This window comes from Streptomyces sp. NPDC055287 (assembly GCF_053646035.1).
In genome coordinates, this window is record NZ_JBSHNE010000020.1 from 1 (window position 1) to 107,532 (window position 107,532).

The 107,532-nt window shown below is 68.1% G+C and carries 95 protein-coding genes and 21 pseudogenes; 55 read left to right on the plus strand and 61 right to left on the minus strand.

All coding sequences use genetic code 11. From position 1 onward, the window contains the following. Nucleotides 1-324, plus strand: a 324-nt coding sequence (locus tag ACWIHY_RS26235) for a transposase (RefSeq protein ID WP_454378145.1), incomplete at its 5' end; no start/stop codon positions are given. A gap of 7 nt (nucleotides 325-331) precedes the next feature. Here ACWIHY_RS26235 and ACWIHY_RS26240 read toward each other — a convergent pair. From ACWIHY_RS26240 to ACWIHY_RS26260, 5 genes and pseudogenes are all read right to left on the minus strand, one after another. Then, the gene (locus ACWIHY_RS26240; protein ID WP_454378146.1) at nucleotides 332-565 is read right to left on the minus strand and encodes a helix-turn-helix domain-containing protein; all 234 of its coding nucleotides are present in this window, start codon (nucleotides 563-565) and stop codon (nucleotides 332-334) included. Beyond that, on the minus strand, nucleotides 565-1,110 hold the full coding sequence (locus ACWIHY_RS26245) for a DUF2975 domain-containing protein (protein ID WP_454378147.1): 546 nt from the start codon (nucleotides 1,108-1,110) through the stop codon (nucleotides 565-567). The genes ACWIHY_RS26240 and ACWIHY_RS26245 overlap by 1 nt, the downstream gene beginning before the upstream one ends. Before the next feature lie 1,077 nt (nucleotides 1,111-2,187). Next, a pseudogene (locus ACWIHY_RS26250) lies at nucleotides 2,188-2,468 on the minus strand (universal stress protein); the annotation flags it as partial. A 1-nt stretch (nucleotide 2,469) separates the two neighbouring features. Next, on the minus strand, nucleotides 2,470-3,963 hold the full coding sequence (locus ACWIHY_RS26255; RefSeq protein ID WP_454378148.1) for an APC family permease: 1,494 nt from the start codon (nucleotides 3,961-3,963) through the stop codon (nucleotides 2,470-2,472). Between the two features lie 132 nt (nucleotides 3,964-4,095). Beyond that, nucleotides 4,096-5,307 (minus strand): saccharopine dehydrogenase family protein, encoded by a 1,212-nt coding sequence (locus ACWIHY_RS26260; protein ID WP_454378149.1) that lies wholly within the window; start codon nucleotides 5,305-5,307, stop codon nucleotides 4,096-4,098. Between the two features lie 116 nt (nucleotides 5,308-5,423). On the opposite strand from ACWIHY_RS26260, the gene ACWIHY_RS26265 reads away from it, so the two are divergent. Together ACWIHY_RS26265 and ACWIHY_RS26270 are read left to right on the plus strand one after the other, a co-directional pair. Continuing rightward, the gene (locus ACWIHY_RS26265; protein ID WP_454378150.1) at nucleotides 5,424-6,125 is read left to right on the plus strand and encodes a TetR/AcrR family transcriptional regulator; all 702 of its coding nucleotides are present in this window, start codon (nucleotides 5,424-5,426) and stop codon (nucleotides 6,123-6,125) included. Between the two features lie 347 nt (nucleotides 6,126-6,472). Beyond that, a pseudogene (locus ACWIHY_RS26270) lies at nucleotides 6,473-6,736 on the plus strand (integrase core domain-containing protein); the annotation flags it as partial. A 12-nt stretch (nucleotides 6,737-6,748) separates the two neighbouring features. Here ACWIHY_RS26270 and ACWIHY_RS26275 read toward each other — a convergent pair. Beyond that, nucleotides 6,749-6,841, minus strand: a pseudogene (locus ACWIHY_RS26275) (IS5/IS1182 family transposase); the annotation flags it as partial. Between ACWIHY_RS26275 and ACWIHY_RS26280 the strand changes: the two are divergent. From ACWIHY_RS26280 to ACWIHY_RS26300, 5 genes and pseudogenes are all read left to right on the plus strand, one after another. Then, a pseudogene (locus ACWIHY_RS26280) lies at nucleotides 6,842-7,141 on the plus strand (IS701 family transposase); the annotation flags it as partial. 315 nt (nucleotides 7,142-7,456) lie between these two features. After that, nucleotides 7,457-8,101: a dihydrofolate reductase family protein gene (locus tag ACWIHY_RS26285; protein WP_454378151.1), complete on the plus strand. Its 645-nt coding sequence runs from the start codon at nucleotides 7,457-7,459 to the stop codon at nucleotides 8,099-8,101. A gap of 367 nt (nucleotides 8,102-8,468) precedes the next feature. Next, entirely contained in the window at nucleotides 8,469-9,506 is a 1,038-nt protein-coding gene (locus tag ACWIHY_RS26290; RefSeq protein ID WP_454378152.1) for a PP2C family protein-serine/threonine phosphatase, read from the plus strand. Then, complete coding sequence (locus tag ACWIHY_RS26295; protein WP_454378153.1) at nucleotides 9,496-9,720, plus strand: Ku protein; 225 nt, start codon at nucleotides 9,496-9,498, stop codon at nucleotides 9,718-9,720. The genes ACWIHY_RS26290 and ACWIHY_RS26295 overlap by 11 nt, the downstream gene beginning before the upstream one ends. Nucleotides 9,721-9,724: 4 nt before the next feature. Beyond that, nucleotides 9,725-10,102, plus strand: coding sequence for a Ku protein (locus ACWIHY_RS26300; RefSeq protein ID WP_454378154.1), 378 nt, complete (start codon nucleotides 9,725-9,727; stop codon nucleotides 10,100-10,102). Nucleotides 10,103-10,427: 325 nt separating this feature from the next. Here ACWIHY_RS26300 and ACWIHY_RS26305 read toward each other — a convergent pair whose 3' ends face one another. Further along, nucleotides 10,428-11,210 carry a heavy metal-responsive transcriptional regulator gene (locus ACWIHY_RS26305; protein ID WP_454378155.1) on the minus strand — a complete coding sequence of 261 codons (783 nt, stop codon included), beginning with the start codon at nucleotides 11,208-11,210 and terminating at the stop codon, nucleotides 10,428-10,430. Nucleotides 11,211-11,290: 80 nt separating this feature from the next. Next, nucleotides 11,291-11,533: pseudogene (locus ACWIHY_RS26310) on the minus strand (cation transporter); the annotation flags it as partial. A 340-nt stretch (nucleotides 11,534-11,873) separates the two neighbouring features. Here ACWIHY_RS26310 and ACWIHY_RS26315 point away from each other — a divergent pair. The 5 genes and pseudogenes from ACWIHY_RS26315 to ACWIHY_RS26335 all read left to right on the plus strand — a co-directional run. Continuing rightward, on the plus strand, nucleotides 11,874-12,017 hold the full coding sequence (locus tag ACWIHY_RS26315; protein WP_454378156.1) for a hypothetical protein: 144 nt from the start codon (nucleotides 11,874-11,876) through the stop codon (nucleotides 12,015-12,017). 575 nt (nucleotides 12,018-12,592) lie between these two features. After that, nucleotides 12,593-13,366: an ATP-grasp domain-containing protein gene (locus ACWIHY_RS26320; RefSeq protein ID WP_454378157.1), complete on the plus strand. Its 774-nt coding sequence runs from the start codon at nucleotides 12,593-12,595 to the stop codon at nucleotides 13,364-13,366. Beyond that, nucleotides 13,363-14,661 carry a M20 metallopeptidase family protein gene (locus ACWIHY_RS26325; RefSeq protein ID WP_454378158.1) on the plus strand — a complete coding sequence of 433 codons (1,299 nt, stop codon included), beginning with the start codon at nucleotides 13,363-13,365 and terminating at the stop codon, nucleotides 14,659-14,661. Before ACWIHY_RS26320 ends, ACWIHY_RS26325 begins: the two co-directional genes overlap by 4 nt. 203 nt (nucleotides 14,662-14,864) lie before the next feature. Beyond that, a pseudogene (locus ACWIHY_RS26330) lies at nucleotides 14,865-14,960 on the plus strand (IS5/IS1182 family transposase); the annotation flags it as partial. 102 nt (nucleotides 14,961-15,062) lie between these two features. Further along, nucleotides 15,063-15,428, plus strand: a pseudogene (locus tag ACWIHY_RS26335) (transposase family protein); the annotation flags it as partial. 80 nt (nucleotides 15,429-15,508) lie between these two features. Here the strand turns inward: ACWIHY_RS26335 and ACWIHY_RS26340 are convergent. From ACWIHY_RS26340 to ACWIHY_RS26350, 3 genes and pseudogenes are all read right to left on the minus strand, one after another. Further along, on the minus strand, nucleotides 15,509-15,856 hold the full coding sequence (locus ACWIHY_RS26340; RefSeq protein WP_454378159.1) for a hypothetical protein: 348 nt from the start codon (nucleotides 15,854-15,856) through the stop codon (nucleotides 15,509-15,511). A gap of 20 nt (nucleotides 15,857-15,876) precedes the next feature. Continuing rightward, a complete protein-coding gene (locus ACWIHY_RS26345; RefSeq protein ID WP_454378160.1) occupies nucleotides 15,877-16,083 on the minus strand; it encodes a hypothetical protein in 207 nt (68 codons plus the stop codon). Between the two features lie 815 nt (nucleotides 16,084-16,898). Beyond that, nucleotides 16,899-17,087: pseudogene (locus ACWIHY_RS26350) on the minus strand (transposase); the annotation flags it as partial. 379 nt (nucleotides 17,088-17,466) lie between these two features. Between ACWIHY_RS26350 and ACWIHY_RS26355 the strand changes: the two are divergent. From ACWIHY_RS26355 to ACWIHY_RS26370, 4 genes are all read left to right on the plus strand, one after another. Next, nucleotides 17,467-18,999 carry a S8 family peptidase gene (locus tag ACWIHY_RS26355; protein ID WP_454378161.1) on the plus strand — a complete coding sequence of 511 codons (1,533 nt, stop codon included), beginning with the start codon at nucleotides 17,467-17,469 and terminating at the stop codon, nucleotides 18,997-18,999. 90 nt (nucleotides 19,000-19,089) lie between these two features. Beyond that, nucleotides 19,090-19,557, plus strand: coding sequence for an RICIN domain-containing protein (locus tag ACWIHY_RS26360; RefSeq protein WP_454378162.1), 468 nt, complete (start codon nucleotides 19,090-19,092; stop codon nucleotides 19,555-19,557). 610 nt (nucleotides 19,558-20,167) lie between these two features. Then, nucleotides 20,168-20,443: a hypothetical protein gene (locus tag ACWIHY_RS26365; RefSeq protein ID WP_454378163.1), complete on the plus strand. Its 276-nt coding sequence runs from the start codon at nucleotides 20,168-20,170 to the stop codon at nucleotides 20,441-20,443. Between the two features lie 451 nt (nucleotides 20,444-20,894). Then, complete coding sequence (locus ACWIHY_RS26370; protein WP_454378164.1) at nucleotides 20,895-21,047, plus strand: hypothetical protein; 153 nt, start codon at nucleotides 20,895-20,897, stop codon at nucleotides 21,045-21,047. Nucleotides 21,048-21,641: 594 nt separating this feature from the next. Here the strand turns inward: ACWIHY_RS26370 and ACWIHY_RS26375 are convergent. The 3 genes and pseudogenes from ACWIHY_RS26375 to ACWIHY_RS26385 form a co-directional block, all read right to left on the minus strand. Next, nucleotides 21,642-22,289: pseudogene (locus tag ACWIHY_RS26375) on the minus strand (transposase); the annotation flags it as partial. A 589-nt stretch (nucleotides 22,290-22,878) separates the two neighbouring features. Beyond that, nucleotides 22,879-23,583: a histone protein gene (locus tag ACWIHY_RS26380; protein ID WP_454378165.1), complete on the minus strand. Its 705-nt coding sequence runs from the start codon at nucleotides 23,581-23,583 to the stop codon at nucleotides 22,879-22,881. 721 nt (nucleotides 23,584-24,304) lie between these two features. Then, nucleotides 24,305-24,880: a helix-turn-helix domain-containing protein gene (locus tag ACWIHY_RS26385; protein ID WP_454378166.1), complete on the minus strand. Its 576-nt coding sequence runs from the start codon at nucleotides 24,878-24,880 to the stop codon at nucleotides 24,305-24,307. Between the two features lie 132 nt (nucleotides 24,881-25,012). On the opposite strand from ACWIHY_RS26385, the gene ACWIHY_RS26390 reads away from it, so the two are divergent. The 3 genes from ACWIHY_RS26390 to ACWIHY_RS26400 are packed head-to-tail and all read left to right on the plus strand — an operon-like array spanning nucleotide 25,013 to nucleotide 27,242. Continuing rightward, entirely contained in the window at nucleotides 25,013-25,828 is an 816-nt protein-coding gene (locus ACWIHY_RS26390; RefSeq protein ID WP_454378167.1) for an EamA family transporter, read from the plus strand. Nucleotides 25,829-25,857: 29 nt separating this feature from the next. Next, nucleotides 25,858-26,505: an FMN-binding negative transcriptional regulator gene (locus tag ACWIHY_RS26395; RefSeq protein ID WP_454378168.1), complete on the plus strand. Its 648-nt coding sequence runs from the start codon at nucleotides 25,858-25,860 to the stop codon at nucleotides 26,503-26,505. 41 nt (nucleotides 26,506-26,546) lie between these two features. Beyond that, on the plus strand, nucleotides 26,547-27,242 hold the full coding sequence (locus tag ACWIHY_RS26400) for a B3/B4 domain-containing protein (RefSeq protein WP_454378169.1): 696 nt from the start codon (nucleotides 26,547-26,549) through the stop codon (nucleotides 27,240-27,242). 407 nt (nucleotides 27,243-27,649) lie between these two features. On the opposite strand, the gene ACWIHY_RS26405 is transcribed toward ACWIHY_RS26400, so the two are convergent. After that, complete coding sequence (locus tag ACWIHY_RS26405; RefSeq protein WP_454378170.1) at nucleotides 27,650-28,810, minus strand: aminotransferase class V-fold PLP-dependent enzyme; 1,161 nt, start codon at nucleotides 28,808-28,810, stop codon at nucleotides 27,650-27,652. A 433-nt stretch (nucleotides 28,811-29,243) separates the two neighbouring features. Continuing rightward, on the minus strand, nucleotides 29,244-29,372 hold the full coding sequence (locus ACWIHY_RS26410) for an LPFR motif small protein (protein ID WP_454378225.1): 129 nt from the start codon (nucleotides 29,370-29,372) through the stop codon (nucleotides 29,244-29,246). A 761-nt stretch (nucleotides 29,373-30,133) separates the two neighbouring features. Here ACWIHY_RS26410 and ACWIHY_RS26415 point away from each other — a divergent pair. After that, nucleotides 30,134-30,358: a hypothetical protein gene (locus ACWIHY_RS26415; RefSeq protein ID WP_454378171.1), complete on the plus strand. Its 225-nt coding sequence runs from the start codon at nucleotides 30,134-30,136 to the stop codon at nucleotides 30,356-30,358. A 571-nt stretch (nucleotides 30,359-30,929) separates the two neighbouring features. On the opposite strand, the gene ACWIHY_RS26420 is transcribed toward ACWIHY_RS26415, so the two are convergent. The 3 genes from ACWIHY_RS26420 to ACWIHY_RS26430 all read right to left on the minus strand — a co-directional run bounded on the left by ACWIHY_RS26420 (nucleotide 30,930) and on the right by ACWIHY_RS26430 (nucleotide 33,845). Then, nucleotides 30,930-31,604: a hypothetical protein gene (locus ACWIHY_RS26420; RefSeq protein ID WP_454378172.1), complete on the minus strand. Its 675-nt coding sequence runs from the start codon at nucleotides 31,602-31,604 to the stop codon at nucleotides 30,930-30,932. A gap of 538 nt (nucleotides 31,605-32,142) precedes the next feature. Then, nucleotides 32,143-33,546, minus strand: coding sequence for a putative T7SS-secreted protein (locus ACWIHY_RS26425; RefSeq protein WP_454378173.1), 1,404 nt, complete (start codon nucleotides 33,544-33,546; stop codon nucleotides 32,143-32,145). Continuing rightward, a complete protein-coding gene (locus ACWIHY_RS26430; protein ID WP_454378174.1) occupies nucleotides 33,543-33,845 on the minus strand; it encodes a WXG100 family type VII secretion target in 303 nt (100 codons plus the stop codon). Before ACWIHY_RS26430 ends, ACWIHY_RS26425 begins: the two co-directional genes overlap by 4 nt. Before the next feature lie 943 nt (nucleotides 33,846-34,788). Between ACWIHY_RS26430 and ACWIHY_RS26435 the strand changes: the two genes are divergently transcribed. The 3 genes from ACWIHY_RS26435 (at nucleotide 34,789) to ACWIHY_RS26445 (ending at nucleotide 38,705) form a co-directional block, all read left to right on the plus strand. Continuing rightward, nucleotides 34,789-36,843: a polymorphic toxin-type HINT domain-containing protein gene (locus ACWIHY_RS26435; protein ID WP_454378175.1), complete on the plus strand. Its 2,055-nt coding sequence runs from the start codon at nucleotides 34,789-34,791 to the stop codon at nucleotides 36,841-36,843. Nucleotides 36,844-36,854: 11 nt separating this feature from the next. Further along, a complete protein-coding gene (locus ACWIHY_RS26440; protein ID WP_454378176.1) occupies nucleotides 36,855-37,529 on the plus strand; it encodes a hypothetical protein in 675 nt (224 codons plus the stop codon). A gap of 462 nt (nucleotides 37,530-37,991) precedes the next feature. Next, nucleotides 37,992-38,705 carry an endonuclease domain-containing protein gene (locus ACWIHY_RS26445; RefSeq protein WP_454378226.1) on the plus strand — a complete coding sequence of 238 codons (714 nt, stop codon included), beginning with the start codon at nucleotides 37,992-37,994 and terminating at the stop codon, nucleotides 38,703-38,705. Nucleotides 38,706-38,810: 105 nt separating this feature from the next. Here ACWIHY_RS26445 and ACWIHY_RS26450 read toward each other — a convergent pair whose 3' ends face one another. Further along, nucleotides 38,811-39,866, minus strand: a complete 1,056-nt coding sequence (locus ACWIHY_RS26450) for a Mu transposase C-terminal domain-containing protein (RefSeq protein WP_454378177.1) — start codon at nucleotides 39,864-39,866, stop codon at nucleotides 38,811-38,813. A gap of 66 nt (nucleotides 39,867-39,932) precedes the next feature. Here ACWIHY_RS26450 and ACWIHY_RS26455 point away from each other — a divergent pair, with 66 nt between their 5' ends. Continuing rightward, a complete protein-coding gene (locus ACWIHY_RS26455) occupies nucleotides 39,933-40,097 on the plus strand; it encodes a hypothetical protein (protein ID WP_454378178.1) in 165 nt (54 codons plus the stop codon). Nucleotides 40,098-40,833: 736 nt separating this feature from the next. On the opposite strand, the gene ACWIHY_RS26460 is transcribed toward ACWIHY_RS26455, so the two are convergent. Beyond that, complete coding sequence (locus tag ACWIHY_RS26460; RefSeq protein ID WP_454378227.1) at nucleotides 40,834-41,544, minus strand: TnsA-like heteromeric transposase endonuclease subunit; 711 nt, start codon at nucleotides 41,542-41,544, stop codon at nucleotides 40,834-40,836. A gap of 534 nt (nucleotides 41,545-42,078) precedes the next feature. Here ACWIHY_RS26460 and ACWIHY_RS26465 point away from each other — a divergent pair. The 3 genes and pseudogenes from ACWIHY_RS26465 to ACWIHY_RS26475 all read left to right on the plus strand — a co-directional run. Further along, a pseudogene (locus ACWIHY_RS26465) lies at nucleotides 42,079-42,574 on the plus strand (class I SAM-dependent methyltransferase); the annotation flags it as partial. Between the two features lie 95 nt (nucleotides 42,575-42,669). Beyond that, the gene (locus ACWIHY_RS26470; protein ID WP_454378179.1) at nucleotides 42,670-43,107 is read left to right on the plus strand and encodes a Scr1 family TA system antitoxin-like transcriptional regulator; all 438 of its coding nucleotides are present in this window, start codon (nucleotides 42,670-42,672) and stop codon (nucleotides 43,105-43,107) included. Nucleotides 43,108-43,612: 505 nt separating this feature from the next. Further along, nucleotides 43,613-43,825, plus strand: coding sequence for a hypothetical protein (locus ACWIHY_RS26475; RefSeq protein ID WP_454378180.1), 213 nt, complete (start codon nucleotides 43,613-43,615; stop codon nucleotides 43,823-43,825). A 12-nt stretch (nucleotides 43,826-43,837) separates the two neighbouring features. Here ACWIHY_RS26475 and ACWIHY_RS26480 read toward each other — a convergent pair whose 3' ends face one another. Together ACWIHY_RS26480 and ACWIHY_RS26485 are read right to left on the minus strand one after the other, a co-directional pair. Further along, complete coding sequence (locus tag ACWIHY_RS26480) at nucleotides 43,838-44,236, minus strand: hypothetical protein (protein WP_454378228.1); 399 nt, start codon at nucleotides 44,234-44,236, stop codon at nucleotides 43,838-43,840. A 156-nt stretch (nucleotides 44,237-44,392) separates the two neighbouring features. Further along, on the minus strand, nucleotides 44,393-45,340 hold the full coding sequence (locus ACWIHY_RS26485) for a LysR family transcriptional regulator (RefSeq protein WP_454378181.1): 948 nt from the start codon (nucleotides 45,338-45,340) through the stop codon (nucleotides 44,393-44,395). Between the two features lie 98 nt (nucleotides 45,341-45,438). Between ACWIHY_RS26485 and ACWIHY_RS26490 the strand changes: the two genes are divergently transcribed. Beyond that, a complete protein-coding gene (locus ACWIHY_RS26490) occupies nucleotides 45,439-45,804 on the plus strand; it encodes a YybH family protein (protein WP_454378182.1) in 366 nt (121 codons plus the stop codon). A 245-nt stretch (nucleotides 45,805-46,049) separates the two neighbouring features. On the opposite strand, the gene ACWIHY_RS26495 is transcribed toward ACWIHY_RS26490, so the two are convergent. Continuing rightward, the gene (locus tag ACWIHY_RS26495) at nucleotides 46,050-46,703 is read right to left on the minus strand and encodes a DNA alkylation repair protein (RefSeq protein WP_454378229.1); all 654 of its coding nucleotides are present in this window, start codon (nucleotides 46,701-46,703) and stop codon (nucleotides 46,050-46,052) included. A gap of 504 nt (nucleotides 46,704-47,207) precedes the next feature. Beyond that, nucleotides 47,208-47,588: a winged helix-turn-helix transcriptional regulator gene (locus ACWIHY_RS26500; RefSeq protein ID WP_454378183.1), complete on the minus strand. Its 381-nt coding sequence runs from the start codon at nucleotides 47,586-47,588 to the stop codon at nucleotides 47,208-47,210. A gap of 143 nt (nucleotides 47,589-47,731) precedes the next feature. Between ACWIHY_RS26500 and ACWIHY_RS26505 the strand changes: the two genes are divergently transcribed. Further along, on the plus strand, nucleotides 47,732-48,139 hold the full coding sequence (locus tag ACWIHY_RS26505) for a RidA family protein (RefSeq protein WP_454378184.1): 408 nt from the start codon (nucleotides 47,732-47,734) through the stop codon (nucleotides 48,137-48,139). Between the two features lie 250 nt (nucleotides 48,140-48,389). On the opposite strand, the gene ACWIHY_RS26510 is transcribed toward ACWIHY_RS26505, so the two are convergent. Both ACWIHY_RS26510 and ACWIHY_RS26515 read right to left on the minus strand, forming a co-directional pair. Then, nucleotides 48,390-48,548, minus strand: a complete 159-nt coding sequence (locus ACWIHY_RS26510) for a hypothetical protein (RefSeq protein ID WP_454378185.1) — start codon at nucleotides 48,546-48,548, stop codon at nucleotides 48,390-48,392. A 99-nt stretch (nucleotides 48,549-48,647) separates the two neighbouring features. Continuing rightward, entirely contained in the window at nucleotides 48,648-49,055 is a 408-nt protein-coding gene (locus ACWIHY_RS26515) for a hypothetical protein (protein WP_454378186.1), read from the minus strand. Between the two features lie 171 nt (nucleotides 49,056-49,226). Here ACWIHY_RS26515 and sigJ point away from each other — a divergent pair, with 171 nt between their 5' ends. Further along, nucleotides 49,227-50,171, plus strand: coding sequence for an RNA polymerase sigma factor SigJ (sigJ, locus tag ACWIHY_RS26520; RefSeq protein ID WP_454378187.1), 945 nt, complete (start codon nucleotides 49,227-49,229; stop codon nucleotides 50,169-50,171). Between the two features lie 146 nt (nucleotides 50,172-50,317). Here sigJ and ACWIHY_RS26525 read toward each other — a convergent pair. Next, a pseudogene (locus ACWIHY_RS26525) lies at nucleotides 50,318-50,772 on the minus strand (DUF6879 family protein); the annotation flags it as partial. Nucleotides 50,773-51,704: 932 nt separating this feature from the next. Between ACWIHY_RS26525 and ACWIHY_RS26530 the strand changes: the two are divergent. Together ACWIHY_RS26530 and ACWIHY_RS26535 are read left to right on the plus strand one after the other, a co-directional pair. Beyond that, nucleotides 51,705-52,292 carry a pyridoxamine 5'-phosphate oxidase family protein gene (locus ACWIHY_RS26530; protein WP_326442250.1) on the plus strand — a complete coding sequence of 196 codons (588 nt, stop codon included), beginning with the start codon at nucleotides 51,705-51,707 and terminating at the stop codon, nucleotides 52,290-52,292. 71 nt (nucleotides 52,293-52,363) lie between these two features. Next, nucleotides 52,364-52,650 (plus strand): annotated as a pseudogene (locus tag ACWIHY_RS26535) (hypothetical protein); the annotation flags it as partial. Between the two features lie 112 nt (nucleotides 52,651-52,762). Here ACWIHY_RS26535 and ACWIHY_RS26540 read toward each other — a convergent pair. From ACWIHY_RS26540 to ACWIHY_RS26555, 4 genes are all read right to left on the minus strand, one after another. Next, the gene (locus ACWIHY_RS26540) at nucleotides 52,763-53,446 is read right to left on the minus strand and encodes a CPBP family intramembrane glutamic endopeptidase (protein ID WP_454378188.1); all 684 of its coding nucleotides are present in this window, start codon (nucleotides 53,444-53,446) and stop codon (nucleotides 52,763-52,765) included. Between the two features lie 506 nt (nucleotides 53,447-53,952). Then, nucleotides 53,953-54,834, minus strand: a complete 882-nt coding sequence (locus ACWIHY_RS26545) for a class I SAM-dependent methyltransferase (RefSeq protein ID WP_454378189.1) — start codon at nucleotides 54,832-54,834, stop codon at nucleotides 53,953-53,955. Between the two features lie 339 nt (nucleotides 54,835-55,173). Beyond that, on the minus strand, nucleotides 55,174-57,612 hold the full coding sequence (locus ACWIHY_RS26550; RefSeq protein ID WP_454378230.1) for a SpoIIE family protein phosphatase: 2,439 nt from the start codon (nucleotides 57,610-57,612) through the stop codon (nucleotides 55,174-55,176). 362 nt (nucleotides 57,613-57,974) lie between these two features. Beyond that, on the minus strand, nucleotides 57,975-58,340 hold the full coding sequence (locus ACWIHY_RS26555) for a hypothetical protein (RefSeq protein WP_454378190.1): 366 nt from the start codon (nucleotides 58,338-58,340) through the stop codon (nucleotides 57,975-57,977). A gap of 204 nt (nucleotides 58,341-58,544) precedes the next feature. On the opposite strand from ACWIHY_RS26555, the gene ACWIHY_RS26560 reads away from it, so the two are divergent. Both ACWIHY_RS26560 and ACWIHY_RS26565 read left to right on the plus strand, forming a co-directional pair. After that, complete coding sequence (locus tag ACWIHY_RS26560) at nucleotides 58,545-59,522, plus strand: hypothetical protein (protein ID WP_454378191.1); 978 nt, start codon at nucleotides 58,545-58,547, stop codon at nucleotides 59,520-59,522. A gap of 436 nt (nucleotides 59,523-59,958) precedes the next feature. Then, nucleotides 59,959-60,201, plus strand: a complete 243-nt coding sequence (locus ACWIHY_RS26565) for a hypothetical protein (RefSeq protein WP_454378192.1) — start codon at nucleotides 59,959-59,961, stop codon at nucleotides 60,199-60,201. A 94-nt stretch (nucleotides 60,202-60,295) separates the two neighbouring features. Here ACWIHY_RS26565 and ACWIHY_RS26570 read toward each other — a convergent pair whose 3' ends face one another. Beyond that, on the minus strand, nucleotides 60,296-60,673 hold the full coding sequence (locus ACWIHY_RS26570) for a nuclear transport factor 2 family protein (RefSeq protein WP_454378193.1): 378 nt from the start codon (nucleotides 60,671-60,673) through the stop codon (nucleotides 60,296-60,298). Nucleotides 60,674-61,318: 645 nt separating this feature from the next. Here ACWIHY_RS26570 and ACWIHY_RS26575 point away from each other — a divergent pair. From ACWIHY_RS26575 to ACWIHY_RS26590, 4 genes are all read left to right on the plus strand, one after another. Continuing rightward, a complete protein-coding gene (locus ACWIHY_RS26575; protein WP_454378194.1) occupies nucleotides 61,319-61,471 on the plus strand; it encodes a hypothetical protein in 153 nt (50 codons plus the stop codon). 139 nt (nucleotides 61,472-61,610) lie between these two features. Continuing rightward, nucleotides 61,611-62,282 carry a HEAT repeat domain-containing protein gene (locus ACWIHY_RS26580; protein ID WP_454378195.1) on the plus strand — a complete coding sequence of 224 codons (672 nt, stop codon included), beginning with the start codon at nucleotides 61,611-61,613 and terminating at the stop codon, nucleotides 62,280-62,282. 3 nt (nucleotides 62,283-62,285) lie between these two features. Then, on the plus strand, nucleotides 62,286-63,290 hold the full coding sequence (locus ACWIHY_RS26585; RefSeq protein ID WP_454378196.1) for a MerR family transcriptional regulator: 1,005 nt from the start codon (nucleotides 62,286-62,288) through the stop codon (nucleotides 63,288-63,290). Nucleotides 63,291-63,753: 463 nt separating this feature from the next. Then, nucleotides 63,754-64,131: a hypothetical protein gene (locus ACWIHY_RS26590; protein ID WP_454378197.1), complete on the plus strand. Its 378-nt coding sequence runs from the start codon at nucleotides 63,754-63,756 to the stop codon at nucleotides 64,129-64,131. A 316-nt stretch (nucleotides 64,132-64,447) separates the two neighbouring features. Here the strand turns inward: ACWIHY_RS26590 and ACWIHY_RS26595 are convergent, their stop codons facing one another. Further along, nucleotides 64,448-65,359 (minus strand): LysR family transcriptional regulator, encoded by a 912-nt coding sequence (locus tag ACWIHY_RS26595; protein WP_454378198.1) that lies wholly within the window; start codon nucleotides 65,357-65,359, stop codon nucleotides 64,448-64,450. 70 nt (nucleotides 65,360-65,429) lie between these two features. Between ACWIHY_RS26595 and ACWIHY_RS26600 the strand changes: the two genes are divergently transcribed. After that, entirely contained in the window at nucleotides 65,430-66,368 is a 939-nt protein-coding gene (locus ACWIHY_RS26600) for an NAD-dependent epimerase/dehydratase family protein (RefSeq protein ID WP_454378199.1), read from the plus strand. 14 nt (nucleotides 66,369-66,382) lie between these two features. After that, entirely contained in the window at nucleotides 66,383-67,267 is an 885-nt protein-coding gene (locus tag ACWIHY_RS26605) for an aldo/keto reductase (RefSeq protein ID WP_454378200.1), read from the plus strand. 214 nt (nucleotides 67,268-67,481) lie between these two features. On the opposite strand, the pseudogene ACWIHY_RS26610 reads toward ACWIHY_RS26605, so the two are convergent. Together ACWIHY_RS26610 and ACWIHY_RS26615 are read right to left on the minus strand one after the other, a co-directional pair. Continuing rightward, nucleotides 67,482-67,689, minus strand: a pseudogene (locus ACWIHY_RS26610) (oxygenase MpaB family protein); the annotation flags it as partial. Between the two features lie 58 nt (nucleotides 67,690-67,747). Continuing rightward, complete coding sequence (locus tag ACWIHY_RS26615; RefSeq protein ID WP_454378201.1) at nucleotides 67,748-68,329, minus strand: TetR/AcrR family transcriptional regulator; 582 nt, start codon at nucleotides 68,327-68,329, stop codon at nucleotides 67,748-67,750. A gap of 99 nt (nucleotides 68,330-68,428) precedes the next feature. Here ACWIHY_RS26615 and ACWIHY_RS26620 point away from each other — a divergent pair, with 99 nt between their 5' ends. Further along, nucleotides 68,429-68,878 (plus strand): VOC family protein, encoded by a 450-nt coding sequence (locus tag ACWIHY_RS26620; RefSeq protein ID WP_454378202.1) that lies wholly within the window; start codon nucleotides 68,429-68,431, stop codon nucleotides 68,876-68,878. 462 nt (nucleotides 68,879-69,340) lie between these two features. On the opposite strand, the gene ACWIHY_RS26625 is transcribed toward ACWIHY_RS26620, so the two are convergent. Further along, nucleotides 69,341-69,667 (minus strand): plasmid stabilization protein, encoded by a 327-nt coding sequence (locus ACWIHY_RS26625; RefSeq protein WP_454378203.1) that lies wholly within the window; start codon nucleotides 69,665-69,667, stop codon nucleotides 69,341-69,343. 99 nt (nucleotides 69,668-69,766) lie between these two features. Between ACWIHY_RS26625 and ACWIHY_RS26630 the strand changes: the two are divergent. After that, nucleotides 69,767-69,976 (plus strand): annotated as a pseudogene (locus tag ACWIHY_RS26630) (VOC family protein); the annotation flags it as partial. A gap of 7 nt (nucleotides 69,977-69,983) precedes the next feature. Here the strand turns inward: ACWIHY_RS26630 and ACWIHY_RS26635 are convergent. Further along, entirely contained in the window at nucleotides 69,984-70,373 is a 390-nt protein-coding gene (locus ACWIHY_RS26635) for a hypothetical protein (RefSeq protein ID WP_454378236.1), read from the minus strand. 656 nt (nucleotides 70,374-71,029) lie between these two features. Between ACWIHY_RS26635 and ACWIHY_RS26640 the strand changes: the two genes are divergently transcribed. The 3 genes from ACWIHY_RS26640 to ACWIHY_RS26650 all read left to right on the plus strand — a co-directional run bounded on the left by ACWIHY_RS26640 (nucleotide 71,030) and on the right by ACWIHY_RS26650 (nucleotide 75,519). Beyond that, entirely contained in the window at nucleotides 71,030-71,263 is a 234-nt protein-coding gene (locus ACWIHY_RS26640; RefSeq protein WP_454378204.1) for a hypothetical protein, read from the plus strand. Nucleotides 71,264-71,782: 519 nt separating this feature from the next. Then, nucleotides 71,783-73,024, plus strand: coding sequence for a tyrosine-type recombinase/integrase (locus ACWIHY_RS26645; RefSeq protein ID WP_454378231.1), 1,242 nt, complete (start codon nucleotides 71,783-71,785; stop codon nucleotides 73,022-73,024). Beyond that, nucleotides 73,021-75,519 (plus strand): tyrosine-type recombinase/integrase, encoded by a 2,499-nt coding sequence (locus tag ACWIHY_RS26650; RefSeq protein WP_454378205.1) that lies wholly within the window; start codon nucleotides 73,021-73,023, stop codon nucleotides 75,517-75,519. The genes ACWIHY_RS26645 and ACWIHY_RS26650 overlap by 4 nt, the downstream gene beginning before the upstream one ends. A gap of 205 nt (nucleotides 75,520-75,724) precedes the next feature. On the opposite strand, the gene ACWIHY_RS26655 is transcribed toward ACWIHY_RS26650, so the two are convergent. After that, a complete protein-coding gene (locus ACWIHY_RS26655; RefSeq protein ID WP_454378206.1) occupies nucleotides 75,725-76,228 on the minus strand; it encodes a GNAT family N-acetyltransferase in 504 nt (167 codons plus the stop codon). A gap of 101 nt (nucleotides 76,229-76,329) precedes the next feature. On the opposite strand from ACWIHY_RS26655, the gene ACWIHY_RS26660 reads away from it, so the two are divergent. Further along, nucleotides 76,330-76,455 carry a hypothetical protein gene (locus ACWIHY_RS26660; protein WP_454378207.1) on the plus strand — a complete coding sequence of 42 codons (126 nt, stop codon included), beginning with the start codon at nucleotides 76,330-76,332 and terminating at the stop codon, nucleotides 76,453-76,455. Between the two features lie 350 nt (nucleotides 76,456-76,805). Here ACWIHY_RS26660 and ACWIHY_RS26665 read toward each other — a convergent pair whose 3' ends face one another. Beyond that, entirely contained in the window at nucleotides 76,806-77,897 is a 1,092-nt protein-coding gene (locus ACWIHY_RS26665; protein ID WP_454378232.1) for a hypothetical protein, read from the minus strand. Between the two features lie 215 nt (nucleotides 77,898-78,112). Between ACWIHY_RS26665 and ACWIHY_RS26670 the strand changes: the two genes are divergently transcribed. Next, complete coding sequence (locus ACWIHY_RS26670) at nucleotides 78,113-78,355, plus strand: hypothetical protein (protein ID WP_454378208.1); 243 nt, start codon at nucleotides 78,113-78,115, stop codon at nucleotides 78,353-78,355. A gap of 44 nt (nucleotides 78,356-78,399) precedes the next feature. Beyond that, the gene (locus ACWIHY_RS26675) at nucleotides 78,400-78,684 is read left to right on the plus strand and encodes a Ku protein (RefSeq protein ID WP_454378209.1); all 285 of its coding nucleotides are present in this window, start codon (nucleotides 78,400-78,402) and stop codon (nucleotides 78,682-78,684) included. A 266-nt stretch (nucleotides 78,685-78,950) separates the two neighbouring features. On the opposite strand, the gene ACWIHY_RS26680 is transcribed toward ACWIHY_RS26675, so the two are convergent. Beyond that, nucleotides 78,951-80,003 carry an alcohol dehydrogenase catalytic domain-containing protein gene (locus ACWIHY_RS26680; protein ID WP_454378210.1) on the minus strand — a complete coding sequence of 351 codons (1,053 nt, stop codon included), beginning with the start codon at nucleotides 80,001-80,003 and terminating at the stop codon, nucleotides 78,951-78,953. 187 nt (nucleotides 80,004-80,190) lie between these two features. On the opposite strand from ACWIHY_RS26680, the gene ACWIHY_RS26685 reads away from it, so the two are divergent. Then, a complete protein-coding gene (locus tag ACWIHY_RS26685) occupies nucleotides 80,191-80,904 on the plus strand; it encodes a TetR/AcrR family transcriptional regulator (protein ID WP_454378211.1) in 714 nt (237 codons plus the stop codon). A 333-nt stretch (nucleotides 80,905-81,237) separates the two neighbouring features. On the opposite strand, the gene ACWIHY_RS26690 is transcribed toward ACWIHY_RS26685, so the two are convergent. The 5 genes and pseudogenes from ACWIHY_RS26690 to ACWIHY_RS26710 all read right to left on the minus strand — a co-directional run. After that, nucleotides 81,238-81,639 carry a hypothetical protein gene (locus ACWIHY_RS26690; protein WP_454378212.1) on the minus strand — a complete coding sequence of 134 codons (402 nt, stop codon included), beginning with the start codon at nucleotides 81,637-81,639 and terminating at the stop codon, nucleotides 81,238-81,240. 202 nt (nucleotides 81,640-81,841) lie between these two features. After that, nucleotides 81,842-82,798 carry an ArsR/SmtB family transcription factor gene (locus ACWIHY_RS26695; protein ID WP_454378213.1) on the minus strand — a complete coding sequence of 319 codons (957 nt, stop codon included), beginning with the start codon at nucleotides 82,796-82,798 and terminating at the stop codon, nucleotides 81,842-81,844. Between the two features lie 124 nt (nucleotides 82,799-82,922). Beyond that, nucleotides 82,923-84,361 (minus strand): annotated as a pseudogene (locus tag ACWIHY_RS26700) (transposase). A 426-nt stretch (nucleotides 84,362-84,787) separates the two neighbouring features. Further along, nucleotides 84,788-86,677: an SUKH-4 family immunity protein gene (locus ACWIHY_RS26705; protein ID WP_454378214.1), complete on the minus strand. Its 1,890-nt coding sequence runs from the start codon at nucleotides 86,675-86,677 to the stop codon at nucleotides 84,788-84,790. A gap of 213 nt (nucleotides 86,678-86,890) precedes the next feature. Then, nucleotides 86,891-87,004, minus strand: a pseudogene (locus ACWIHY_RS26710) (IS5/IS1182 family transposase); the annotation flags it as partial. A gap of 532 nt (nucleotides 87,005-87,536) precedes the next feature. On the opposite strand from ACWIHY_RS26710, the pseudogene ACWIHY_RS26715 reads away from it, so the two are divergent. Next, nucleotides 87,537-87,623, plus strand: a pseudogene (locus tag ACWIHY_RS26715) (transposase); the annotation flags it as partial. A gap of 90 nt (nucleotides 87,624-87,713) precedes the next feature. Here the strand turns inward: ACWIHY_RS26715 and ACWIHY_RS26720 are convergent. The 5 genes from ACWIHY_RS26720 to ACWIHY_RS26740 all read right to left on the minus strand — a co-directional run bounded on the left by ACWIHY_RS26720 (nucleotide 87,714) and on the right by ACWIHY_RS26740 (nucleotide 91,138). After that, the gene (locus tag ACWIHY_RS26720) at nucleotides 87,714-88,088 is read right to left on the minus strand and encodes a hypothetical protein (RefSeq protein WP_454378237.1); all 375 of its coding nucleotides are present in this window, start codon (nucleotides 88,086-88,088) and stop codon (nucleotides 87,714-87,716) included. A gap of 262 nt (nucleotides 88,089-88,350) precedes the next feature. Then, on the minus strand, nucleotides 88,351-88,986 hold the full coding sequence (locus ACWIHY_RS26725; protein ID WP_454378215.1) for a TMEM175 family protein: 636 nt from the start codon (nucleotides 88,984-88,986) through the stop codon (nucleotides 88,351-88,353). 130 nt (nucleotides 88,987-89,116) lie between these two features. Next, nucleotides 89,117-89,254: a hypothetical protein gene (locus tag ACWIHY_RS26730; RefSeq protein WP_454378216.1), complete on the minus strand. Its 138-nt coding sequence runs from the start codon at nucleotides 89,252-89,254 to the stop codon at nucleotides 89,117-89,119. A 396-nt stretch (nucleotides 89,255-89,650) separates the two neighbouring features. Further along, nucleotides 89,651-90,811: an alpha/beta hydrolase family protein gene (locus ACWIHY_RS26735; RefSeq protein WP_454378217.1), complete on the minus strand. Its 1,161-nt coding sequence runs from the start codon at nucleotides 90,809-90,811 to the stop codon at nucleotides 89,651-89,653. A 138-nt stretch (nucleotides 90,812-90,949) separates the two neighbouring features. Next, on the minus strand, nucleotides 90,950-91,138 hold the full coding sequence (locus ACWIHY_RS26740) for a helix-turn-helix domain-containing protein (protein ID WP_454378233.1): 189 nt from the start codon (nucleotides 91,136-91,138) through the stop codon (nucleotides 90,950-90,952). A 1,046-nt stretch (nucleotides 91,139-92,184) separates the two neighbouring features. Between ACWIHY_RS26740 and ACWIHY_RS26745 the strand changes: the two genes are divergently transcribed. Together ACWIHY_RS26745 and ACWIHY_RS26750 are read left to right on the plus strand one after the other, a co-directional pair. After that, nucleotides 92,185-92,319 (plus strand): hypothetical protein, encoded by a 135-nt coding sequence (locus tag ACWIHY_RS26745; protein ID WP_454378218.1) that lies wholly within the window; start codon nucleotides 92,185-92,187, stop codon nucleotides 92,317-92,319. A gap of 1,032 nt (nucleotides 92,320-93,351) precedes the next feature. Then, nucleotides 93,352-95,241 (plus strand): CASTOR/POLLUX-related putative ion channel, encoded by a 1,890-nt coding sequence (locus tag ACWIHY_RS26750; RefSeq protein ID WP_454378219.1) that lies wholly within the window; start codon nucleotides 93,352-93,354, stop codon nucleotides 95,239-95,241. 497 nt (nucleotides 95,242-95,738) lie between these two features. On the opposite strand, the gene ACWIHY_RS26755 is transcribed toward ACWIHY_RS26750, so the two are convergent. From ACWIHY_RS26755 to ACWIHY_RS26780, 6 genes are all read right to left on the minus strand, one after another. Continuing rightward, entirely contained in the window at nucleotides 95,739-96,215 is a 477-nt protein-coding gene (locus tag ACWIHY_RS26755; protein ID WP_454378220.1) for a lamin tail domain-containing protein, read from the minus strand. Nucleotides 96,216-96,935: 720 nt separating this feature from the next. Continuing rightward, nucleotides 96,936-97,130, minus strand: coding sequence for a hypothetical protein (locus tag ACWIHY_RS26760; RefSeq protein ID WP_454378234.1), 195 nt, complete (start codon nucleotides 97,128-97,130; stop codon nucleotides 96,936-96,938). Nucleotides 97,131-97,393: 263 nt separating this feature from the next. Continuing rightward, the gene (locus tag ACWIHY_RS26765; RefSeq protein ID WP_454378235.1) at nucleotides 97,394-97,519 is read right to left on the minus strand and encodes a DUF6300 family protein; all 126 of its coding nucleotides are present in this window, start codon (nucleotides 97,517-97,519) and stop codon (nucleotides 97,394-97,396) included. Then, nucleotides 97,495-97,689 carry a hypothetical protein gene (locus tag ACWIHY_RS26770; RefSeq protein WP_454378238.1) on the minus strand — a complete coding sequence of 65 codons (195 nt, stop codon included), beginning with the start codon at nucleotides 97,687-97,689 and terminating at the stop codon, nucleotides 97,495-97,497. Before ACWIHY_RS26770 ends, ACWIHY_RS26765 begins: the two co-directional genes overlap by 25 nt. Nucleotides 97,690-98,273: 584 nt before the next feature. Continuing rightward, nucleotides 98,274-100,175, minus strand: coding sequence for a hypothetical protein (locus ACWIHY_RS26775; RefSeq protein ID WP_454378221.1), 1,902 nt, complete (start codon nucleotides 100,173-100,175; stop codon nucleotides 98,274-98,276). Further along, complete coding sequence (locus ACWIHY_RS26780) at nucleotides 100,175-100,432, minus strand: hypothetical protein (RefSeq protein ID WP_454378222.1); 258 nt, start codon at nucleotides 100,430-100,432, stop codon at nucleotides 100,175-100,177. Before ACWIHY_RS26780 ends, ACWIHY_RS26775 begins: the two co-directional genes overlap by 1 nt. A gap of 460 nt (nucleotides 100,433-100,892) precedes the next feature. Here ACWIHY_RS26780 and ACWIHY_RS26785 point away from each other — a divergent pair. After that, nucleotides 100,893-102,813, plus strand: a pseudogene (locus tag ACWIHY_RS26785) (acetoacetate--CoA ligase). A gap of 15 nt (nucleotides 102,814-102,828) precedes the next feature. On the opposite strand, the pseudogene ACWIHY_RS26790 reads toward ACWIHY_RS26785, so the two are convergent. Then, nucleotides 102,829-103,106, minus strand: a pseudogene (locus ACWIHY_RS26790) (ISAzo13 family transposase); the annotation flags it as partial. Between the two features lie 94 nt (nucleotides 103,107-103,200). Further along, nucleotides 103,201-104,175 carry a helix-turn-helix transcriptional regulator gene (locus ACWIHY_RS26795; protein ID WP_454378223.1) on the minus strand — a complete coding sequence of 325 codons (975 nt, stop codon included), beginning with the start codon at nucleotides 104,173-104,175 and terminating at the stop codon, nucleotides 103,201-103,203. Nucleotides 104,176-104,310: 135 nt separating this feature from the next. Here ACWIHY_RS26795 and ACWIHY_RS26800 point away from each other — a divergent pair, with 135 nt between their 5' ends. Continuing rightward, the gene (locus tag ACWIHY_RS26800) at nucleotides 104,311-104,706 is read left to right on the plus strand and encodes a RidA family protein (protein ID WP_454378224.1); all 396 of its coding nucleotides are present in this window, start codon (nucleotides 104,311-104,313) and stop codon (nucleotides 104,704-104,706) included. Nucleotides 104,707-105,680: 974 nt separating this feature from the next. Here the strand turns inward: ACWIHY_RS26800 and ACWIHY_RS26805 are convergent. Both ACWIHY_RS26805 and ACWIHY_RS26810 read right to left on the minus strand, forming a co-directional pair. Continuing rightward, nucleotides 105,681-106,416: pseudogene (locus tag ACWIHY_RS26805) on the minus strand (SDR family NAD(P)-dependent oxidoreductase). A gap of 280 nt (nucleotides 106,417-106,696) precedes the next feature. After that, nucleotides 106,697-107,384, minus strand: a pseudogene (locus ACWIHY_RS26810) (transposase); the annotation flags it as partial. Nucleotides 107,385-107,532 lie beyond the last annotated feature (148 nt).

Consider the following 107,532-nt stretch of genomic DNA (forward strand, 5'->3'; position numbering starts at 1 on the left):
CGTTGGCCCGGCGAAAAGCTGTATGTGGTGCTGGACAACTTCTCCCCGCACAAGCACACCGAAGTCCGCACATGGGCCGCCGACAACGACATCGAACTGGTTTTCCTGCCGACCTACGGCTCCTGGCTGAACTGGATCGAATCGGAGTTCGCAGCCCTGCGCTACTTCGCGCTCAACGGCACTGACCACCGCACCCACGGTGAGCAGAACGCAGCCATCGGCGCCTACATACGCTGGCACAACACCCGCGCCGAGCCGAAGACCAACTTCGCCCCCGACTCACCAATCCGACAGTGGACGCAATACCCGGCCAAAGCAGCGTGACAAGCCACTAGGCCAGCTCGGCGGGGTCGTGGCTGATCAGGTCTCCTGGCTGACACTGGAGGACATCGCAGATCCTCGACAGGGTCGAGAAGCGGATGGCCTTGGCCCGCCCGTTCTTGAGCACGGACAGGTTTACGACCGTGATACCTACCTGCGCGGACAGTTCGGTGAGCGTCATGCCGCGCTCGGCGAGGAGCCGGTCGAGGTGGATCCGGATCGCGTGAAGTTCCTCTTCGGCCATCAGATGGTCCCTTCGAGGTCCTCTCGCATTCGCACGCCCTCGCGCATGATCTTCCCCATGATCACTGCGGCGAGGCCAGCAAGGACGAGCACCTGCGGCCCGGAGACCGTCGGCCCAGAACCCGCGACCGGCGCCATGCTCCCGACGAGCCAGGACTGCGACCAGCCGACGACGAGGCCGGCCAGCGGCGTGCCCACGGCGACGCACCAGCCGAGAACGGAGAGCCGTTGCGACACCGCGTCGGTGAATGGCCCCTGCAGGAGGACGGTCTTTAGCAGCCGGGAGAAGAGCAGCAGCGCGAGGGAACCGAACAGCAGCCAGGGCAGTTCGCCCCCGAGGTCGGCAGCGCGCTGACCCACAGAGGGACTGTCCTGACAAAGACGCGTGGCACTGCTGGACGCGTCCACGCCCTTGCCAATCGGCAGGCTGTCCGGCGCCAGTGAGGCATTACGCCAGAAGTCCGTCTGAACGCAGACCGCCCCGTCGTCGAGCATGTGCGTGAACCCCGTGCCGACGAAGGCGAGCCCGCAGAACACCGCCAGCACCAAAGTCACCGAGGCCAGGGGCCTCGTGAGTCGCGTGTTCACCGCATACCTTCCCATCGATTATCGATATGCCCAGACTAGAGGATCATATCGATAATCGACAAGTCCATGGCCGCCGACGAGACCGCCTCGGCAGGCTGGGCAGGCCAGCTTTCACCTCGGATCGGCTGATGAGAGCGTTCGGGGCTCTCTGCGAGCAGGTCGCCGCGACGCTCTGTGGCTCTGGCATGGGAGCCCGAGTCTCCGCCGACTCAGCACATGTCACGAGCGGGCGGCCCCGGCCCTCAGATGAGTGCGAAACCAAGTGGGGAACGCGAGCGTGCCTGGGGAAAATGGCTCTGACCGCGATTCCGTTTGGCGACAGGCGTGGGTACCAAGTCAGCGAGGGCGACGGCGGCGGTGATACGCGAACGTCAGGGCCAGCAGCAGGGGGCCCCACAAGGTGAACAGACCGCTGACCGTCATCGCCAGCACGTCCCAGCCCTCGGCGTACGGGAAGCCGTCAGCACCGCAGAGGCGGAAGGCCCCGAACGCCCAGTGGACCATCAGGGCGGTGAAGAAGAGGCCGCTGATCGTCACGGGGAGGATCACCGCGAAGGGCGGTATGCGTCTGCCGCTCAGCCTGGGGACCCAGGTGGGCACAACCTCACCCCACCGGCGGACCAGGCCGAAGCTGAGCAGTGCGAATGCCTCGGACAGAACACTGAGTCCGACGACGTAGGGAATGTTCCACCGTGACGGGGGCAGGACCTCCCCGCCCATGCCGTAGCCGAAGGCGATGGGCAGACGCCACAGGCAGACAGGCAGTGCGACCAAAGGCATCGCATGGGCTGCGCCGGCAGCCCACCGAGGAACGGGCCGTTCTGTCGCTGTCGTGTTGATGTGCACCCTGTGGGTTGTCATGCCCTCAGTGTCTCTGGGCAGCCCACCAGCCTGGATCAGCGCCGCGGGCGATCCGCCTCCGCCTGAAGGGCGATGAGCGCGGTCCAGAAGTCTGACTCCGTCGCTGCCATCACCCAAGTCATGGCCAAATTTCACGGAACTGCGGCCAGAGTCAAAATCACGGATCCCCATCACTGCGGCTTCGATGAGAGCTTGGGCCGGTTTCTCATCGAGGATTTCCACGGTGGTCGGCACGCCTGCCTCGTCGGCGGCCTCGACAGCGTGGCCGAGCACTGTGCGGCCTACTTCGCGGATGGCGTCATGGTGGCTCTGGTACTCCTCGCCCACGCCGCGGGAGGCTGCGGGCGCCGTACACGAGCACCAGGGGGCTCGCCGAATGCGTGCGCCACTTCGATGGCGACGCGCAGTGCGTGGGCCGCGCCACTGGATTCGTCGTATCCGAGAACGACCGTCATGTCACCGTCCGTTTTCGGGTTTCGCCTCGGGGGTGACTACACCGGGGCGTTCGGACCAGTAGGTGGGCGAGAGCAGGCGCCAGGCGAGCATGATGATCACTCCAGCGGTCGTGATGCCGATGCCGATGACGAGCGGCGGGCCGAGGCCGAGCCATGAGACGCCGCTGTAGGAGTTCTGCGGGTCGGACATGTCGATGACCGATTCGGCGAGCAGCCAGGTCAGCAGTGCGGAGCCGGTCAGCGGGCCGATCCCGATGAAGAGGAAGTTGCGGAGGCTGTCGGTCAGCCGGCGGCGGTAGTAGACCGCGCAGGCCAGGCCGGTGAGGGCGTAATAGAACGCGATGAGCAGTGACAGGGCGGTCAGTGAGTCGAACAGGGCGTTGGTGCTGATCTGGTTGACCGCCAGGTACCAGGCGATGGCCACGGCCGCGACCCACCAGGTGCTGGTGTGCGGGGTGCGGAAACGGGGGTGGATTCGGGAGAAGTGACCGGGCAGGGCGTGGCGGCGGGCCATGGACAGGATGGTGCGGGAGGCGGGGATGATCGTGGTCTGGGTCGATGCGAGCGCGGAGGTGGAGACCGCGAGGAGCACGATCCAGTCCCAGCTGCCCATGACTTCACCGGCGAGCAGGGCGAAGATCGCTTCTTCCTCGTCGGCGTTGTCGGCCAGGAATGTGGTGCCGGCGTAGGCGACGACGGCGAAGGCGACCGATACGTACGTCACCAGGAGCACGATCGTCGACCAGACGCCCGCTTTGCCTGGCGCGGTGGCGGAGTCCTTCACCTCCTCGGTGAGGTTGACCGCCGATTCCCAGCCCCAGTAAATAAACACCCCCAGCAGGAGCCCTCCGGTCAGCGCCGCGCCTCCGGCACCGAACGGGTCCAGCCAGCCGGCTGCGGGGGTGAGGGACTCGAGCGACGTCGTCCCGGCGTAGACGCGGTAGAGGGCCACCGCCGCGAACACGATCAGGCAAACGACCTGAGCGAGGATGAGGACGTTCTGCACCTTGGCCGACGCCTCGGTACCGATGACACACACGGCTGTCATCACCAGGATGAGGAGCACGGTCAGCAGCTGGCGCACCAGTTCGCTCTCGGCCCAGCTGTCAAGGCCGACAGCGAGCAGGCCGAAGGTGACTGCGACGTCGGCCAGCGACCCGACGACGAGGACTCCGGTCATCGCCACGGCCCAGCCGGCGAGCCAGCCGGCCCATGGTCCCATCGCCCGGGTGACCCAGGAGAAGGTCGTGCCGCAGTCCTGGTCGGCTTTGTTGAGGTAGAAGAACGCCGAGGCGATCAGCAGCATCGGCACGAACGCGGCGAGCATGACGCCGGGGGCGTGGACGCCCACGAGCGCCACGACCGGCCCGATGGCCGCGGCCAATGAGTAGGCCGGGGAGGTGGAGTTCAGGCCGATGACGAGCGCATCGGTGAAGCCGATCGCATCGGGCTTCAGTCCGCGGGGCGGGTCGGCGCCCGCGATGTCGTCGTTCATTTTCCCTCACTTCAGGGTGTCGGCGTGGCGGGTGCGGGGGTTCCCCCAGTTGAGCTGAGAGCACGAGAGGGGGGTGGATGCGGCGGTGTGCCCCGGCCCGTGACGTGGCCGGGGCGTTTGGCCGCGTCGGTGTTACTGGTCGCGCATGCCCCAGGGGGAGCCGTATTCGGTCAGCAGGTCCAGGAAGGGCCGGGGGGCGAAGGCTTCGGGGCCGAGGATGCCGCTGCCGGTCCAGGTGCCGTTCGCCAGCAGCTCCAGGGCGACGACCGGGTTGATGGCCGTCTGCCAGACCACGGCCTGCGAGCCGTATTCGCGCATCGACCACTGGTTGTCAACGACGTGGTATAGGTACACCTGGCGCGCACGCCCGTCCTTGGTTCCCTTCACCCAGGTGCCGGCGCACGTCTTGCCGTGCATACGGTCGCCGAGCGTGGCCGGGTCGGGCAGGCAGGCCGCGACGACGTCACGCGGGGAGACCTCGGCGCCGCCGGGCAGGGTCACCTTCTCGGTGCGGTCCAGGCCCAGCTTGTGCAGCGTCTTGAGGGTCGCGATGAACTCATCGCCCAGCCCGTACTTGAACGTCACCCGCTTGGCGTCCACCCAGCGCGGGATCAGCAGCACCTCTTCGTGCTCGACGTTGACGCACTCGACCGGGCCGATGCCCTCGGGGAAGTCAAAGACCTCCGGTTCGCTGAAGGGAGCGGTGGTGAACCAGCCGCGGTCCTTCTCCCAGATCACCGGTGGGTTCAAGCACTCTTCGATCGTCGTCCAGATGGAGAAGGACGGCGCGAAGTCGAAACCGTCGACCGTCAGGTTCGCGCCGTCACGGACCCCGATCTCCTCGATCTCGTCGAACAGCTCCTCCGCGGCGTAGCGGGCGAAGACGTCCGAGAGGCCGGGCTCCACGCCGACACCGACGAGCGCCAGCCTGCCGGCCCTCTCCCACTCGGCGGCGCGTTCGAACTGCCCGTCGCCGAGCTTGATCCAGCACTCCTCGTACGGGCGCTCGGGGTGACGGGAGGACAGAGACATCGCCATGTCCAGATAGTGCGCGCCGGCCGCCAGTGCCGCCTCAAACAGCGGCATGACGAACCGCGGGTCGGTGGCGTTCAGCAGCACATCGCAACCCTCCTGCCGGACCAGGTCCGTGACCGCCGCCTGGTCGGAGGCGTCGATGCGTGCCGCGCTGAACCGCGTCTCGCTCGCTCCCAGTGCGGCCACGGCCGCCTCGGCGCGGGAGACGTCGTAGTCGGCGACAACCATCTGGTCGAAGAAGGAGCGGCGGGCGGCGATCTTGGTGATCGCGGTGCCCACGCCGCCCGCGCCCACAAGCAGTATTCGCATGACAAAGGTGCCTTTCAACGGGGAGGCCGAAGCCCTGGATGCGTCATGAAACGGGCCCGACACAAAAACCGTCAACAGCGTTGGCATAAGCTTGTAGGGAGCGGAAGGGAGTCGTCATGGCGAAGGAAGTGGTGCCGGAGGCCGACCGGCGCCGCAGGAAACCGACCAAGCAGGGCGTCGTCCTCACGGAGAAGCTGATCGTGCAGACCGCACTGCGCATGCTGCACGAACACGGCCGGGAAGGGCTGACCGTGCGGCGCCTCGGCGTGGCGCTCGGCGCCGATCCCAGCACGCTGTACCGGTACTTTCGCGGCACCGACGACCTGACACTGGCGATCGCCGACGAATTGATCGGACGCGCCATGCGCGGCTGGGAGGCCACCGGTGACTGGCGCGCCGACCTGCGCGACGTCGGTCTTCGCATCCACACCGCCTACCTCAACCACCCCGAAGCGGCCGTCCTCACCGCCAACCGAGTCAGTGGCCGGGCCAATGAAATCGCCACCGACGAGGAAATCCTCGGCATCCTGCGCTTCGCCGGTCTGCCCGACCCGGACGTAGTACGCATCTACCAGGCGTTCATCGACCTGGCCCTCGCCTTCGCAGCCCTCGACGCCGCCAGCCTCGCCCTCCCGGAAGCGGCCCGTGCAGCCGACGAGGCAGTGTGGCGTGCCACCTACGCCCAGCTGTCCCCCGAGACCCACCCGAACATCGCAGCCACCGCTCCCCTGCTGATCGCCCGCATGAATGACAGCGCCTACCCGACCGCCCTGGAAATGCTGCTCGACAGCGCGGCGGCAACGCTCAAAGCCGGCTGAGCCGGCCGTTCAGGTCACCAGCCGAAGCCGTGCGCTGCGGGTTGACGCCGACCGTGTCCTCGAGTCGGGTCGCACAGGGAGTCGAACCGGCAAAGCTGGTGTGGTCAATGACCGTGCAGCGCCGCGCGATCTGCTGTGGGCCAGCTTCGCCGCCGATCAGCAGGGCGCACTAGGGTCCGTCTTCGAAGTGATCTTGCCCAGAGCAGGAACGACGCCAGGCTGACCGCTGCTTCGTGGGAAGTGGCGGTCTTCTCGTACCTGGTCGCGATGCCGCGGAAGGCTTTGAGTCGGTTGAAGCAGCGTTCGACGGTGTTGCGGCGGCGGTAGGTTGACGCTGGCCGCCGCATTTCGCCGGCCACGGCATCGACCGGATCGAGCGCGTCCTGACGGACAACGCGTGGGCCTACCGCAAAGGCCTGGCCTGGGAGCAGGCCCTGGCCGATCTCGGCGCGGCCGGCAAGCGCACCCGCGCCTACCGACCGCAGACCAATGGCAAGGTCGAGCGCTTCAACCGCACCCTGCTCGACGAATGGGCCTACCTGCGGCCCTACACCAGCAACGCCGAACGCACCCGCCGCACTGGACAGCTTCCTCGGTCCCACACCGCACTTCGGAGGCCAGCCACGGGCGCCGGCGGCGTGCTGGTGTGCGCGGACGATGCGGGAGTCGACCGACATCAGCCAGTCGACGTCCCCGGCCGCGTCCGCCCAGGCCTGCGCGGCCACCAGACCCTGGTCACCTACGCCTTCTCGTTCTGTTGGGACGCCTGGTTCAGTCCGCCACCCGACCGAGGCTTCGCCCGGCGCAGCACCACTGGAGCCGCCCGAAGACCGGGCAGGCCCGAGAGGGGGACCAACCAAACACCACCAGCCCCACTCGGCCAGCTGGCCCAAGGCGATACGCGCCGTCCGAGCCTGGCTCGACCCCCGGACCAGCCTCCAACGCTGCTGGCGAGCCTGGACGAATGCACCCCCACCACCGGAACTCCAAGCACTGATCAACGCCGTCGGCGCAGGCACCTGTGGTTCTCGTGTGACGGGGCCGGACCCTACACCGCCACCATCAAGTCGGTGAAGTTCTCGCGAACGAACCTGAACCAAGCAGCCATCGGGAAGGACGTGTCGGTCAGCGCCGCCACATGCTGACCGGCTGACACCACCGCCCGGTGTGGTCGCATGGCTGCGCGCTTGCTGACCGCAGCTGGGTGACTGGACTCCGGGGCGAGCTGGGCCCGGCAGTGGTCCGGAAGCCGGTTCCGTGGCGGCGATGAGTCTGCGGGCACCCGCAGGTCTATCTCTTGACGGAGACAACCGACTCATCTGGAGTAAGCCATGGGCCTCATCCACATCGAGCTGTTCGCGACCCTCGACCTCGTCGGGCAGGCGCCCGGCGGTCCCGACGAGGACCCGGTGGGGTTCCCGTTCGGCGGCTGGCAGGCGCCCCTGCTGGACGAGGTCGCCGGGGCGCAGGTCGGTGCCGCGTACGAGGGCACGGACGCCCTCCTGCTCGGCCGGCGGACGTACGACATCTTCGCCGCCTACTGGCCTCATCAGGAGGGTGGAGAGGACGACGAGATCGCCACGCTCTTCAACAGCGTCCCGAAGTACGTGGCCTCTCGCGGCAGGCCCGACCTCTCGTGGGCCGGCTCCACGCAGCTCGGCCCGGACCTCGCCGACGCGGTGCGTGAGATCCGTGAGCGACACGAGCACGTGAAGGTCGTCGGGAGCCTGAACCTCGTGCAGACCCTCCTGCGCGAGAAGCTCTTCGACCGTCTCGATCTCTGGCTGCACCCGATCGTGCTCGGCGTCGGGAAGAAGGTGTTCGACGATGGCGCGGTGCCCACCAACGTCACGCTCCTCGCACCCCCGGTCGCCAGCCCGAAGGGCACCGTGTACCTGCGCTACGGGCTCGCCGACGGCACTCCCGCGACGGGCGACATGAGCGCACCCGATCGCGGTGCCGGAAGCGACGACTGAGGCCACCCCGCGCCTGCTGGTCCGTGCTGCGCAACGGGCACCGGGATATTAGCCGCCCAGCTGCCTACCCTGCCCCAGGCCGGAGAGACCGCAGCGCGGTGAGGGCGAACGGAATCTGAGTATCGAAGTTGTCCATCCGGGCCAGGTAGCGCGCTCAGTCACAGTTGTCCTGTGCCACCAAAGGTTGATCAGTGACAGCAAGGTTTGAGTGGCGCGGGCCATACGGGCACTCATCGACTGTTGAGCGGAGGGGCGGCAGCCGACTCTGTTCGTCAGAGCGCTATACCCTCATTGCACAGATATTCTGGGAAGTGTGATCGAGTCTGGACGGCCGCGGCTCCGCAGGCGCCCCGGCCCGGGAAGACTTGTGCGGCTGTCGCCGGTCATCCTGACCGTCGTCATCGCCAGCCTGGCCTACACGACGCCGCCGGAACTGGCCTTCAGCCGCCTCCTGCCCGCGGCGCCGGCCCTCGCCGCCGCCATGTGGCCGGTGCTCCCCACCGTCCTGCTTGGGACGGTGTGCCTCTTTCTGATGATCGGCCTCAGCCTCGTCTTCCCCGATCTGGGGACGTGGTGGACGGCCGCGGGGATCATCGCGGTTACCGTGGCCGCCGCGTACGGAAGCCATGCCCGGCTCCAGCGGGAGCGCACGCTCTTCCAGGTACGGCTCGTCGCCGACGCGGCGCAGCAGGTGGTGCTGAGCCCTATGCCACGCCGCTTGGGCAGCATCGAGATCGAGTCGCTGTATCTCGCGGCCGCGGCGGAGGCCCGCATCGGCGGGGATTTCTACGAGGTGGTCGACACGCCATACGGGGTCAGGCTGCTCATCGGTGACGTGCGGGGCAAGGGCCTGCCGGCAGTGGGGGCGGCCGCGGCGATCGTCAACGCCTTCCGGGAGGCGGCCTACGGCGAGACCGACATGGTCAACGTCGCACGCAGGCTGGACGCCAGCAGCACCCGTTACAACGCCGCCTTTCCCCCCGAGGGACCGATGGAGCGCTTCGCCACCGCCCTTCTCGTCGAGATCCCGCACGAGGGCAGACGTATCGACATCCTCAACTGCGGACACCCCCCGCCGCTGCTCCTGAACCGCGGGAAACTCCGTGTCCTCGAGTCGGCCACCCCATCGCCACTGCTCAGCCTCGCGGAGCTGATCGGCGATCAGTACAGCGTCGACACCTTCGACTTCGCCCCCAACGACCTGCTGCTTCTTTATACCGATGGGATCGCCGAGGCCCGCGCCCGCGACGGCGAGTTCTTCCCGCTGGCAGCTTGGATGCGTCGACAGCCCCCGACACCGCCCCGCGAACTGCTCACGGCTCTTCACCGCGATCTCCTCCACTACAGCAGAGGACGCCTTGACGACGACATCGCCGCCCTCGCCGTACGCCTGTGTGAGCCCTGAGGCAGAGGCACGGAGTCACAGTGAGCGGCGCTCCAGCGCGCCACCGCCCGACCGGATCCGCAACCGCCGGGTTAACGAGCGCACCGGCGACGAGGCCGATCTGGACGACATCGTCACGGGCTACGACCTCGGCGGCGAGTGCGTCCCGGGCGAGCCGAAGGAACTGGACGAGATCGCCCCGGGCCGCTGGAGATTGCCGGTTCGTCGACTTTAAGGAGGTGGACCCGATCTTCTTCGACAAGACGTACCACCTCGGCCCGCGCGACGCCGAGTACGGCAAGGTCTACAGCCTCCTGGAGCAGGCCCTCGCCAAGGCCGGCAAGGCAGGCATCGCCACGTTCGTCATGCGCCAGCACGCATACCTGGCCGCCCTCGAAGCCGAGAACGGCATCCTACGACGGTCGCGAGGAGGTTGCCCGGCACGAGCGTCTCATCGCCCGCAATACGCCCGCCGCCATCGCACTCGAGATGCACCGCGATCTGGTGGTGCTCCATCCGCTCAACCAGACCAGACGGTTCCTGCGACACCCGAGTGCTCCCTTGTTCGGTACTGGCCCGCACCTGGTGGTGGCGGTCCGCTTCCGTCATCCTCATAGGTCCGGTGAGCGGGCCTTCATCCGAGGTCAGCGGGTGTGCCCGGTGTCCCGGGGCGTGCTGGCGGAGGGCAGGCCCAGGTCGACCGAGCCCGCCTGGGTACGGCAGGCGGCTGTGCGGCGGCGGTGCAGCTCTACGCGCCCACGGCGGCGGCCACCGCCACCACCGCCAGAGCGGGAACCCAGAACGAGGCGAGCGCGGAGGCCGCCGAGCGGGGCCAACAGCGGCCTGCGCAGCACACCGCGCACGCGGCCACGGCGGCGACGCCGGCACCCACCGTCCCCCAGGGGCGCGGGCGGCGGGAAGAAGGGGAAGAGGCGGGGTGGCTCATGCGGTCATTCCGAAAACGTCGGTCAGCAATGGTGCGGCGGCTTCGGGCGCGCGCACGGTCAGCTCCAGCACGGCAGGACTCAGGTGCAGGGTGAAGTCGAAGAATGAGCAGCAGCCCTGCTCGGCCGCCGCCAGTGCGGCCAGGCGCCCGGCCGGATCCGCGGTGGCGGGAAACGTGAGCCGCAGACCGTCGGACATTTCCTCGCGGGCCTCGGACTCCTCCACCACCTGGCGCCACTCCTGGGTGCGGCCTTCCCGCTCGGGTACGCCCAGGGTGCACGCCACCGGCGCATCCCGCCACGCCTCGGCCACCACCGGTGCCGGTACGGCGGGCCGGGTGCGTGACAACTCAACCGGCACCGGACCCGCCGCTGCCGGGGTCGTGGTCCAGCCGCAGTCCGGCCCGCACCCGCCCTCCGGCGCCGGACACGACAGGTCGGCGTGCACGGTTGCCAGGTGCGCGGAGAACGCCGACAGCTCGGCGATCCGGCCCTCGGTCGCCGCGATCCGGCCCGCGACCAGCGGCACCATCCGGGAACGGACGGCCGCGCACACCTCCTCCTCCCGTACGTCCAGGAGTTCGCGGATCTCCTCCAGGGCCAGGCCCAGGAGCTTGGCCGAGGAGATGAAGCCCAGCCGCTCGACCGCGTCCTCCCCGTAGACGCGGTAGCCCGACGGGGTCCGCTCGGCCGGGAGAAGCCCCGCGTCCTCGTAGAAACGCAGTGTGGTGGCGGGAACGCCGCAGCGCTCCGCCAGCTGCGAGATCCGGTAGGTGCTCATGCCTCCGACGCCAAACCTTTCGACCCGACTCGAAGGTCAAGCCCGGACGCGGTCGGAATCCCCCGGTGCCGTACTCATACTCAGGTGCAGCAGGCGCATCCGGGGCGGCAACCGCACGCGTCTTCCGGCCCGGCCGGGACGGCTACGGCTACGGCTACGGCTACGGCTACGGCTACGGCTACGGCGGGGGTCGCACAGCAGCCCTTGCCCTGCCAGGCATCGCGGCCTCCCTTCACCGCGATCACGGCGATCACCACAGCGGCGATCGGGTCAGCCCACGACCAGCCCAGGGTCGCGCTGAGGACCAGTCCCACCAGGAGCACGACGCGGTGTTCACGGCGGCCATCATGCCGCAGAGCACCGACACAGGGTGACGGTCGGACCAGTGCCGATGGCGAATACGCGACGCCTGAACATGCGGGCCTACAAGTCCCGAGGCCGTGAAAGGTGCTCCCCGGGGCCGAGGCAAGACCGGCTCCGGGGCATTGATCCCGGGGTTGATTCGCGTGATCCTGCCCATCCTTGGGAGCGAACGGGTGGATTACGCAGCGTGGTCACATGCCGGGTTTGGCGGCCGGGCAGGGCTGCGGGTACCGGCGCCTCCCGGCGCCGGTCCAGACCGCCTACCGGTGGCGGCCATCACACGCCGAATAGGAGAACGCCATGACCGACCCGCTTGGTGCGCTGATGGGTCTGCTCAACCCGGAGAACCAGCAGTGGCTGAAGAGCCCGACGCCGCAGAGGCAGCAGGAGCTCGCGCAGGACTTCGCTTACGGCAACAGCGGCGACGTTCCGGCGGGAACTTAGCCGCGACTTTGTCGACACGCCCCACGTGAAGGCCAACGATTTCATCGAGGACCAGAAGTAGGAGCGGCAGCCGCGTAACGGCTACCGCGATCCTGCCTTCCCCGTGACTCAACGTACTCGCCCGAGCTGTCGTGATGGGGCTCGGTGCAGTCCGCGCGAATGACGGCGGCCCGCACCCGGTACGCCCGGCGGGAGGGGTCAGGTGACGGTCACGCGCAGAACGTACGGCTCTCCGGCTCGGAACTCTGGCCCGAGCGACGACCCAGCACCGCAAGACCGGACCCCGAAACCCCTCGCCCGCGCCGTGCGCCCGCAAGCGGGCGCAGACCGAGCTCGTCAGATGGAGGTGGGCCCGTGCGCGTGGCCCTGCTAATCAGTACCTTGGCGGCGGTCGATTCCTGCCAGGCCCTGTATGCGAACGCTCTGGCAGGGCTGGGCCACGAGGTGTGGGTCGGCTCCGTCAACAGCCTGTCCTCGCGCAACGACGAGATCCGGGCAGTAGTCGGCTGGGTGGACGGTCCCTCAAAGCGGGTGCGTGCTTTCCCGGGCTGCCGGGCGGACGGACGCTGGAGGACATGGACGCCGTGTGGGTGCTCAACTACCCGCAGCCGTCGGTGCAGACGGAGGCGTGGCAGCTGCTGTGGCGCCTCAACGCACGGGTGCCGTTCGTCGTTGACGTCACCGGCATCCTCATGCCGGGCAACAAGACGAACCTGCCGGTCGTGGTGTCGGCGGGGCATCTGCCCGACACCCTCGTCTCCGCCTTCTACGAGGAGGTGGAAGAGGGGTATCGGCAGGAGCCGGACGCCTCATGGGTGGTGAAGCCGACGGACGACGACGCGGGCGCCGACGTGTATCTGTTGCAGCCCGGTTCCAGCAACAACCGGGTGCTGCTGCAGTCGCTGACCGGCAGTACAGCGCTCGGCGATCTCCTGGCCAAGGGCCGCCTCTCGGGTTACAGGGCCCGCTACTGCGCGCTGCAGGAGTACGTACCCCACCGCGAGGAGAAGCGGGTGATCCTGGCGGCGGGCCGTCCTGCGGCCGCCCTGGTACACCGCCTCGCGCCGGGCGAGCACCGCGGCAACACCGCGCACCAGGCCGCGTGCGCCGAGACCGCCCTGAGCGCGGACGAAACCCGACTGTGCACGGTGATCGCCGAGCGCCTGGCACGGCACGGCGTACGGTTCGCCGGGCTCGACCTCGCCTATCCGTACGTCTTCGAAGCCAATCTGGTCAGCCCCGGCGGACTGGAGGAGATCGTCGCCCTCGGCCTGCCCGATGCCACCCCGCAGATCCTGCGGGACCTCTTCGCGCAGGACGTCACCGAGTTGGCAGGAGTCACCGCGTGAGCGAGGAAGTCACCAGGCCCCAACCGGCCGCAGGCGTGCCGGAGGAAGACGGCCTGCTCGCAGAGGCGCGCCGCCTGCTGCCCGACATCATCAGCCTGCGCAGGGCCCTGCACCGCGAGCCGGAACTGGGCCGGCACCTGCCCCGCACGCAGGAACGGGTCCTTGAGTCCCTCGAAGGCCTTCCCCTGCACGTGACCACCGGCACACGCCTCAGCTCGGTGACAGCCGTCCTCGAGGGTGCACGTCCGGGCCCCACGATGCTGCTGCGCGCCGACATGGACGCACTGCCCCAGCACGAGGACACCGGCCTGGACTTCGCCTCACTCATCCCCGGTGCCATGCATGCGTGCGGTCACGATCTGCACACCGCGATGCTCGTCGGCTCCGCCCGCCTCCTCGCGGCGCGACGGGAGGAACTTGCGGGACGGGTGGTGTTCATGTTCCAACCCGCCGAGGAGAGCGGCGGCGGCGCCGCCGACATGATCGAGGACGGCATCCTGACCACCCCCGACGGGAAAAGCGTGGATGCGGCCTTCGCCCTGCACGTCACCACGCGCTTCGAATCCGGCACCCTTCACCTGCGGCCGGGCCCCATGTTCGCGGCCTCTGACCTTATCCACCTCACCGTGCGTGGCCGAGGCGGCCACGCCTCGGCACCCCATCTGGCGCTCGACCCCATCCCGGTGGCCTGCGAAATCGTCCAAGCCATACAAAGCTTTGTCACCCGGACGGTGAACGTCTTCGACCCGGCCGTGCTCACCATCGCCCGCATCCAAGCCGGCACCACCACCAACATCATCCCGGAGACCGCCGAACTCCACGGCACCTTCCGCACCCTGACCCCCGACACCCGCCGCCGGGTACGCGCGGGCATCGAACGGGTGGCCCGCCATATCTGCGCCGCGCACGGCGCCGAGGCCGCCATCGAGCTGTACGAGAGCTACCCGCCGCTCCACAACGAGCCGGCGTTCGCCGCCGCCGTGGGCCAGGCTGTTGCCGCACGGCTCGGACAGGGCATCGTCTACCATCTCGCCGAGCCGGTCATGGGTGCCGAGGACTTCGCTTACGTCCTCGAACGCGTCCCCGGCGCCATGGCCTTCCTCGGCGCCCGCCCGCCCTCCCCAGCGACCCAGAACGTCCCAGACATGCACTCCAACCGAGTCGTCTTCGACGAGGACGCCATGACCACCGGCATCGCCGCACACGCAGCTGTCGCCCTCCACCACACCAGCAAATCACACGGGGTTAATCCATCATCCTCCCGGCGGAACCATGCCGCCGGAGAGAGAACGTGATGCCGCTCCTACCACCCGGACACCTCCCCCGTAGTACTGGAGTGAGCAGGGTGCGGCAGGGGTGAAAGGATGATCCTCCGCTCGACCACGCCCTCGGCCGCCGCCCGGCGCTTGATCCGGGACAGGTTTTCGGCCCTGTTCTTTTGGATCGAGCCGTTCTCCGGACTGACCGAGGTGCAGTTCGCCAGGCTGGTGGCACTGGTACCGAGTCCGGCGTCGACCGCGCCTCCCGCGGCGCACCCACCATCGCCGACGGTGGGTACCAGGGAGGGCGGCACCGGCCTAGCGGCCGGCGACGCGTGATGGTGGCCCCAGGTGGAGGCATCGAGCTGCACAGTTTTGGTACGTCTGCCCGTTACTCTCGCGCGGACCGTGGCGGCGGGCCGGGTGTGGGGACCGGGCTGACCGGTATGACCCGCCAACAACTCAGCCAACTCATCGACACCCTGACGCCCGCGCTGGAGATTCAACGCGAGGAAGTGCTCCGCACACGTCGTGACCACGAGCGTCTGGTCGCACCCGGAACAGGCGCCAAAGCCAAGCTCACCCCAGCCGACCAGATCCTGGCCACCGTGCTCCACCTGCGCAAACTCGCCACCATGAACCTCCTGGGTCAACTCTTCGGCGTCACTGCCGTGACCATCTGCCGAGCGAGTCAGGAAGTCCGCCCACTCCTGGAAGCACACGGCCACCGCAGCAATGCCTCCACCGCCCGCTTCCGCACACCCGCCGACATCACGACGTTCCTCGCTTCAGGCCCCACCTAAACCAAGATCAAGAAGGCGAGTTAATGATCTGCACGCCACTAGGCCTCAGGGCTCAGGGCTCAGGGCTCAGGGCTCAGGGCTCAGGGGACGATCTCGAAGATCTGGTCGTCGTTGCCGTCCACGTTGAACAGGAACATGTCGGCGTCGAAGGAGTCGGTGCTGGCCGTCCATTCGCACCAGCTGAACGCCCGCAACGGCAGGGCGCGGATGATCCCCGAGCCCGGCCACACCTGCCCACCGCCCATGATGAAGTCGCACCACCAGGCGTTCACGTCGCCCAGATCACCGGCGTACGGGATCTTGGAGCCGTTCGGTGGGACGTTCCACCAGCCTTCCTTCGTCCAGTCTCCGCCGTCCGAACAGCCGGGGGTGAACCGCATGATGGCCACCGAGACCGCAAACGGGCACCGGTTCAGGTACTGCAGCATCGTGCCTCTCCCTCCGGTCGTCAGCTCTTCCCGGACTCCGTGGCCCGGCCAGGAGCCGGACGCACGCCCTCGCGGCCCTCGCGTTCGACGACCACGTCGGGGACCTGAGCCGTCCGGTAGGGCCGGCGCACCGTGACGTTCGTCCTGCGGTCCTGGGATTCGTCGCTCAAGGCTCCGAGGTCTTCTCTCTTGCTCACCTGCACGGTGAAGCGCTCTTCTTCCGCCATGTCCATCGTCCTCCGACCTGCATGTCCAGGGGTTCGGGGAAGCTCGGAGCAAACGGCCCGCCGCGATCGCGGCGCGACACCGGCAAGCGGCGGACTGCCGCTGGGAACAAGCCCTTTCCTCTAGCGTCACGCCGCGCCAAGTACGGCGCAATCCGGCAGGTTCAGCCGAGGAGACGCCAGGTCCGCGGCCCGACGAAGCCGTCGACGGGGCCTCCCCGCCGCCCTCTGGAAACCCTTGGCGCCACGGCGGTCCGCGGCCCGAAGGCCCCCGTCCACGGGTGCGGGATCGAACCCCGCGCTCCGCAGCACGCGCTACAACAACGCCACGGCGCCGCCCGAGGGCGAGCCCTCGCGCAGGGTCGGCACGCCTGCATGTCCTCGGCCGACAGAACCTTCCAGCTCTGCGGCCCAACGACGGCGTCGACGACGAGCCCTTCTACCCTCTGGAAGTCGCGCACGCCTCCGCGGTGCGGAGCCCCAACCGGCCGTCGCCCCAGGCCCTGACCCCGCTCTCGAACGGCACACCTCCGATCCGGTCCCCCGCGGCCGACGGCGCCGGCGTCGCAAGCCCGGCGAGCTCCACGCCGACAAGGGCAGGGCTACGACTACGGCAAGGTCCAGCAAGCCTGCGGCAATGACTGTCTCAACGCGAGATCCGGCACCACATCGCCCGCAAAGGCATCAACACCTCCCAGCGGCTGGGACGCCATCCCGAACATCGCCCGCACCCCGATCTGCTACCGCAGAGTCGCCAAATGACATAACGCCTAAAAGAGGTCTTCACAAAGGCGTTGGACGTGTCGATGTGTGATCAGCCCAGCTCTCGGGGGCAGGTACTCCCACTGGATGCCAGTGTGCAGCACGAACAGGATCCCGCACAGAGCCCGCCGGTCCGGCACTCGCGGACGCCCCGCGACCCTCGGCCCCGCCTCCGGTAACAACGGCTCGATCAGCGACCACAGTTCATCCGAGACGATCCACGGACGAGCATCCCTTTTCCCCACATGTCAACGGACGAGCATCCAAGCCGACGGTCACACCGTCAACTTCTTCTGTTTCCTCTAAGACGCCCGTGCCCCGAGGCGGCCGGATCAGCAGGTTTCGCCGGCGTGACTTTCCCTCCAATGGCCGTCCGCCATGTAGATGTGCGGCCGGCCGGGACCTGTGTCAGCGTGGTGGGGAAGAACAATCGGCACCGTCATCCTGTCGATGTCACTTCGGTCGGCCAGCTGGCGGGCCGTAGTTCAGCACGTACGGTCATGCGCCGGGGCCAGACGCTGGAGCCCCTTACGGCAGATCTATGACTTTCCGGCGCAGGCACATGCGGATTTCGATTTGACCCCAGCGGATACTCCCACGCGTCATGACGTGGAAGGAGCGAATATGCCCAGGCAGGGAATGAATGGCGGAAACCGCCGACCGCAGTACGACGAAGTACGAGGACACCCCGAACTCATCTGCGCGGTGGCGGAGGACGTGGGCGTGGAGATCACGCCGTCGGGCGCGTCGTCGGCCCGGGGCGCTGATGTGGCCGGGCTGAATGAGCTGGCGGCTGCGCCCGACATCGTCCTGAAACCGCTGTTCGACGCCGACCTGGCGCGGCTGGGCCGCCAGGCGCAACAGACGCCGCAGGCGGGCGAGTCCGCTGATCAGGTCGAGGAGAACCTCGGCAAAATGGTGCGCTTCTACCAGGTGGACGCGCCCGAGGAGCGGCTCGAGGAGATCGCCGAAAGACTCCGGGAACTCGACGTCATCGAGGCCGCCTACGTCAAGCCCGCTGCCGAACTCGCCCGGGCCAAAACCGAGTCCCGGCCCTGGACACGCCCCTTCTCTAGGGCCGAGGAGCGCAAGGTAACGCCCATCAACGACATGGCCCCCATTGGGCCGGACGCTCCGTCGATGACGCCCGACTACACGGTCCGCCAGATTTACCTGGGCCCGGGACCGGCTGGCATCGACGCCCGCCACGCATGGAAGCACCCGGGCGGCACAGGGGACGGAGTCCGGGTGATCGACTGCGAATGGGGCTGGCGCTTCGGCCATGAGGACCTGCTCCAGAACCAGGGGGGTGTCATCTCGGGAATTAACAGCACCGACACCAATCACGGCACCGCCGTCCTCGGCGAAATCAGTGGTGACGTGAACGGGTTCGGCGTCACCGGCATCGCGCCCGACGCGGTGATCAGCGCCTCGTCGTTCTCTCTGCCGACCGCGACCGCCATCCGGGCCGCCGCGGACCGACTGGGTCCCGGGGACGTCCTTCTCCTGGAGATTCACCGGCCGGGGCCACGGGCCACCGGGATAGGCCAGCAGGGGTTCATCGCGGTCGAGTGGTGGCCGGATGACTTCCTTGCCATCCGGTATGCCACGGACAAGGGCGTGGTCGTCGTCGAGGCCGCCGGTAACGGCGCGGAGAACCTCGACGACCCGGTGTACGACAGGTCCCCCGACTTCCCGCTGTGGTGGACCAACCCCTTCCGGCGCAGCCTGCTCGACTCCGGTGCCGTCATCGTCGGCGCCGGCGCTCCTCCGCCCGGCACCCACGGCGCGGACTGGGGCCCCGACCGTTCCCGCCTCGACTTCTCCAACTTCGGCTCGTGCGTGGACACACAGGGTTGGGGCCGAGAGGTCACCACGACGGGATACGGCGACCTGCAGGCCGGGGGGAATCCCGACTTCTGGTATACCGACAGGTTCAGCGGGACGTCGAGCGCGTCCCCGATCGTCGTTGGCGCTGTGGCCTGCGTACAGGGCGTACTGAAGGCGAGCGACCGTAGTCCGCTGGACGGGTGGCAGGTCCGGGACCTGCTGAGGAACACCGGCTGGCCTCAGCAGGACGCGCCCGGACGCCCGGCCATCCAGCGGATCGGAAACCGGCCCAACCTGAGTCAGATGATTCCGGCTGCGCTGGCGTGATCGCCGGCGATCGCCGACGACAGCCAGTGCTGCGACGGCCGGACCGCCCGCCCGTCGCAGCGCCGTATGAACAGAAGCGGGAGTCGCAATATGACCTCATTTGACACTGATGGCTGCTACCGGATAGGCGTTCCCGGCGGCGAATTTCTCACCCTGGAGGACGCGGCCGGCGACTCATCACCGGTACAGACCCTGCCTCCCAACGGCAGTGGCGAGCAGGAGTGGAAGATTCACCCCGCCGATCACGGCACCTGCACGATCACGAACGTCAGAAGCAAGACGTTCCTGGGCTTCGCGGGCGAGCCCGACCACAATGTTCTGGTGGGCGGATCCCCCGAACCCCGCGCATGGCAACTCGCTCCCGTTGAGGAGCCGGACCGCTTCGTTGTCGGTGCTCCCGGCACCGAGCTCGTCCTGGGGCGCAGCCCGATGCGTATCCATCCGCCACGCACCGCCCTGGTGGAGCCTATTGGCGAGGCGACCGCATGGCACTTCCAGCTGGTCGGCCAGGTTCCGGCAGCAGCGGCTGAGCGGGAGTCCCCCGTGGCACCTGAGTAAACTCCGCCGAGCCGAAACTGCTCGGCAAGGAAGAAACCGAGCGTCATGCCAGACACCCCATGTCGTTGGGTGTAGCACGGTATGGGGTTGGGCGTGATGCGACCATGCGGTTGCTTCGTCGTAGAGGGTGCGAGTTTTGAGGCAGCCGTGGACTCTGCTGGCCAATTTCGTTCAGGCGGAGAGTCGGTAACGGAGCAGAACGTCAGCATGACTCACTCTCAATGGCCCGGCCCCTGACCCGTTGGCGCGCCATCGCACTTCACCCGGCCGGCCCATGACCTGGAGTTCGCCGGCACGGCTGAGCCGGGGCGACGCTGCACACTTGGCCTTCCTGGCCTTCTTGGCCAGAGTCTGCACCGTCACCCGCGCCGGAGGGGCTGTGGAGGCCTCGGGCGTGGAGGTGGAAGCGTGGTTTGGCATGAGACAGATCCCTTTCAGCTGAAGGAGAAGGAACCCGCCGGGCTCAGGGGCCGCCGGTCGGCACACCCTTTCTCGGCGGTGAAGGCACATTGGCCGCCCCCGGGCCAACACCTGCAAGCCACAACCCATCCGGGGTGCCCGCCGGCCACCCGGTACAGGGAGAATTCGGGGGCGGAGGCAGGGACACAGCGTGCGGCTGACGCGCGTAGCTCCCCACCTGATCATCTCCGAGCACACCGCGCAGAACGAGAAGCCCGTCAGCTTCCACTGGCTCAGCGATCGGTTCCACGAGTCCGGCGTGACGCCCAACCAAATCCGGATGGACCGCCAGCTCGAAGAGGCCCTCACCCGCGGACCGGATGCCCTCCACCTGGCCGCCGTGTTCGGCATCAGCGAGCGCGCCGCAATGCGCTACGCCAACGCCGCCAAGGCATTCCTCGAGTCCGCACTCGAACAGAACCAGTAACCCCCAGGCCACGGCTGGCACTCCGGAGCCGGTACGCGTCCACTCCCCCACTCTGATCGACAGGTCACACCCATGCACACTCCTGCCCTCAAACCCGCGCCCGCACTCCCCGATTTCCGGCGACCGAACCCGCAAGTTCGCCACGAAGCACCTTCGGAAAATCGCGAACTTTCGGCCGGGACGTCGACAACGGCTCCGCCTTCGTGGACTCGTGGCTGCTGCGGGCCTGCGCGAAGCTCGGGATCAAGCTGGTGCACTCCACACCCGGCCGGCCGCAGGGCCGGCTCCTGGACGACACCAGCGATGAGGACGCGTGTGTGCCGAGCTGCGCCTGTCACCGTTTGAACGGTTCTCCCGTTCAGGGCCCCCGCCTTCAGAGGAGAGCGGCGCGCCGACTCCGGATGAGGACCTGGCCGCACGTCTGCGTGACTGCGCGTCGAAGTGGCAGGCCGTGGAGATCCTGTTCCATCACCGCATCAGCGCCGACGACCCCCGCTCTACCAACGCCATCGCTCAAGCCCTGGTCGACGAGTTGGCCCAGCACGGCATCAAGTACGACCGCTCCGTCGCACACCGGGTCCTTACGCGCCTGCGCAAGCGCTGACCACAACCGCTGCGCCGCAGCCAGGCCTCACCCCGCCAAGCCCGTGACCCGAAACTGACCGGCGCAGTTGTCAGGGCTGACGTGCGAAATTCACGGATCGCGCGCTCCGGGCCCCCCGACAACCGCGCCTGGCCCGGGCCCCCCAATTCCAGGCAACGAGCGACGCGTACAGACCGGCAGAGCTCCGGCGCTTTCAGCGTCGCAGGAAGCCAAAGATGTAGTTTTCCTTACGCCACGCACACGCTTCCGCCTGCGCCTGTGCCTGTGCCTCTTCAGCGCCTGCGCCTCCTGGCGCTCGCCACCTTTCGCGGGAGCCTGTTTGTGACCCTTGCATACCAGTGTGCTTTTCAGTGTCCGGGTGGAGAGGGTCCCTCGGGCCTGGTGAGTGTGGTAACCGGTCCGATGAAGGGCCCGATTGTGGCAGTGAGCGTCATTGCGCAGACAAGTACGGCCGAAATCAGGCTTTGAGGCAAGACCAGGCGGCCGCCCGTTTGCAGTGCCAGCGCTTCTAGGCTGGGTACTCGGATTCCATGCCCCGGGCTTCCTCCGCATGGCCATGCTTATGCGGTACTGGCCTGAGGAGCGAGTGCCGTGTCAGGCAACGTTCGCCCTGTCGATGACGGCACGTAGGCGCTGGTCGCCGGCGTGGCGGTTTCGCCAGATGATGTAGCGGCGGATCATGCTGCCTTGTTCTTTGTGGGTGGTGTGGTCGGTGCCGTCGAGGGTGAAGTAGCGCAGTGCGGTGAACTGGGCCTCGATGCGGTTGAGCCAGGAGGAGTTTGTCGGGGTGTAGGCGATCTCGACGTTGTTCGCTGCGGCCCAGGTACCGACCCGCTGGCACTTCTTCGTGGTCAGGTGCGGGGAGAAATTGTCGCAGACGATCGCGATAAGGACATCGGCTGGGCACAGGGTGCGCAGGTAGCGGCAGAATTCCAGGAACTGCGTCCGCTTCTTGACCGGCTTGATGTGCCCGTAGAGCTTGTCCTTGGCCAGGTCCAGGGCGGCGAACAGGTGTCGCACGCCGTCGTAGCGGTTGTAGGTGGCCCGGCGCCGTCGGCGTGGTTCGCGAGCGGGGTCTTTGTGCCTCCGCCGTGCTCGGCCCATTGCCGTCCGGGGGGCGGCATCAGGTTGAGCAGCCCGAACTCGTCCATACAGAAGACGACTTCGGGGTCGCCCTCCTCGGGTATGACCTCGCCGTCGGCGATTGCGTAGGTGTTCGACGCGGGCCTTCTTGGCTGCGTAGTGCGCGCGGGACCGACTGCGGAAACATGACTCGGGGCCGACCGCCAACCACTGCGGCCGACCCCTGGAGACCATGCTCTGTTCCACTCCCACTGATCACTCGTGTGCCCACACAACACGGCCCTTAACACCCCGAGAACAATCCGGCCCGTGACCCGGAACCGGCCGACACTGTTGTCCCCCGAGGCGCGCGCACGAATCGATCCACGATCTGCGCGCGCCCGGTGGGGCCCTGGTATCCCTGCCCGGCCCAGGGCCCCACCCTCCGATACCCGCGCTCAACAGGTAGCCGCGCTGCGGACCGGCAGAGCTCCGGTGCTTCACCGGCGCAGGAAACCGAAGATGCCGCTCGCCTTGCGCCGCCCATACCCCTCCCCCTCCGCCTTGCCTGTTCTCCGAGGCGGCTCATGAAGCTGCACAGGAGGGTGCTGCGCTACGCCGAGCCGGCGCCGGGCAGCGCCGGGCAGCTTCTGGACGAACTGCAGGAGCGTGTCGCCTGGGTGACGCTGGCGGTTCGGTCAGGCTTATGCGCGATTGTGCCCTCGGGAAAGGGTGGATCGCCAGGAGGGCATGAGTCGAGGGATTCGGCTCAGCGGGCCGGGCGCCGGCCGCTTCTACGGTCATCTGCGACCGCTGTGCGGGTGGGCTTTGCCTTTGCCCTCTTGGAGGGAGCCTTCTTCTCGGCCGCCTTCCTGTCCGCAGCCTTGCGGTCCATCGCCTTCTTGGCGGGAGGGTTCTTCGGTCCCGGCCTCCTGTCGGTAGGTTTCTCGGCTGCCTCCTCCGTGGCCGGACGGTGCCGAGAAATTCTGGCAGGTGCCGGCTCTTCTTCCTCGTCCTCACCGGGCTCCTCTTCCTCGTCCCGTGCCTCTCGGTCTTCCTCTTCCCGACCCTCTTCCTCGTCGTCGTAGGCGTCCTCGCCTTGATAGTCCTCTGAGTCGTCGGCGGCGTCCTCGTTTACCTCTTCGCCTTCCGGCTCACCGTCCGTTGCGCCCGCCAGAGAGCTCGTCCGCTGCTGAAGGGCTCCGGTGAGAGATGCGAGACCTCGGTTGGCCAGTTCGGACAAGGCGGAACGCCCCGAGTCGAGCAGCTCGCCGCTAACCTGCTCGCCGAGCTCAGCGAACTGGGGATTCTCGGACAGTTTCTTGACCCCCTCGCCGATCAAGGCCCTGGGATCCAGACTCCGGCCCGCCGCGAGGGCTACAAGACTCAGGGCGAGCTTCTCTTTCTTGGTCCGGCCGACGACGTATCCCGCCGCGATGCCAGCCGCGAGAGCCGCCTTGGTGCTGTTTTCCATAACGCTTGCCTTCTGCGAAGAGTGCTGCGGTTGGCCCGGCGCCCACAGGATCCCGTGGGGTGACTGCCCGCGCGACCGCGCGCCAGGGGCCTGACTTCGGGCTCAGGGGGCGTTCATCAGGGCCCTAACCCCGGTGACGGCCTGCCGATGCTGTAGCGCGTCGGCCAGCGTTGAAGTGCCGGCGCGGTACACCCCTCAGCGGGAGTCGGAGGGCGGGTCCTGCGGATCGACTCCGGTGGATGCGGAGGCATCCTTGCTCCCACTGGGGCGCTGAGAGCGGCCCCTGGGCCGGTGTCGTGCATACCCTTCCCACCAGTTTTGCCGCCCCGCTCCTCCCCGCGGCGCGACCTGCTCCGGACCGTGTCGCCGGAGACCGCCTCGCTTTCCTGTTTGGACACCGTCCTGCCAGGGCCACGCTTCGCCGCGTACTCGTCCGGATGGAAGGAGCGGCGCGCGCTGTCGTTCTTCTGCTGGCCGGTCTCGTCCACATCCTGCGACCAGCCATGCTGCTGGTTGCCCTTGTGGCGGCTCGGCCCTTCACCGGTCGGCGGCTCGGATGCTCTCTCGTGCTTCGCCATGACCTGCCTGCCTCTCGCGTTCCGCCATCGTTCGGCGAGAAGGAATGCTCCCCGTCAACCTTAGTTGAATCGCTTGATACGGGCATTTGCTTGACAAATCAGACAGAGTCGCTTGGTTCGATGCACGACAGGACGGCGGAGCGCTACGCGGGGCCGGGGGGCAGGTGGACGGTCATGATCAGGTGGCAGGTCTCGGTGCCCGAGCTGCGGTAGGTGTGGGCGGTGGCGCCGTCGAAGGTGGCGGTCTGCCCGGCCTCAACAAGATGCTCGGTGCCGTCGACAACGAGCACCATCTGTCCGGCGGTGACGCTGACGGTCTCCACGACGCCGGACTGGTGGGGGTGGCTGGGGTACTCCTCGCCGGGCTCCAGTGTCCAGCGCCAGACCTCGACCGGGGCTGGCCCCGAGGTAGTCAACATGAGCCGGGCTTCGCTGCCGTATTCACCCTGCCACAGGGGCATGACGGCGTCGGCCGTCACGACCCGGACGCGGGCTTCGGCCGGCCCTTCCATCAGCGCGGACACAGAGATGCCGAGGGTGTCGGCGAGGCGTACCAGGGTGGCGAAGTTCGGGTTGCCCTGGGCCTTCTCCAGCCCGACCAGGGCGCCCTTGCTGACCTTCGCGCGCCGGCCGAGTTCGTCCAGGGAGAGCCCGGAGCGGGTACGGGCCGCGCGGACGTTGTGCGCGAGCATCCGCAGCGCCGCATCGGTCTCGGCCATCGCTTCGCCCCTCCAGAGGTAGATCAATGCACTGCACCGTGCGGTCGTTCGGTTGACGACTTTCGGTCGGTGCGTTGTACGGTGTAGTCGTTCCACTGATAGTAAGGGATGTACCCGTGATCGCTCTGCTGCTTGGCCCTGGGCAGCTCCCTGGCCTACGGATGCGCCGACTTCCTCGGCGGCCTCGGCGCCCGCAAAGCCCACGTCCTGCGCACCGTGACGATCGCCGCCCCGGCCTCGCTCACCGTCGAGCTGCTGCTGTGGCCCTTCCTCGGCGCCTCCTTCGCCCCCGCGACCCTCGGCTGGGCTTCCGGCGTCGCGTCGGCCGCCGCGTTCGCCCTGCTCTACCGCACGCTCGCGATCGGCCCGATGAACGTCCTGTCCCCGGTCACCGCGCTGATCTCGGCGATATTGCCGGTCGGCGTCGGGCTGCTGCAGGGCGAGCACCTGGGCCTGGCCGGGCTGATCGGCCTGCCGCTGGCGCTGGCGGCCGTGGCGCTGGTCAGCGCCGGCCACGGCGCTGGCAGCACGCGGCCGTCGCGCACCGCGCTGTTGATGGCCCTCGGCGCCGGGGCCGCCATCGCCCTTCAGCTGGTCTTCCTGCACCAGGCGCCGGCGGACAGCGGCGTTGGCCCGCTGATCGTCGGCCGTGCTGTCTCCTCCGCGGCCACGCTGGCCGCGGCCGGCCTGGTGTACCGGCGCCTGGGCTCGGAGAAGCCCGCGTACGCGATGTCGGCGACGGCAGGCGTGCTGGACTCGGTGGCGAACCTGCTGTTCCTGCTCGCCGCCCGCAGCGGCGACCTGGCCGTCGTCGCCCTGATCACCGCCCTCTACCCGGCCGGCACCGTCCTGCTCGCCCGCAGCGTCCTCGCCGAACGCATCCACCGCGGGCAGCTGATCTGCCTGGGCACGGCCGCCGTCGCCGTCAGCCTCCTCGCCCTCACCTGACCCCACACCTCACCGAAAGGAACCCCGGCATGTTCATCCAGCCTTGGGACGCCGCTCTCGACGACGGGGAATGGCAGACCTGGATCGCCGACGGTAACGACTTCGGCCTGCTCAGCGTCAACGGCCTGCCCGGACAGGCGCCCACCGTCGTGCCCACCCACTTCACCGTCGACGGCACCACCCTGCTGATCCACCTCGCCCGCCCCAACCCCGTCTGGAAAACGGTCGAGGTCGACCCGAACGTGACCTTCACCGTCACCAGCGACTACGCCTTTATCCCCGGCCCCTGGCGCGCCAAGTCCGACGTCCCGCCCACCGACGGCGTGCCCACCAGCTACTACGCGGCCGTCCAGTTCACCTGCCAGGCCACGATCATCGACGACCCGAAGGCCAAGGCCGACCTGCTGAGCAGCCAGATGGCCCACTTCCAGCCCGAAGGCGACCACGCCCCCACCGAGGCCGACCAGCCCCCGTACGGGCGGATGCTGCCCGGCATCCGCGGCCTGCGCCTGGACGTCACCGAGGTCCGGGCGAAGTTCAAGTACGACGACCACAAACCCGTCGAGCAGCGCACCGACATCGCCCGTCGGCTCACCGAACGCGGCACCGACCTGGACGCGCCCACCGCGAACCAGCAGCTGCGCCGCCTGGACCGCATCGGCACCTGGAAATCCTGACCACGCCCGCGCGCCCGCACCATCCTGGAACGGATCCCCTGATGACTACCTTCCGCATCAGTCCCGCCGTCGCGGAAGCATTTCCTGACGCCCTCATCGCCGTCGTCTCCGCCACCGGCCTGCGTAACCACGAACCCTGGCCCGCCACCGCCGCCGCAGTGGAGGACCTGGAGCAGCTTGTCGACGGCACCTGGCAGCCCGCCGACGAGACCGACCCGCGTATCGAGGCATGGCACACCGCCTACCGTTCCTTCGGCACCAACCCCCGCCGCATCCGGCCCAGCGTCGACGCCCTCGGTCGCCGCCTGGCGAAGAAGGGCACTCTGCCGCGCATCAATCCGGCCGTCGACTCCTACAACGCCGTCTCCGTCCGCCACGGTCTGCCCGCCGGAGCCTTCGACCTCGACCACGTCACCGGGGACATAGACATTCGGCACGCGGACGGCAGCGAGAACTTCACCCCGCTTGGCGAACCCGACACCGTGGAGAACCCCAAGCCCGGCGAGATCATCTACGCCGACACCACCGACGTCCTCACTCGGCACTGGAACCACCGAGACGCCCACCGCACCCGCGTCACCAACGACTCCACCAGCGTGGCCTTCGTCCTCGAAACCCTCCGGGCCAGCAGGGACGGACATCTCCTCAAGACCTCCGCCAGCGAACTACAGGAACTGCTGACTCCGCGCGCAGGGCAGACCACGGTGCATTACCTCAGCTCCGACGCCAGCGCCTGAACCACTTCCTTTAACACCGCCCCGGCTCCGGACGGACGTTGGCCAAGCTCGAACACACCAATCCGGACTCCGAACCTGTACGCACGTCTGCGCCTACCGCAGATCGGCGTACGGGTTCTGCTTATGGAGCCCACGAGAATCTGCGAACCTGCGCGCTTCCGCCCGTACCGACACCAAGGCCAGCCTGTTACTCGCCTTCAGCGGCACGGTCCTTGCCGGCCTTGCAAGTCCCGCCGATGCGCAACTGCAGCTCGTCACGAAAGCCTTCGGCGTTTTGGCCGTGACCGATGTGGACTGAGGGGCGTGAGTCACGCGGCCCAGCCACCCGATGGCGGGTGGCTTGGACGGAGGAGCCAACCCAACAGCCGGTTGGGCGCTACCTCCAAGCCCGGTCCTTCAGGGTCGGGTCACGTTGACCGGGTGAGATCAGCCAGGCTGTTGAGTGCGGTGTCGATCTCTGCTGGGGTGTTGATTACGGCGGTACCGATGCGGGTGTAGGTCGAGGTGGACAGCCGCACGCGGTGGGCGGCGGCGTGGTCGACTACCTGCTGATGGGTGTGGCCGGCCACGCTGAAACAGGTGATGCCCGCTGACAGTTCTGAGTGGGGAGGAGTGTGCACGGTGACCCCGCGGATGCGGCTCAGTCCTTGCTTCACCCGGGTCGACAGCTGTGTGATCCGGGTGGCAACGCGTGCTCGGCCCAACTGCTCATGCAGCGCCACCGCCGCCGGCAGGGCGAAGGCATGCTCGAACGCCAGAAACCCACCGGGCGACAGGGACGCTGCTCCCCCGCCCCTGATGAAGCTCACGAACGTCGGCCGCAGCTGCTCGAGGACGTCCGGCGCCACCCAGACCAGCCCCGTTCCCCTTGGACCGAACAGCCATTTGTGCGTTCCGGCGATCACCACGTCCGCGCCCAGGCCAGCGGCATCCTCGTCGACTGCCGCCAGCCCGTGCACGCCGTCGACGACCAGCAGGCACCGGTCGGCAGGACTGCGCCCGTCATTGGCCCGGCGCACCACCTCGGCCACCGCACGCACGGGCATCCGAAGCCCCGTGCTGGACTGCACCCAGGTGATCCCCACGACTCTGGTGTTCGGGCGTATCGCCTCGCCGACTGCCGCTGCGATGCCGTCCGCCGTCGCGGTGGCCGGATCGTCGAACCAGGAGACCAGCCGCAACGTGTTGCCATGCTTTTCGGCGGCCAACCGGGCGGCGGTGCGATGGGAGATGTGGTCGTGCTCCGTCAACAGAAACTCTTGTCCCGGACGGGTCACGACGCCGTTGTAGACGACACCCAGCCCGACACTCGTGCTCGCCGTCATCGCGATGTCCTCGGCCCGGCCTCCCAGATAGGCCGCGAGCGCCTGGCGTACCCGGGGCCATCCGGTCGGACCGTCGGGCAGCGCCATCCCCGTGGACACCGACAGAGGATTGGCGTCGACCTGTGCCCTCAGATGATCCACCGCATCCCGCACCACCTTCGGATGCGAGGCCAGGTAGAACAACGCCAGGTTTACCCATCCCGGCTCCAGACGAAACTGCGCCCGCAAGGCGTCCCAGTCCACGCGCCCGTCGACCGTGGTGACCGGCTGCTCCCGTGGTGTGTTCGCTCTTGACGCGCACGAGCTGGGCACGAGGGTGACCGCCACCGCTCCCGCAGATCTCGCCAGCAGACCGCGCCGACTCGTCATCGACATCCAGCACCCCTTTACACCGCGACCGGCGGAGCGGTGGCGGAATATAGCTGTCGGTGCCCTTCTGGATCGAGGTTACGCGAAGCGGCCGCGGGTGCCGACAGCACCATCACCCAAACGGCCTCTGTCCGTGAAGCGATGTCAAGTCAGACACCTTTCTTCCGGCGGATCGCTCTCGCTGTCCAGGGCATGGCGAGTCTTGTCGAGCATCTTCTGGTGCCGGACGAATTGTGGGAGCTGTTCCCCCACGCCGGGGAGCTGCCGCGCGGCGCCACCGGCGTCGTGTGGTTCTCCGGATGGCCTGTCAGTGGTGTCCGTAAGCGGAGCTCGAGGCACCGCCGAACAGCCGGGCCACGGCCCGGAATGGCAGGGTGACGACGGTAGCGATAGCCCCGCCGATGGACCGAAGAACATCTGCGATTGCCCTCAACACGGTGGACCTCCGCCCTTCACGAAACAGAGTCCATGGCGAACTGAGCACCGTCGTCATCTCCACGGTCATGGTCGTCACCGTAGCGAGCACGCCGCGGCGAGAATCACCGCAGTCCCGCAGGCAAGGGTGCGCGGCATCATCAGCGGCCCACGATCACGCCCCCGCAGAGACACGGGCTGTACCTGCAGGTGTCCTCTTCGCCGGGCAAGGTCGCCGATCGGCCAGAGGGCTCGGCACCACACACGGTCACCAACAGGCCCCCACAGCGGAGAACTGGCGTCAGTTGAATACGTCCGGGGCCGGGCGGCCGGGCCTTCAGGAAACCAAGATTTCAGGACCACTCAACTCCCCTCGCGAAGGGCGTGGAATGACCGACAGGCCCCGTCTGGCAGAGCTAATCGGCGCAACGTCGAACCGTTAACCGTGCAACGAGCGGATCGACGGTCCTGGGCTTACTGTCGCCAGTGACACGCCCGCTCCTGACAGGACAGCGGGCCGGCGGCTCCGCGTTCCATTCGCACGTTGCGCGGGGCCGCCCCCTCCCGCCATAGCCTGTGCACATGGCGGTGGCGTGCCGTGACTTTGGTTCGGCCGAACCAAAGTGGACTTCCTGATGCCACTCGCGGCTCTGACCTCAAGTAGGGACCTGTCGGTTGCCAGGCTGTTGCCAGGCCGAGCCCATTCGGAACGGGAGAGCCATCTGGCGGCAACAGGTCGGGCGGGGCGACCCGCTCGCACTGCTGAAGCCGACCCTGCTGCCGATGAACGTCACTGTGTCGAAGGTGACCGTGCCGCCGGAGAACGTCGCCCCGCCGAAGAAGACGTCGCCGCGGGAGAACGGCGCATGGTCGAAGGTGACCCTGCCTCCGGAAAACATCGCAAAGCCGAAGGTGACCGTGCCGCCGGAGAACTCTGCTCCTGAGAAGTCTCCGCCGTCGAACGTAACGCCCGTGAAGCCGAAGTCGTGGCCTTGCCACGTGTGGTGATGATGGAGGGCAAGCGAAGATGGTCGCGGACGAGCCGGATGACCGTGTGCCGGACTTCCCCCAAGGCCAGATAAGTGTGGCCGGCTTCCGCATCGTTCGCTGAGCCGGCCGAGCCGGCCGAGCCCGCGCCGGTGGTGGATGATGGCCGCGCTCGAGGAAAGTGTGCGGGCTGCCGGCCGGTGCGCCCATCGGGCTGGCCGTGTGCGGGGACCGCCAGGACGCCGGGCTGCTGTGGCCGCTGACCGAGCACCCGAACCCCGCAATCCGGTCCCGCGCCGTGGCCGGCCTGCGCACCCTGGACGTCTTCGACGCCGGGCGCCTGATTCCGCTCCTCGACGACCCGTCACCGGCCGTGACCTGTGAGACCGTCACCTCCCTCACCCCGTCCGCCCGGCGGATCCCCCTCGACCACCTCGTCGACCGGCTCGCCCCGGACCGGCCCCGGCACCAGCGGCTCGCCTACGGCTGCTCGCCGCACAGGCCGGACTCCGGTAACTCCGGTTCCTGCAAACCCTGTTGGACGAGGACGCCAAGGTCCGCGAGCGGGCCGGACAGACGGTCTCTGCAGCTCCTACCCGAAGTCAGCCTTGAGTTGATCGGCGACGCTGGCTCTGCGCTCCCCACTGGCTGCCGGGCGGGAGGGAGGCTCTGCGGCGCTGGAGACGGTGAGGTCGTGGGCGGTCTTCGACAGGAGTGAGACGTAGAAGGGGAGATCGGGCAGGGACGGGGTGGTGAGGCTCAGGACGAGGAGTCTGCCCATGCGGGTGAGGGGCAGGTAGACGTCGGTCCTGGCGAGCGGCAGGGACGGCGCGGTGTCATCTCCCGGCTCGGACTGCCATTCAAGGCCGCACAGTACGAGCACGCCGGGCCCTGCTGGGACGCGGATGTCCTCGACCGTGTTGTTTCCGTTTGCGGAGAGCGCCTCGAAGAGGCCGCGGGCGGAGAGCTCGGCGTCGGTCTCGTTCAGCGGGTCGAGGCGAGCGAGCAGGGAGGCGGTGGTGAGGCGGCCGTCGGGCGCCTCGTCCAGGCAGAAGCCCGCGTAGAAGGAATCCTCGGCCAGCGCGTGATCGGCCATTTCGCGGTAGGAATGGAAAGCGACTTCGCGTTGGAAGTCGGTGCCGTGCGGCCAGATTTCCTCCGCGATGGACCAGATCTGTTCCAGGCGTTCTTCTTCGCCCAGGTCGAGACCCAGGGAGTGGAAGCCGCCGGGTATGTCAAGGTGCAGCTCAGCGCTCGGTGCGGCCATCACATGTTCTCCCACGGGGCCGGCCGCAGACTCACGCTGGGGCGGATGGTATTGGACCTCGGTACGTCCAGGATCAGGCGGTGCCCGTGCGCGATGCCCCTCATCACGCTGAGCGGAGTCCCCCGATACTCGCGACAGCCCACCATGACACCTACCAGGGGGCTTTCCCTGTCCCTGGCACCAGTTACCCACCTGGTTCCGACGTGGTGGTAAAATCTGGTTCTCCAGCTGTATTTCCCCTTATTCATTTCTGCGGAAATCCGAGCGAACTCCCGATCCAGATATTCTTCGTGCCTCGCTGGATTATGTGACATGCGGAGCATGAGCTTGGCCGGGGAGAGGAATCGTCTGGGAGCCTCAATGATCTTGTCAGTGTAAGATTCACCGCCCAAGAAAAGAATCAGCAACCAGAGGGGGCGCGTGACGCATTGCACCGGGATCATTACCCACTGTGCGAAAAACCATACGACAAGGCCGATCCTCGAGGCATAGGGAAGAACGGGATCGGTGGATCCTTCGGGGAGCGCGCTAGCCATCCCTACTCTCCAGTCACACTGTCGTAGATGCCGCTCGCCGCTCCAGGCACCGCCGCTGCGAGCAGAGGTCCCTTCGACCACCACGAGAGGGGATCGAGCGTTTCGTCGGCGCGGATGGCTTGCTGCAATCCTGGGAGGCTTCGCAGGCCAGGAGTGTTCGTGATGAGCGCGCTCAGCCCCTTTTCGCCGAAAGTTGCTCCGAGGTTCGTTGCCACCGAATTCTCCCAGGCGAGGGACAAGCGGTTCCCGATGCCGCCTGCGGCTTCGAAGGTGTGGACTTCAGCTGCACTTCGGAAACGGTTGGCAGCTCGGGGGGCTTCGCTCACTGCTGCGGCTCCCTCGGAGACGAGGCGGTTCAGCCGAGTGACCTTGGCCACGTCGTCGATGTGTGTGACCACCCCGTCCCCTACCTTCACCGCGACCTTCACGGTTCCACTGATCGCGGTCTTCGCGAACGCTGCGCCCGGGACGATGCCGATCGCGTCGCCGGCGAGGGTTCCCCACCCGACATCGGCCCCGCCGATCTTCGCGGCGCCGTGCGCGAGGAGGGCCCCCGCCGAGAATCCCGCACTGGCCAGCGCGAGCGCGCCGGACAACGGCGGACACCACAGGGTCAGCAGCGCCAGGATGCCGAGCACGGCGGAGATGTTCCCCAGCCAGTCGCCGATCTTGTTCAGCAGGTCCTTGTTACGGGCGCACCACTCCTGGATCGAGTGCCCGATCTCTTTGAACTTGTCGCCGAGCCGATCCCAGAACCCGGGGTCGGGGGCGGCGTCCGTGGCCTTGCGCATGTGTCCCGCGACGCCGCGGGCCTCGGCCTGGTGTTCCTCCAGCAGCCGCTCGGCCCGCTTGATGATCTCTTCGAGTTCACGCTGCGCCTGGTCCAGCTGAGTGGAAGCGGAGGCGAGTTCACTGTCGGCCTGCTTCAACCGACTGTTCGCCGCGTCGACCTTCGTCTGGGCGTCCTGGAGCGCTGGTCCGGTGAGCATCTGTCCGGTCAGTCGGAACGCGGGGTCGTTCGCGGCCTGGTTGTAGCGGCCGGCCGCTGCGTCGTTGGCCTTCTCCGCCGAGGCCACTTTGCCCTTGGCCTGCTTGGCCTGCACCTCGTACGTACGGGCGGTGCTCTGGTAGTGGGTGAGTGCTTCGCGCCACTTCGTCAGCTCCGAGGACGCGGTCCGCATCGCTTCGTGGCTGTCCTTGAGGTAGCGGGGCAGTTCTCCGACTTTCTGGGAGAAGGCGGAGGCGGCGTCGCCGGCCCAGCTCACGTTGCCCGTCAGCCGCTTGATGCTGTTCTGCGCGGTGTCGAGCGCTGTCGCGGCCGTCTTGGTACGGACGGCGAGCGAACCCACATTGCCGGAGTCACCCGGCGCGGGGTCGAAACCGAGCGAGGGGTACTTGTCGCTCACTTCCCACCACCCTTACCGGCGAAGCCGTCCCGGATGGCCGCCTCGGCGTCCCGGTAGGTGTCGCGAGTCTGCTTGAGCTTGTCCTCGATGACCTGCGTGCCATCGGCGATCTTCTTGATCGCGTCGTCCCAACTGTCGTGGAACTCGTCACAAGCGTTGTCGAGTTCCTTGCTACCTGTGGTCTTCGGGCCGGTGTCACGCAGCGCGTTCAGCGCCGCGCGCATCTCCTCCTGGCTCCGATGGAGCTCTCTGACGAGCCCGTCGAGCTCACTGACCTCGACCTTGAAGCCTGCCCCCATCGCGCCGCGCTCCCCTTCGTCTCGCAGTCCGCAGTCGTCAATCCGAAGATCACGCTAACCAGCAGGTGCCAGGCGGGTCGCAACAGGGTTCTTCGCGTTCGCCAAATCTTCACAACGCATCCAACGCCCCGGGCGTCTTTGGGGCGTGCGGATTCATGCCTCTGCAGCCTGGGAAGCCACGTCGGCAACTACCCGGCCGTGCGGGAGCGTTCTTCGGGTATGGCACACCAAGTATGGGCGTGGTTCGTGCCGCTCCTGGCAACGCCTCTCGTGAGATGCCCTCGGGTAGTACGGAGACGACCTGACCGAGGATGGCGACCTCGCCGCCAGCGATGGGCTCGCAGCTGGGATGGCAGGCGTGAGCTACACATTGGCCCTCTGGCGACCGTTGGACCGGGTGAACGCCAATGCCAGAGTTGGGGCCGGGGTAGGGCTGGCGCCCATGAGGTAAGAAGTTTCGAGGTCGACTTCTTCACGCAGTGAGGCCGATGATTCGTTGCTCATGAAGGCATCGTTCCATGTCGGTCAGCCCTCAATGAGGCGAACTGGTAGCGGTCGGTCTTCGGTGCTGGAAGCGCCGAAGAGCGCGGCCGTGTCCGCGCGCGCGTGCCGGTGGTCGGGGTGCAGCGACGGCATCGAGCAGCTGGCTGATGCCGTTGAGGGCGCTCCAGCCGCTCATGCTGTTCCCACTGTTTCAGGGCATTGAGGAACTCGGCGGCGCCGGTCATCAGTGCCAGTTTGCATGATGCTCTTTCAGTATCCCGGCACGGTGCGCGCGTCACGTGTCTGTTGGACAGGCGGCCGCTGTCGGTGCTCCCTCGCCTAAGCTACCGACCGGTAATCGTGATGGTTCATCCATCAGGGGGAAGTGCGGGGCCGCGCCGGGGAGTCGACCGACCACCGTTGCCAGGCCCCCTTGCATAGGGCGTACATGTACCAGCGCTTGAAATCAAAGATAGTGACCCTGCTGACTGTCCTGTGCGTCTTCGCCGCACTGGGCATGGGGGAGAACACGGCCACGGCGGCCGAGGGGATCCGGGCACAGGCGGCGGCCGAGAGCAAGGCGGAGAAGCTCGCGGACATCATCAAGGGAGCTGCCGCGAATTCTGAGTGTGACCAGCTTCCACTCCTTGAAAAGCCGCAGTGCTACAGGGAGTTCGGCGAGAAGGCCGCCAAGGTCGGTGCCGGGATTGGCCTGTTCGGATACGCCATCCACCAGGGCCACAAGGACACCACCGAGCACTTCGGCAGCCTCAAGAAGGAAGTGGCCGGGCTCAGCAAGCTCAAGGACGTTCTCAAGCAGGACCCGACGAAGATCACGGACGAGGAGTACCGCAAGAAGGTCGTAGTACAGCTCCGCGCGGCACTGACCGGCGCGGAAGCCGACATCGAAAAGGCACTCAAGGATGCCCTTCAGATCATCGAGACCGTCGTGGCCATGGTCACGGTGGCGCTCCTGCTACTGAAGCTCATACTCGTCCTCGCGAAAATCGTGGGCAATCCGGAGAACCAGAAAGCCTTCAACAGCATCGCGGCCAACCTCAGGGGCATCAGCGAGGACCTGGACGATATCAACGCCGGCCTCGCGCAGATGAACAAGGCCCTGGACGGCATGAACGAAGACCTTGGAATCATCAACGCGGCCCTGGGCCAGATGAACAAGGGGATCGGCCAGGCCAACGAGGGCATGGACGAGATGAACCGGGGCATCGCCCAACCCAACAAGGGCATGGACACGGCCAACCAGGGCATATCCGAAGCCAACAAGGCGATGACCGCCACCAACAAACACGTTGGCGGCTTGAAGACCGCCGCGGGCAAGCTGCGTGAGGTCCCCGGTATTGACTTCGACTTCTCCCACATCGGAGAGACCTGGGACTCCGGCTCATCCGGCCTCGACGAAGCCGAACAGCAGCGCAGAATGTCGCTGCTGCTCAGCCTTCTCCCCGGCATCGGCGACGGCAAGGGCATCGTGGAAGCGGTCCTCGGCAAGGACCTCGCCACCGGTGACCACCTGAGCGCCTACGACCGCACACTCGGCTCGCTGGCCGTGCCGCGCTGGCTCAAGACCGGCGGTAAGGCTCTCACCGCGGACGATGTCCGCAACGCCCGCAAGGGTGAGGAAGCCATCAGCTGCAACAGCTTCCCCGCAGGCACACCGGTTCTTCTCGCCAACGGCTCCAGCGTCCCGATCGAACAGGTGCAGGCCGGCGACGAAGTGCTTTCGACCGACGTCGGCGGTGAAGACGAGCTGACCCTGCCCCGCCCGGTGCTCTCCACCGCCGTCACGTCCCAGTACACGGACAAGACGTTCACCCGGCTCACGATCGCCGACGAGGCGGGCGGAGCTGACACGGTCACCTCGACCGGAAACCACCAGTACTGGGTGCCCAGCCGCAATGAGTGGGTGCGCGCTGACGAGCTCGCCGTAGGCGACCGTCTTCGCACCGCCGAAGGCTCGTTCCTCACTGTCCAGGACACCGCCCAGTTCGCGGACCGGCTGACCACCTACGACATCGACGTCAGCGGTATCGACAGCTACTACGTCGGCGTGGGCAACCACAACGTCCTCGTCCACAACTGCACCGACCTAGCGCGCGCGGAACGAATGTTCCCCGGTGTCGCGCACACGCTGGATGAGCACGTCAACGTGAACCGGCAGCAGATGGAGGACCTGGCCAGCAAGAAGACCCGGAAGATCGGCCGGCCCACCCCCAACTCCCGTTGGTCGAGCGCGGACCTTGCGCAGAAGGCGGTCAACCAGCTCGTCGACCAGAACAAGGCGCGCATCCAGAAGTTCGTCCAGGACTCCGGCAAGCCCGGAAAGCCGCAGCAGCTTGCGCTCACCGGCACCTTCGGCACCGGATCGCTGGGTGACAGCGTGGATCACCTCGGCAACTACAGTGCGACAACGAGCAACCGCTTCACCGTGACCCTGACCATCAAGAAGGGCCACAAGCCCGGCGGCTTCTACGTACTGACCGCCTACCCGCTGTAAGGAGCCGCACCATGCACGACCCCACAGCGCAGCGGGACGAGACGGTTTTCGACTTCGGTCTGACCGCGCTCGGCGCGTCTTTCCACGGGGACTGGTGCCTCGACGCCGAAGACGAGCTGGCCCACGTCCTCACGTACCTCGGCCCGGAAGGCGAACCCGCCGGCCTCGCCCTGCTCATCGAGGACATCCTGCGGCTGCGGGACTCCGGCCTCGACGCAGACGAGCTGGGCCTGCTCTGGCACGCCACGGACCCACCGCTCGGCGGCGCGCCGCAGATCCGCGGAGCCGAGCGCGCCTGGCTGGAGCGGCTGCTGACCGTGGTCGTCCCGCTCGCGCGGGCGCGCGGCGCCTCGGAGGCGTCCTGCACGACGTACTCCAGGTGCGTGCCGAACGGCACGAGCGCGGCGGCGGCCGAGCACCGGCAGCGAACGGGTGAGGTGGTGGAGCTGATCGGTCTGCTCGACCAGCGGACCGAGGGCCACATGCCGCTGCCACGGACCCGCGAGGCGCTGGTGCGCTGCGCCGAGACGGTGTGCTCGGAGCTGGCGTTCCGATTCTTGCTGCACGCCGCCCACCAGTTCTGGTCGCGCCTGTCGCCCGAGACGTACGGCCGCCTCGAACACCTCAGCGCGGCGTTCGGGCACGGCCCGCACGTGGTCGACGCGGTCCGGTACCTCACGGACTGACCCGACTGCGTCCCTAAGAGCAACGAAATGCCCGGCCGGGTTCGTCCCGGCCGGGCTTCGTACGTTGTCGACTCAGGCGGCGAGGGGGAGTGCGGCGACGTCCATGGGGCAATGCGGCCGCGCTGGTCCGACGAGCCGAGGGCCCGATAGCACGGTGGCCGCCCCCGGGCGCCAAAGAGACACGGGACGACGCCAACAGCGACCCCGACGAGCGCAGTGAACGCACGGTCGGCAGTCTCAACCCTTGATTAGCGGCAACGTGCCGCCCGGCGGCCTGGCTCGAACATTCCGACGTTCAAGATGAGCCCATGGCTACCCCTTCAGCCCACTTCCACCGCGCTCCTGCCGGGCGTACCACGACTACTGGCCGAGGCGTTCCCCGCCCCCGTGTCGAGTCCTCCCCGCCGCTCGCGGCTCGCTGAAGAACTGGCCCAGGGCATGCGCTCGATCCGCGGCGCGAGGATGCGGGCACGGCCGATCGGAGGCCCGGACTGGTGCCGCCCGCCGACGCTGAGGCTTCTGCCGTCCGCCTGGCCGAACGAAATCCGCTTCGACAGCGAGGGCCTCTACCACCCTGCGTACGACACCGAGCGCCGCTACTGCCGGCACTGCCATCCCAAGTACGCCGACTGGGCCGGGCCCCCAGTTGCCCCGGCAGTCGTCCCGCGAGCGGCACGGTGCCCTGAGAACAACCGGCTATGGCCCAACACCGCCCCGCGCCCGTGGCACGGCCCTCTACCGGAAGTCTGGACGTGTCCAGGCAACGTGCCCCGCTGGTACGTCTGGTGGCGCCTATGGGGAGCCCAAGACGGAAAGTGCGCCACCTGCCCAGGGCCCCCACAAGTGATCGATCACGACCACATCACCGGCCGCGTGCGCGGCCTGCTGTGCTACGAGTGCAACCTGACGGAAAGCCTGTGCGCCACGTCTCTCATCCTCCACCAGCACTCCGGGCAGTGCTGGTACCGCCAATACTGGGACAGCCCGCCCGCGGCCCGGTTCGGCTGGTACTGGCCCGACCCAAAGCGGCAAGGCGGCGTCGCATCCTTCCTTCCGAGTGTGCCGGCGTGGGCTGCCGACTCGACGCTGCCCACCGTGAAGTGCTCCCAGCGGTGCACAACGTGGCCCATGCGCCGTGACCCGCAAGCCAACCCGGCCCGGTCGAGTGGGTGGTAATTCGGCGCCCGCGCAAGACACGGGTCGTGACGGTCAAAATGAGGAGAACGCCACCTGCGGCGAGGCCGCCTAGGAATTCGGGGAGCACAGCAAGCGCGACCCCGGTCACAGGACACCCCGATTGCCGTGCGGGTTCCACAACCCATGCCGGAGCATCGGAATTCTGCCGGTCAGCCCCCGGCCGTTCGCCCCCTTCCGTGCGGGGGCCTCAAGGGCTGCTCGGGTGCGGGCCATGACCTGCTCCGATCCGGCCGGCGGCTTCCCCGACCTGCGCAGCAGCTTGGCCAGGACCTGGGCAATGGCGGTCTCGCTGGTGTCGTCGCGGCCCTGGTCGGCGAGAAGCTGGCGTGCGTGGCGCCAGGTGAAGTCGGCAAACGGAGCCCGGACCATGGGCAGATGGGTCCACGGGACTTCGATCCACCGGCGGCTGTCGCTTCGCCGTACCCAGACGCGGAAGACGTCGCAGGGGTCGTAGTGGATTTCCCACAAATCCTGCTTGCCCGTCACCCCGGACGGCTGCCGCCGCAGCCGGTTGAGGTCGGGGCTGTCGTAGGTGCGGTAGTTGACCTTGATCCCGTAGTCGTTGACGGCCCTCCAGACCGCGGGCAGCAATTCGATGTAGTCCTCCGCCGACAGAGCGACGGGTAGGTATCCAGCGCGGGCGACGGCGATGGCGTACGACTCGTTCGGCGACAGCGTCCGCCCCGCCATACAGGGGTTGCGCAGACCCTCGTAGGGACGCTGCTGCCAGCAGATGATCCACTCGTCCAGGAAATCCTGGAGCTGGGCGAGGGTCCAGACCGCCTCGGAGGCCGGATCGCTGCCGCGACGGGTGACATCGGAGCCGGTGTAGCCCGCGACGTACTGGCAGAACAGCGAGTTGATCGAAGCGAACGTCCTCTCCACGATCGCCTGGTCCGTCGGGGTCATGGGCCGGGCGAGCTGCAGCGAGGTCCCCTGCAGCGAACAGGCCGAGGAGAACGTGTAGGAGACGAACACCTTGCCGTGGTCGATCACGATGGTGTCCGGGACGATGATCGGCTTGGCCGCTGCTTTCTCCAACCGCGCGTCCACCGCCATGAGCCGCTGGTGCGGCAGGATCGGGTCCGACATCGCCAGGGTCTGGCTCCAGCCCGGCCGCATCGGCTCGGGAACCAGCATCCTCGCCAGCAGCACCGCAGCGTCGACGCCATTCGTGCCCGCGGGCCTGAGCAGTGGCGCGCAGACGTGCGCGTTGTGACATCGACCGCGATCGTCAGTTCCGGGCGGGCCACGACACCGTCGTCCAGCACCGCCATCACGTCCAGCCGCGTGGAGTCGATCCGCACGATCTTCCCGGGGCGGGTGGCCATGGACGGGGTGAACGGCCTCACGGGCCGAAGCGCCCGCTGACGGCGGACCGTGGCCGACCCGAAGGACTCGTTGTTCTTGGCGAGGCTGTTCACCAGCCGGTAGAAAGTCGCCCTCGTTGGCAGAAGCTTCACCGCTTCCTCGCCGCGCTTCGCAGCGAGGATCTGCTCGGCCCGCAGCATGAGCCGCTTGCGGTCGCCCGTCGGAAGGTCCGCCTGCCGGCCAGCGCCTCGCTGACCGCCTCGACGACCCGCTCGTCCTTCCGGTGCCGGGGACCGGGGCCGGTGGCTTCCGGGACCGACCGTCCACCCGTCCCCACAACCCCTCGGCCTCGTAGCGCTGCCGCATCCGCAGGAAGGTCCGCTTGCTGATCTGCTGCCCGCCGGCTGCCAGCTCGGCGACCTTCACAGCTTCCCGCTCCATCAGATTCCGCCAGGCCGGGTCGTACTCGGGCCGAGGAGCCTCCGGAGTATCCGGGGGCAGCCCGGTGAGCACCTCCACCACGTGCTGTTCCCAAAACCGGGCCTGCTCGACGACTGCCGGCGGCAACGCGTCGACCAACGCAAACGGCGGCAGGACTCGTTCCGGGACCGCCTCCGGCCCCCGGTCCCGTACCTCGAAATCGGCGGCCGCCATCACATAGCCGGCAGCCATGACTCTGGTGTCGCCCTCGTCGCTGAGCAGTCGCAAGGCTGTTCCCTCCAGCCCGATGACCTGCTGGTTCCGCCCCTCGAACCGGATCCGGTCCCCGACCCGCAGAACTCCGCGTGGTGCCAGTTCAGCCATGACTCACCGAGCCGTCTCCCAGCGGCGCCGACAGGTCAAGACACAGGTCACCGCACCACAGCAGGTGGTAGAGCGTCGCCAGGACGGACAGTGCGTCACCCACTGCCTCGGCACCGTCCATGAGCAGCCGCGGGTCGTTGAAGGCGTCCATGAGCCGTTTCGCGACGTCGCCGACCCGGTTGCGGGGATGCCGATAGCCAGACAGCCAGCGGACGTTGGCCATCTCCACGGGATCGGGCTCGTGCACCAGCGCGAAGGACCAGCCGCCCATCTCCTGACACATCGCCTCGGTCGCCGAGCACTTCACCGCGTCCTCCGGGCCCACCCGGTCCGCCGGCCGGACGTCGACGACCAGACCCGAGCCGTCCTCCAGCCGTGCGAAGTAGTCCGGCACATGCGAGATCCGGCGCTTCTCCCCCTGCCATGTGACCCGGAACGGCTGCGAGGCCAGCCCCACCACCCTCCGGTCATGATCGAGGAGCACGGACCGGTCCCGCTCCAGCCACGACTCGAACCCCACCAGCGACTGCGTCGTCGCCGCCCAATACCAGCCCGTGAAGTGCCGCTGCCCGCGGTACGACGTGAACTGGCGCACCGGGAGCACCGACTCGAACCGAACCCGGGACACCGCCTCCAGCACGGAATTCCGCAGCCCGCCTCCCTCGCCGTCAGCCCACTCGACATCGACCAGCCCCAGATCCATCGCCACCCCCGGCTCCGCGTACCTGCCGAAAAGGACCGTGACAGGTACAGCGAGAACCGGACCAGGAAGATGAGATCAAACCCCACGTACGGGGCAAACGCCGTCGCTTGTCCTTTGACAGCGAACCCGGTCGCTGCATCATCCAACCCGGTCGACGCCAGTGGCGTCGCCCCGCAATGGCCTGTGCAAGAGGCCACTTGGACAGGGAAAACGCAACTTCGACATGGCCCGCAGAGGCAGCTACCTTCACCTGGTCTTCGGCGCACGACCACGGCTCCGCGCCGCACGCCTTCACCTTCCACCACTCGTTCGCCCCGGACGGAACTCCGACCAGGATTTCGGTCTCACTCTCACCGACGTCGCCGCGGTGCGGCGTGCCGAGGCCGACGACGAGCTGACCGTGGTCTTCCCCAGAGGATAAGGATGGGCGCGGCCGGGACTGGCGCGCGGCCTCCGTTCGCACAAGGCCGGCCGGCGAACCTTGGCCCAGGACGCGCCCTGTTGCGCACTGGCGGCCTGCGGAATAGTCGGGGCATGACGTACGGCCTCCCCGCCCACGAACGGGCTCTGGCCTTTGACCGGGCCGCAGGCGCATACGCCGCGCACCGGCCGCAGTACCCCGCGGCCGTCTTCGAGACCGTGGAGGAGTTCAGCGGGCAGCGGCTTGCCGGGGCCCGGGTGGCCGATGTGGGCACCGGGACCGGGATCGCCGCCCCCGGGATCTGCATGAGCGCGGGGCACAGGTGGTGGGCGTGGAGCCGGGCGCCGGGATGGCGGCGCAGTTCCGGCGCGAGCTGCCGGGGGTCCCGCTCGTGCACGGGGACGGCAACCGGCTGCCGCTGGCCGACGGCACGATCGACCTCATCTCGTACGCCCAGGCCTGGCACTGGACCGATCCCGCGCGCGCCGTCCGGTCCGCCCTGCGGGCCCTGCGCCCCGGGGGGGCGCGCTCGCGTTGTGGTGGAACGACCCCGACCCGTCCGTGCCATGGGTGGCGGAGCAGGGGGCGAGGATTGAGGAGTGGCTCGGGCCCGGCTGCTACATCTGCAACGTGGAAACACCGGCCGGGCTCCTGGAGGACCCGTACGCTGGGCTGGTCACGCCGGGGCTCCGTCGATGATGTTCATGCGCGGGGACGCTCAGTCCGTGCGGGACACGGACGATGCGGTCCGTGCCCGCATGCGCCGCCAAGACCTGCTGTACGAGTCCGGCCGCACATTCCACATCGTCATGTGGGAGGCAGCGCTCTACGCCCGCGTCTGCCCGCCACCGGTCCTCGCCGCCCAGCTCGACCGGCTGGCCTGCGTCATCAGCATGGACACGGTCCGCCTCGGCATCGTTCCGTTCGGCACCCCAGTGAGAGTCCCGCCTGGCCCTGGATTTTGGCTGTACGACGAACGACAAGCCATCGTTGAGGACTGGCAAGCGGAACTGTGGCTGGATGACTGGGACAGTGTGGGCATCTACACGCGCGTCTGGGAAACCCTGGCTCAGGCCGCCGTGTACGGGGCGCACGCTCACCGTCTTATCGGCCGGGGCAGGGCGCAACTGGACATCGCGTGAGAGCTTTAGCGCATCGTCTTGAGCAGGTGGAGAATATTCGAGAATCGGGCAGGATCTGATTCTCCAGCGTCCCTGGCGTCATCTTCATGACGACAGGAACCCGGCCCCCGGGGGCCACCGAAGTCGGACCGTCCGGCACCTGGTGTCACTGGCACAAGGGGCCGTCGATCACCGCCGTACCGCGTCGATACTGCTGGGCAGGTGTCCGGCCAGTACGCGTGTGCTCCGCGCCGTGAGCAGCGTGGTCTCATGCCTGCAGCTGGTGACCGCGAATCCGCCGGGAGGGCCGGGCGGTGACCGCGCGCGTGACAGAAGGCTGCCGGGTGAAGGCCGCGGCCTGGTGCCAGTGGCACGGCGGCCTTACCGATACCAAGCTCGAAACGATGTGGAGCGAGACCAATTCAGGGCCGCCGATGCCCTTTGACGCCTGCGACCCGTGTCGCGCGGAAGCCAAGCATGTTGCCAGCGGCGCTGCGCTCTTGGCCCGGCTCCTTGAGAGGGAATCATGAGGGCCCCAGTCAGCCTCCAAGTCCATCTGCGTGAGATCGGCGTCCCTCCTCAGCGCGGCAGGACCTCCGCGATCCGTCAGCTCGTCCTCCAAGCCCTGGCCCCCGTCATCGCGAAGGCACTCGGCTGTCACGACAAGACCGCCACCCGCCTGGTCACCGAAGCAGGCGGAACCTGGAGCCGATACGCCCCCGGCGACCACCAGCGGTGAAGCGCAGGTACCTCACGATGGGTCCGCTGAGCCTCGCTTGTCCTCAACGTGGACGACGTGAAGTTCGGTGCCGTCCCGGTGGCGCTTGGAACGTCCGAACAGCCCGACAGCGATCTCCGACTCATCCACAGGCTCATCAGGGCCGACATAGGTAAGGACGTCGTTGTGGTGTCCGGTGACGACCCATCCTTCGGCATCCTTGAGGTCGATCACCCCAAAGTCTCCTGCTGAAGATCCGGCATGCGCCGGGCCGAACTTTTTCAGGATCTCGGTGGCTTGTTCAGCCAGCTCTCCATCCGGAGCGGTCAGCACGACACAAGTGCCATGCTCGAACAGCACCCACGACTTGTGAGGGTCGGCGAGAAGCCGCTGCCAGACGTCTCTGAGTATCTCGGTGTTCACGGCGGCCATCATGCCGCAGAGCACCGACACAGGGTGGCGGTCGACCAGCCCCGATGGCGAATACGCGACGCCTGAACATGCGGGCCTACCAGTCCCCGGGCCGTTGAGCTCCGTGAGTTCGCGAAAACTGAAGGCCATTCGGAGGGAACCCGAGGGTCTGTTGCCTCACATCAGGGGGATGGCCCCTGGGTTCGAGTGAAGCCGCTGGTCGGCCTCTACTGGTGTAGCCCCCAGAAAGTCCGTGAATGCTTGTCGGCTGTGCACGAGCAGCTCGCGTACCGAGGGGTTGTGTGCGCTCTTCCAGATCAGGGCGAGCAATGCTGGTGTTTCGACATCATCGATGATGCGGGCGGTGAGCCGGTCGCGGTAGCTCGCGGCCATCGAGTTGCTGAGGATGGCGACGCCGAGCCCGCGAGCGGCGAGGTCCGCAATGGCATCCGCGGCGCTGGCTTGCAGCGCGATCGAGGGTTGGAGGCCCTGTGCGGCGCAAGCCTGGTCGAATACGGCGCGCAGGCCGGTGCCGGGAGGCATGCACACGATCGGGTAGGCAATCAGGTCGCGTAGGGTGACCCGCCGCTGTTTCGCCAAGGGGTGCCCGGCCGGGACTGCCGCGATGAGCCGTTCGCTGATGATTGTCAGCGCGTCCAGCCCGTCTGGGGTGACCGTTGCGGTCCCGATGAGTGCCAAGTCGACGGCGCCTGTACGAACCCCGTCGGCGAGCCGGTCGGAGCTGTCCTCCAACAGTGAGATCTCCACACCGGGATGCGCCTCGTGAAATGCGGCGAGGGCTTCGAAGAGAGGGGTGAGGGTGCAGCCGATGACCATCCCGACGGTGAGCCGACCCCGGATCAGTTCGGTCACCTCGCCCACTGCCTGGCCGACTGCCCCAGCTGCGGCGAGTGCGGCGCGGGCGTGTTCGAGCGCGGCCTTCCCCGCGACGGTGAGGGTGACGGTGCGGGCCGACCGGTCGAACAGCTCGGCACCGAGTTCCCGTTCGAGCTGGCGGATCTGGGCGCTGATGCCGGACTGGCTGATGTGCACCCGCTCAGCCGCACGGGTGAAATTGTGCTCTTCGGCGACTGCGACGAAGTATTCCAGCTGCCTCAGCTCCATGACTACCAATTCTAGTTTGTAGAAAATCCATCCGTTGGACTTCTGGTCAGCGGGCGACCAGGCTGAGAGACGCCGGAGCCTTACGTCAGGAGGAACCCATGCCGGAGTACACGAAGGCCATGCGGCCCGAGGACATCACCCGCTTGTTCGTCGAGCGGTCCAATGCCGGGGACGCGGCCGGGGTCGCCGCGCTCTATGAAGAGGATGCAGTGATGGCCTACCCGCCCGGCGAGCTGACGGTGGGGCGGGACGCGATCCGCGCGCTATGGGAGAAGGCGCTGGCCAACGGTCCCCGCTTCGAGCCGGAACAACCGCTGCCGACGCTGATCAGCGGCGACATCGCCCTTACCTCGACCCCACCAAAGGACGGGGCCGGCGCGCGGGCGCAGGTCGTCAGGCGCCAGTCCGACGGAAGTTGGCTGCGCCTGCTCGACCAGCCCGAGTTCGTCCCACCCACCCGCTGACCCCGTCGCCTCCGAAAGTTCGCAAGGACGGAGGCTGTTGAGTGGGATCTTGAGGGGCCATCGCGTCAGCGATGGCCCCTCTGTCGGCGTTCGCGGGAAAGTAGGTGCACGGCTCGGTACACGGCTACGTGCTCACCAGGCGGGGCGACGTCGGTGCGTCCGGCACCACCGAACTGGAGCAGCTCCCACAACCGGCACCAGTTGCTCGACTGTCCCCATTCCCGGCACCAGCGAGCTACCGCCGATCAAGCCAACGTCCTTCCGTGCTGTCGGCGCACCATCTCGGTGATCCAGATGGGCGCGAACGGAGACGTGCAGCCTGCGGAAGTCGGGTAGTCCTTGAGGACCTCCAGGCGCTCACCGATGTCGATTGCACGGGCGCGGTGCTCGGCGTGCTCGATCCCGATCTGAGCCAGGCAGTGGTTCATCGCCCACTGCACGCGATCCGGGGCGTCTTTCATCTCCGCCTCGATGATGTCGAGCAGTCCTGCGAGGTCGAGGCCCTCGGGCTTCTTCGACACGCGTTCGGTGGTCAGCGCCCAGCCGGCACTCGCGACCACTGGATCCGGATCGGCGGACCAGGCCAGGCGCAGCTCTTCGGAGTGCGGGTTCTTCTTCACCACGTAGTTCACGAGCCAGTCGTGCACCTTGGGTGTGCGCGCCTCGCGCAACATGGCGTCCAACTCGTCACGCTCGAACGCCTTCGGGCGGCAGATCAGGATCGCGAGCAGCCTCGCCGCCGTGTCATCCGTCTCCCAGAGCCGGCACGCGAGTTCCTGCTGCGTCTTCAGCCGCTTCGCGATCGCGCGCAGCTTGCTGAGGTTCACAGCATGATCGTCACCGTGTTTCTGGTTCACCGCGCGTGCCTTCGGGTCCTCGAGCTCGGCCAGCTCGGCCATCACCTCGGCCACCGTCGTCTCGGTCAACGTCGTCCCGGCCACCTAAGCCTCCTGTCCGTCACGTCCGAGATTCACCCTACGACGAGCCGACCGAAGGAAGCGGGCGCCCAAGACTGCAACATCGGCCCTCACCGTCGCGGCGGCGAGTGATCATGCCGCTCAGCACTCGGGAGGCCGGTCCAGGCTGAGCACCTAACGAACCGTGTGGCTGCTGCGACACGTGACGGATCAGGGCGCCATCGGTGAGCTCGCCAGGAAGGCCGCCGCCGATCCGGACTCGCCCGAAGGCCCGAACCGGCTGCAGACCTTCACCGACCACCTGGAGGGGCGGTGCTACCCAAACGGCACTGCAGAACCTCACGGATGCCTGGATCCGCTACGCCTCCCGCTGAGAGCCTTCAGCTTTGCCCGCACACGCTTGATCTCCGCCTTGCCGCCCGTGCCGGCCCATCTGACCGCCCGGTGAGGTCCGGCCGACGGGTTCGCGTGTTCGTGCTGCACCCTTCAGGCGTCGAAGCGGTGGCGGGAGGCCTCGATGTGACCGAGGTACCGGTGGGTCCAGTCGCACAGTCCGTCGATCGTCACCCGCAGGGCCTGGCCCGGTTCGGTGAGGGTGTACTCGACCCGCGGCGGCACGACGGGGTGCACCATCCGGTCGACCAGACCGTAGCGCTCCAGCATGCGCAGGTTCTGGGTGAGCATCTTGTGGCTGATGCCCTCGATCTCGTTCCGCAGCTCGCCGAAGCGCAGGGTGTGTTCCCCCAGGGCCTCGATGATCAGGAGCGCCCACTTGTTGGCGACGTCCGAGAAGATCTCCCGCGCCAGAGAGTCCGCGCGCCTCAGGTCCGCTTCGTCGGGCGAGCCTGTGAACTGCTTGGTCACCATCAGGTTCCCCAGTCACCGAAAAGTGCGTTCTTCCATGTCAGCGGACACTCTCCTACGGTTCCTGAGTAACCACAAGAGAGCGAACGCGTCGTGGCTTGATGGAAGCAAGCTCTCGGGCGCTCATAGCAATGGAGGCAGGCAGCATGGCCATCACCCTGGTGAACCCCAGCGGATTGCCGAAGACCGACGTCTACCGGCAGGTGTCGATCGCGACCGGATCGAAGCTGGTCTTCATCGCCGGCCAGGTCGCCTGGCGCGCCGATGGTGTCACGGTCGGCGAAGGTGACCTCGCCGCCCAGGTCGAGCAGTGCTACCACAACATCGGCACCGCTCTGGCCGAGATCGGCGCCTCCTTCTACGACGTGGCGAAACTGACCGTCTACGTCGTCGACTGGACCCCCGACAAGATGCCCCTGCTAATGGAGGGGGCCACCCGGGCGACCGCCGAGTTGGGCGTCACCCCGGTCCCGCCGGCCACGCTGATCGGCGTCGCGGCACTGGACGTACCAGAGCACCTGGTCGAGATCGAAGCCACCGCTGTCATCGACTGAGCAGGTGCTCTTCGCTCCGGGACTTACGCCCCCGCCATCGTGAACCCCAACATCTGGCTGCGCACGTGGGACGAAGACCGTTGGCTTCGTTCACCATCAGGGGTCGACGACTCCGAGCAGCAGCTGGCGATCCGGGGCCGACGTTCGCTTCCTCTTCGGGCCACAACTTGAGGTAGCCGGCGCGGGAGACGACGACGGCGGGGTGGAGTTGTCGCTTCTCCAGCTCACTTCCGTCAAGCACGCGGCGTAATCAGGCGACCTCGTCCAGCAGGTGGGGGCCGTGGTTGCGGACGTTGTTCACGGCCGTGGAGACGGGCCGGGCGTTGAGCAGGGCGCGAAGGTAGTCGGTGTTCCGGTGATGCGGGTCGAGCCAGGTGTCGTAGTGGCCCTGGGTGAGGGCGAGCGGCATGCGGGGGGTGTACCGGCCACTATCCGAGGGTGTGGGGGCGGTGAGCATGGCGGAAGCCCCGCCGACCACCGGGTCAGCGGGCCTCATGCTTGGTAGGCGTCAGGGGGTACGTCGCAGTGGGTTGACGTCAGGGACGGTGGACAGCGCCTGGCCCAGTGCCAGCACGCTCAGGCCGAACATCAGGACGCCCAGGGGGACATGGAGCGACGGCATATGTGCGATGCCGAGTACCACCTGCACCGAGGCGAGTACGAGGAACCCGGACGAGTACAGGATGGGGCGGGGAAGCCCGCCGCCTGGCCGCCACGCCAGGATCGCGGCGAGCACGTACAACATCGACGCGCCGTACATCACGCGCGATCCGACGTCGTGCAGGGTCGCGCCGAGGGACGAGGACAGCAGCATTCCGGCGGTCACCGCCTGGAAGAACAGGGCCAAGGTCTGCGAGGCGATCGCGACGCGCAGGAATGTGAATCTGCGCGGTGTTGTCGTCGTCTGTACGGCCATGACGCGGCCCCCTCTTCTGCCTCGCGGCGGTGGATCGGTAGTCTCTCGGCAGTCCGACGACGCGGGCCCGCGAAATGTGAGGTGAAGCGTCAACCGCACAGTCCGGTGCGGTGATTCGCCGTGGCAGCGAGAGCGGACGCGGATGAGGAGAACCAAGGAGCGGCCGCGACCATGAATACACCGCCCGAGCTGGCCCGCGACCGGTCCGAGCCGGGCCTGAGCGCGATCGTCAGCGAGTGGCGCCAGCTGCTCAACCTTGCCTACCGGCTGCTCGGTTCGCTGGCCGAGGCCGAGGACGCGGTCCAAGAGACCTACACCCGCTGGTACGCCATGACACGGCAGCAGCAGGAGGCCATCGAGTCGCCCGACGCATGGCTGACGACGGTGACCAGCCGCGTCTGTCTCGACGTGCTCGGCTCAGCGCGGGCCCGACGCGAGCGCTACGTCGGCACCTGGATACCCGAGCCGCTGCCCGACCGCACGGAGTGGATCAGCGGGCGGACGAGGGGTGGCAGGGCCGACCCCGCCGACCGGATCACCCTGGACGAGTCGGTGAACATGGCCTTCCTCGTCGTACTGGAATCGATGACGCCGGCCGAACGCGTGGCGTTCATCCTGCACGACGTCTTCCGCTACTCCTTCGCCGAGATCGCCGAGATCGTCGGCCGGACGCCCGCGGCCTGCCGGCAACTGGCGTCCTCAGCACGTCGGCGCCTCCGCGCCACACAGGTCCCAGCGGCTCCGGCAGCCGGGCAGGCCAGTCTGGTACGGCACTTCAAGGAGGCGTGGGAGGCCAGGGACATCGGAGCCCTCGTCAGCCTCCTCGACCCCGACGCCACAATGAACGCCGACGGCGGCGGCCAGGTCGGCACCGTCCTGCGCCCGGTCGAAGGCAGCGAACGCATCGCCCAGTACCTGATCCACATCGCCGACAAGGCACCTGGACTGACGCTTCTTGAGCGGACCGTCAACGGCCGACCCGGCCTGGTCGCCCAGCACACCGGCGTCACCGTGACCGTGGCTGCGTTCGACCTTGCCGGAGACCGCATCACCCGCATCTGGGCAGTCCGCAACCCGGAGAAGCTCCGCGCATGGACCCAGAGCGAACAGACCTGATCCGGCGCCAGGTCCCCGAACGGCACCGCTGGACGGTTCGAGAGCCCTCCGCGCCGACGTCCAGCCACAGGCCAGCGCCGGGCGGATGAGGAATCACGGCGAGCAGGTCCGGGGAACCCCCCAAGCGCAGGTGGGGGAATTCAAAAGGCGATCGGGTTGTCGCTGATCTCCCCGCCTGCCGAAGCCCCTTCACCGGTGAGTGGTTCCGCCCGGATCAGTCGGCCGTCGATGAGCCAGAAGTCGTTGCCTGGCAGCGCGATGCCCGAAGCCTGGCGCCGTGGCAGCCACCGGACATGTTCGCCGGCCGCGACGTTCGTGAATGTGCCGGAGCGTTCGAAGCGGATGTACTCGCTGACGGGCTCAGAGACGATGCGCGCCCCGGCGGAACCGCGACGCCACACTCGACGGTCTCCGAGATGAGGTCGAGCCACGGCCGCCACCAGGATGATCGGTCAGCAGGGTCGAGCCGGTGACCGGCCCTCCACTGGGCGAACGCGCCCTTCTCGTTGTCGACTGCGTAAGAGTCGCGCATTTCGAGGTGTACGGCCGATTGGCTAACTGAGCCCAGGAGTTCAGCGAACGTGGGAACGCTCGATGGCATCGCACGCCTCCCTGATCACCGGCACCATCCTGGCGGGGATAACGGACAACTGCCTCAGTGTCCGGGATTCCCTTGGCGTGGCCAGGGACCTCTGTGGCCGCGCACTGCGCTTCGAGTTCCGCGCACGGCTGCCTGTGTTGGGGTCGATGCCGATCAACCGTAATGCCATGATCGCCCTCATCGCCGTTCGTGTGCATGGTTGTGCACAACTGTCAGTTTCGGGCAGTGACTTGGCCAAGGGTACGGAATGGCCGGGGCAGCGGAAACGCCTGTCAGGGAACATTGCTGCACATCGCTGGAATGCGTGCACTCGTCTCCCTACCGTCTTCCTCATGACAACAGGAACCCGCCCCTCGGGGGCCGAAGCGGGATGGCCCGGCACCTGGTGTCACTGGCACAAGAGGCCGCCCCTGACCGCCGTCCGCATCGACACCCTCGAGCAGACGTCCGGCTCGGGCTACGGCCAGTACGCGTGCGCTCCCTGCCGGGAGCAGCACTGTCTCGTGCCCGCCACGAAGCCTGCGGCTCCACTCGCAGGGCACGAGTCATGAGGGGCGAGGGGGTCGCGACCGCCCGGCCTGCGGGACTCCGTATCTGCTGGGCCCCTAACTCCGACGCGCCGGCGAGGTGTTGCACCATCGACGACCCGAACCACGACGGCGACCACCACCACGAACATTCGGGCGACTCATGGCCCCGGCAGTCGGGCAGCAAAGGGTGACCTCGCCCACTCCCGCCAATCCGAGTGTGCCGTATCGGTTCGTCACGCGACAGGTGTCGTGCACGGAGGTTGCTTGAACTCGCCCCACTGGGCGAGCTCCGTCAACTTCAGTACCTGCAAGCCCTGTTGGTGGACGAGGACGCCAAGGTCCGCGACTGGGCCGGACGGGTTCGTTAGACACGCGAAGAGTTTCCTTACATAATCCTTAGGCATGGGAAAGACTTACGAACGCATCGATGGCCGGCTGCGCACCTTCATAGAGCAGCAGCCCATATTCTTCACTGCGACCGCCCCGCTGGTCGGCGACGGCACGGTCAACCTCTCCCCCAAGGGCCTCAAGGGTTCCTTCGCGGTGCTCGACGAGGAGCGGGTCGCCTATCTCGACTTCGCCGGCAGCACTGCCGAGACCATCGCGCACCTGCGGGAGAACGGCCGGATCACGGTGATGTGGTGCGCCTTCCAGGGGCCGCCCAACATCGTTCGGGTGCACGGCCGGGGCGAGCCCGTCTTCCGTGACGACCCGCGCTTCAAGGAACTGCTCGCGCACTTCCCGGGCATCGACCCGGCCCTGCACGGGCTGCGCGCGATCATCGTGGTGACGGCCGAACTCGTCCGTGACTCCTGCGGATACGGGGTGCCCTTCATGTCGTACGACGAAGATCGCGACCTGCACGGTAAGCGCTTCTCGCGTGAGGACGATGCCTCGCTGAGCGCGTACTTCACCAAGAAGGACCACATCGCACAGAGCATCGACGGCCTGCCCGGGCTGCCTCTTCCGCTGCCGCCCAGTAACTTCTGAGCAACCGTCCCTCTCCCTTCGGGGGTTGCGCCGTCGCCGTCGTACCTGCCGGTGTCGCGCTCTCTGCCGTCCTGTTCGCCCTGCCCCCGGACGGCAGCGGTCCGCCGCTGCCGGACTGGCTGGCCGACACCGGCGGGGGCAGTCAGCTGATCACCGCCGTCGCGCCCCGCACCGGCGCCACGACGGGGACGCCGACCTGGTGGGACCGGCGGGGCGGCTGGTGGATCGCGGCCGGCAGCGCGCCCGCCCGGTTCGAGGCGAAGGGTCTTGTGTCGAGGGCGGCAAGCGCAGACAGGGCACCGACACCACCCCCACCGGTCTGTACGACCTCCTCTACGGCTTCGGAATACGGGCTTCAGAACAGCTGAGAGCGGAGACGCGGCCGGGAAAGCCGGGTGACCTCCGTTCTTGGTTTCACCGGGATCGGCGTGGGGTGCTGGTGTGCGTAACTGGCCGGTACCTGCCGCGCCTCACCAGCGGGCGACCGCCCAGGCCAGCGCATAGCCCGCGCTGTTGAGGGCGAAGTGCAGCGCGACCGGTGGGACAAGGCTGCCGGAACGGCGGCGTAGTTCGCAGAAGAACACGCCGGCGAGGGCGGTGCCGACCACCGTTCCCGTCACGGACAGGGCGACCCCGGTCGGACCCGTGCCGAAGATCGCCTCGGCAGCCGCGTTCGCGCGCGTGAGCCCCCGTGCCGGCTCCACGTGCCAGAGTCCGAAGAGCACCGAGGACACGGCGGTGGCCCAGATGTGTCCCCGCCGCCGCTCGACCATGGCCCACAGCACTCCCCGGAACGCGACCTCCTCGAGCAGCACGGTGCCGAGGGGCACACGGACCAGGACGCGGAACACCAGTTGCTGCGGGGTGAGCCCCGCGGCGCGTTCGTCCAGGAAGGCCTCCCGGGTGAACGGCACGGCCAGACCCAGCAGATAGACCACCATGACGGCACCGACCAGGACCAGTCCCCAACGCAGTCCCCGACGGGCGCAGCGAGCCCCGAGGCCAACGTCCGCCCAGCTGAGGCCATCCCACCGGGCGATCAGCAGGAGAACGGCGGACGTGGCGGCGCAGAGGGGGACGTACCAGTCGGCTTCGAGCCGATTGCCCCACACCTGCACGGCAGCGAGAACCGCGACAACCAGAGTGATCCGCATCGTCGTACCAGGATGGCCGAAAACGTAGCGGTCTCCCGCGCAACGCGCGGCAAGCGATCACGGTGCGAACGCCGGTCAGCCAGCCATCCGTCAGGGCATGCGGCCTGACGTCCGTCCAGGAACCGCACCTGCCAAGCGGGGGCCCCTCCGGCGGCGCCCCCGCCGCCGAGGTGTCCCGGCCTGTACTGAAGCGGGTCGCCTTCTGCCCGCCGAGCGGCCGTCGCGATTCCGGGCATCACCGGGGCCTGGTCGGCCCCGAAGGATTCCGCGCCCCTTACGGTCTCGCCGTTGAGCTTGTCGGCGTTCTCGACGAGCTGACCGAGATGCTCGCGGCCAACGAGTCCGTCACCCGTCCAGTGCCGTCTCAAGCACAGGAACGCGCGGTCGCGCAGCCATCCCCGCCCTGCGGAAGGGGGACGGCGAGCGTTCAGCAGCTTGGTCACCGTTGATTTCGTTAAGGCCCTGACACTTCCTACCCCCTGACACACCGTCGATAGTTCGCCGCCTCAGGTACTCGCCACCTCCTTCGGCGCGACTGACCCAGACGCTCGGGCGCCGACCATCCAGCAGGCCGCGGTAAAACGGACTTCCGCGCCATCCACATAAGGATCAAACGCGGCGCGGACCGTTTCGATGACCTGCGCGCGGGTCCGCTCATCCGCCACCTCGTGCAGGACCAGGCCCAGCGGACCGAGCCGGGTGAAGTAACGGACCAGCTCTCTCTCGGGCAGGGTGCAGGCCACATCGATCGGCCGGATGTCAACCCCGGCCCAGCCGCTCTCCTCCAGAATGCGGTGGACCCGGTCCGGGTCCGCGAAGGCGAACTGCCCCGGCGCGTCCGGCCGACGGGCGGGGAGGTTCGGCAGGAACGGCGACGCGGAGCGTTCGGCCGTCGTCATGAACGGATTCTCCGCAGCGCTGCGCCAAGCGACGAACCGGAGCGCGGCGTCGCCCCTGGCGGCACGCCGCAGGTTCGCAAAGGCCCGGACGAAGTCGTTGAAGAACATGACGCCGAAGCGCGAAATGATCGTGTTGAAGGCGGCGGGCTCGAACACGTGATCCTGCGCGTCGGCGCGGATGAAGTAAGCCTGCGTGCCCTCCCGCTCGGCCCGTGCCTGGGCGGCGTCGATCATTGGCTCGGAGATGTCGATGCCGACACAACGGCCTTTCGCGCCGAGCCGCCCCGCGACGGCGACCGTTGTGCTGCCCGTACCGCAGCCGACATCAAGCACTTGGCTTCCGTGTTCGGCGGAGACCGCTTCGACGAGTAGGTCTTCGAAGGGCTTGAGCATCTCGTCCAGCACCGCCTGAGCCTCGACCCAGGCGTGGCCGACGGGGCCGTTCCAACGTGCCGACTGTTCGTCATCGGTCTTGCGCGTGCCGTCCATGATCGTCTCCTGAGAAGGCCTCTACGAGGCGGAGATGACGCTGTCCTACTTGATGTGACTTGAGGTCAAGAGGATGACAGAGCTGGACATCGCCGAGGTGGCGCAGCGCGCCGACGATCGCAGATCGACGCTGCGGTTCTATCAGGACAAGAGGTTGATCACCTCGATCGGCAGGCGAGGCATGCGCCGCCGTCAGTTCGATCCCGGCGTGCCGCAACGGCTGGCACTGCCCATTCCCAGCGGGTGGTCCCTGGAGCCAGTCGCCTGTCGGTGTGGCGGCTACCGAACCACGCCTGTGTCAGCCGCACCAATAGACTCCACGCCCCGTGGTGAACTCGCTCAGCGCAGTGTCTGCTCCGTCCACACCGTCTTACCCTCTCGCGTATAGCGGGTGCCCCATCGCTCGGTGAACTGGGCCACCAGGAAGAGGCCGCGCCCCCCCTCGTCAGTGATGCGAGCCCGGCGCAAATGGGGGGAAGTGCTGCTCGTGTCGGAAACCTCGCAAATCAGGCTCTCGTCATGGATGAGCCGCACGAACACTGTTCCGCCGGCGTACCGGTAGGCGTTGGTGACCAGCTCACTCACGACCAGCTCGGTGGTGAACGTCAGTTCTCCCATCCCCCACTCCGTCAGCTTGGCCGTGGTCAGCGCCCTCGCCCGGGCGGCCGCGGTGGGGTCGGCGGGCAGCTCCCAGGACGCGACCTTCTCGGGTGGCAGTACACGGGTTCGGGCAATGAGAAGCGCGACGTCATCGGTGGGGCGGCCGGTCAGCACCGACTCCAACACCGCTTGGCACGTCTGCTCCAATGGCTGCGCGGGGAGAGTGAGCGTTGCGAGCAGGCGAGCCAGTGGTACGTCGATGTCACCGTGCCGCGTCTGGATGAGCCCGTTGGTGTAGAGAGCGAGCAGGCTTCCCTCGGCGAGTTCCAACTCGTAGATCTCGAACGGCAGTCCGCCGAGACCGAGCGGCGGGCCGACAGGCACGTCGAGCAGGCTCACCCGTCCCTCCGGGGTCGCCACCGCCAGCGGGAGATGGCCGGCACTCGCCACGGCACAGCGCCGGGAGATCGGGTCGTACACCGCGTACAGGCAGGTCGCGCCGACGACCTGCTCGGTCGGCCGCAGGTCGCCGTTGACGGCTTCCTGCTCTGCTGCCAGGAGGTTGACCAGGTCGTCCAGGCGGGAGAGGACCTCAACCGGTTCGAGGTCGAGGCTGGCCAGAGTGTGTACGGCAGTGCGCAGCCGGCCCATCGTGGCCGCAGCGTGGATGCCGTGGCCAACGACGTCGCCCACGACGAGTGCGACCCGGGTCCCGGAGAGGGGGATGACGTCGAACCAGTCCCCTCCGAGGCCGGAAGCGGCACTGGCCGGCAGGTAGCGGTGGGCGACCTCAATGGCGGGGTGTTCGGGTACGTCACGCGGAAGGAGGCTGCGTTGCAGCGTGAGCGCGGCCTGTTGCTGCTGGGTGTAGCGGCGGGCGTTGTCGATGGTGACGGCGGCGCGGGAGGCGAACTCCTGCGCCAGCATGAGGTCGTCCTCCTCGAACGGTTCCGGGCGCCGCGACCGCCACAGGCTGACCACCCCCAGCACCAGGCCACGTGCCGCGAGCGGTACCACCATGAGCGAGTGGACGTCCAGGTCGACGGCGCCGTCGGCGACGCGTGGAAGTTCCATCGAGTACCAAGCGGAGGAGATGCCGGCAGCCGGTTCGAGCACCGGTCGCCGCTCGGCCAGGCACCTGGCTTGCGGGGCCTCAGGACGGAGAGGGATCGATGCGCCGACCGGATGCATCGTCTGCGCTTCTCGAACCGACACGCTTCGTACGGCCATCCGGGAAACCGGCCCCGTCGTCTCCTGCGGCGGGTCCTCGCCACGGGGCACCGGCTCCAGTAGGTCCACCGACACGTGATCGGCGAGGTCGGGCACGGCCACGTCGGCCAGTTCGCGGGCAGTCTGCCCCACGTCGAGCGTCGTCCCGATGCGAGCACTGGCTTCGTTGAGCAGGGCGAGCCGACGCCGGGCCCGGTGGCGGTCGGTGACGTCCTCGACCAGCTCGGTGACCCCGATGACCCGGCCGGTGGAATCCTCCATCCGAAACGACGAGGCGGACACCACCAGCTCGCGGTGGGGATCCCGCCGCAGTCGGGAGGACTGTTCGGTGAAGATCGCGGGCCGTCCTGTCTCCAGGACCCGGCGCAACCGGGTCTCCACCACCTCGGCGTCCTCGCTGACCAGCAGCTCGCCGCTGCCGAGTCCCACATGCCGCTCGGTCGGGAGTCCACTCAACCGTGCGATCGCCCGGTTGACCCGTACCATCCTCAGATCCGGGCTGTGGACCACAAGACCGATCGGTGACCGGCGGAACATCCCGTCCAGGAGCGCACAGTCCAGCTCCCATGCAGTGACCTCCGCCGCGGGCGCGCCGACCAAGAACCATTCCTGGACCGAGTCGGCCCTCGTGACCACGCTCGCCCTGATTCCCAGTTCCACCCGGTGCCCAGCGCGATGCCGGAGGGGCAGTACCCCGAACCAGCCCTGTCCCCTCGCGCACTCCGCCGCGACGTCACTGGCCGCAGGCCGGTCGCTGGAGTCGACCAGGAGCTCGAGCGCCGTCCGGCCGATGGCCTCCCCGCCCGGAAAACCGAGCAACTGCTCGGCCCGCTCGCTCCAGCCGACCACCGTCCCGCGGTTGTCCAGCACCACTGACGCCGCCCGGCGCAGAGCGAACGGGTCTTCCGTACTCTCGCTGAACATCGTCACGGGCGCGCCCACCGCCATAGCCCTCGTGGTCGGATTGCCGGTCTCGCACCCCCGCAGGGCCTTTCCGCCCGCCTTCGGGGGGTGATGCAGGTCTGTGGACATGATCGGTCACTCACGTTCTGAAATGTTCGACGCCACGCGGCTGGGACTCGAATCGACGAGGGCACGCGGCCACGTCGCGTGGCCGCTGCTTGGCACGGCCCCGCCGCAGGCCTTCTGCTGGCTCCGGGTAGGTGCCAGGCCTCCCCTTCGTCGCATCGGGCGTCAGGCTCCGGCGGTCTTTGAGAAGTGCCTTGCAGAACGCCGAGGTTCTGCCAGCGAGGGCCTGGCATGACCCTGGACTTTGCTGACGGGCGGCAGGGAAGGGCTGCTCCGATCCGCTAGGGAACTCGTGCTGACGGAGTCGCCTCCGGGGTCCCCATGGGGAAGTGCTTGAACTTCCCCATGGGGAATATCGTGAACGTCCACACGTAGTAAGGATCAGGGGCAAGGCCGTCGAGTCCCTGGACTTCGGCGGGTACGAGCCGGTACCTGAAGTGCAGGGCCTGACCGATACGTAGTGACGAGGCAGGAACTCGCTCATCGCCCTCTACCCCGGCGAGGCCCTCGGCCTTGACGTACCTCAATGCCTTGAAGCTCATGTGTACGGCGGCCTCGACGAGTGGGGCCTCCACGGCGGCTGACCGCTCGCCGACGCCGCCGGATCTGCGCGCCCAGTCGGCCGGACCGCCAACTACCGCGCTCAAGCAGAATCGTTGTGACTGAGCGCTGTACCTGGCCGCTGAGCGCGATAGTTCGCCGGTCAGAGCGTTCTAGTTGACCTACGGCTGGCTCGCTCGGCAGTGCTCGGAAGCGGATCGGTCCGTCCCGTTGGAAGTAGTCGTCATGGGCTGGATCGTGCACACCGGCCCGGCTGTCAGTCGGCCTGAGCTGGGCCTTAGCCTCGGCGGATGATTCCTGCGCGGCCTCCGAAGGTCATCACGCGCCACCGCGACGGGTGGATCTATGCCTACGTGATGGACTCCAGCACTTTCGGGACGCTGGAGCCTGCCGCGGTGTTCCAGCCGTGTGCCGGCGACGAGGTCGTGGCGTCGGCGGTCCGGCCCGATCTGGAGCGGGTCGTATATACGACGCTGAACGGGGTCGTCTGCCTCACGCGCGCCGGTGACCTGGTGTGGGCATCGGCCTTCGAGCCGCACTCCGACATGCGCCATGGCCACCGCCCCGGCTGTGCGCTCTCCCTGGACGGCCGGACTTTGCGGGTCTACCGGCCGGACGCCATGGCGGGACGCGGGGGCGGAGACCAGTGGGTCGTGTACGACGCCTATAGCGGGGTCGTCCTCGCCTGCCGGGAGCTGGAGACGGTCGGGCACGGCGCCCGCCACCACGTGCACCCCGTGGACGGCAGCATCTACCTCGACATCGGTGAAGGTCAGGACGGCTCCGTGATTCTCCGGGGTATGGCCGAGGCCGACGGCGAGCCGGAGTTCGTGACGTACCCGTGGTGGGACCGCTGCCTGATCGACCTGGCGCCGGGCGGGCAGCAGTTCATGACCGTCGACCACGGGCAGGCAGACGTCGCCTTCCACCGCCACCCCAGCGGGGACGTGCTCTTCACTCTCCCTGTCGAGGCCTTCGGGTACGACCCGCAGGAGACCTTCGTGGAATGGAGCGGCGGCTACCTGACCCCGGACACGGCCGTCGTCACCCTGGGCGGCGAGAGCCAGGACGAGGAGGAGTGGTTCCGCTACCACCTGATCGACGTGCGCACGGGCACGGTCAGCGGCGAGATCGCCGTCGAGGTCGCCAGCCCGTACGAACTAGAGCCCCTGGGCGACGGCTCCTGGCTCACCGACGGCCCCGACGGCAACCCCGTCCGCTGGTCCCGCGCTCCGCTGCCGTCCGCACCGCCGCCACCGGCAGGTTGACGGGCGGTCACCGGCCGGGGACCGCGTAGGGCCGACACGATCCAGCTAAGGAATCGGGGTTCCCGCAGCGGCCTCCGCGAGTTCTTTGGGATCCGATGTCATTCGGACGGACACCCTCCCGCAGTGCGGAAGTGAGCGTTCAGTTGGCCAGACGGGCCATCTACAGGCCTCGTCAAGCCGTGCACAGGAGCAGACCTCACCCACCTGTACCTACGGCGCGCCAAGTACTTGGAAAGCAGCGAGCTCACCGCCCTCCTCACCCAGGAACAGCGCAAGCTCCAAGGGACTCACCCCGTACGCCGACGCCCACATCAACTGCGAACCCCTTCGCGCCGACGACGACCAGACCTTCGCGCACACAAGCGCCAACGAAATCGGCGACGTCACCCTGCTCGCCACCATCACCGACCACACCCAGGGCATCGCCACACCCGCGATGCACGACATTCACGTCGACAACATCCTCAGCTCCACGCTTGACGAACCAGGTGCCTTCGCCCGGCGCATCACGCGAATGCGCTCCTACCTCGGTGCAAACACCGGAGCGTTTCGCACAGGAGACACCGTCCACGTCTCCGGCAAGCTCGTCCACCTGCGCACAGGAGACCACGACACCTTCGGCGTCGAACTCACCCCCTGGAACGTCAGCAAGTCCTACATCGCCAGCCTCGCCCCATAGCCAGCGCTCGGTGTGGCTTGAGGCGAAGCCAAGAAGAAGGGCCTCCACCTTGGGTGGAGGCCCTTCTTGCGCTGCTTCCAGGGCATCGCGACCACTAGGAGGCACGCGGAGGGAGTCCGAGCTCGCGGCGAGCTCGCGGCGTGTCCGTGTATACGTGCCACTCGGCTACCAGCGTGCCCGTGATGCGGGCGGTCCACACCGCCGGGCCCGCCAGCTCCGGCTGTGAGCACACGGAGTATCCGGATACCGCGACGACGTCGTCCTGTGCGGTTAGGTCGGTGAAGACGTTGCGGTAGTCCGGGAAGGCCGCGAAGAAACCGCGCCACGCCTGGAGGCACGCCAGCCTCCCGCGGACGGTTCCACCCTCGGTGTCGATGAGGGTGTGGTCCTCGGACATCAGCGCTGCCAATCCCGCGAGGTCCTGGCTGTTGATCGCAGCGTTGAAGTGGCTGACGACATCCACCGGATCCATGCCCGCCCCACATCCCTTCCCGCGTTCGGCTCGACGGACCAGGGTGATGCGCCCCCCCATCCTTCTTTGTAGCGGTCGGGCCCGTGCGGGCCGTGCACCGCCACACGCCACGTCGCTCAGCTTCGCCGTGCGATCAGCAGCGTCGCCTGCTCAAGAGCGGCGCAATCTCCTCGGCCCGGGTAAACCCCTCGGGCAGCGATTCGGGCACGCCCCAGATAGCTTTGAGCCGGCGCAGAGGCGCAGGACCTCTGCCGCTACCACGCGAGTTTCCACGCGGGCGAGCAGTACATCCGCACTGCTGGCCACCCTGGCCGCCGACTCCATCGCCCTGCACCACCTCGAGGAGCGCCACACCGACACGATGCCGAACAGCTTGCCGCCCGCTTCCTCCATCGACGAACGCGAACGAAGCGCGGAAATCGCATGGTCCTCCTGAAAAAGCGGCGCCCGGAATGGCAGCGCACGCAGCTGAGCTCGATGCTCCCGGCTTGGCGCGACGTCGGGGGCCCTGGCGGGCTGTCAGGAGGTCACGCAGGGGTTTTGACGCCGTGGCTGGAGATTTGTGGCTCCTGGGATGACACGCGCTGAATGTGACTGATCGCTTCGGTTGGCCCTTTAGCGCTGTGGTTGGCCCGGCGGAGCATCATGGTTGGCCTGCAGGGCGGAGAAGGCGTGGTTGACCTGGGGTTTCCGGACTTGGGCGGGGCGTTGGCGGCCATCCGGGCTCCGGTCGAGCACGGCTTCGCCTTTCTGAAGAACCGGCGGGTCGCCGGCAAGGCCCGCACCGTCCCGAAGTGAGCAACCGCCCTCTTCACGATGCACAGTACTCAAAGGGCACACTCGGGACGCGGCAGGTGGCTGGTGATCGCGCAGCGGGTCCCGTTTTGACCTTGACACGGTGACAGGGCCTTCAATGCTTGCCAAGGAGGTGGTCTCGATGACGATCACGAGACAGGACACGGATGCGATACGAGCGCTCCAGGGGTTGGAGGACGGCCGTTCGTCCGTGCGACTGCGGGCTGCTCTGGCGGCCGGCTCGACACCCGACCCGCGCTTCGTCGACAAGCTCATCGAACGATGCGCGATCGAGCCCGAGTTCTTCGTCCGCGACATGCTGACCTGGGCGCTCACCCGCCACCCGGTGTCCATGACGCTGCCCGAGCTGGTCCGTGAAGTCCGCTCGGAGCGTGCGCAGGCTCGGAGCCAGGCGCTGCATACGCTGTCCAAGATCGGGCACCGGCAGGCGTGGCCGGCGATCACGCGGACGCTGTTGTCCGACGCCGACGACGAAGTGGCGCGGAGCGCCTGGCGGGCCGCGGTCGTGCTCGTGCCGGAAGGCGAGGAATCCGCCTTGGCCGCGGTGCTGGCGACACAGCTCGGGCGCGGTGAGCGGGAAACGCAGCTGAGTCTCAGCCGGGCACTGGTCGCGCTGGGTGAAGTAGTTGTGCCGGCTCTGCGTGCTGCGACAACGACCCCTGACCCGCGCGTGCGCGTGCACGCGCTCGCCACACAACGGCTGCTGCGCGACCCGGACGCCGGATTCGAGTTCGCGATCGAGGAGGCCAAGCGCTTCGTGGCCCTCGGCGGGTGTGGACAGGAGGGACGATAGGACGTGTTGATCGGTGAGGTGGCGAGACGGTCCGGGGTCAGTGCCCGCATGCTCCGGCATTACGAATCGCTCGGCCTGGTACAGCCTTCGGGCCGTACGGGCTCAGGTTATCGGGAGTACTCCGGCGAGGACATCCGGCGGATCTTCCATATCGAGAGCCTGCGGTCGCTGGGTCTGTCCCTGCGTGAGATCGGGCGCGCGCTCGACGATCCCGGCTTCACACCCTCGTTGCTCGTCGGCGACCTCATCCGTAAGACACGCGAACGTATCGCGGCCGAGACCGACCTGCTCACGCGGCTGCGCCGGATCGACGCCGCGGACCCTGCCGGATGGGAGGACGTCCTCCAGGTTGTTGCGCTCCTCCAGGCACTGGGGTCGAAGAGCGCCGACGCGCGCCAGCGCGCGGCCCTTTCCTCGGTCGACGAGGTTCCGGTGCCGGTGGAGGCCCTGGTCGAGGCGGCACTGAGCGAGACGGAGCCGAACGTCGCCGGAGCCCTTCGATGGGCGCTGGCGCGATCGGGCGACGGCGCCCCGGCACTGCTGGCGGAGGGCCTCGGCTCACCGGTGACCGCGGTACGGGAACGTGCCGTTCAGTCCCTCGCCGAGATGCCCGGTGATGAGGCCATCGCGCAGCTGCGGCACGCTCTCGCGAGCCCCGACGTCGCGGTCCGCGGGTATGCGGCTCTGGCTCTCGGGACACGTGGAGTGGCCGATGCGGTACCCACGCTCATCGACGTGATCGTGGAGGGAAGGAACGACACCGATGCAGCCGACGCACTGAGCGTACTGGCGAGCGACACCGCGACGGCGGATCAGATCGCGACCAGGCTCGTCGACCGCCTCGCCCACAACACCACTCAAGCGCCTGCACGCGGACGGCTGACCCAAGCACTGGCGGGCATCCCGGGAACGACTGCGTCACGTGCCCTCATGGAGCTGTCGCATGACGAGGACCGTGCCGTTGCGCTGACCGCGGTGTACCTTCTTCAGCTGCGCGACGCACGGTGACGGATCTCGCCTGGGGTACCGCGTACGAGGCCTGCGGGGCGGAGGGGGCCGGTCGTCATCCCAGCACGCCCTCACTAGAGTGCCGCACGGGCCGAGTGGTTCGAGGAGCGGCGGCTGGCGGCGGTGCTGGTGGCGTTGCACGGGCGGGACGGTGACGTTCCGCTGCTGGGGTCGACGACTGCCGGGCAGGTCACCGACAGCGCCCGAGCCGTGGAGTGGGCTCGCGCCGAGGAGGCGAAGCGGTACGGGCGGGATGTGGCTGCGAAGAGCGAGTTCACGTGGATCGAGCCGGCGCACCGGCAGGGCCGTGTCGAGTACGCCCGGGTCGCGCTCATCCGCATGCTGGACGGCACGGGCCCGGAGACGGACCGGCTCCGGGAGCGGAGCCGCGCGCTGGAGCGCATCGGCGACCACGCACAGGCGGCCCGAGCTCAGTTCAACCTCCCCTCGCTTCAGGACAGCCATGGGACTGGGCCTCGGAGGCGTACGTCCTCGCCCGCCTGGAGCGCCGCAAGGGCGACCTCGCAGCAGCGGGGCGGGCTGGAGCGGGCACGGACGGGCGCTGGAGCGGGCACGGACGGCGGTCGGCGCCGCGGGCACCACGCCGGACGGAGCAGTTTCCCAGTGGCACTGCCCGGGGCTCGGCCGGCTGATCACGGAGCAGCATCTGGAGCTGACGCTCGCCGCGGTCGAGGCGGGTGACGCGGAACTCGCGCGTGCGACGATGGCGCACGTCAGGCTCCTGCTGGACACGATCGGCAAGGAGTCGACGAAGGCGCTCAGCCGCCTGTCAACACGGGCGAAATGGGCGGTGGCTGGGCTTCGCTCGCCCGGCGCCTGACACCTGTGTACCGCCACGCCGGCGGGGCGGGTGCAGCCGTATTCCGCTGTCTTCTCGCCCGCCCCGCCGACGGCCGTGCACGGCTGTTGTCGCGTCGCGGCACCGTGCTGACCGACGCTTCGCCGACATCTCGGCCACCGCATACCGAGACCTGAGCGCCAGGCACGCTCCTGGATGGCGAGCTCGTCATCTGGCAGGAGGCCTGATCGCCTTCGACGGGCTTCAACACCGCATGAACCGCGGCATAGCCGCCGTGACAGGCAAGATCCGCGAGGCTCCCGCGCGCGTCGGCCTTCGGCCGGGGCCCGTGGCGGGATCAACTCCCCTTGTGCTGCTGCGTCGCCTGCTCGCGGAGGGCGTGGATGAGTGTCGTGACGTGGGGCCGGTCGCTACGGCTGATTGCGGCGACGCCGATGTGCCGGGTCGGGCCCGGCGACTTGATCGGGACGGTGCGTAGGCCAGGGATCTGCGGGGCGAGCGCAATAGAGGGGATCAGGGAGATTCCCATGCCTGCGGCGACGAGCGAGCGGGCGAAGAAGTAGTCGGTGGTGGTCCCGCGCATTTGCGGATCGAAGCCGGCGCGCTCGGCGTAGCGGCGCAGGTATGCCTCGGTCTTCAGGCAGCCGAGCACCCAGGGTTCGGTTGCCAGCTCGGCGAGGTCGAGCGCGTCGCGGTTGGCGAGTCGATGCCCTTGCGGCAGGACGACGTACAGGGGGTCTTCCAGGAGCGGCGTCCACTCCAGGTTGGAGCTGGGGCCCGGCCCAACGGGTAGCGGGCCGTCGAAGTGGTAGGCGAGGGCGAGGTCCACGGCGCCCTGGCGGACGAGCGGCAGGGTGTCCTCGGGTTCGCCTTCCCTGATGTGGAGCACGGTGCGGGGGTGGGCTGCAATGAGCCGGGTGAGAGCGGCGGGCAGCAGGAGCCTGCCGCCGCTGGTGAAGGTGGCGACGGTGAGTTGGGTACGGCCGGTGCTGAGCTGGGCGACCTGCTGTTGTGCGTGTTCGAGCTCTGCGGCGACGGATTCGGCGGCGCCGACCATGATCTGGCCGGCCGGTGTGAGGGTGACGCCGCGGGTGCTGCGGGCGACGACCTGGGCGCCGAGGCTGCGCTCCAGGGCGGCCACCTGCTGGGAGACGGCCGAGGGGGTGAGGCGGAGAGCTGTGGCCGCCTGGTTGAAGCTGCCGTGCTCCGCCACCGCTCGCAGGACGCGGAGCCGCTGCACATCGATCAACAGTTTTCCTTAATACGTATCCAGTAGGTCAGGACTTCTGCTGATGACGATAGGTCTCCAGGATGGGGGCATGCAAAAGATCTGCGTCATCGGCGGAAGCCGGTACTTCGGAAAGCTCCTGGTGAAGTGCTTGCAGGGCGCGGGCCACCAGGTCACGGTGATCAACCGCGGCTCCACACAGCCACCCGTCGGCGTCGAGCACCTCGTTGTCGACCGGAACGACGAATCCGCCCTGACGGCCGCGCTCGACTCCCGCACCTTCGACGTCGTGGTGGACCAGGTCTGCTACACCCCGGTGCAGGCCGCTGTCGCCGCCCGCGCCTTTGCCGGCCGCACCCGGCGCTACGTCATGACCTCCACGATCGAGGTCTACGACCCCGCGACCGCCGCGCTGCCGGCTGTGCCTCCGAGCACGCCGGTGCCGGAGGAGATCGTGGACCCGGCCACCTGGCTGGTGGCCATGGACCTTCCCTGGCACGACGACGCGTACCTGGAGGCGCACTACGCCGAGGGCAAGCGCCAGGCGGAGGCCGTCTTCGCCCGCGCCGGCAGCTTCGAGTTCGCCAGTGTGCGCAGCGCCCATGTGCTCGGCGGCGGCGCGCAGGAGTTCACCGGCCGGCTGGCGGGCTACGCCGGGCGCATCGCCAAGGGTGAAGAGATCACTGTGCACGCGAAGGCGCTGCCTACGGTGTTCATCCACTACGAGGAGCTGGCGGACCTGCTGCTGTGGGCGACCACAGCCGACTTCACCGGTCCGGTCAACGCCTGCTCCGACGGCCCGCTCGATGTACATGACCTCGCCGCGATCATCGCCACGCAGGCCGGACGGGAGCCCGTCTACCGGACCGTCCCGGCGGGCGAGGAGGCTTCGGCGTTCTCCTTCGACCGCCACTACGGCATGAGCAACGCCCGCGCGAAGGAGCTGGGCTTTTCCTTCTCCCACACCACCGACTGGCTGCCCGGCGCCGTCGCCGAAGCCCTCACCACCGACCCGTCACCCACCGCCTGAGGAGCTGAGCCACCATGCAGTACCGCACCATCGCCCACACCGCCGTCAGCGCCATTGGCCTGGGCGCCATGCCGCTGTCCATCGAGCACCGCCCGGACGAGACGCGGGCCATCGCCACCGTCCACGCCGCCCTCGACGCCGGCGTCACGCTCATCGACACCGCCGACAGCTACCACTGGCACGCCGGCGAGGCGGGCCACAACGAGCTGCTGATCGCCCGCGCCCTGGCCCGCTACGGCGGCGACACCTCCGGCGTCCTGGTGGCCACCAAGGGCGGCCGCAGCCGCCCCGGCGACGGGAGCTGGACCGTCACCGCCACCCCCGCCCATCTCAAGCAAGCCGCCGAGGCCTCCGCCAAGCGCCTGGGCGTCGAGGCGATCGGCCTGTACCAGCTGCACAAGCCGGACCCGGCCGTGCCCTGGGCGGAGTCCGTAGGCGCGCTGCGCGAGCTGCTCGACGTCGGCACAATCCGCGCCGCCGGGATTTCCAACGTCACCACCGCCCAGATCCGCCAGGCGCATCAGATCCTCGGCGACGGACTCGTCTCCGTGCAAAACCAGTACTCGCCCGTCGTTCGCGACAGCGAGCCCGAGCTGCGGCTGAGCACCCAGCTGGGTCTGGCCTTTCTGCCCTGGAGCCCCCTCGGTGGCATCTCCCGCAGCTCCCTCGACGGCCCCTCCGGCCCCACCTCCGTCGGCACCGCCTTCCACCACATCGCAGCCGAGCGCGGCGTCAGCCCGCAGCAAATCGCCCTGGCGTGGCTGCTCGCCCGCTCCCCAGCAGTGATCCCGGTACCGGGAGCCAGCCGCCCGCCCTCCATCACCGACTCGGCCAAGGCCGCGGAGCTCACGCTGAGCACGGAGGAGCTGGCGCAGCTTGAGGACGCTCTGCCGGGCTGAGGTGGGTTACCGGTCGCATACCGACCTTGCCGGTGGGCGGCTGGGACCTGGTGCCTGTCGCTGCTTCGGCACGGTCGCCGATCTCCCGGGGGCGAGTCGGCTGTCCATGTCACTTGCCGATATGAGCACCTCCACGCCCCGCTGACGGTTCGTCGTTCACCGCGTCGATTAGCCGGGGAAGTCACACAGTCCTGTCCGTGGCGCCGGGCCGTTCCGGATCGGAGAAGGTGCCGGGGACGACTTTTACGTCGAGGTCGATCAGTCGGGTGAGCTGCGCCTTCCTCGAATGGGCCCATGTGGCGGGTCATGTACAGATCGGAGAACTCCCGGGCTGTCCGGAGGTCCTTGGGTACATGGCCTTGGTCGATGCCTAGCATGGCTCCGACGACTCGCCAGGCGTAGTAGTAGGCGTCGGCGCCTTCGTTGTGCCTTGAACCCTCTCTGCACCAACTCGAAGGCGCTGCGTGTCTGCGCGAGCGGTCAGGCCGGGGTGCGCAGCCCCGCCAGGAGCCGGTCGAGTGCCTGCTCCGCGGCCTGCGGGTCCCCGCCTCGCGCGATCCAGAGCGCGGCCTCGTTCATCGCTCCCGAGAGCAGCCGGGCCAGGGGTTCCACCGGCTGATCGGCGATGATTCGGGCCGCGGTGAGCGCCGTCAGGGCTTCCGCGAGGTGTCGGGCGGAGGACTCCTCGTCCATGGTTCGCCATTCATCCCAGCCCAGTACGGTCGGCGCGTCGACGAGCAGGATCTGTCGCACTGCCGGGTCGGTCCCCGCGGCCAGGAAGGCCCGGCAGCCGGCCCGGAGCTGCTCCCAGAGGTCCTCGTAGCGTTCGGCTGCGGTCGCGACCCGCTTGCCCAGTTCCTGCTGGACCTCGGAGACGACGGCCCGGAAGAGCCCCGCTTTGCTGTCGAAGTGGTGGTAAGCGGCCCCCTTGGTCACCCCGGCGGCCCGCGCCACCTCGGCCAGCACCACGTGGTGGTACCCGTCGGCAGCGAACCGCTGCTGCCCTTCGGCCAGCAGCGCCTGCCGCGTGGCCGCCCGCTGCTCCGCCCGGTTGACCGCCATCGCGCGCACCGCCCTTTCCAATTCGCGTACCGAAGGTATGCTAACGCCACGATCCACATACTCCGGGTATGCGAAAAATGAAAGTGAAGGACCTCTGACATGACGAACGAACACACGATCATGCCCACGACCAAGCTCGGCGGCTTCTACCCGGTGCTCGCCACCCGGGACGTGGCTGCCTCCCGCGACTTCTACACCCGCCACCTCGGGTTCGAGGTGACCTTCGAGGCGGACTGGTACGTCAGTCTGCGCCGCCCCGACGCCCCGCAGTACGAGCTGGCCCTCCTGGACCACGCCCACCCCACCGTCCCCGAGGGCCACCGCGTCGCGCTCCGTGGCGGCTTGCTGCTGAACTTCGAGGTGGACGACGTGGACTCCGAGCACCAGCGGCTCGTGGCGGAGGCCGGCCTGCCCGAGGTACTGCCACTGCGTACGGAGGAGTTCGGCCAGCGCCACTTCATCATCGCCGCCCTCGACGGTGTGCTGATCGACGTCATCACCGTCGTCCCGCCCAGCGAGGAGTACGCCGCCCAGTACACCGACGCCTGATTCCCAGGCCTAGCCTCAGCGACCAGAGCAACTCGCGCACCCAGGGCCCTCCCCTGCGCGGCGGTAGGGCGCGAAGACTCCACCGTGTCGACCTGATCCACCAGATAGTGCAGTCACCAGACCAGCCGCGGGCGCCCGGCAGGTAGCGCTGCCGGAGCCCTTAGATCACGAAGCCCTCCACACCGGGAACTTCCGTCCAGGGGGTCAACCATTCCTGGGCGACGGCCGCGTCGGTCGTCTTCGGGCACAGCGTCCACGCTGGACATCACCGACACGTCGGCGCACCGGCGCCAGCAATCGCTGGAACTGTCACTGACTCAACCCGGCGAAGGCTCGATCCACTGTGGATCATCCGCTGGGCTGACCTCACCCATGCCCAGCCAACTTCTCAGCGGAATGCGGGGCTGCGGCGGCCATCACCTGGAACGGCTCGTCACCGTGCCAAAACGCGGTGGCGCGTCCTCAGCGGCCCAGTGCCTGGCTCAGCTGCTGCTTGGTCATCGACGACCGGCCCTTGATGTTCTTCTTCCTCGCCTCCCCATACAGCTGATCCCTGGTCGGACCTGCAGAGCCGCTGTGTGAACGCTGGCCGCCCCGCTGGGAAGCGGATTTGGGATCACGAGTGGACGTCTTGCTCGCCGACTCGGCCTCTCCCGAGCGGGCCCGTTCCTTGTTGACCGTACGGGCGGCAATCTCCTTCGCCCGCTTCTCGGAGGTGCCGCGCTTCTCGGCACCTTCCTTGATGTGTTCGTACTGGCGCTCACGCTTGGGGCTGGATCCTGCGGGCATGGCACTCTCCTCCTCTTGAACGAGCCGACAGGCCTCCACAACTGCGGCACATACACGGCTACCCCTACCTCACTCGCAAAACCGGCCCCCAATGGACATGACCCCGACCACTTCATGCTGGAGCACTTCGCCGACGGCGACTTGTTCTCCTGCGACCTGGAGCCCGGCTGGGCGCCGATGCCGGAGAGCGGCCTGGCCCAGTGGGGCCCGCCGGTCACCCGGGACTTCCTGGGCGCCAACCCGTCCCCCGCCAAGCTGCGCGAGGTCATGACGGCCCTGCGTGCTGACAACGAACTCGACCCCGCACAACAGCGCCTCAGCTGGCCACTACCGCCCTACGCAGTTGCGCGAGGCCGCTCGTGGCCGTTGAAACGTCCGCGCTCAACACCCAGGGCTTATGCCCCGCCGCAGAGCACTGGACCCACAACCGCAGCTTCTTGCCGTCGTACTCGTCCCTCCACGCCTGCCTGCTCGCGTACCAGGACGGCACCAGGGTCGACTCAAGGGCGAACCGCGTATGACCGCGGTGCACCAGGACGACGGGGGCAACCGCCCGCCCGCGTTGGTCCGCGCCGTCGATGCCGGGCCGGAACCGGTACGGACCCCAGATCACGTCAGCCACCTGCTGCGCCGTCGGCCCGCCACCGAGCTGTGAGGCGCCGCGCTCCTCGACGTCCCGGATCTTCAGCACCGTCTCTATCTCCATCAATGGCGCCGGCCACAGAAACTTGACCAGCAACTCCGGGAATCCCCGCGAGTCGTCGAAACGCACCTCAACCTGTGGTGGGTCATCTCGGTGTGCCAGCGGTCCCGCTCGATCTGCGCCATCGCACCAGATGTCCGGTTGGCCTCCCTCGCCGTCTTGTAGGCCGCCAACGCGGCCACACCGCTGAACAACGCCGCTGCGGCAGCGATGCCCGTGTCTATCGTGCCCATGCTGTCGCCCCCGTCATCGAGCCGCACCGAGACAACTGGGCCGGCAGACTTCACTGCTCAGCCGGGGATGATGAGGGTCCATGGACGTGGTGTCAGCCATGCGACCATCCTGCCGCCTGGCCCTCCCCGGCAGCGCACTTACCCGGCGCAGCGGGCTGTGCCGAAACGACCCCGTGCAGGCGGGTTCGGCAGGTCTGAAGCTGTGCTCGTCGGCCCGGTCCGCACACGCTGACGCGCGTGTGCTGGAGTGGCTACGTCGGCGGGGCAAGGGGGATGCGTGAGCCACGGTGTCTGCGTCCGTGCGGGGAGGAGGAGTTGCTGGGTACCAGCCTGTTCCACTACGTCGGCATCGCCCAGTTACTGAGGGCGTCGGCGATCAGCTGCGCTGGACCGTGTCCCGCAGGCGCTGTGGGAGTTGATCACGGCATGAAGAAGTCGCCCTCACACATCATCGCCATCACGGCACTCACCGCCGGTGCAGCCCTTGCCTCCGTGGCCCCCGCGCAGGCGGGGGTCGTCGACGGTGCACTCAACAACGTCGCAGCCCTGGATTCCGTCAATGTCCTGGGCTCGCTCGTCAACAGCACCCTCTCGGACGCGTCGAACAACAACGCGAACACGAAAGCGGACGGCAAGGCGAACAATAGCATCAACCACTAGGACTGAAGGTCGCGCCGGGGGCTCACGTGCCTACGGCTGCTCCGCGGCCGCTTCCTCTCGCGCTTGGCGTGCGACCGCTCTGTGCCACCTGGTGTGGCCGTGGTGTCGGTGATGGCTGCAAGCCGGTGAACCTGTTACCGAGCGCCGCAGGGCGGGGGTGCCGCAACGCCGGTGGTGCCGTGCGGGCGAGGGCGGTAGGGGTCCTACGGCGCCGACGCCGGACGGTCGACACGACTCTCGGATACGCCGCGATCTACCCGAGGGCGCCATCAGCCACCACCGCGCCTTCATCGCCCGACGCCGGTCGCTGCGGCCCGGAGAGGAGTACCGCGAGCCCACCGCCTGGGAGTGCCAGGACTTCCTGGCCCACTTCGCTGCGGAAGGTCGCCCTCGGCACCCGCGCACGTGACTTCGGCACCCCATGCATCCACGGACACGCCCCGTTGACTGAACGAACAGTGGGGATTGGGCAGTTCAGGGGGCAGATGCTCCCTGCAGTCGCTACGGTCACCGGTCGTGATGGACGATGTCCCCGAGCGGGATCTGGCGACGTTGGTGGTTCCTCGATGGGGCCACCTGGTGGAGACCGGCGATCGGTACGAGCCGTATCGGCTCGTCGACCCCGACGGCCTGACCGTGGACGCGGTCGCTGTCTACTTCCAGGAGTTGTTGGCGGCCGGGAAAGCCCCGTCGACGGTCCGCTCCTACGGAATGGATCTACTCCGGTGGTGGCGATTCCTGCAGGCAGTGGGTATTTCTTGGGACCGAGCGACCCGGGCAGAGGCCAGGGACTTCAGCCGTTGGATTCAGCTGACGGTCAAACCGAGGCGGGCGAAGACTTCGGCACAGCGGTCGGTCCAGGCGGCCAACGCCCCGAACCCTGTGACGGGGAAGCCGTCAGCCGGGCCCGGCTACGCGCCGACGACCGTCGCGCACAGCGAGACGGTGTTGCGACGCTTCTACGACATCCACCGAGACGCGGGGTCCGGGCCGCTGCTCAACCCGTTCCCGTTGGATCTGTCGCGTCGCTCCGGCCGGCGCCACGCGCACCACAATCCGATGGACGGCTGGAATCCGGAGCGGGTGGGGCGCTACCGGCCCAGCACTCCGCGGCGAATCCCGCGGTCGATCCCCGACGAGTGGTTCAACAAGCTGTTCGCCGCGCTGCCCTCCCATCGCGACCGGGCCCTGGTCGCGTTATGGATCTCCACCGGAGTCCGCGCCTCAGAGCTGATCGGTGTCCGCCAGCGCGACATCGATCCTGGCCAGCAGTTGATCAGTGTGGTGCGCAAGGGCACGCGGGCGGTGCAGCAAGTGCCAGCGTCGGCAGACGCGTTCGTATGGTTGCGCCTCTATCAGCAGGAGGTACACGGCCAAGTGCCACGCGGCCGTACGCAGCCGGTGTGGTGGACACGGCGACGTCCGCTTCGGCCGCTGACCTATCACGGCGCCCACCGGATGTTCGAGCGGGTCAATGCCTCGCTCGGCGCCGACTGGACCCTTCACGACCTGCGACACAGTGCGGCCGCCCGCATGGTCCGCGACCCGAAGCTGACGTTGGCCGACGTGCAATGGGTGCTCGGACATGCGCATTTATCTGCCACGGAGCTATACCTGACGCCGCGCAAGGAGGAAGTCGTGGCAGGGGTACTGGCCCATCACGCGCGTCAGGCCCGTGAGTACATCCAGCCGGTGCCGCCGCCTCCGGCGCCTGGCTACAACCCGGCGTCACTGGACGTCTTGTTCGGGCGGTCCTCGTGAGCGTCGTCGCCAAGCACCTGACTCGCAAGCCATTGGAGATCTCGAACACGACGGCAGAGCAAGCCCAGGCGAGGAACAGCCAGTTGAGGACCCGCTTTCCGGCCCGGCCGGCCGAGCCGTGGTGGCCGCACACGGCGCGGCCGCTGGAGGAGACGCTGCGGCGGCTGACGGCGCCGCCGTTCCTCCCGGCGGTCAACGGCACCCGAGCCGGTCGTCGACGCGGGGTGACCAAGCTGCTGAACTGGCTGTCCAGTCTGCCCGGAGAGACCTGGCAGCAGCGATGGGCAGCCAGCGGCGCGGAGGATCTCCCTGGAGCCGCCTGGGTGGATCTTCCGTCGCGGTGGCTACGCGAGTGCGGGACCTCGCCGTCGTATGACCGCGACGATCTGTCGTCGGGGCTACTCATGCTGATCTGCGGAGACGTGATCCGTCCCGGTCTGCCGTGGATGCTCACCCGCACGCATCGGTATCTCGCCTCTGTCATGGCCGAGGTCCGCGACCCCAACGGGTTCGCACGCCTGCGCAAGTTGGCTGAGACCGGGCCGGCGAGCTCGCGCAAGGATGCCCAGATCGCCGCGACGCGCATCGCGACCCTGCTGGCCTGCAAGGGAGGGCTGGTCCGCGACATCACTGTCGGCGACTGTGTGGAACTCGTCGATGCCCAGCGCCGGGTGCATGCCCGCGGCGGGCAGAAGAAGGTCGACTTCTATCTGCGGTTGCGGGCTCTGAGGATCTTCCCCGAGGACGCTCCGGCCACGATCAGGGCATTCGGCCTTGCCCTGGGGCAGTTGAGCGTCGAGGAGCTGGTGGACCGCTACCGGATCCAGTGCCAGCCGGTCCGCGACCTGATCGTCGAGTACCTGCGGGAGCGACAGCCTTCGCTGGACTTCGCCAGCCTGGACGCGATCTCGCGCACTCTCGCGGGCCTGTTCTGGGCCCGGATCGAAGCCCTGGCGCCGGGGATCGACTCGCTGCGGCTGCCGCCAGCGGTGGCCCGTGCCTGGAAGGAGGACTTGAAGGTCAAGAAGCGCACGGTCACCGGTCCCGACGGGCAGAGTGTCGAGGTCTCCAGCCCGCGGCTCAATGCCAAGGACGAGCTCATGCGAGTCCGGGCGTTCTACCTCGACATCGCGCAGTGGGCGGCCGAGGAACCGGCCCGCTGGGGGCCATGGGCCGTGCCATGTCCGATCCGCGATGACGAGATCCACAAGGCCAAGGAACGCAAGCGGCGCAAGGCCCGGATGGACCAGCGCACACGTGAGCGACTGCCCGTGCTGCCCGTGCTGGTCAGCACAGCCGATCGTCGGCGGCGCGCGGCTGGCGACTTGCTCCAGGCGGCGAGGAACACCGAGCCCGGGGCCTTGATCCCCGGCACTGACGGGGCGCTGCGGAGGGCCGTCGCCCCCAAGGCCGCGGGGCACCTTACCTGGGCGGAAGAGACATCCGGCGGGCGGCGGCGGAACCTGTCCTATGAAGACGAGGAGGCGTTCTGGGCGTTCGCCGCGATCGAGGTCCTCCGCCTGACCGGCATCCGCAACGAGGAACTCCTGGAACTGACACACCACAGCGTCACCCAGTACCGGCTTCCGTCCACCGACGAAGTCGTACCGCTGCTGCAAATCGCCCCGTCCAAGACCGACACCGAACGACTCCTGCTGGTAAGCCCTGAGCTCGCCGACACACTCAGCGCCATCATCAGCCGCCTGCGCGGCCCCAACGGGGCGATACCGCTGGTGGCCTCCTACGACGTCCGCGAGAAGGTCTGGAACCCGCCGATGCCGCTGCTGTTCCAGCGCGACATCGGCTCCGAGCACCGGGCATTCACGCCGACCGCGATCCGAAAACTACTCATCAATGCCCTGGCCGCCACCGGCCTCACCAACGCCGACGGCGAGGCTCTGATCTTCTCGCCTCACGATTTCCGCAGAATTTTTGTCACCGACGCCATCATGAATGGCCTACCACCGCATATCGCCCAAGTGATCTGTGGGCATAGGAGCATTGACACGACGATGGGATACAAGGCGGTCTACCCCGCCGAGACAATCGAGGCCCACCGCGCCTTCATTACACGCCGACGGGCCTCTCGCCCCAGCGAAGAGTACCGAACCCCGACAGAAGAAGAGTGGGACGCTTTCCTCGCCCACTTCGAGAAGCGAAAAGTATCCATCGGCACCTGCGCACGCGCCTTCGGAACACCGTGTGTCCATGAGCACGCTTGTGTCAGATGCTCACTCCTGAGACCAGACCCGGCCCAACGGCCACGGCTCGTCGACATCCGCGACAATCTAATCGCCCGCATCGCCGAGGCCCAACGGGAAGGCTGGCTCGGCGAAGTCGAAGGACTCCAGGTCAGCCTCGCCGGAGCCGAAGGAAAGCTCGCGGAGGTCGATAAGCACTCTCACAGAAGGACTGACCTCGGCATGCCGTCGTTCCGTTCCATCGCCGGACGGTCGTCCGTGACGGGCAGACAAAGCCAGAATGACGAGAGGTAGGGACAGAATATGCGTGCCGATAATCTCCGAGTTGAGCGAGCCGCTGGTGCCGCAACCGAGTTGTCGTTGTCTCGTTGCGCGGAACTCTATGCCGCCACACAGGTCGTCGACCACGGTACGGATCTCCTCCGATCTCGGCATGCCTGGTGTTCTGCCGGAGGCACTCGACCACGTGATCATGAAGCTCCGGGAGCGTGCTCTCGCGTCACGGCAACGAGCGTGTGAGCCACACCACTTCACCGCTGTCGTCCGTGGAAACGTGATCCCGCTCGAACCCGAGCTTCTCAAGGACACGGAACGACGGTGTGTTCCACGCGCCGACGGTCGCCCAGAGCCGTTTCCGCCCGGTCGCGATAGCGGCATCGAGCAATGCGCTGGCCGCCTCGGTGGCGTAGCCACGCCCATGCGCGCGCTGGAACAACTCAAACGCGATTTCCGGCTCCTCCACGGTGGAGCGGCCGATGATCAGCCCGCAGTAGCCGATGAAGTCGCCTTCGTCACGGCGCTGGATGGGCAACAGGGCGATCCCCGTCGTCGCCGTCGCGGTGAGCAGCTCCGCGATGGACGTCCGGATGTGCTCAACCGTGGGAGTCCCCTTGCCGCGTTCGGAGAGGAGGGCGCAGAACTCAGCGGCGTCCGACTCGGCCCACGGCCGCAGTATCAGCCGCTCGGTCTCAAGGTGGAACGACATCGTCTCGTACGTAGTCATGCCCCCACTTTGCACCACGGATCATCACGAACTACAGCTGGAAGTATTAGTTCAGAGAAGCGTGCATCAGCTGCCCCGTCCTGCGACCCGACCCCGAGCAAATGCCCAGACTGGAGGAGATCCGCGCCAACCTGATCAACCGCCTCAAGGAGGCCAAGGAACAGGGCTGGCTCGGCGAGGTCGCGGCGATCGAGGCCAGCCTCGCCGCCGCCGCGCGGACCCTCTGATTTCCACTGACGGCCACTGGGGAGCAGCTGAGCGGCCGGAGCACCGTTGCTGACCGCCTGCCCCTCGGATCCGAACCGGGGTTTCGGGGCCACAGACGCGCCGGCCGGTACCGGAGACCTCCGCACCCGCCCCAGCGCGACCTGGGCGGTTGGCCCGGCTGCTCAGGCTGTGCCGGTCTTCCTGGCCGTCCCGGCACTCGCACCACAAGGCCGGGACGGCGCGCAGGCATATCGGGTTGCAGAAGCGACCGGTAGACCACGTGGCGGTCGTTGTTGTCGGCGGCGAGGGCGGGCCCGGAGAGGGTCCGTCGCATCACTCCTGATGTGGGCGTGACATCTGACGGCAGGTTCTAGGAGCGGGTGGCGGTCGCGCAGTCGTGGCCCGTGGCCGTCGTGCCGTTGCTCGTGTCGATCGGCTTGCTGCGGTCGTACGGATCGACCTGGTGGGCCTCGTCGGCGGGCTGCTCGTCGGCCGTGCCGAAGGGCGGCACGAAGTAGCCAGTCGGGGCGGAGCAGCCGCCGTTGGTCATGTCGAGCGCGTACGAGACGAGGGATATCGTGCCCGGTTCGGTGATGACCTTGGCCGGGTCGTCCCAGCTCATCACAACCTCGCGCCGCACGATTGTACGGACGACCTCGGCGTCCCGCCCACCGTCGCCCGCTGGGGTGACCGGGTACACAAAGGTGACGTCCGCCGTCACCTCGACCGCCCCCCGCTTCCCTTCCCGGTACGTGAGCCGACCGCGCGCCTTGACCACGTCACCGACCAGCCGGGTCTGCTCCGGCCGGAAGCGGCTGAACAACAGCAGCGGGTCGGTCTCGGGAGCGGGCGCCGTCGACGACAGCGCGGTACGGAGATACTGCTGGACGTCCTTCTGGTGCGGGTTCAGCAGCGCGATCGCCTTCGTGGGCGACTCGCCGCGCAGCACGCGGGAGTCAAGCCCCGCGGCCACCAGGAAGTGCCGGCTCTGCCGCAGTGCCCGCTCGACCTGGGCGGCGCCCATCCAGCCGGTCGCCTTGGCCGGTGGCACCGTGATCCCTGGCGCTCCGTCGGCCCAGCGGGCGGCAGGCGAACCCCGGAAGGGTTCGGCGAGGGTAGGGCGCAGATCCGGCTCGGCACCGGGCGCCTCCCGCGGGCCTTGCGACTCGGCGGCCAACGGCGCCCCGGCCTGCCCGCCGTCGTTGCCACCAAACCAGCCGAGGACCTGCTGCGGGAAAAGCCCGACGACCAGGAGGGCCACGGCCGCCACCAGCCCGGTCACGTACCGGCCTGTCCTGCGCCGGGGCCGGACCGGTGAGTACGTACGCCAGCCCTCCGGCTGCCCGGAGCGCTCCCGCAGCCGCCGCTCCACCTCACGGGTGCGCGCCGACGGCTCCACGGGGGCCCCGGCCGCACCCGTCACCGATTCACTAAGGAACCGCTCCCACTCCTCTTCGGGCACGGACGACCCGTCCTGCCCCCCAGCCCCGCTCACACCGCACTCCCGTTCTCGCTCGATTGCTCGAGGCCCGATGGCTCGATCGCTCGACCGTCTGATCAGTTGACTGTGCACCGGTCGATCGAGAGCCGCCCGCATGATCGCATAAGCAAGTCGAGCACTTCAAAGAGCGACTTGAGCTCTCGGCCCTGGCCGCCCAGCGGTTGGGGCCATGTCCGATGCGGGTGCCAGTCACTGGGCAGATCAACGGCAAAGCCTGGCGCGAGCACCTGGATTGCAACGAGGCCGCCGAGCTGATGCGGCATCTGGGCACCGCCGCCATGATCATCTGTCTCTATTTGACCGGTATGCGACCACAGGAAGTCCAGGGCCTGCGGTCCGGGTGCTGCCCAGACCCCGAACCCGCCTGGATGAGGACGGTGCGGGAGGCCGCCGCGCTGCTGCGGCGCCAGTTCGATTGATCCCCAACACCGACTAAGCACTCGCTGAGACTGAACAGAAGAACTTGCCAGGGAAGCTCGTCGAGGCGCTCGCCCGCACTGGCTACGTCGGTGTCGGCAAGATCGCCATCCGCAGTCGCGAGCGTCCGGCGGTGCTGCGACCACGGAACGGGATCCTCGTTCTCCAGACCTTGCTCTGGCGGGACGAGCTGCGGGAGCCCGGCGACCTCGCACCGTCGGCCCCCGTCACGGACCGAGAGCTGCAACTGGCCGAGGTGCTGATCAGAGAGCTGACCGGCATCGATGTGTTCTCCAGACTGCGTATGTCTCATGAGACATGGAACTTCTGAGCGACCGCCTCGGTGGGCGGAAGTCGAGGCCCTTCTGCGTCAGGCGTTGCACCGCCCACCGCGACAAGGCCCTGCCCTCGATTCGCTGACTCCAAGAGGTCATGGTCCTGGCGGTAGGCCCTGAAGCTTTGAACCGCCATGTCACTGCGGGCAGCTGGTGCCCCGAACCGAATTGCGATGCCGGATCGGCTCCGTGCCGCCTTGACCACCCGGAGCCCGTCCGCAGTGCCAACCGCCTCCGCCGTCCGCGGTCGAGCCGAGGCGGATCAGCGGGCAGGGTCGAGAAGGATCTTGCGGACACCGTCGGCGCGGCTGTTGAACAGTTCGTAGGCCGCGGGACCCTCGGAGAGCGGGAAGCGGTGGGAGACCACGACGTCTGGCGTGAGCCGTCCGGCCTGGGTGAGGGCGATCAGGGCGGGGAGTTCGTAGTGGATCGAGCACAGTCCGATGGCGAACTCCAGCTCCTTGATCTGGGCCAGTCCCATGTGGAAGGGGAACGCCTTGTTCTGGCTGACCCCGATGACGCTGACCCGGCCGGCCTGCCGGACGGCTTTGAGGGCGAGTTGGATGGTGGCGTCCGAGCCCACGGCCTCTACGACGGCGTCCGGTCCGCGTCCTGCGGTCATTTCCCGTACGGCCTTCCGGGTGTCCTCGCCCTCGACCGGCTCGACGCCCAGGGTGGCGGCGAAGGTGCGGCGCTCGGCGACCAGGTCGGCGCCCAGCACGCGGGCGGCGCCCATGGCGAAGGCGGATTGCGCGGCCATGAGGCCGACCGGCCCGAGGCCGATGACCAGGACCGTTTCACCGGGCTGGATGCGGGCCCGGCGGCAGCCGTACCAGGCCGTAGGGGCGTTGTCCGTCAGGACGACGGCGGCCTCGTCGGAGATGCCCTCGGGCAAGTGCACCAGGTTGACCTCGGCATGGGGCACCGCCAGAACCTGGGCCTGACTGCCCGGAAGCTGCGGGCTCACTCCGTAGCACAGGTCCGTCGGGGCCTGGGCGCGCTCGCACCTGGCGGTGAGCCCTCTCGCACAGGTTCTGCACAGGGTGCAGCCGGCCGAGGCGGGAACCAGGACCCGGTCGCCGGGCTTGAAGCCGGTGACCTCGCTGCCGGTGTCCACGACCACGCCGACGCACTCGTGTCCCGGGGTGTAGCCCACCTCCGCGCTGAACCCGTTGCCCCCGTAGATGTGCAGGTCGCTGCCGCAGATACCGGCCTTGGTGACCCGGACGACCGCGTCGGTGGGGCTGGTGACGGCCGGGTCGGGGACGTCCCCGTAGCGGACGTCGTGACGGCCCTGATAGGTCAGCGCCTTCACCGGGCCCCTCCGTCCACTCGCAGGGCGGCGCCGGTACGGAACCAGGTCGCCGGGGTGGCGGAGTGCAGGGCGTCGGGGTGGGTCTCGAAGTCCCGGGGCATGGATGGTCTCCCACGTCTACCAAGAGGTTTGGATCAATGATTAATGCAAGCGTATTACTTTAGCATAATGATGTATCATGTCCTTTGTGACAGCACAAGAGACGCCGGAGCCCAGCACACCGCCCCGGAGCCGGGAGCCCCGTGACACCCGCGGCAAACTCATCCGGGCCGCCGAGCAGCTGTACGCGGCGAAGGGCGTCGACGGTGTCTCACTCAGTGAGATCAAACGGGCCGCGGGTCAGCGCAACGCGATGGCCCTGCAGTACCACTTCGGCGACCGGGCGGGTCTGCTGCGAGCCGTACTCGACAAGCACCTCCCTGCGGTGGACGCTCGCCGGGAGGTGCTGCTGCAGCAGTACGAGGACAGCGGGGCCGCCGGTCTTCGCCCCCTCGCCGCCGCCCTGGTACTGCCGGCTGCCGCGAAACTCGCGGACCCCGACGGTGGACGCGAGTTCCTGCAGATCGTGGCCGAACTGCTCAACCGGCCCGAACCCCTGGTCGAGCTCATCGTGCCGAACGAGAAGTCGAGCATCTACGCGTGGCGGCGCCTGCTGGATCCTCTACTGGCTCCTGAGTCGACCGCGGTACTCCACACCCGCTTCACTGCCATGCGCTTCTGCCACGCCGAACTCGCCACCCGTGCCGCCGCCCGCCCTCGCAGGGACGACCGGTTGTTCACCAGCCGGCTGGTCGACCTGGTCACCGCACTGCTGGCCGCACCGGTGTCCGAGCAGACCGCACGACTGCTGCACGAACGAGACTTGAAGGAACGCACCGGCCAGCAGGCTCCGGCTCGCTGACCGGTCCGCCCGTCACACGGCTTGCCAGGGCACATTGATGGACAGCGGCTTTGCTCCTGTGCCCACGTCAGTTCTGCGCTGCCGTATGCGGCAGCGGCCGTCTCATCGGCTCATGACCGGACCGGTAGCGGTCGGTCACCTGGCAGGTTGCTGCGTCCGGCTCGCCTCGAGTGTGCGACTTGGCGAAGCGGAACTCCGTGCTGTGCGTTGGGGGCCTGGCCGTCGATGGCGGGAACCCTGCCTCGTGGGGCGGCGAGATGAGCTTCCGGGGCGTCCGCATGCTGTTCCCCCGGGGCTGGTGTGGCAACGGCACTTTCCGACCGGTCGGATGGGTCAGGGCCGGTTGTACCGCGCGCACTTGAGTGGGTTCGCGTTCGCATCGTCAACACAGACGATGACATACGCGGCCCCACCGGGCACGTCCGCAGGGATTCCGATATTGATCGGATACGTCACGTCGCACTTAGTGCTGGTGCTCCTGGCGCCGAGCTCGTTGCCAGAGGCACCGTACGCGCCGAACCACGCCCTGCGGCAGCCGACGGCCCGGAGTGTTCCATTGAAACCGACCGACCGGTTGTACCAAGTCAGGGTGCCGCGGACGTAGCTGGCCCCGTATGTAACGTCGACAGCGGTGGTCGGGTAGGCGGCGGTCTGCGCGCCGGCGGCGGGAGCGCCCAGCAACGTGCCCGCGGTCAGCACGACGGAACCGAGGGCGGCGGCGAGATGAGTCTTCATGCGATCTCCAGGATGGGATGAGCCGGTTGCGGCTTCACATCCTGGGCCGGTCGGCCACCTGCGGCCTACCCCTTAAGCCACGGCTTAAAGGGGGGCCGGGACAGCAGGCGCGGCGCCTCACGCACCTCGGCACGAGTGTCCGGTGGCACCTGAACAGGGCGGCACTGCGCTCACCGGTCTGACGCCGCGGTGCCCTCGGGCCTCACGGTTCCGTCAGGGCACCGGTCCGCAGCAGGGCCAGCCCGAGGGGCGTGATGAGGTGCAGCACGGACCCGCCTCGGCGGCTGGTGGTGATGAGGTCCGTGTTCCGCAGCACGGTCGCGTGCTGACTGGCGGCTGCGGCAGTGACGTTGAGGCGGCGGGCCAGTTCGCTCGTCGTGCACCCTTCTGCTGTCACATGCAGGGCGGCAGCTCGCGTGCGGCCGAGCAGAGACTCCAGGTTCCGCACGGCGGAGCCGTCCGCTTCTGCCCGTCCGGTACCGGTCAGCGGCCGACGGAGAGCCGGCACGGTCAGTCGGGGTGGCTGGGCGGTATCGAGCGGGTCCCACAGAAAGCTCACCGGGCGCTTCGAGAAGACCGTGGGCGTGATGATCAGTCCCCTTCCCTGGAGACGCACCTCAACTCGGCGCGGGTAGGGAGCTTCGAGCACCGGCGGACGCCAGCGGACCAGTGGTGCGCAGATCGAACGCAGCAGCAGATCGATGCCTCCCTCCAACACCAGGTTCGCGCAACGGGTGGACAGCGCGACCAGTTCGGACCGCCCTCGATGCCAGTAGGGCTCCACGGTCAGCCGATGGCAGGCGCGCACGGCCTCGGCGAGCTCCCGCCGCGCGTCACGGTCACCCTCCGACACCCGTCTGGCCCATGGCAGGTGTCCGGGGTGGAAGTCGAGACCCTCGAACTCGCGTCGCAGCCGGGACACCGGGGCGTGCAGCAGGTTGTCCACGGCGTGGTCCACAGAGGGCACATCGCCCATCAGGGCCAGCAGATCAAGCCCGGGACCGCGCACCGGAACCAGGGACGTCAAGGGGCGGGTATCGGCTCCCATCCGGCCCGCGACCGCTGACCGCCACGTGCGGAAGTGAGGAAGTTCCCGGTTCTCTCTCAGCAGCTCCAGGCTGTAGTAGACCTCCGCCGCGACGCCGATCGTTGCGGCCACCCGTGTCCGGGCAAGGTCTTCCGTTGTGAAGTGAATGCGTAACACCGACCGACCCCCTGCCACCGAAGTAGAGCGCATGAGCGCACCCCCAGCATGCCCCAACCCGCCGCGCCCGACCCGGCATTCAGGCGTAGGCCGCGCCCGCATGCTGACTGCGCATGCGCATCCGTAAACCGGTTCGTGCGACGGATCGGGTCTGCCCCGGCATGACTCGGATCATCGCTGACATCTCGATCTTCCTCGGCGGCTTCGTCGCCGGGCCTGACCGCCGCTCGGACAACGGTCTGTGGGCGGGCACACCGGTACCCCGTGGTTCGAGGTGGACGACGGGAACCGGTTCTCCGGCCGGCACCTGAAGTGAGACGGGCCGCCAGGCCGGCAGCAGACGGTAGGCGGTGTCGGCCAGGAGCCGATCATCGAGGACAGGTCCCGGCCCTCCTTGGTGACGGTGGCCGGCAGATGCACAACCGCCCCGATCGCGGCGGTACCGGCCATCGGGGTACCGGCCGGTCGGGGCGGCGCGAGGGTGTGGACGCCTAACTTGATCTTTAACCTGTGCGGCGTGGTCGTGGGGTGGTTGATTTCGTCGTTCGCTGCTTCGCTGCCGGTGTTTTGCGGGGTGTGTGCACCTCGTGGCGGAGAGTGGGCCGGGTGTTCTTTGGGCCCGGTGGCCGTCCGGGGCCCGGACGAGATGGTTTCGGTGCTTGGGCCGGGCAGACCGCTTGTGGGCGGATGTGCCGGAAGTCGCGGCGGACTCGGGCGGGGGTGAGCCTGTCCGGGGAACTGGGTTTCTCCCAGGGACGACGCCGGTCGAAGCGCCGCAGGTATGCCAGCCAGAGACGGTCGGCGTCCGCCGGGGTGGCATCGGTGTCCGACCACCACAGCCGGACTCTTCGGTGTTGCTCCGCTGGGCAGGTGGTCGATGTCCAGGCGGATCAGCTTGGGGTGCAGGCGGTCCCAGGAGCGTGCCCTGGCGGTTCCGTAGAGGCGGGTGTCGGCGACGGTTTCGGTGTCCGGGGTGCCCCAGCTGTCGGGCTGGCCGAAGACGAACTCGCCGCCGTGCCGGGGCGGTCGGCCCTGGGTGTGGTGGGACAGCTCTGCGTAGGACGCGGTCGGATCGCATCCTGGCCAGTACCTGGACCGGCAGGTCTTTGAGGAGGAAGCCGAGGCGGGGTGCGTCGTATCCGGCGTCGGCCACGATGAGGATGTCGGGTTCGCCCACCTCCCCCTGTTCCACTGCGATCAGTCGCTGCTGCAGCTCGCGCAGCTGCCGGGCGGTGATGGTGGCGGTGTCGTCGCCGGGTGTCAGACGCAGTGCGTCCAGTGGTGCGGTCCATGAGCTGCGCCCGGGCTCGAGCGCGCAGATGATCGAGTAGAGCCAGCCGGGACCGGGATGTGGTGGTCCTTGCCCCGGCCGTATGTGTGACACAGGATCCGTTCCGGTGAGGTGTGAGCGTCGGGCCGCAGCCAGCAGGTGACGTCGATGGCCAGGACCAGCTGGCCGTCGGCAGCCCGCGGCAGTGGTACTTCGGCCAGTGCCCGCCGCAGCCGGCCGGCATCGATGCCTCCACGGCCACCGCGGCATAGAGCCCTCCATGGCCGCGGCGGTGTTCACCCACGAGCGAGAGCTCGGCCAGTGACCGCACCGGCCCGTCGCCGCACAGAACAGCATCAGCCAGCTCGAACAACGCGTCCGAACGAGCGGTCAGGCAAGCGTAGAACTCGCCCCGGACGCATGACAGTTGCGCCAACGGCTCTCGCCGGGCGTCGTGATGCAGCAGACTCATCCTCACGGCCTTCGTGCTGAATGTGTGTTCCTTGGCCGGAGCACGTGTTCAGCCGAAGGCCGCCTCCGTGTACGGCAGTTACCGAACCGGGCGATCAAGTTCGACGGACCATTCGACGTCGGACGTTAAAGATCAAGTTAGGCACCGTAATGGCCAACTGTCGCGCGCAGTGTCCTGCTCTCATAGGCCCCGAAGGGCTCGACTACATGTCAACCCAAGCATCCAGATCACTGCTGAGAGCCTGTTCCCAGATGAGGATACCCTCGGTGGCCGGATCGATTCTGTCGGCCCATTCCTGCAGACTGCGGCGAGCGTCCTCGCGCTCGAAATTCGTAGCAAAGTCGCTGATGAGAAACTCATGACACAGGCGGAGCACGATGAGGAACTGTCGAAGGCCAGTCGCCAGAATGACATCGTCATAGCCGGTGCTGCCGTCCTGGACAACTGCTCCTGTTCCTCCATCGAGGAGTACGTGGCCCCCAGCCCAATCGCCCAAGTAATAGAAGGGACCTGATACTTCGGGCGGTTCCATGCCCCCTGACCATGGCGTGGAGACCAGCCCCGTCTCGGACACATCCACTGTCATCATGAAAGGCAGATGCCCGGAGAGGTAGGGCAGTCCGATATCGGCGAGGAAGCGCCGGCTGGAGGTATCCACTAGTGCGGTCGGCACATCCTTTTCATGAAGGCGACGACACGTTCCAGGGCCGAAGGTGGCCTCCAGCCACCGCCCGGTGGGCTCATCATCGTCCCAGGCTGCCGGGGGGCATTCCCATACCCCGGCCTGAGTTATCGAGCCAATGTACGGTACCGGCATGCGAGAGAGGTGATCCTGTTTATCGGCAGCTGCGTTGACTATCACGACGAACGGCCCGGACGCTCCCACGACGAGCCAGTGTCCATCTGGTAGGCGCTTCGATCTGAAGAAGCTGAAATCATCGCGACTTGCGTCAAAGATGTGACGGATGGGCAGGGACGCATCGGGAATCTGCCAAGTGTGGCTGTCCGCCGTTTGCGCGGAGATTTCTTCTGCCGAGAAGTCTGTGTGCAACGGATGTCCGGGCTCCTGGCCATCCACTTGCCGGAAACGACCGAACATGCCGAATGGGCGGCAATTGGACCAGATCGTGTGCCAGGGCAACTGAGCGCCGGCCGTCTCGACGATGGCGTCAGCGAGGCTCACTTCGCCCCGGTTCAGCGCGCAGTGCTGCAGCCAGGCCACCCACTGCTCGTGCGGTGCCGGGGCCAGTCCCAGCCGCTCCAGGTAGTGCGCGTCTGTGGCAAGGCTGCCTTGGGGGACACCCCCGGGCCAGCGGACTGCGAGGCTCTGCAAGAGCCCGGTCGCGTCCAGGTTCGCCAGAGCATGCCCGTCACTCAGTACGTCGTCGAGCATGCCCGCATGAACAGCATGGAGGCCCAGGACCTTTGTCGCGTAGGTCCCGACGGGCCCCGCGGTTCGCCAAGGGCCGGTAGCGCGCTCACTGCGTGAGCGGAGGAGGGCCGTGACCACTGTCCCGTGATCGACCGGGCTCAGATCGCGAATCCGGTGGCGTACGGCCTCCGCTCGAAAGCTGACTCTAACGTCCCCATCTGCGCCGAGAGACACATCGAGCAGTGCCGGTAGACGTTCCGGCAGCCCGGTCAACTCCTTCTGCGAGACACCGATCTCAAGGATCCCGCACAGCTCCTGCCACACAGCCAGCGGTACGTCGCGGAGTTCCGCGGCGGCAAGGGCCCGTAGGGCCGGGTGCGCCTCAAGGAGGGGAGCCAGGTCCGTATCTGCGGCCTGCAGGTCGAGTGACGGCTGGAGAACCAACTCATTTCGGGTCGGGAGGAAGACCCACGGTTTGTCAGCTTCGCGTTCGATGACGAACCGGATAGCTGACCGGTCGGATCGGCCGAAATGGGCGACTACGTCGTTGGTGATCCGGCTTGCTTCGCCCGACGTTACGAACTCGCCGGCCCAATGGACATTTGCCAGCAGAGCGACCCCGTCCCGTGTGAGGCGTCGGACGCCGTCAGTCAGCGTCTCCGCTTCGTCGGTGACGCCCCACGCCCGCAGCAGACGACGCGCGACGTCGTCCGCCCCCAAGCCCCGGCAGTCCACGTAGACGGAGTCCGGAATCCGGAATCCGTTCGGAAAGTGCCCGAAGTAACACGGTCTTGCCCGAGCCGACCGAACCACGGATGGCCAGAGTCGGCTGCCCTCGGTGCGGCGGCGCCGCCAGCCACGTCTCGGCCCGCTCCAGGGCCCGCTCAGGGGTCAACTCCACCTGGTCCTCAATCCGCAACCTATTGGCTCATATTAAGACCGGCAGGTGAGGGTAGCGGTGAGGCCAAGAAAACCCAGGTAGTTGCCGGGTTGGCGCTCGTACCGGGGTGAAAGTCTGCGGTAGCCGGACAGTTCCGCCACAGCCCGGGCCGCTTGGCGAACACGTTATGGGCCCGGGCCGCCTCCGGCCCCCGGGCCAAAGCCGCGCGCTCGCCCGTGGTCAGGTCACTGCGCACCGCGCGCGGAACGTCGGCAACAAAGGACCTGGATCCAGCACAGGCACCGCCTCCACCGGCGCCCCACCCGGAACTGCGGTAACCGGCTCCCCGGCTGCTGCCCCGCGCCCGGGCCAGCAGCTGGCGGTGGACCGCGGACGCGTTCCCGCGCCAGTACGCCAGCGCCCGCACCTCGGCCGTGACCTCGAAGCGGTCACCCGTCCTAACACCTGGACGAACCACCATGCGGGGTCCCGCCTCTGCCTGAGCAAGCCACCGCCACACCGTCCGCTCCGATACCCGCAAGCACTCCCCCGCCAACCGCACATGCCCCCGCGTAAGCCGCTCTTGGCGCCGTAGCCACAGCAGCTGCTGGACCGCCGGCCCGCGGAGCGCGGTCAGCGCCGGGCCCTGCAGCACCGGTGTGGGCGCGTCCAGCGATGTCGGGTGTCAGTCCCCCGGTGCGCATCAGATGGGGGTTACGCCACATCCAGTACCGCAGCGACCTCACAGACGGCTGCCTCACCGAGACCGGCCTGGTCATAAGACCCCCTCAGCAACCCAGCGACATCACGATCTCGAGGTCAGTGGTTCAGCCCGTCACCTCACGGCCCGCGCCACCGTCGAGGCGAAATGCACCGTCACGATCCGCTGCAACTTTCAACGAACGCGGCGGCGGGAGCGTGATGCACGGGCGGCGGTCGATGGGCCTGCTCGTCGGACGGCGGGCTGGTCGCGGCGGGCGTCCTTCCGCTCGGGTCCCGCTTCGGCGCGGGCAGGATGGTGAGGTACCGCCTTCCGTCATCACGGGTAATGGTCAGATTCTCGCTGTAGTCGCCGCCCTTGCTGTCTCTGGCGGTGATCTTCGCGGAGCCGACGTCCGGCCCGAAGTCATAGCTGATCCGGATGTCCTCGACCTTGAGGCCGCGGCCGCCCTTCTCCTTGACGATCTTCTGTGTGTCCCGCTCGGCGTGCCGGCGCCCGAACTCGATCCCGTCATCAAGGGCCTCGACCACGGCTTCAGCGAAATCTGAGTGGCAAGGCGGCGGGCGGGTACCGGTGAAAGCACGTCGTTGACGGGGACGGTACTCACGTCACGGTTGCACCACTTGGACCAGGGACGACCGTGCGGTTGTTAGCGCCGCACGCAGGTCATTGTCAGCAACGCCGAGGGCAAGGTGCTGGCGCCGTACCCGCAAACCCTTGCAAGCCGCATTGCCCACTACCCAAAGAAAGGCGAGCCAGCCAGGCAGGAACTTGGGCCAGGCGTCCCACTGCCTAGGTTGCCGCGCGCAGACGCTTGCCCCGCCGGCCCAGCACCACCTTCACCGGGACCAGCACCGCCCACCAAAGCTGCGCGCCCATCGGGGAGACGAAGGCGAGCGGCACGGCGACGGCGAAGATCAGCACCATCGATGCCAGGTCGAGCACGTCGTTGCGCGCCACGGGATCGGGGACCGCCGTACTGCTCAGCCACGGGCGCTTCCACAGCACGACCGTCAGCACGAGCTGTGCGGCCCCGATGGCCGCGGCGGCGCCGGAGTAGACCGCCACCGACTGCGGCTGGTCCCCGTACTCGGCCAGCAGGGTAGTGGGGAAGGGCATCAGGGCGATCAGCCCCAGGTTCAGCAGCCCGAGCTTGATGACTGTCCCGTCCACCTCCCGCACGTACCGGAAGACCTGATGGTGGCCCCGCCAGAACGCTGCGATGACCACGAAGCTGAGGGCGTACGCCCACAGGTTGGGTACCACCTCGCCCAGCGCCTCTTCGAAACCGGCCGGGTTCAGCCCGGCGGGCAGTGTGATGTCCAGCGCCAGCAACGTCATCGCGATGGCGAAGACGCCGTCCGACAGCGCGAGGACCCGGGCCGCGCTCCCCTCGTCGTCCCGCATTCGCTGGTGGCCGTTCACCACGCCACCATAGGGTTGAGCGTCCAGAAATCTCCCGATATCCACGTGCGTTACGCGAAGATCGACCGGGCCGGCCGTCCCGGAGCCTTGGCGGCGCGTCGTGTTGTAGCCCTTGGCTGGGCGGGGAAGCCGGTCAGTGGACCGCGCAGTGCCAGGCCGGGGTCGTCGAGGGGCGCGGGGTCGACGTGCTGTGGAACTGAGCGTCGAGGCCGAGGACCGCCGTGGTGGCGCCGGAGAGTTCGAGGACAGCCGCCGGGGCGCCCGGGTACACATCGCGGACTCCGTCCAGGCGCGCGGGCCGCCGAGGCCCGTCGTGCCGATGGTGCCGCTGTCCGAGCGGCCCGATATGAGGCAGCCGGGGTGCGCAGCCCGCCGGCCACGATCCGGCGCGCCACCCCGATGTTGAGCTCGGCTTCCTTGGCCACGAGCTCAGCGCCCGCCTCGGAGTCGCCGTCGTTCTGGTCGACCCGCATGGCCACCGTCCGCCGGGCGGAGGCGAGCGCCTGCGTGAGCCCGAGCACCACGGCGCTACGCGAGGAGTCGCCAACTTCTCCGCCCCAGAGCCGTCCCGTCGACTGACACGTGCGCTCGGGTCGGGCAGGCCACGGCCGATAGGCGTGCAGAGGTACGACGAGCCGTCACGGAAAGCGCAGTACGTGCCGGCTGATCAGCCCTTCTTGTGGATGACCACCTCCGGGTGCTCGGCGGACGGCCCGTCCAGCAGCTTCCGGTCCGCGCCCTTCAGGTGCCGGTCGAAGAACGCTCCCACGAACGCCCGAGTGATCTCCTGCGAGCGCTTGCCCGACAGGGGTTCCTCCGGGGGCAGCAGGCCCAGTTGGTCGGCGAGAACCGGGGTGTCGGTGAAGGTGAAGTGGCCCGCTCCGGTGACGTTGATCCAGCGCTTCCAGCCGTCCAGGAGTGGCCAGTCGCGGACCCAGGAGCGGTCGTCGTCACCGGTGCCGAGCATCATGAACGGGCGGCCGTCCAGGCCCTCCGCCGGTACTGGCGCCATGAACGAACCGTCCATGTTGGCCCCGGCGCGCACCCGGGCATCGCCCGCCATGGTCGTCGCGGCGGAGGCGCCGCCGATGGAGTGGCCGGCCATGCCGATCTTCGCGCGGTCGATCAGGCGGGAGTGCCGCCAGGCGGGGTGCTTGTCGGCCAGGAGCCGGTCGAGGAGGAAGGAGACGTCCTTGGCCCGGCCCGTGGGCACCACCCCGTACCCGCCCGGCGGGATCTTGTCGCAGGCGACGCAGTTCAGGAGACGCCCCCCGGGGAACGCCGTGCCGACCGACTCGTAGGCGTGGTCGACGGCGGCGACGACGTACCCCTGGCTGGCCAGTTCCTCGGCGAGCAGGGTGAGCGTGGAGCGGTGCACAGTGAACCCGGGCGACAGCACCACGAGCGGGAACTTCCCGCGTACGGGCGCGGCGGCGGTACGGGCGTGGGTGCGGGTGTCGCTGAGCGTCTTGGCGGACACCGCGTCGGTCAGTTCCCGGTCGTCGATGAAGGCCTGGGCCTCGCCCTTGGTCATGTACGGGGCCGTCCGGCCGCCCCCGGGCCGTGCCGGGTAGTAGACCGACACCATCAGCTCACGCGCCCCGGCCTGCGGGACCCAGGGGTCGGGGCGGCTCTTGTCGACGAGGTGCAGGGTGTCCCGCCCGACCGCGAAGGCGCCGGTGGGGGCCGGGAGTTCGAGCCGTACGCGGGCGGTCTCGGCGGCCGGGGCCACCGGCGTGGCGGGGGCGGCGGAGGCGACGCCCGTGCCGAGCAGGGCGAGGGACAGTCCGAGTAAAGCGGCGGCAGCGCCGCGAGGCAGATGATTCATACCGGTGAGGCTAGGCAGCGGGACCCGCCCCGGGCGTCACCCCACAGCCTGAACGGGATCGGCCGCTGGACCTACGACGGTCTCCACCCGCCGACCGACCTGTCCCCTAGGGTATTGACCTCGATCACGGTTGAGGTCCTACGGTCGGCCCCATGACGACTGCAACGACCACACCCGCCGACGCCAAGTGCGAAGCGTGTCCGTCGTGATCTGTAATCGCCGGGCCACCTCCGCGATCGCATGACCCTCAGCGCACTCCAACACGATCCGCGAACGCAACACCAACGACTGGGCACTCGAACGACGACGCACCCCCGACTGCAACATGCCCCGCTCGGCATCAGTCGGCACAACCGGCGGAATCTTCGGTCCAAGACGACGCACATCAGACCAACGACAAACCTCTGGCTCAGGACACTAGTAGCCGTACCCGGAGCTCCCGGACCCTTCCGATCGTACGAGTGAGCAGATCAGGCCCACATCTTGAAAGGTAGGACAACCTTCAGGTGGCGCCCCCGGGGGAACTTGTGGTCTCTGCCGCAGCGCAGTGTGATCTCCCCGCTCGTCCTGTCGAACTTGTGGAACAGGAACAGCTCCCCGCGCGTCGCAGTCCTCGCAGACCTCAGCCCGAACGACGGGCCACAACGGCAACGGCCGGGGGGCGAGGGGCCTTCCACGTAGATGCGGTCCGGGTCGAGAGTGTCGTTGACGAAACTGCTGCCGGTGCCGACGTGGATGTGGCTTCACTGGCCTGGAAGCCACTGTTGGCCTGCATGTTCGCAGCGCCAAGACCTGATGACTACCACCCTCACCTCCACCGCCCCCGACCTCACGTCCCTGGACGCCGTGACGGTCACCGCGACCCCCTCGGCCGCCGCCCCCAGCCCCGTGGCGCTGTTCGCCGCCGACCATGGGGAAGTCTGCGAAGTCTTACCGCCTGTCACTCGTTGCCCCGACAATTGCTCGTAGAGTAGGAGAAGTTGGCTTATCTGAGGTGGATCTTCTGCTCTAGCAGCTCGCGTGTAGCCAGGCGATGAGCGGATGCGCCAGCGCCAGGAGGAGAGGAAGCAAAATGAGCGAATCGTGGCAGGTTCAGAGTGACAAACAAAGGCGCCGGCGGGAGGAAGGGAACAGGTTCGGCTGGACTGGGAGTTTCAGCTGGAGCAGGACCGCCAGCGGCGGGATCGAGAAGCAGCAGCTGCGGCCCAGGCGGCAGCTGATGCCCAGGCTCAGCAGCAGTACACGCAGTATGAGTAAGTACCTAATCTCATCCTGAGCTGCGGGTTTGCCAGCTCAGGAATCGAACAGGCTTGGTTTCGGCTGCTTGATGGAAAGGTCCCGCTGCCGTCAGCGGGACGGTTGCGCTGACAGTCATGGGCGCCCGCCACCGCGGCGACGCCGAGCACGAGCGGATCCTGGCGACGGGCAGCGCAGGAGCGCTTTGGGAGCCGGCGGCGGGCCGGCGGGCGGCGGTTCACCGGCTGCTCCTGTCCCAGCGGATCGGGTAACTCACGGTGGGCTTGGGTCGGGGCGCCGACGTGCTGCGCATCCCGCGGGCGTTGATCGGGTACACCGTCGTCGACTTGGGCCGAGGTAATCGATCCGCACCTCTGTCCGTACCGGGACTCGGAGTGCCATTGCCCAGAACGACGACCGCTACCACGGCGATGGCCAGCAGAGACATCTCGCGCCGTGCCCCCGGAGCCCAGCGGGAATGCCCCAGTACCTGCGTACCGTCAGCTCGCGTGTACGGCCTCACCCATGGCATCGCTACGACCCCTTCCCAGCCGGTACGCCCCCTTGCGCACCCGCTACATGTATGCAGCCACCACTGACAACCGGTCGGGAAACTCGATGCACCTTTCGCGCGTCCTGGCCGTACTCGGCGATGCAGTCGTCGCCTCTGCTCTGCTCTGTCAGGGCTCGCTGCGGTGTCGGGCGGTTCTCCCGAGGCGTGCAGGGCGTCGCGCCGGGCAATCCACTCGGCCGCCAGATCAGGCATCCGCTCGGCGAGAAGTCGGCGAAAGCCGCCGTTTCCAACAGGCGGGCCCGTTGCTCGGGCGGTGCGTCGCCCAGCGCCTCCAGCCCCCGGCGCGCCAGCGCACCCACGGCGGCGTCTTCGCCAAGTTGTCCACCAGGCGCAGCCACACCCCGGGATCGAGTCCGACGCGATCCCCCCGCGGCACGCGAGCACTGCACCCACTACCAGTCCTCGAGGACGGAGACCGCGCTTGCGACTGCTGTGCGGCTTGCCCGCAGTGCCTCACATATCCGTCATCTCGCTTGCCTCGCCCGCCATGCCACCGAGCATCGGTAACGCCTGCTCCGGGTCCTCGGGGGCCGGCGATCGTTCTCGATGGGATGAACCGTGCCCCGGATGCCGATGTGCCGACGACGGCGGGCCGCACGCTGCTGCTGTGCGTACAACGAGTGATGAGTCCGGTCGGCAGCAGGCTGCGGATGACGAACCTGCGGGCAGTAGCGGGAAGGCCATGCCGGGAGATCCGGTGAAGCCGGGGGCGGGGGTGGAAAATGCGCGGGTGGCGAAACGGCAGCTCCCGGCGCAGCGCGCGTTGTACTGGTTCGACAGCACGCTCGCGGGCAGTTGGTCCGTCCTCATCGGGTGGCTCGCGGCCGCCTGTCTGGCTGTGGTCCTCCCGGCGAGTGCGGTGCTGGTCTGGACGGACCGCCGGGCTCCCGACTCGCTGTCCGGGAAGCTCGCGGCGGTGTGGAAGAGCACGGGGCAGACGCTTCGCCTGGGCGGCGAGGTCGGCCCGCCGCTGCGGATCGCGCTGTCGGTACTGCTCGCCCTCGTCGCCCTCCTGTATGTCTCCACTCTTGTCAGTCTGATCACGACGGGCATCAGCGAAAGGCTCCTCGCCCTGCGAAGGGGGCATTCGGCGGTTCTGGAGGACGGACATGCGGTCGTGCTCGGCTGGTCCGAGCAGGTGTTCACGGTCGTGTCCGAACTGGTCAACGCCAACGCCAATCAGCGCCGTGCCGCTGTCGCGATTCTCGCGGACCAGAACAAGACGGAGATGGAGGAGGCGCTGGACGCCAGGGTGGGGGCCACGGGCCGCACCCGGCTGATCTGCCGCAGCGGATGCCTCACCGACCCGAACGACCTCGCCCGGGTGAGCCCGGCCACCGCCGACGCCGTCCTGGTGCTGCCGCCGGACAAGTCGTCGGAGGACAGTGAGATCGTCAAGACCTTGCTGGCTTTGCGGGCAGCGGTGGGTGACGACAGCCGCGTACGCGTTGTCGCGGCAGTCCGCGACGACCGGTACCGGCTGGCCGCCAAGCTCGCGGCGGGGCCGCGCGCTTCCGTGCTGGAGATCGACGACATCACGGCCCGGCTCGTCGTGCAGGCCGCCCGCCGGCCGGGCCTCTCCGTCGTGTACCAAGAGCTGCTCGATTTCGCCGGCGACGAGTTCTACACGGTGTCGGAGCCGACGCTCACCGGCCGTACCTTCGGCGAAGCACTCCTGGCGTACGCCACCTCCTGTGTGGTCGGACTGGTCCGGGAAGGCGGCGCTGTCGTGTTGAACCCGCCGTCCGACACCGTGGTCCTGACCGAGGACCTGCTGGTCGTGATCGCTCAGGACGACGACACCACCGTCCTTCCCGCCACTCCCCCGACCGTCGACCGGACGGTGATCGTGCCGCGGCCAGCGGTCACCGCCCGCCCCGAGCGGGTGCTCCTCCTGGGCTGGAACCGCCGCGCTCCGCGCATCGTCACCCAGCTGGCCGGCTACACCATGCCCGGATCCGTCCTCGAGGTCGTGGCCGAGGGCGGAGAGGCGACCGCGGCGGCGGTGCGGGCCGTCGGCGCCACGGCCGGTGACACCCTGTCGGTCGTCCTCCGGCACGGTGAACCGACCCGGCCCGAGACGCTGAACGGCATCGACGCCGCCTCCTACGACAGCGTTATCGTCCTCGGGCCCGACCGCGGGCAGGGCCAGGACGAACCTGACGACCGGACGCTCGTCACCCTGCTGCTCCTGCGCGCCATGGAGCAGGAGTCCGGGCGGGAGATCCCCGTGGTCACGGAGATGATCGACGACCGCAACCGAGTCCTCGCCCCAGGCGGTCCCGGGGCCGACTTCATCGTGAGCGGCAGGCTGATCGGCTTGCTGATGTCCCAGATCTCGCAGAACTGGCACCTTGCGGACCTGTTCGAGGAACTGTTCTCACCGGACGGCAACGGGATCAATCTCCGCACGGCCGGCCACTACCTACAACCGGAGTGCGACACCACCTTCGCCACGGTCGTCGAGTCGGCCAGGCTCCGCGGCGAGTGCGCCATCGGGTACCGAAGTCATGCCCGCGCAGAGGTGGGTCACGACAGCGGGATCCGGATCAACCCGCACAAGGGGACGGTCCGGCGGTGGGCCGATCAGGATGAGATCATCGTCATCGCCGGGGATTGACTGCCGAAGTCGTATGCAGCCTACCCGTGTTGACGTGAGCTCTCCCATCCACGCCGTCATGCGCCGCTCCGCTGCCAAGGGGATTCTCCAGTCCTCTGGCCTGGGAGACCGCTCGGGGGCGCGCACATCGATTGGAGCCTACTAATCTGCCGCCACGCCGCCCAGCGACCGGCTGTTGCACGGCCGCGCGGGTGAGCCCGGCGGGCGCTGCGGCACGGCTGGCCAGCCATCCGGCGATGCCGTGACAGGGTGCCGGAGCAAGGCACCCGCCCTTCCCCCCGGCGAGTGCGCGGCACGCGGCCCCGGGGCCTCCGTCCATCTGCCCCCCGGGGCCGCACTGCCCGCCGCCACGGTCCGCTCCTGGCCGTGCAGTCGTGTGTTCCCGTCCCTGCAAGCGCTGTTCTTCGAGGTATCCGACGCGCGGATAAGGGCGGCGCGCCGTCGGCGCGCCGCCCCCGGTGGGTGCCCGTGGTCAGGTGCAGGTGCGGGCGGTGTGGTCAGCGGCGGTGGTGGCCGCCGCGGCCCCAGGACTCGGTGTCGACGGTGCGGCCGTGGTCGTTGCGCAGGGTCGCGGTGTCGGAGCGGTTGTCCCACACGTAGTGGTCGCGGTCCTGGTAGAGGTCGGAGCGGGTGTCGCGGCCGACACCGGTGTGGATACGGACCGTCGCGTGGCCGGCGAGGCGGACGTGGTCGAAGCGGTAGCGGTTTCCGTCACGGTTGCGCAGGGTCCAGCCGTCCAGGTTCACCGCGCGCCGGTGGTTGTTGGTGATCTCGATCCACTCGCGGTTCAGCGACCGGTTCGAGCCGTTGTCGAAGCCGGGGCTGTCGGCCTGGACGGCGCTGATCTCGACGCGCGAGCGCTGCTGCCGGTCACCGTCCCTGTCCTGGGCCATGGCAGGCAGGGCGGCGGCCGAAACGATGGCGCCGGCCGCGAGAACGGTAGCGGCCAGACGACGGGCGGAAGAAGCAGACATAGGTGATGTCCCCTCAAATCGTATGCAACACCAGCCAGATGAAGCCGGGGTTGCCGTGCGGGTCTCGGCCCCCTGTCGGTGCCGAGGACCCAAACTCTGGACCCCCGACACGGGCCGGTGGGGTGCACCTGACTCAGCGTTACCAATTGCGGACATTTCCGTAACACGCACATGTACAGCACATCAATGGATAGTTGGGCGTGATCCTGATATTCGCTGACAGTTACACCCACCCGTTGAACCCTCAACGGAAAGCGCTTGCGCGCTCCGGGCGCACCACCCAGCGCACCACCCAGCGCACCACGACGCCAACGGAGCCGGATTTCAGTAACAACCGTTCCGCACATTTCTTCGCACACCCATACGCATGCAGCAGAAGCGTCCGAATAGCGATGGGGGGCGGCTCCTGCGGTGACCCGGGGGACAACCGCAGAAGCCCGCCCGGACCAGCGCCTGCCCCCGAAACCCACACCCATGCTCGACACCAGAAGAACTCAACGAGCCCCGCTATGCAGATGGGCAGGCAGGACCGTGTGCACAGGCGGGCGGCCCTTGCCGGTGCCGACGCAATACCCGTGCCGTGGGTCCATGATCTGCCGCAGCAATTCTCGGGCTGCGCTCAGCACGATCACAGCCGTCTCGGGTATGGCATCGGGGCGAAAGTAGGCCACCGCCCGATCGAGAGGCACTGTCCCGTTGCGCCTCTCGCATGCGCGCCCTTCAGTCAGTGGTGACGGTGAGGCTGCGGCGGTCGAGATCGAGATCGAGGTGGAAGGTTCCCCCGTTTTTGGCACGCAACTGACCCCAGGCGGTGGAGCCGGTCAGGATCACACATTCCCAGTCAGCTGCACGGCAGACCCCGACTTCCAGGTGTGCCGTCATGTGGCCGATGGTAGTGAGCAGTTCGTTGTCGATGTGCTCAGCGGTGCCTCCCGCCCGTTGGCTCTACAACCGCAGCTGGGGTACCGGAGGCGGGGCCGCTGTCGGGATGGTGTGGGGTGAGCCAGGGTGCGCGGGGTGAGCCTCGCCCATGCAGCGGCAAACCTCCCTCAGCCTTGTCCCCGGCGGTACGAGGCGCAAGCGAGCCGGTGGGCGGGGCTTCGGGCAGTGGGACGCGGGCCCAGCCGCGGGCATGCATGGTCTCGGTCTCCCGGCCCTCGAAGAGCTTCGGCAGCGTCTTAGGATCGGCGGTCCGGGTCTCGGTACCACTGGATGAACGCGCGGGCCGCAGGACAGCGGGCGTCGCAGGCCGGGCAGAGTTCCATCCATAGGCCGGTCATCAACGGGCCGTGCCAGTGCAGCAGGAGTTCACCTCCGCAGCGGGAGCAAAGCCGGGCCGGCTGCTCGTCTGCGTCCCGGTCGGGTACAGCCGGGCGAGTTCTTCGTCGCTGACGGTGTCGAGCCTGCCGTCGAGGTTGCGTACGCGGCAGAAGGAGCCGTCGGGGCACACTACGTAGCGCCAGGTGTACGACATGCAAGGCCCCCTTTTCGGGGTGGAGCGTGACGCGAACGGCCACGATCCGCCCGCCTACGACGTCACCGATGTGCAGTTCCCACGGCATGAGCTCTATCGCCACCGTCCCGAACGGTTGCCGCGGCAAGGTGGGCGCGATGGCCGGTGAGGTGGTGGGTGTTTGCACACTCTGCCGTAATGATCTATCGGTGACTCACGCCCGCAGCACTCCCCCCCACCACCACCACAGCGAGCCATGCGACGCTCGCGCGTCGGGACAGCAGCGGGGGCAACGGCCTCTGGCTCCGCCCCAGTTCGGACGGACCAGCACGGCGTCCAGGACGTGACGGGACCCCACGCCGAGGCGAAGCGGGCCCCGTCCACGGATGCCCCGGTTCTGCGGCGGAGCCCTGTCCCCCCTGTCCGCCGTCGAACCTTGAGCGTGTGCCACCAGAGTTTGACCGGCGCTGGTCGAGGCTGGGGGCCTCGACCAGCGCGCGCCCGAGCCGCGCGGGGCGAAGGATGCCTACTCTTCGTGGCCGGGCGATCAGGCTGGTGACTGCGCGGGCGCGCCGTTGCCCGCGGTTCGTGTGTTGGCGGGCCGACTATGGGCCGGGGGTGCCGATACGTACGGCCTGGGGGTCGTGGGTGCTTTTGCGGTTGCCGGTTCGCGGGTCGATGCGGAAGATTCCGCTGGCTCCTTCGATGACGTTGGTGGTGTCGAAGAGGTAGAGCTGGGCCGCCACCGCGCGCAGGCCGGGCGGGGTTCGGGGCGGGTCGGTGGCGTAGCGGATGGCCAGGCTCGCGGTGAGGAACGCGTCGTGCGCCATCACCGCCCATCCGCTGGCCAGGTGGCCTGCGTCGAACTTCTGCCCGTGGTGGGTTCGGCTGAATTCGTCGGCGAAAGCCTGGAAGAGGGAGCGGTCGGGGTTGGTCTTGTCAGCGAGTTGGCTGGGGTCGGCGAGAGGAACGTACAGCACCGAGATGGGGGCGCTGGGGTCGTTCAGGGCGGGCAGTTTGCGGTCCAGGGTGGCGGCGTCCGAGCCCGTGACCACGGTGATCGGGGTGGTGCGACACTGCCGCTTGTGCAGTGCCTCGAGGAAGGTCGGCAGGTAGGTCGCACGGCCGGCGAAGAACACAAGGTCAGGGGTGACCTTGCCGCAGAGGTTCTTGCTGATCGTTGACAGGCTGGTCTTTGCGGCGCCGTCCCTGACATCGAACTCGAAGCTGATACTCGCCTTGTCCAGGTGGGGGCGGAGGCCGGCTTCCTCGTTCTGGAAGGCATTTGCCAGGGACTGGGTGTAGAGGTCGGGGGTTCCGTTGGGGGTGAAGGGCGTGCTGATGAGGGCCGCGGTGGTCAGCTCGGGACGCCGGCGGAGGTATTTACTGATCACCTTGAGCTGAGCACTGACGTTGGGCGCGACCCGTACCAGTCCGGCGATCTTGTCGCCCTGGTCTATGGCACCGGTGAGGTCGAAACCATCGGCCGTGATGACGTCACCGACCATCGGGATCGCGGCGTTCGACAGCGACCTGGCGGCGTCGATGGACTCCTCCTGGCTCAGTCCCATCCCGGTCACCGCGCGGAGCCGGCCGTGGGGGCCGGTCATCGTCTTGAGCCGGTCGACGACAGCGGCCCAGTTCTTCTCGTCACTGCCCATATTGGCCAGCACGAGCCGGATTTTGGGGTAGACGTCGCCTTCGTTGGCCTTGTGGAGGGCGGTGAAGACACCTTCGACCTGGTGCACGGCGCGCCCGCCGGTCAGGTCCTTGGGGCCTGTGGTGAGCGGAGCCAGCAGCGCCACCGTGACGTAGCCAGGGGTCTTGGTCACCGCCCGGTTCTCCGCGTCGAGTGCGGCAAGGGCCGGCTGGAGGCCCTTGCCGAAGATCGCATGGCCGTCGCGACCGTCGGTGATGCCTGCGCAGTCACCGTTCGCCGTGGTGAGCAGCGCCGGGTTCGGGGTGCCGCATTGCCGTTTGTGTTGCTGCGCGATCTGGTCCTGCTTCTTCTTGGCCGCGTCTACGGCTGCCTGGTGGTCTTGCTCTCGCTGCCGCCACAGGAACCCTGCCGTCGCGGTCACCACTACTGCCGTGGCGAGTGCGATCAGCCAGCGCAGGCGTGCCGACTCAGGCAGACGGGGAAGCATCCCCGTCTGCCTGGGGCGGTGGAGCGGGGCGCGGCCTTGCTCCACCGCATGCCAGGCTGCTTCCCAGGGAGCGCACTCGCTCTCGTTCAGCCCGCATGCCTGCACGTACTGGGTCACGAACTTGAGGCCGGGGAGCTTGTCGCGGCTCAAGGTCGTCGAGACGGTGGCAGCCGGGAGCGGTTCGCCCGCTCCCGTGGCTGCCTCGTTGAGCCGCTCAAGGGACAGCTGTTTGTAGGCCCTCAGGCTCACCAGCGCGTCGCGGAACTCCTTATTGTTGCCGATCTTGAGGGGATCGGGCGCGGTGGGCACCGTGTCCTTGGGGCCGGGCCGGCCGGCGGACGCCCGCTTCCACACGGTCATCACGCCGCCCCTGCGGGGGAAGCGGACGGCTGTCCGAGCCACGAGCTGATCTGCATGGCGGCGCCCGCCGCGACCGCGACGAGCCCGAGCGCGTCGAGGAGGGACTGGCCCGTCTTCAGGAGCGTGACCACCACGACCACGATGACCACGAACACCGACACGCGCAGGGCCGGGGAGAGCGTGCCCGTCCCGCAGGACGGGGCGGCGGGGGGAGCGGGGCGGCGGGAGTGACGCCGCAGAGATCGACGGTCTCGCATGACAGGCCTCCTGGGCACGTGGCGTGGATACGCCGGGAAAGAACCCGAGTGACGCTTACCGGACGCCAACACGGGCTGTGACGAGACATAAGCCTGCTGTTGCCACCCTACGGCTGACAAGCCTTCCGCACAGCGGAAAACCGTCCCCCAAATCCGAGCCCCGCATCAGCCGTTCCACGCTCGAGCACCGCAATTCCCGCCCCCGCCGCACCCGGCAGAACGGGACTACGACGTGTGCGGCAGCATTCCGAACGGCCCCCGCCCCGCACCCCCGGAAGCCCTTTGACCTGCGCCTACAACCTTCCGAATGCAGCGGAAAACCCATGCGATCTTGCTATTGCCCGCCGACCCTGGCGAGACTGAACGCAAGCAGCCGCCCACATCAGGCGGCCGCCACCGTGACCCCTCGTCAAGTCCTCCTGGGCACGACGCGGACAGGACACGGACAAGAAGGGGGCCCCTGTTACCGGCGGGGGCCCTCTTCCACACAACCCTCCGCGAACGCCGCCGGCTTTCCGAACCGGCCCCGCAGATCCCGGCGATCGTACCGGCAGCACACTCCCCCGGACGGAAATACTTCGCCATCGACGCGACGGCCAACTACGAGCGGGTGCTGGCCGAGGAGACCATGCCCGGCGCGGGCTGGTTCCCCGGCGCCACCCTCAACTACGTCCACCATGCCTTGCGCAGCCTGCCATCGGACGCTCTCGCCATCACCGCGCTGGACGAGACCGGAGCCTGCTACGAAATCACGGGCCGGAAACTGCGTGCCCAGGTCCGCCTCCGTCGCAGCCACCCTGCGCGACCTGGGCGTCGGACAGGGCGACCGGGTGGTGGGTTACCTGCCCAACCCCCCACGCCGTCATCGCCTTCCTCGCTGCCTCCAGTGTGGGCGCGGTGTGGTCGGTGTGCGGCCAGGACTACGCGCCCAAGGCCGCCGGCGACCGCTTCGCCCAGCTCGAACCCACGGTGCTGATCACAGCTGACGGCTACCGCTTCAACGGCACCACACACGACTGCCGGACCGCCTCGCTCGAACTGGCCCGAGCCCTGCCCACGCTCAAGGCCACGGTGCGCGTGGAGCATGTGGGCCTAGCCTGGCCCGAGGGCGGGCACCCGGGGCTGACGGTGCCCTGGGAGGACGCGGCCACCCGCGCCGATCGCCTCACCTTCGCCCCGGTGCCGTTCGACCACCGTCTGTGGGTGGTGTTCTCCTCCGGCACCACCGGCCTGCCCAAGGGCGTCGTCCACGGTCACGGCGGGGTCCTGCTCGAGCACTTCAAGATCCTCGGACTGCACTGCGACCTGGGCGTGGGGGACCGCCTGCTGTGGTACACCACCACCCACTGGATGATGTGGAACCTGGTCGTCTCCACCCTGCTGACCGGCGCCACCACCTGCACGTATGACGGCAGCCCCGCACCGCTTGGGCGACCGGACATCCTGTGGGAGCTGGCGGCCCGCCACAAAGTCACCGTCTTCGGCACCAGCCCCCAGTACCTGCTGGCTATGACCAAGCTGGGCATCGACCCCTCGGTGCACGACCTGTCGGCCATCCGCGTCGTCGGCTCCACCGGCTCCGCTCTGCCCGCCTCCGCCTACTCCTGGCTCCGCGACCACGTGGGCGCCGGCGTCGAGCCAGCCTCCACCAGCGGCGGCACGGACGTCGTCTCCGCCTTCGCCGGCAGCGCCCCAACGACGCCGGTATGGGCGTGTCCGCTCCCTACCTGGGCGTCGCGCTGGCCGCCTACGACGCGACGGGCACCCCTGTCCTCGATCAGGTCGGCGAACTGGTCGTCACCCGGCCCATGCCGTCCATGCCGCTGCACTTCTGGAACGACCCCGACGGCAACCGCTACCGCGACGCCTATTTCGACGCCTACCCCGGGGTGAGGCGGCACGGCGACTGGATCACCCTCACCTCGCACGGCTCGGTGATCGTCCACGGCCGCTCCGACGCCAACCTCAATCGCAACGGCGTGCGCCTGGGCAGTGCCGACATCCACGACGTCGTCGAACGCCTCCCCGAGATCACCGAGGCCCACGTCATCGGCGCGGAGGAACCCGACGGCGGCTACTGGATGCCACTGTTCGTAGTCCTCGCCGACGGGGTCGGACTGGACGACTTCCTGCGCGACCGGATCCGCGACGCGATCCGCGCCGGCGCCTCACCCCGCCACGTTCCCGACGAGATCATCGCCGTACCGGCCCTCCCGCACACGAAGACCGGCAAGAAACTCGAGGTTCCCGTCAAGCGCCTGCTCCAAGGCGTCCCCGCCGAACAGGTCCTGAACCCCGCAGCGGTCGACAACCCCGACCTGATCGCCTACTTCATCCGCTTGGGCGCGCGGCGGAACAAGCGGTCACCACACCCCACATGACGTCGGGCTCGACCAGAGTGAAGCGCTGCGGATGGCTGGGTTCAGGTCGGCGACGTGTTTGCGGCCGCCGCCGGGCCGACGGACCCTGTCCCAACGGGGCTTCTCTGAAGTCGAGTTCTTGCATCCCCGCAGACACACCGTGGCCTCAGGAACACCAACCTGCACGAGCGACGTTTTTGATCCCCCCCGTGGCCGAGGAACTGGGCCTCTGCCCCTATTGACAGACGACGCTGCCGCTCGTCGAGGTGCGGCAGAAACGCCTCGAATTTGGCCGCCAGCACGGCCCGTTGTATTCCAACCTGCTCATGCCAGACCAACGAACCACCGAACGGAAAGCCACGAGCTAATGATCTGCGCGCCCTTGGCCAAATGAGTTGGCTTTCACTCTCAGGATGAGTCTCCGTAGCGGGTGGCAATCGCGGCGGCCCGGTTGCGTAGAGAGGTGCGCAACGACTGCGGGGCCAGGGCTTCCACGTCCGTGCTGAGCTGCCACAGCGCCCATTCGGCATGTCGGGAATCTTGGAAGGTCACCTCCAGCCGCAGCCAGCCGTCTGCGTCGGGTTCTTCCACGCGGACGGCCAGCGCCGTGTCCAGCAGCTCCTCCCGCCGCGCCGGTTTCACCCGTACCAGCACAGTGACGTGGTCACCGCCGGAGAGAAACTGCGCGGAGCGTTCACCCCAGATCCGGTCCAGATCGACCCGGTTTGGCCGCTGTGCCGCTTCGGGGAGTTCTTCGGCGGCCAAGACCCGGGACAGCCGGTAGGTGCGGTCTGCGCCCGATCTCGTGGCCAGCAAGTAGCCCTGGTCGCGTACGGTGACCAGGCCGATCGGGTCCACCGTGCGCCAACGTGGTGTCTGACCTGTGGCCGCGTAGTGGATGCGCAGCTTGTGTCCGGCGAGCACCGCGCGCCGGACCTCGATCATTGTGGTGTCGGGTACCTGCTCAGTGACCAGCCGGCGTGAGAGCAGGTCGGTCTCCGGGTCGACGAGAAATCGCTGGGCCGCGTCGCTCGCGGTGGCTCGGTGGCTTTCGGGCAGTGCGTCGATCACCTTCCGCATGGCCGAAGCGAGCGCCGAGCCGAGGCCGAATACCTGCTCGCCCCGCCCCGATCCGGCGGTCAGCAAGGCGAGGGCCTCGTCGTGGTTCAGCCCTGTGAGCTCGATCCGGAAACCGGGCAACAGCGCGAAACCGCCGTGCCTGCCGCGTTCGGCGTAGACCGGGACGCCGGCTGCGGACAGCACCTCGATGTCGCGCAGCACGGTGCGGGTGGATACCTCCAGCTCGCGGGCCAGCGTGTCCGCTGTCAGCCGACCGCGCTGGCGCAGCAGTAGCACCAGTGAGACCAACCGGTCGGCACGCATATGAGAACTTTAACGGAATACATGACTGAGGGTGTCGTGATTTGTTGGGAGGCTCGTTGACGCGACGTCAAAGCTGGCGCTACCGAGCCGATGGACGTACGTACTCCCGATAAATCGAATGGAGCTGATGTGGCAGTGGAACGAACTGCGGTCAACCCGGTGACGTGGTCGGAGGAGATGGGATTCAACCAGGGTGAGGTCGTCTCCGGGCACACACGGACCCTGTACATCTCGGGGCAGACCGCGATGAGCGGCGACGGCAAGCCCCAGCATGACGGTGACATTGCGGGTCAGTTGACGCTGAGCATCGACAACCTGGAGGCCGTGCTCGGCGAGGCCGGCATGTCTCTGGCGAACCTCGTCCGGCTCAACGTCTACACGACCGACGTCGATCTGCTTTTCCAGCACTACGGCGTGCTGGCGGCGCGGTTGGGTGCCGCCGGGGTGGCGCCGACCTCCACGATGCTCGGGGTGACGCGACTGGCGATCCCCGGCCAGATGGTCGAGCTTGAGGGGACCGCCGTCGCCTGACGCGACCTCGCCGCCCCTGCTACTCGTGCCGGATGGACCGGCACGAGTAGCAGGCAGATGGGTGATTACCTGTGCTCAGAATGGTCGCAATCGGCGACTACGGCCTCGACGGCGAGTCCTTCCTGCAACGACTGCGGCACGCAGAGATGCGGCCTGTTACATGTAAGGAGGAGTCCACGGGTCCACTCGAGCGCTCCGTGCGTCTGAATACGCGTACCCAGGCACAGGGAGTCCACCGCCCTTCCGGGCGGTCGCGCACCGCTGACCAGCCCATATCCACCGGATTGGAGCTGCCAAAAACTCAAGAGGCGCAACAACGCCGGTCCCTCGCGTATACCTTCCCGTCTCGCTCACCGGGCCCGGCCCATCCGGCAGTCCTGGGCCGACTCGACTTTGTCGAGGCTGCTCTCACCCTCCCCTGCGCCCCCGGTTCAGGCTGCCTCCAGCTTCACCTCGCCTCTTTGACGGCGAGGCGACGCTGGTCTTCCACCTGCGTCCGAAACGACAGCACCTCGTGGCACACTGCCACAGTTCTTACCGGCACCCCTGCCTGCCAGAAGTACGCCCGGGACAGTGATCACCGCCGCGGTCGCCTTCTCGTCGAGTAGGCCTCGGCATCCTGCTTGAGCTTGCGCAGCACGAAGGTATTGAATTGCTCTGCTGAGCGCTGAACGTCTGTTCGTCGAGCCCAGTCGGTGCCCCATCCACCGCTTGACCGAGCAGACGGTGCGACCGGTATGGGTGACGCCTGGCGCTGGGCTGCCTCGCCGACGAGCACTTCACCGTCCCTAACGAGGCGACCACGAACGGGCCCCGGCCTCCGAGGGGTTCGGGCAGCGCTGCCTGCCGGCCACCCAAAGCCGGCGTGTTGACTGCACAGTCGGAGTCTTGAGTAAGGCTGTGGCTGACGGCTGCGCCCAGGGTTCTGGTGCGGCGCGTTGAGCTACCCAGTCGCGCAGGAACACATCGGAGCGTCACCATGGGACGACTCCATCTTCGCCGAACAGTTGGCCGGTAGGGCCGTCGTCGGGCAGAGCCGCCAACCGGATGGCGATCACCGCGCCCTGCTCAGGGGTCTGAGTACCGCTGAACCCATTGAGGTCGGTGGCCACGTAGCCTGGCAGGCGTTATTGATCAGGATGTTGGTGTCGCTCAGCTCCTTGGCGTACTGGATGGTGACGGCGTTGAGGTAGGTCTTCGTCGGCGCGTACGCCCCACTGATCCCGCCGGGTCGACACCGGGCGTGGTCTGCAGGGCCAGAGAGCCGACATGGCTGGACTGGTTGACGATCCGAGGGTGTGCCCAGCGGTGCAGCAGCGGCAGCTTCGCGTTGGTGACCCGGATGATGCCGATGCCGTTGGTCTCCACCAGCCGCCGCACGGTCTCCACGTCGATGGTTGAAGGCTCCTCCGGCCAACCATCTGCGACACCGGCGTTTTTGACCAGGACGTCGAGGCGTCCCGCCCGCTCCTCGATCAACTGCGCCGCGGCGGTCACGCTCTCGTAGTCGGTCACGTCCAAGGGCACGCCGGAGGCGTCGACACCAGCTGCGCGCAGTTTCGCCACGGCGTCCTTCCCGCGCTCCTTGTCCCGGGCGTCGACACCGACGCGCCAGCCCAATGCGCCCAGCCCGGCCGCGATCTCGTACCCGATTCCTTTGTTCGCGCCGGTGACCAGCGCGATGGTCGTCTCACCCGTGACAGTGAGCATGGCTGCGTTTCGAGCAGGCACCAACACCACCTCGGTAACGCACCAATACCCGAGCGACATCAAATGACCCAAGCCGACGTGGCTCTGCTGCACTTGCCATTTGCCGGAACTCCCGATGGCTCGTTGGCCCGATCCTGGCGGCAGCTACCCGGAGGGACCAGGGGCAGAGGTACGAAACCTGACACAGCTCTTCCAGCTCGTCGCGCTCGACCGCACCACCGTGATCATCCCCGAGTCGGCCAGCACCGACCTGCGCCGGGATCTCGCCGCCGTGCCGGAATACCTGGTGCCGCAGGCCCTCGTCGTGGTCGAACAGGGACAGTTGGGCACCGGGGTGGGGTCGTTCGCGCCGCACGGTCATGCGGGTGCCGACCGGGTGACCGGCGAGGTCGACCATGCCGGTCAGTTCGGCGAGTGGGCGCGGCCTGTTCCTTTTCCGAGTGGGAGGTGATCAGCGTGGCGTCGAGGTCCAGGACCAGGCCGGGAAGTTCTCGTCCGCAGGCCTGGACGGCGGGTATGCCCTGGCCAATCTCGGCGGCCTGCATCCAGACGACTTCCCGGGCTGAGGCGCGGGCCGCTCGCAGCGAAGCGAGTACTGCCCCGTCGGTGTCGGCGAGCAACCGCCAGGCGGTGGGCGTGGAGGCGACCGGTCCGAATACCTCGCCCCGGTCCCGCAGCACGGCCAGATCCGCTAGCGCCTCACCACCGTCGGCGAGCATCACCGCGAGATCCGTGACGGTCCGACCTGGATCGTGCCCGGTGCCACGCGGTCGCAGCGGCCTGAGCGCAGTGGTGTAGGCGGTGGTCAGACCGGTGGCATCGGCAAGATCCGCCGGCAACCGTGCGCCCGCGTGCCCGACCACCCCCGAACCGTCAGTGGAGAGGTGGAGCTTGGGACGAGAACCGATACCCTGCACGCAGAGAAAGTGCCTTCCGCTTGGACCGACAGAAACCTCGACAAGGTTCATCGTCCCAGCTCAGAACAATGCCGGTGAGTTAGCACGTCGGTGCAGGTCAGACACTCGCCGGTGAGGCGTTAGGGCAGGAATATCCCCCTGGTGACGTTGCGTAGTTCGTCACTTCTGGTGATGTGCCAGCGGAGGCCGGGACACAGCA

Excerpts from the sequence above, each read along its gene's own strand:
- ACWIHY_RS26240 (WP_454378146.1), bottom strand. The coding sequence starts at position 565 with ATGGCCGAAGAGGAACTTCACGCGATCCGGATCCACCTCGACCGGCTC.
- ACWIHY_RS26255 (WP_454378148.1), bottom strand. The coding sequence starts at position 3,963 with ATGAACGACGACATCGCGGGCGCCGACCCGCCCCGCGGACTGAAGCCC.
- ACWIHY_RS26260 (WP_454378149.1), bottom strand. The coding sequence starts at position 5,307 with ATGCGAATACTGCTTGTGGGCGCGGGCGGCGTGGGCACCGCGATCACC.
- ACWIHY_RS26265 (WP_454378150.1), top strand. The coding sequence starts at position 5,424 with ATGGCGAAGGAAGTGGTGCCGGAGGCCGACCGGCGCCGCAGGAAACCG.
- ACWIHY_RS26285 (WP_454378151.1), top strand. The coding sequence starts at position 7,457 with ATGGGCCTCATCCACATCGAGCTGTTCGCGACCCTCGACCTCGTCGGG.
- ACWIHY_RS26305 (WP_454378155.1), bottom strand. The coding sequence starts at position 11,210 with ATGAGCACCTACCGGATCTCGCAGCTGGCGGAGCGCTGCGGCGTTCCC.
- ACWIHY_RS26315 (WP_454378156.1), top strand. The coding sequence starts at position 11,874 with ATGACCGACCCGCTTGGTGCGCTGATGGGTCTGCTCAACCCGGAGAAC.
- ACWIHY_RS26320 (WP_454378157.1), top strand. The coding sequence starts at position 12,593 with ATGGACGCCGTGTGGGTGCTCAACTACCCGCAGCCGTCGGTGCAGACG.
- ACWIHY_RS26340 (WP_454378159.1), bottom strand. The coding sequence starts at position 15,856 with ATGCTGCAGTACCTGAACCGGTGCCCGTTTGCGGTCTCGGTGGCCATC.
- ACWIHY_RS26345 (WP_454378160.1), bottom strand. The coding sequence starts at position 16,083 with ATGGCGGAAGAAGAGCGCTTCACCGTGCAGGTGAGCAAGAGAGAAGAC.
- ACWIHY_RS26355 (WP_454378161.1), top strand. The coding sequence starts at position 17,467 with ATGCCCAGGCAGGGAATGAATGGCGGAAACCGCCGACCGCAGTACGAC.
- ACWIHY_RS26360 (WP_454378162.1), top strand. The coding sequence starts at position 19,090 with ATGACCTCATTTGACACTGATGGCTGCTACCGGATAGGCGTTCCCGGC.
- ACWIHY_RS26380 (WP_454378165.1), bottom strand. The coding sequence starts at position 23,583 with ATGGAAAACAGCACCAAGGCGGCTCTCGCGGCTGGCATCGCGGCGGGA.
- ACWIHY_RS26385 (WP_454378166.1), bottom strand. The coding sequence starts at position 24,880 with ATGGCCGAGACCGATGCGGCGCTGCGGATGCTCGCGCACAACGTCCGC.
- ACWIHY_RS26395 (WP_454378168.1), top strand. The coding sequence starts at position 25,858 with ATGTTCATCCAGCCTTGGGACGCCGCTCTCGACGACGGGGAATGGCAG.
- ACWIHY_RS26400 (WP_454378169.1), top strand. The coding sequence starts at position 26,547 with ATGACTACCTTCCGCATCAGTCCCGCCGTCGCGGAAGCATTTCCTGAC.
- ACWIHY_RS26415 (WP_454378171.1), top strand. The coding sequence starts at position 30,134 with ATGAACGTCACTGTGTCGAAGGTGACCGTGCCGCCGGAGAACGTCGCC.
- ACWIHY_RS26420 (WP_454378172.1), bottom strand. The coding sequence starts at position 31,604 with ATGGCCGCACCGAGCGCTGAGCTGCACCTTGACATACCCGGCGGCTTC.
- ACWIHY_RS26430 (WP_454378174.1), bottom strand. The coding sequence starts at position 33,845 with ATGGGGGCAGGCTTCAAGGTCGAGGTCAGTGAGCTCGACGGGCTCGTC.
- ACWIHY_RS26440 (WP_454378176.1), top strand. The coding sequence starts at position 36,855 with ATGCACGACCCCACAGCGCAGCGGGACGAGACGGTTTTCGACTTCGGT.
- ACWIHY_RS26445 (WP_454378226.1), top strand. The coding sequence starts at position 37,992 with ATGCGGGCACGGCCGATCGGAGGCCCGGACTGGTGCCGCCCGCCGACG.
- ACWIHY_RS26450 (WP_454378177.1), bottom strand. The coding sequence starts at position 39,866 with ATGCTGGTTCCCGAGCCGATGCGGCCGGGCTGGAGCCAGACCCTGGCG.
- ACWIHY_RS26460 (WP_454378227.1), bottom strand. The coding sequence starts at position 41,544 with ATGGATCTGGGGCTGGTCGATGTCGAGTGGGCTGACGGCGAGGGAGGC.
- ACWIHY_RS26470 (WP_454378179.1), top strand. The coding sequence starts at position 42,670 with ATGCGCGGGGACGCTCAGTCCGTGCGGGACACGGACGATGCGGTCCGT.
- ACWIHY_RS26475 (WP_454378180.1), top strand. The coding sequence starts at position 43,613 with ATGAGGGCCCCAGTCAGCCTCCAAGTCCATCTGCGTGAGATCGGCGTC.
- ACWIHY_RS26480 (WP_454378228.1), bottom strand. The coding sequence starts at position 44,236 with ATGGCCGCCGTGAACACCGAGATACTCAGAGACGTCTGGCAGCGGCTT.
- ACWIHY_RS26485 (WP_454378181.1), bottom strand. The coding sequence starts at position 45,340 with ATGGAGCTGAGGCAGCTGGAATACTTCGTCGCAGTCGCCGAAGAGCAC.
- ACWIHY_RS26490 (WP_454378182.1), top strand. The coding sequence starts at position 45,439 with ATGCCGGAGTACACGAAGGCCATGCGGCCCGAGGACATCACCCGCTTG.
- ACWIHY_RS26495 (WP_454378229.1), bottom strand. The coding sequence starts at position 46,703 with ATGGCCGAGCTGGCCGAGCTCGAGGACCCGAAGGCACGCGCGGTGAAC.
- ACWIHY_RS26500 (WP_454378183.1), bottom strand. The coding sequence starts at position 47,588 with ATGGTGACCAAGCAGTTCACAGGCTCGCCCGACGAAGCGGACCTGAGG.
- ACWIHY_RS26505 (WP_454378184.1), top strand. The coding sequence starts at position 47,732 with ATGGCCATCACCCTGGTGAACCCCAGCGGATTGCCGAAGACCGACGTC.
- ACWIHY_RS26510 (WP_454378185.1), bottom strand. The coding sequence starts at position 48,548 with ATGCCGCTCGCCCTCACCCAGGGCCACTACGACACCTGGCTCGACCCG.
- ACWIHY_RS26515 (WP_454378186.1), bottom strand. The coding sequence starts at position 49,055 with ATGGCCGTACAGACGACGACAACACCGCGCAGATTCACATTCCTGCGC.
- sigJ (WP_454378187.1), top strand. The coding sequence starts at position 49,227 with ATGAATACACCGCCCGAGCTGGCCCGCGACCGGTCCGAGCCGGGCCTG.
- ACWIHY_RS26530 (WP_326442250.1), top strand. The coding sequence starts at position 51,705 with ATGGGAAAGACTTACGAACGCATCGATGGCCGGCTGCGCACCTTCATA.
- ACWIHY_RS26540 (WP_454378188.1), bottom strand. The coding sequence starts at position 53,446 with ATGCGGATCACTCTGGTTGTCGCGGTTCTCGCTGCCGTGCAGGTGTGG.
- ACWIHY_RS26545 (WP_454378189.1), bottom strand. The coding sequence starts at position 54,834 with ATGGACGGCACGCGCAAGACCGATGACGAACAGTCGGCACGTTGGAAC.
- ACWIHY_RS26550 (WP_454378230.1), bottom strand. The coding sequence starts at position 57,612 with ATGGCGGTGGGCGCGCCCGTGACGATGTTCAGCGAGAGTACGGAAGAC.
- ACWIHY_RS26560 (WP_454378191.1), top strand. The coding sequence starts at position 58,545 with ATGATTCCTGCGCGGCCTCCGAAGGTCATCACGCGCCACCGCGACGGG.
- ACWIHY_RS26565 (WP_454378192.1), top strand. The coding sequence starts at position 59,959 with ATGCACGACATTCACGTCGACAACATCCTCAGCTCCACGCTTGACGAA.
- ACWIHY_RS26570 (WP_454378193.1), bottom strand. The coding sequence starts at position 60,673 with ATGGATCCGGTGGATGTCGTCAGCCACTTCAACGCTGCGATCAACAGC.
- ACWIHY_RS26575 (WP_454378194.1), top strand. The coding sequence starts at position 61,319 with ATGGTTGGCCTGCAGGGCGGAGAAGGCGTGGTTGACCTGGGGTTTCCG.
- ACWIHY_RS26580 (WP_454378195.1), top strand. The coding sequence starts at position 61,611 with ATGACGATCACGAGACAGGACACGGATGCGATACGAGCGCTCCAGGGG.
- ACWIHY_RS26590 (WP_454378197.1), top strand. The coding sequence starts at position 63,754 with ATGGGACTGGGCCTCGGAGGCGTACGTCCTCGCCCGCCTGGAGCGCCG.
- ACWIHY_RS26600 (WP_454378199.1), top strand. The coding sequence starts at position 65,430 with ATGCAAAAGATCTGCGTCATCGGCGGAAGCCGGTACTTCGGAAAGCTC.
- ACWIHY_RS26605 (WP_454378200.1), top strand. The coding sequence starts at position 66,383 with ATGCAGTACCGCACCATCGCCCACACCGCCGTCAGCGCCATTGGCCTG.
- ACWIHY_RS26615 (WP_454378201.1), bottom strand. The coding sequence starts at position 68,329 with ATGGCGGTCAACCGGGCGGAGCAGCGGGCGGCCACGCGGCAGGCGCTG.
- ACWIHY_RS26620 (WP_454378202.1), top strand. The coding sequence starts at position 68,429 with ATGACGAACGAACACACGATCATGCCCACGACCAAGCTCGGCGGCTTC.
- ACWIHY_RS26625 (WP_454378203.1), bottom strand. The coding sequence starts at position 69,667 with ATGCCCGCAGGATCCAGCCCCAAGCGTGAGCGCCAGTACGAACACATC.
- ACWIHY_RS26635 (WP_454378236.1), bottom strand. The coding sequence starts at position 70,373 with ATGGAGATAGAGACGGTGCTGAAGATCCGGGACGTCGAGGAGCGCGGC.
- ACWIHY_RS26640 (WP_454378204.1), top strand. The coding sequence starts at position 71,030 with ATGAAGAAGTCGCCCTCACACATCATCGCCATCACGGCACTCACCGCC.
- ACWIHY_RS26645 (WP_454378231.1), top strand. The coding sequence starts at position 71,783 with ATGGACGATGTCCCCGAGCGGGATCTGGCGACGTTGGTGGTTCCTCGA.
- ACWIHY_RS26655 (WP_454378206.1), bottom strand. The coding sequence starts at position 76,228 with ATGACTACGTACGAGACGATGTCGTTCCACCTTGAGACCGAGCGGCTG.
- ACWIHY_RS26660 (WP_454378207.1), top strand. The coding sequence starts at position 76,330 with ATGCCCAGACTGGAGGAGATCCGCGCCAACCTGATCAACCGCCTCAAG.
- ACWIHY_RS26670 (WP_454378208.1), top strand. The coding sequence starts at position 78,113 with ATGCGGGTGCCAGTCACTGGGCAGATCAACGGCAAAGCCTGGCGCGAG.
- ACWIHY_RS26690 (WP_454378212.1), bottom strand. The coding sequence starts at position 81,639 with ATGAAGACTCATCTCGCCGCCGCCCTCGGTTCCGTCGTGCTGACCGCG.
- ACWIHY_RS26735 (WP_454378217.1), bottom strand. The coding sequence starts at position 90,811 with ATGAATCATCTGCCTCGCGGCGCTGCCGCCGCTTTACTCGGACTGTCC.
- ACWIHY_RS26740 (WP_454378233.1), bottom strand. The coding sequence starts at position 91,138 with ATGTTGCAGTCGGGGGTGCGTCGTCGTTCGAGTGCCCAGTCGTTGGTG.
- ACWIHY_RS26745 (WP_454378218.1), top strand. The coding sequence starts at position 92,185 with ATGGGCGCCCGCCACCGCGGCGACGCCGAGCACGAGCGGATCCTGGCG.
- ACWIHY_RS26755 (WP_454378220.1), bottom strand. The coding sequence starts at position 96,215 with ATGTCTGCTTCTTCCGCCCGTCGTCTGGCCGCTACCGTTCTCGCGGCC.
- ACWIHY_RS26770 (WP_454378238.1), bottom strand. The coding sequence starts at position 97,689 with ATGTCGTACACCTGGCGCTACGTAGTGTGCCCCGACGGCTCCTTCTGC.
- ACWIHY_RS26775 (WP_454378221.1), bottom strand. The coding sequence starts at position 100,175 with ATGACCGTGTGGAAGCGGGCGTCCGCCGGCCGGCCCGGCCCCAAGGAC.
- ACWIHY_RS26780 (WP_454378222.1), bottom strand. The coding sequence starts at position 100,432 with ATGCGAGACCGTCGATCTCTGCGGCGTCACTCCCGCCGCCCCGCTCCC.
- ACWIHY_RS26795 (WP_454378223.1), bottom strand. The coding sequence starts at position 104,175 with ATGCGTGCCGACCGGTTGGTCTCACTGGTGCTACTGCTGCGCCAGCGC.